The sequence below is a fragment of the Aquificaceae bacterium genome (assembly GCA_037481935.1).
GTDB lineage: Bacteria > Aquificota > Aquificia > Aquificales > Aquificaceae > Pampinifervens.
The window spans coordinates 108,756-216,142 of record JBBFKQ010000002.1 but is presented as its reverse complement, the minus strand read 5'-3'; the positions used below and the strand labels follow the sequence as shown (position 1 = coordinate 216,142).

General features: G+C 47.1%; 124 protein-coding genes, 1 tRNA gene and 1 pseudogene (2 of these 126 cut by a window edge). 47 read left to right on the top strand and 79 right to left on the bottom strand.

All coding sequences use genetic code 11. From position 1 onward, the window contains the following. The 4 genes from WHS43_02950 to WHS43_02935 form a co-directional block, all read right to left on the bottom strand. On the bottom strand, positions 1–78 hold the beginning of the coding sequence (locus WHS43_02950) for a hypothetical protein (GenBank protein MEJ5338596.1). 99 nt of this gene lie to the left of the window's left edge; 78 of the gene's 177 nt are visible here — the first part of the coding sequence; its start codon is at positions 76–78; its stop codon lies off the left edge, out of view. Further along, entirely contained in the window at positions 75–455 is a 381-nt protein-coding gene (locus WHS43_02945) for a DUF302 domain-containing protein (GenBank protein MEJ5338595.1), read from the bottom strand. Before WHS43_02945 ends, WHS43_02950 begins: the two co-directional genes overlap by 4 nt. A gap of 27 nt (positions 456–482) precedes the next feature. Continuing rightward, positions 483–2,423: a thioredoxin domain-containing protein gene (locus WHS43_02940; protein MEJ5338594.1), complete on the bottom strand. Its 1,941-nt coding sequence runs from the start codon at positions 2,421–2,423 to the stop codon at positions 483–485. A 71-nt stretch (positions 2,424–2,494) separates the two neighbouring features. Next, a complete protein-coding gene (locus WHS43_02935) occupies positions 2,495–2,962 on the bottom strand; it encodes a hypothetical protein (protein MEJ5338593.1) in 468 nt (155 codons plus the stop codon). Positions 2,963–3,053: 91 nt separating this feature from the next. Here WHS43_02935 and mutL point away from each other — a divergent pair, with 91 nt between their 5' ends. Together mutL and hisF are read left to right on the top strand one after the other, a co-directional pair. Further along, positions 3,054–4,334 (top strand): DNA mismatch repair endonuclease MutL, encoded by a 1,281-nt coding sequence (gene mutL, locus WHS43_02930; GenBank protein ID MEJ5338592.1) that lies wholly within the window; start codon positions 3,054–3,056, stop codon positions 4,332–4,334. Between the two features lies 1 nt (position 4,335). Beyond that, positions 4,336–5,097, top strand: coding sequence for an imidazole glycerol phosphate synthase subunit HisF (gene hisF / locus WHS43_02925; protein MEJ5338591.1), 762 nt, complete (start codon positions 4,336–4,338; stop codon positions 5,095–5,097). Here the strand turns inward: hisF and WHS43_02920 are convergent. The 9 genes from WHS43_02920 to WHS43_02880 form a co-directional block, all read right to left on the bottom strand. Next, positions 5,055–5,267, bottom strand: coding sequence for a hypothetical protein (locus tag WHS43_02920; protein ID MEJ5338590.1), 213 nt, complete (start codon positions 5,265–5,267; stop codon positions 5,055–5,057). The two genes, hisF and WHS43_02920, sit on opposite strands and share 43 nt — an antisense overlap. Before the next feature lie 34 nt (positions 5,268–5,301). After that, positions 5,302–5,727 (bottom strand): hypothetical protein, encoded by a 426-nt coding sequence (locus WHS43_02915; GenBank protein ID MEJ5338589.1) that lies wholly within the window; start codon positions 5,725–5,727, stop codon positions 5,302–5,304. Between the two features lie 216 nt (positions 5,728–5,943). Continuing rightward, on the bottom strand, positions 5,944–6,657 hold the full coding sequence (locus WHS43_02910) for a 2-oxoacid:acceptor oxidoreductase family protein (GenBank protein MEJ5338588.1): 714 nt from the start codon (positions 6,655–6,657) through the stop codon (positions 5,944–5,946). Continuing rightward, on the bottom strand, positions 6,654–7,514 hold the full coding sequence (locus WHS43_02905; protein MEJ5338587.1) for a thiamine pyrophosphate-dependent enzyme: 861 nt from the start codon (positions 7,512–7,514) through the stop codon (positions 6,654–6,656). Before WHS43_02905 ends, WHS43_02910 begins: the two co-directional genes overlap by 4 nt. Then, positions 7,504–8,709: a transketolase C-terminal domain-containing protein gene (locus tag WHS43_02900; GenBank protein MEJ5338586.1), complete on the bottom strand. Its 1,206-nt coding sequence runs from the start codon at positions 8,707–8,709 to the stop codon at positions 7,504–7,506. The genes WHS43_02905 and WHS43_02900 overlap by 11 nt, the downstream gene beginning before the upstream one ends. 66 nt (positions 8,710–8,775) lie before the next feature. After that, on the bottom strand, positions 8,776–9,318 hold the full coding sequence (locus WHS43_02895; GenBank protein ID MEJ5338585.1) for a Uma2 family endonuclease: 543 nt from the start codon (positions 9,316–9,318) through the stop codon (positions 8,776–8,778). Beyond that, positions 9,315–9,884, bottom strand: a complete 570-nt coding sequence (locus WHS43_02890; GenBank protein MEJ5338584.1) for a carbon monoxide dehydrogenase beta subunit family protein — start codon at positions 9,882–9,884, stop codon at positions 9,315–9,317. The genes WHS43_02895 and WHS43_02890 overlap by 4 nt, the downstream gene beginning before the upstream one ends. Positions 9,885–9,895: 11 nt before the next feature. Continuing rightward, positions 9,896–10,438: a Uma2 family endonuclease gene (locus WHS43_02885; protein MEJ5338583.1), complete on the bottom strand. Its 543-nt coding sequence runs from the start codon at positions 10,436–10,438 to the stop codon at positions 9,896–9,898. A 3-nt stretch (positions 10,439–10,441) separates the two neighbouring features. Further along, positions 10,442–10,672 carry a ferredoxin oxidoreductase gene (locus WHS43_02880; protein ID MEJ5338582.1) on the bottom strand — a complete coding sequence of 77 codons (231 nt, stop codon included), beginning with the start codon at positions 10,670–10,672 and terminating at the stop codon, positions 10,442–10,444. Between the two features lie 92 nt (positions 10,673–10,764). Between WHS43_02880 and WHS43_02875 the strand changes: the two genes are divergently transcribed. Next, the gene (locus tag WHS43_02875) at positions 10,765–11,874 is read left to right on the top strand and encodes a S41 family peptidase (protein ID MEJ5338581.1); all 1,110 of its coding nucleotides are present in this window, start codon (positions 10,765–10,767) and stop codon (positions 11,872–11,874) included. On the opposite strand, the gene WHS43_02870 is transcribed toward WHS43_02875, so the two are convergent. Genes WHS43_02870 through dapF form a run of 4 tightly spaced genes read right to left on the bottom strand, consistent with a single transcriptional unit; the run spans position 11,807 to position 14,598 of the window. After that, positions 11,807–12,349, bottom strand: a complete 543-nt coding sequence (locus tag WHS43_02870; protein ID MEJ5338580.1) for an AAA family ATPase — start codon at positions 12,347–12,349, stop codon at positions 11,807–11,809. The genes WHS43_02875 and WHS43_02870 overlap by 68 nt on opposite strands. After that, complete coding sequence (locus tag WHS43_02865; GenBank protein MEJ5338579.1) at positions 12,346–12,843, bottom strand: DsbC family protein; 498 nt, start codon at positions 12,841–12,843, stop codon at positions 12,346–12,348. The genes WHS43_02870 and WHS43_02865 overlap by 4 nt, the downstream gene beginning before the upstream one ends. Positions 12,844–12,851: 8 nt before the next feature. After that, positions 12,852–13,712 (bottom strand): 4-hydroxy-3-methylbut-2-enyl diphosphate reductase, encoded by an 861-nt coding sequence (gene ispH / locus WHS43_02860; GenBank protein MEJ5338578.1) that lies wholly within the window; start codon positions 13,710–13,712, stop codon positions 12,852–12,854. A 40-nt stretch (positions 13,713–13,752) separates the two neighbouring features. Further along, positions 13,753–14,598: a diaminopimelate epimerase gene (dapF, locus tag WHS43_02855; protein ID MEJ5338577.1), complete on the bottom strand. Its 846-nt coding sequence runs from the start codon at positions 14,596–14,598 to the stop codon at positions 13,753–13,755. A gap of 97 nt (positions 14,599–14,695) precedes the next feature. On the opposite strand from dapF, the gene hemE reads away from it, so the two are divergent. The 3 genes from hemE to WHS43_02840 are packed head-to-tail and all read left to right on the top strand — an operon-like array spanning position 14,696 to position 17,335. Continuing rightward, the gene (gene hemE / locus WHS43_02850; GenBank protein MEJ5338576.1) at positions 14,696–15,697 is read left to right on the top strand and encodes a uroporphyrinogen decarboxylase; all 1,002 of its coding nucleotides are present in this window, start codon (positions 14,696–14,698) and stop codon (positions 15,695–15,697) included. Then, on the top strand, positions 15,694–16,815 hold the full coding sequence (locus WHS43_02845) for a tRNA (guanine(26)-N(2))-dimethyltransferase (protein ID MEJ5338575.1): 1,122 nt from the start codon (positions 15,694–15,696) through the stop codon (positions 16,813–16,815). The genes hemE and WHS43_02845 overlap by 4 nt, the downstream gene beginning before the upstream one ends. Beyond that, positions 16,793–17,335 carry a hypothetical protein gene (locus WHS43_02840; protein ID MEJ5338574.1) on the top strand — a complete coding sequence of 181 codons (543 nt, stop codon included), beginning with the start codon at positions 16,793–16,795 and terminating at the stop codon, positions 17,333–17,335. The genes WHS43_02845 and WHS43_02840 overlap by 23 nt, the downstream gene beginning before the upstream one ends. Here WHS43_02840 and trpE read toward each other — a convergent pair. After that, on the bottom strand, positions 17,315–18,820 hold the full coding sequence (gene trpE / locus WHS43_02835; GenBank protein MEJ5338573.1) for an anthranilate synthase component I: 1,506 nt from the start codon (positions 18,818–18,820) through the stop codon (positions 17,315–17,317). The two genes, WHS43_02840 and trpE, sit on opposite strands and share 21 nt — an antisense overlap. A 21-nt stretch (positions 18,821–18,841) precedes the next feature. On the opposite strand from trpE, the gene WHS43_02830 reads away from it, so the two are divergent. Further along, positions 18,842–19,129 (top strand): isoamylase early set domain-containing protein, encoded by a 288-nt coding sequence (locus WHS43_02830; protein MEJ5338572.1) that lies wholly within the window; start codon positions 18,842–18,844, stop codon positions 19,127–19,129. Here WHS43_02830 and WHS43_02825 read toward each other — a convergent pair. The 13 genes from WHS43_02825 to WHS43_02765 all read right to left on the bottom strand — a co-directional run bounded on the left by WHS43_02825 (position 19,122) and on the right by WHS43_02765 (position 33,495). Next, the gene (locus WHS43_02825; GenBank protein ID MEJ5338571.1) at positions 19,122–22,364 is read right to left on the bottom strand and encodes an efflux RND transporter permease subunit; all 3,243 of its coding nucleotides are present in this window, start codon (positions 22,362–22,364) and stop codon (positions 19,122–19,124) included. The genes WHS43_02830 and WHS43_02825 overlap by 8 nt on opposite strands. 2 nt (positions 22,365–22,366) lie before the next feature. After that, the gene (locus tag WHS43_02820; protein ID MEJ5338570.1) at positions 22,367–23,485 is read right to left on the bottom strand and encodes an efflux RND transporter periplasmic adaptor subunit; all 1,119 of its coding nucleotides are present in this window, start codon (positions 23,483–23,485) and stop codon (positions 22,367–22,369) included. Continuing rightward, the gene (locus WHS43_02815; GenBank protein ID MEJ5338569.1) at positions 23,482–24,792 is read right to left on the bottom strand and encodes a TolC family protein; all 1,311 of its coding nucleotides are present in this window, start codon (positions 24,790–24,792) and stop codon (positions 23,482–23,484) included. Before WHS43_02815 ends, WHS43_02820 begins: the two co-directional genes overlap by 4 nt. A gap of 39 nt (positions 24,793–24,831) precedes the next feature. Beyond that, positions 24,832–25,431, bottom strand: a complete 600-nt coding sequence (locus tag WHS43_02810; protein ID MEJ5338568.1) for a hypothetical protein — start codon at positions 25,429–25,431, stop codon at positions 24,832–24,834. After that, positions 25,415–26,731: a UDP-N-acetylmuramoyl-tripeptide--D-alanyl-D-alanine ligase gene (gene murF, locus WHS43_02805; protein ID MEJ5338567.1), complete on the bottom strand. Its 1,317-nt coding sequence runs from the start codon at positions 26,729–26,731 to the stop codon at positions 25,415–25,417. Before murF ends, WHS43_02810 begins: the two co-directional genes overlap by 17 nt. Beyond that, positions 26,728–27,834: an HD domain-containing phosphohydrolase gene (locus tag WHS43_02800; protein ID MEJ5338566.1), complete on the bottom strand. Its 1,107-nt coding sequence runs from the start codon at positions 27,832–27,834 to the stop codon at positions 26,728–26,730. Before WHS43_02800 ends, murF begins: the two co-directional genes overlap by 4 nt. A 22-nt stretch (positions 27,835–27,856) precedes the next feature. Next, positions 27,857–29,062: an MFS transporter gene (locus WHS43_02795; protein MEJ5338565.1), complete on the bottom strand. Its 1,206-nt coding sequence runs from the start codon at positions 29,060–29,062 to the stop codon at positions 27,857–27,859. Between the two features lie 2 nt (positions 29,063–29,064). Next, on the bottom strand, positions 29,065–30,078 hold the full coding sequence (locus WHS43_02790) for a phenylalanine--tRNA ligase subunit alpha (protein ID MEJ5338564.1): 1,014 nt from the start codon (positions 30,076–30,078) through the stop codon (positions 29,065–29,067). Continuing rightward, positions 30,075–30,434: a 50S ribosomal protein L20 gene (gene rplT / locus WHS43_02785; GenBank protein ID MEJ5338563.1), complete on the bottom strand. Its 360-nt coding sequence runs from the start codon at positions 30,432–30,434 to the stop codon at positions 30,075–30,077. Before rplT ends, WHS43_02790 begins: the two co-directional genes overlap by 4 nt. Before the next feature lie 230 nt (positions 30,435–30,664). Further along, the gene (gene lipA / locus WHS43_02780; protein ID MEJ5338562.1) at positions 30,665–31,465 is read right to left on the bottom strand and encodes a lipoyl synthase; all 801 of its coding nucleotides are present in this window, start codon (positions 31,463–31,465) and stop codon (positions 30,665–30,667) included. A 10-nt stretch (positions 31,466–31,475) separates the two neighbouring features. Further along, a complete protein-coding gene (gene yihA / locus WHS43_02775) occupies positions 31,476–32,027 on the bottom strand; it encodes a ribosome biogenesis GTP-binding protein YihA/YsxC (GenBank protein ID MEJ5338561.1) in 552 nt (183 codons plus the stop codon). Further along, positions 32,024–33,250, bottom strand: coding sequence for a folylpolyglutamate synthase/dihydrofolate synthase family protein (locus tag WHS43_02770; GenBank protein ID MEJ5338560.1), 1,227 nt, complete (start codon positions 33,248–33,250; stop codon positions 32,024–32,026). Before WHS43_02770 ends, yihA begins: the two co-directional genes overlap by 4 nt. Before the next feature lie 35 nt (positions 33,251–33,285). Continuing rightward, positions 33,286–33,495, bottom strand: a complete 210-nt coding sequence (locus tag WHS43_02765) for a cold-shock protein (protein MEJ5338559.1) — start codon at positions 33,493–33,495, stop codon at positions 33,286–33,288. Positions 33,496–33,646: 151 nt separating this feature from the next. On the opposite strand from WHS43_02765, the gene tatA (WHS43_02760) reads away from it, so the two are divergent. Beyond that, positions 33,647–33,826 carry a twin-arginine translocase TatA/TatE family subunit gene (tatA, locus tag WHS43_02760; protein MEJ5338558.1) on the top strand — a complete coding sequence of 60 codons (180 nt, stop codon included), beginning with the start codon at positions 33,647–33,649 and terminating at the stop codon, positions 33,824–33,826. Further along, positions 33,823–34,020, top strand: coding sequence for a twin-arginine translocase TatA/TatE family subunit (gene tatA, locus WHS43_02755; GenBank protein ID MEJ5338557.1), 198 nt, complete (start codon positions 33,823–33,825; stop codon positions 34,018–34,020). The genes tatA (WHS43_02760) and tatA (WHS43_02755) overlap by 4 nt, the downstream gene beginning before the upstream one ends. Here tatA (WHS43_02755) and nusB read toward each other — a convergent pair. From nusB to panC, 3 genes are read right to left on the bottom strand one after another with little or no spacing between them, the layout of a single operon-like run. After that, a complete protein-coding gene (gene nusB, locus WHS43_02750; protein MEJ5338556.1) occupies positions 34,017–34,433 on the bottom strand; it encodes a transcription antitermination factor NusB in 417 nt (138 codons plus the stop codon). The two genes, tatA (WHS43_02755) and nusB, sit on opposite strands and share 4 nt — an antisense overlap. Then, the gene (gene ribH / locus WHS43_02745) at positions 34,430–34,894 is read right to left on the bottom strand and encodes a 6,7-dimethyl-8-ribityllumazine synthase (protein ID MEJ5338555.1); all 465 of its coding nucleotides are present in this window, start codon (positions 34,892–34,894) and stop codon (positions 34,430–34,432) included. Before ribH ends, nusB begins: the two co-directional genes overlap by 4 nt. Continuing rightward, positions 34,881–35,741 (bottom strand): pantoate--beta-alanine ligase, encoded by an 861-nt coding sequence (panC, locus tag WHS43_02740; protein ID MEJ5338554.1) that lies wholly within the window; start codon positions 35,739–35,741, stop codon positions 34,881–34,883. Before panC ends, ribH begins: the two co-directional genes overlap by 14 nt. A gap of 33 nt (positions 35,742–35,774) precedes the next feature. Here panC and WHS43_02735 point away from each other — a divergent pair, with 33 nt between their 5' ends. After that, a complete protein-coding gene (locus tag WHS43_02735; GenBank protein ID MEJ5338553.1) occupies positions 35,775–36,353 on the top strand; it encodes a hypothetical protein in 579 nt (192 codons plus the stop codon). Here the strand turns inward: WHS43_02735 and rfaE2 are convergent. Together rfaE2 and WHS43_02725 are read right to left on the bottom strand one after the other, a co-directional pair. Then, positions 36,332–36,811 (bottom strand): D-glycero-beta-D-manno-heptose 1-phosphate adenylyltransferase, encoded by a 480-nt coding sequence (rfaE2, locus tag WHS43_02730; GenBank protein MEJ5338552.1) that lies wholly within the window; start codon positions 36,809–36,811, stop codon positions 36,332–36,334. The genes WHS43_02735 and rfaE2 overlap by 22 nt on opposite strands. Continuing rightward, on the bottom strand, positions 36,801–38,252 hold the full coding sequence (locus WHS43_02725; protein MEJ5338551.1) for a glycogen/starch synthase: 1,452 nt from the start codon (positions 38,250–38,252) through the stop codon (positions 36,801–36,803). The genes rfaE2 and WHS43_02725 overlap by 11 nt, the downstream gene beginning before the upstream one ends. 24 nt (positions 38,253–38,276) lie before the next feature. On the opposite strand from WHS43_02725, the gene nadC reads away from it, so the two are divergent. From nadC to WHS43_02710, 3 genes are read left to right on the top strand one after another with little or no spacing between them, the layout of a single operon-like run. Further along, positions 38,277–39,095 (top strand): carboxylating nicotinate-nucleotide diphosphorylase, encoded by an 819-nt coding sequence (nadC, locus tag WHS43_02720; GenBank protein ID MEJ5338550.1) that lies wholly within the window; start codon positions 38,277–38,279, stop codon positions 39,093–39,095. A gap of 22 nt (positions 39,096–39,117) precedes the next feature. Continuing rightward, positions 39,118–39,435, top strand: coding sequence for a rhodanese-like domain-containing protein (locus WHS43_02715; protein MEJ5338549.1), 318 nt, complete (start codon positions 39,118–39,120; stop codon positions 39,433–39,435). Next, the gene (locus WHS43_02710) at positions 39,432–40,175 is read left to right on the top strand and encodes a hypothetical protein (GenBank protein ID MEJ5338548.1); all 744 of its coding nucleotides are present in this window, start codon (positions 39,432–39,434) and stop codon (positions 40,173–40,175) included. Before WHS43_02715 ends, WHS43_02710 begins: the two co-directional genes overlap by 4 nt. Here the strand turns inward: WHS43_02710 and WHS43_02705 are convergent. After that, positions 40,163–41,590, bottom strand: a complete 1,428-nt coding sequence (locus tag WHS43_02705; GenBank protein MEJ5338547.1) for an acetyl-CoA carboxylase biotin carboxylase subunit — start codon at positions 41,588–41,590, stop codon at positions 40,163–40,165. The two genes, WHS43_02710 and WHS43_02705, sit on opposite strands and share 13 nt — an antisense overlap. A gap of 15 nt (positions 41,591–41,605) precedes the next feature. Beyond that, positions 41,606–42,142 (bottom strand): ATP-dependent protease subunit HslV, encoded by a 537-nt coding sequence (hslV, locus tag WHS43_02700; GenBank protein ID MEJ5338546.1) that lies wholly within the window; start codon positions 42,140–42,142, stop codon positions 41,606–41,608. A gap of 21 nt (positions 42,143–42,163) precedes the next feature. Between hslV and WHS43_02695 the strand changes: the two genes are divergently transcribed. From WHS43_02695 to hemH, 3 genes are read left to right on the top strand one after another with little or no spacing between them, the layout of a single operon-like run. After that, positions 42,164–43,393 carry a bifunctional diguanylate cyclase/phosphodiesterase gene (locus WHS43_02695; protein MEJ5338545.1) on the top strand — a complete coding sequence of 410 codons (1,230 nt, stop codon included), beginning with the start codon at positions 42,164–42,166 and terminating at the stop codon, positions 43,391–43,393. Beyond that, on the top strand, positions 43,390–44,094 hold the full coding sequence (hisA, locus tag WHS43_02690; protein ID MEJ5338544.1) for a 1-(5-phosphoribosyl)-5-[(5-phosphoribosylamino)methylideneamino]imidazole-4-carboxamide isomerase: 705 nt from the start codon (positions 43,390–43,392) through the stop codon (positions 44,092–44,094). The genes WHS43_02695 and hisA overlap by 4 nt, the downstream gene beginning before the upstream one ends. A gap of 7 nt (positions 44,095–44,101) precedes the next feature. After that, a complete protein-coding gene (hemH, locus tag WHS43_02685; GenBank protein MEJ5338543.1) occupies positions 44,102–45,121 on the top strand; it encodes a ferrochelatase in 1,020 nt (339 codons plus the stop codon). Here the strand turns inward: hemH and ndk are convergent. From ndk to rpiB, 6 genes are read right to left on the bottom strand one after another with little or no spacing between them, the layout of a single operon-like run. Further along, entirely contained in the window at positions 45,079–45,501 is a 423-nt protein-coding gene (gene ndk / locus WHS43_02680) for a nucleoside-diphosphate kinase (protein ID MEJ5338542.1), read from the bottom strand. The genes hemH and ndk overlap by 43 nt on opposite strands. 12 nt (positions 45,502–45,513) lie before the next feature. Beyond that, complete coding sequence (locus tag WHS43_02675) at positions 45,514–45,792, bottom strand: hypothetical protein (protein ID MEJ5338541.1); 279 nt, start codon at positions 45,790–45,792, stop codon at positions 45,514–45,516. A gap of 1 nt (position 45,793) precedes the next feature. Further along, positions 45,794–46,330, bottom strand: coding sequence for a F0F1 ATP synthase subunit delta (locus WHS43_02670; protein MEJ5338540.1), 537 nt, complete (start codon positions 46,328–46,330; stop codon positions 45,794–45,796). Further along, on the bottom strand, positions 46,327–46,821 hold the full coding sequence (locus WHS43_02665) for a hypothetical protein (protein ID MEJ5338539.1): 495 nt from the start codon (positions 46,819–46,821) through the stop codon (positions 46,327–46,329). The genes WHS43_02670 and WHS43_02665 overlap by 4 nt, the downstream gene beginning before the upstream one ends. Then, positions 46,818–47,258 carry an ATP synthase F0 subunit B gene (locus WHS43_02660; GenBank protein MEJ5338538.1) on the bottom strand — a complete coding sequence of 147 codons (441 nt, stop codon included), beginning with the start codon at positions 47,256–47,258 and terminating at the stop codon, positions 46,818–46,820. Before WHS43_02660 ends, WHS43_02665 begins: the two co-directional genes overlap by 4 nt. An 18-nt stretch (positions 47,259–47,276) precedes the next feature. Next, on the bottom strand, positions 47,277–47,723 hold the full coding sequence (rpiB, locus tag WHS43_02655) for a ribose 5-phosphate isomerase B (GenBank protein MEJ5338537.1): 447 nt from the start codon (positions 47,721–47,723) through the stop codon (positions 47,277–47,279). A 208-nt stretch (positions 47,724–47,931) separates the two neighbouring features. Here rpiB and WHS43_02650 point away from each other — a divergent pair, with 208 nt between their 5' ends. After that, a complete protein-coding gene (locus tag WHS43_02650) occupies positions 47,932–50,289 on the top strand; it encodes a GGDEF domain-containing phosphodiesterase (GenBank protein ID MEJ5338536.1) in 2,358 nt (785 codons plus the stop codon). On the opposite strand, the gene WHS43_02645 is transcribed toward WHS43_02650, so the two are convergent. The 4 genes from WHS43_02645 to WHS43_02630 are packed head-to-tail and all read right to left on the bottom strand — an operon-like array spanning position 50,272 to position 53,584. Next, positions 50,272–50,652 (bottom strand): DUF2784 domain-containing protein, encoded by a 381-nt coding sequence (locus WHS43_02645; protein ID MEJ5338535.1) that lies wholly within the window; start codon positions 50,650–50,652, stop codon positions 50,272–50,274. The genes WHS43_02650 and WHS43_02645 overlap by 18 nt on opposite strands. Next, on the bottom strand, positions 50,649–52,067 hold the full coding sequence (gatB, locus tag WHS43_02640; protein MEJ5338534.1) for an Asp-tRNA(Asn)/Glu-tRNA(Gln) amidotransferase subunit GatB: 1,419 nt from the start codon (positions 52,065–52,067) through the stop codon (positions 50,649–50,651). Before gatB ends, WHS43_02645 begins: the two co-directional genes overlap by 4 nt. A 13-nt stretch (positions 52,068–52,080) precedes the next feature. After that, the gene (locus WHS43_02635) at positions 52,081–52,902 is read right to left on the bottom strand and encodes a site-specific DNA-methyltransferase (GenBank protein ID MEJ5338533.1); all 822 of its coding nucleotides are present in this window, start codon (positions 52,900–52,902) and stop codon (positions 52,081–52,083) included. After that, on the bottom strand, positions 52,889–53,584 hold the full coding sequence (locus tag WHS43_02630) for a hypothetical protein (protein MEJ5338532.1): 696 nt from the start codon (positions 53,582–53,584) through the stop codon (positions 52,889–52,891). Before WHS43_02630 ends, WHS43_02635 begins: the two co-directional genes overlap by 14 nt. Between WHS43_02630 and rdgB the strand changes: the two genes are divergently transcribed. From rdgB to WHS43_02610, 4 genes are read left to right on the top strand one after another with little or no spacing between them, the layout of a single operon-like run. Continuing rightward, positions 53,565–54,161: an RdgB/HAM1 family non-canonical purine NTP pyrophosphatase gene (gene rdgB, locus WHS43_02625; protein MEJ5338531.1), complete on the top strand. Its 597-nt coding sequence runs from the start codon at positions 53,565–53,567 to the stop codon at positions 54,159–54,161. The two genes, WHS43_02630 and rdgB, sit on opposite strands and share 20 nt — an antisense overlap. A gap of 7 nt (positions 54,162–54,168) precedes the next feature. Next, a complete protein-coding gene (locus WHS43_02620) occupies positions 54,169–54,570 on the top strand; it encodes a low molecular weight phosphatase family protein (GenBank protein ID MEJ5338530.1) in 402 nt (133 codons plus the stop codon). 47 nt (positions 54,571–54,617) lie between these two features. Next, positions 54,618–55,529 carry a LysR family transcriptional regulator gene (locus tag WHS43_02615; protein ID MEJ5338529.1) on the top strand — a complete coding sequence of 304 codons (912 nt, stop codon included), beginning with the start codon at positions 54,618–54,620 and terminating at the stop codon, positions 55,527–55,529. Beyond that, entirely contained in the window at positions 55,526–56,194 is a 669-nt protein-coding gene (locus WHS43_02610) for an HAD-IA family hydrolase (GenBank protein ID MEJ5338528.1), read from the top strand. Before WHS43_02615 ends, WHS43_02610 begins: the two co-directional genes overlap by 4 nt. On the opposite strand, the gene WHS43_02605 is transcribed toward WHS43_02610, so the two are convergent. From WHS43_02605 to WHS43_02590, 4 genes are read right to left on the bottom strand one after another with little or no spacing between them, the layout of a single operon-like run. Then, complete coding sequence (locus tag WHS43_02605) at positions 56,133–56,333, bottom strand: Trm112 family protein (GenBank protein ID MEJ5338527.1); 201 nt, start codon at positions 56,331–56,333, stop codon at positions 56,133–56,135. The genes WHS43_02610 and WHS43_02605 overlap by 62 nt on opposite strands. Before the next feature lies 1 nt (position 56,334). Next, on the bottom strand, positions 56,335–56,748 hold the full coding sequence (locus WHS43_02600; protein MEJ5338526.1) for a hypothetical protein: 414 nt from the start codon (positions 56,746–56,748) through the stop codon (positions 56,335–56,337). Positions 56,749–56,750: 2 nt separating this feature from the next. Next, positions 56,751–57,752: a GTP 3',8-cyclase MoaA gene (gene moaA / locus WHS43_02595; protein MEJ5338525.1), complete on the bottom strand. Its 1,002-nt coding sequence runs from the start codon at positions 57,750–57,752 to the stop codon at positions 56,751–56,753. After that, positions 57,749–58,171, bottom strand: coding sequence for a molybdenum cofactor biosynthesis protein MoaE (locus tag WHS43_02590; protein ID MEJ5338524.1), 423 nt, complete (start codon positions 58,169–58,171; stop codon positions 57,749–57,751). The genes moaA and WHS43_02590 overlap by 4 nt, the downstream gene beginning before the upstream one ends. 68 nt (positions 58,172–58,239) lie before the next feature. On the opposite strand from WHS43_02590, the gene fliG reads away from it, so the two are divergent. The 8 genes from fliG to WHS43_02550 are packed head-to-tail and all read left to right on the top strand — an operon-like array spanning position 58,240 to position 66,226. Next, a complete protein-coding gene (gene fliG / locus WHS43_02585; GenBank protein ID MEJ5338523.1) occupies positions 58,240–59,244 on the top strand; it encodes a flagellar motor switch protein FliG in 1,005 nt (334 codons plus the stop codon). Beyond that, complete coding sequence (locus tag WHS43_02580; GenBank protein ID MEJ5338522.1) at positions 59,237–59,923, top strand: FliH/SctL family protein; 687 nt, start codon at positions 59,237–59,239, stop codon at positions 59,921–59,923. The genes fliG and WHS43_02580 overlap by 8 nt, the downstream gene beginning before the upstream one ends. Further along, positions 59,907–61,184: a FliI/YscN family ATPase gene (locus WHS43_02575; protein MEJ5338521.1), complete on the top strand. Its 1,278-nt coding sequence runs from the start codon at positions 59,907–59,909 to the stop codon at positions 61,182–61,184. Before WHS43_02580 ends, WHS43_02575 begins: the two co-directional genes overlap by 17 nt. A gap of 10 nt (positions 61,185–61,194) precedes the next feature. Continuing rightward, on the top strand, positions 61,195–62,508 hold the full coding sequence (locus WHS43_02570) for a glutamate-5-semialdehyde dehydrogenase (protein ID MEJ5338520.1): 1,314 nt from the start codon (positions 61,195–61,197) through the stop codon (positions 62,506–62,508). Further along, the gene (locus WHS43_02565; GenBank protein ID MEJ5338519.1) at positions 62,496–62,840 is read left to right on the top strand and encodes a hypothetical protein; all 345 of its coding nucleotides are present in this window, start codon (positions 62,496–62,498) and stop codon (positions 62,838–62,840) included. The genes WHS43_02570 and WHS43_02565 overlap by 13 nt, the downstream gene beginning before the upstream one ends. After that, positions 62,837–64,615 carry a SulP family inorganic anion transporter gene (locus tag WHS43_02560; GenBank protein MEJ5338518.1) on the top strand — a complete coding sequence of 593 codons (1,779 nt, stop codon included), beginning with the start codon at positions 62,837–62,839 and terminating at the stop codon, positions 64,613–64,615. Before WHS43_02565 ends, WHS43_02560 begins: the two co-directional genes overlap by 4 nt. A 13-nt stretch (positions 64,616–64,628) precedes the next feature. Further along, the gene (locus tag WHS43_02555) at positions 64,629–65,447 is read left to right on the top strand and encodes a hypothetical protein (GenBank protein ID MEJ5338517.1); all 819 of its coding nucleotides are present in this window, start codon (positions 64,629–64,631) and stop codon (positions 65,445–65,447) included. A gap of 2 nt (positions 65,448–65,449) precedes the next feature. Next, complete coding sequence (locus WHS43_02550) at positions 65,450–66,226, top strand: site-specific DNA-methyltransferase (protein MEJ5338516.1); 777 nt, start codon at positions 65,450–65,452, stop codon at positions 66,224–66,226. Here the strand turns inward: WHS43_02550 and nadD are convergent. Continuing rightward, on the bottom strand, positions 66,181–66,789 hold the full coding sequence (gene nadD / locus WHS43_02545) for a nicotinate-nucleotide adenylyltransferase (protein ID MEJ5338515.1): 609 nt from the start codon (positions 66,787–66,789) through the stop codon (positions 66,181–66,183). The two genes, WHS43_02550 and nadD, sit on opposite strands and share 46 nt — an antisense overlap. Before the next feature lie 19 nt (positions 66,790–66,808). On the opposite strand from nadD, the gene fabG reads away from it, so the two are divergent. Together fabG and folK are read left to right on the top strand one after the other, a co-directional pair. Continuing rightward, entirely contained in the window at positions 66,809–67,558 is a 750-nt protein-coding gene (gene fabG, locus WHS43_02540; protein MEJ5338514.1) for a 3-oxoacyl-[acyl-carrier-protein] reductase, read from the top strand. A 9-nt stretch (positions 67,559–67,567) separates the two neighbouring features. Next, positions 67,568–68,056, top strand: coding sequence for a 2-amino-4-hydroxy-6-hydroxymethyldihydropteridine diphosphokinase (gene folK / locus WHS43_02535; protein MEJ5338513.1), 489 nt, complete (start codon positions 67,568–67,570; stop codon positions 68,054–68,056). On the opposite strand, the gene WHS43_02530 is transcribed toward folK, so the two are convergent. From WHS43_02530 to rimP, 5 genes are all read right to left on the bottom strand, one after another. Further along, positions 68,045–69,073, bottom strand: a complete 1,029-nt coding sequence (locus tag WHS43_02530; protein ID MEJ5338512.1) for a ribonucleotide-diphosphate reductase subunit beta — start codon at positions 69,071–69,073, stop codon at positions 68,045–68,047. The two genes, folK and WHS43_02530, sit on opposite strands and share 12 nt — an antisense overlap. 11 nt (positions 69,074–69,084) lie before the next feature. Further along, positions 69,085–71,376, bottom strand: coding sequence for a ribonucleoside-diphosphate reductase subunit alpha (locus tag WHS43_02525; GenBank protein ID MEJ5338511.1), 2,292 nt, complete (start codon positions 71,374–71,376; stop codon positions 69,085–69,087). Between the two features lie 154 nt (positions 71,377–71,530). Beyond that, positions 71,531–72,781, bottom strand: coding sequence for a class I SAM-dependent RNA methyltransferase (locus tag WHS43_02520; GenBank protein MEJ5338510.1), 1,251 nt, complete (start codon positions 72,779–72,781; stop codon positions 71,531–71,533). Further along, positions 72,778–73,761 carry a transcription termination factor NusA gene (nusA, locus tag WHS43_02515; protein ID MEJ5338509.1) on the bottom strand — a complete coding sequence of 328 codons (984 nt, stop codon included), beginning with the start codon at positions 73,759–73,761 and terminating at the stop codon, positions 72,778–72,780. Before nusA ends, WHS43_02520 begins: the two co-directional genes overlap by 4 nt. Beyond that, complete coding sequence (gene rimP, locus WHS43_02510; GenBank protein ID MEJ5338508.1) at positions 73,755–74,228, bottom strand: ribosome maturation factor RimP; 474 nt, start codon at positions 74,226–74,228, stop codon at positions 73,755–73,757. The genes nusA and rimP overlap by 7 nt, the downstream gene beginning before the upstream one ends. A 36-nt stretch (positions 74,229–74,264) precedes the next feature. Here rimP and WHS43_02505 point away from each other — a divergent pair, with 36 nt between their 5' ends. Together WHS43_02505 and WHS43_02500 are read left to right on the top strand one after the other, a co-directional pair. Beyond that, the gene (locus tag WHS43_02505; protein ID MEJ5338507.1) at positions 74,265–75,176 is read left to right on the top strand and encodes a MoxR family ATPase; all 912 of its coding nucleotides are present in this window, start codon (positions 74,265–74,267) and stop codon (positions 75,174–75,176) included. A gap of 59 nt (positions 75,177–75,235) precedes the next feature. After that, entirely contained in the window at positions 75,236–75,898 is a 663-nt protein-coding gene (locus WHS43_02500) for an OmpA family protein (protein ID MEJ5338506.1), read from the top strand. Here WHS43_02500 and WHS43_02495 read toward each other — a convergent pair. Beyond that, positions 75,883–77,004, bottom strand: a complete 1,122-nt coding sequence (locus WHS43_02495) for an aminotransferase class I/II-fold pyridoxal phosphate-dependent enzyme (protein ID MEJ5338505.1) — start codon at positions 77,002–77,004, stop codon at positions 75,883–75,885. The two genes, WHS43_02500 and WHS43_02495, sit on opposite strands and share 16 nt — an antisense overlap. A 139-nt stretch (positions 77,005–77,143) precedes the next feature. On the opposite strand from WHS43_02495, the gene WHS43_02490 reads away from it, so the two are divergent. After that, the gene (locus WHS43_02490; GenBank protein MEJ5338504.1) at positions 77,144–77,446 is read left to right on the top strand and encodes a hypothetical protein; all 303 of its coding nucleotides are present in this window, start codon (positions 77,144–77,146) and stop codon (positions 77,444–77,446) included. Between the two features lie 59 nt (positions 77,447–77,505). Then, positions 77,506–78,168: an OmpA family protein gene (locus WHS43_02485; protein ID MEJ5338503.1), complete on the top strand. Its 663-nt coding sequence runs from the start codon at positions 77,506–77,508 to the stop codon at positions 78,166–78,168. Here WHS43_02485 and WHS43_02480 read toward each other — a convergent pair. Beyond that, the gene (locus WHS43_02480; GenBank protein MEJ5338502.1) at positions 78,153–79,274 is read right to left on the bottom strand and encodes an aminotransferase class I/II-fold pyridoxal phosphate-dependent enzyme; all 1,122 of its coding nucleotides are present in this window, start codon (positions 79,272–79,274) and stop codon (positions 78,153–78,155) included. The genes WHS43_02485 and WHS43_02480 overlap by 16 nt on opposite strands. Next, positions 79,261–79,536: a hypothetical protein gene (locus WHS43_02475; GenBank protein ID MEJ5338501.1), complete on the bottom strand. Its 276-nt coding sequence runs from the start codon at positions 79,534–79,536 to the stop codon at positions 79,261–79,263. Before WHS43_02475 ends, WHS43_02480 begins: the two co-directional genes overlap by 14 nt. A gap of 15 nt (positions 79,537–79,551) precedes the next feature. On the opposite strand from WHS43_02475, the gene WHS43_02470 reads away from it, so the two are divergent. After that, positions 79,552–82,155, top strand: coding sequence for a BamA/TamA family outer membrane protein (locus WHS43_02470; GenBank protein MEJ5338500.1), 2,604 nt, complete (start codon positions 79,552–79,554; stop codon positions 82,153–82,155). On the opposite strand, the gene WHS43_02465 is transcribed toward WHS43_02470, so the two are convergent. The 6 genes from WHS43_02465 to WHS43_02440 all read right to left on the bottom strand — a co-directional run bounded on the left by WHS43_02465 (position 82,149) and on the right by WHS43_02440 (position 87,250). Beyond that, a complete protein-coding gene (locus tag WHS43_02465) occupies positions 82,149–82,295 on the bottom strand; it encodes a hypothetical protein (GenBank protein ID MEJ5338499.1) in 147 nt (48 codons plus the stop codon). The two genes, WHS43_02470 and WHS43_02465, sit on opposite strands and share 7 nt — an antisense overlap. Positions 82,296–82,325: 30 nt before the next feature. Next, the gene (locus WHS43_02460) at positions 82,326–83,945 is read right to left on the bottom strand and encodes a cbb3-type cytochrome c oxidase subunit I (protein MEJ5338498.1); all 1,620 of its coding nucleotides are present in this window, start codon (positions 83,943–83,945) and stop codon (positions 82,326–82,328) included. Positions 83,946–83,960: 15 nt separating this feature from the next. Next, positions 83,961–84,677, bottom strand: a complete 717-nt coding sequence (coxB, locus tag WHS43_02455; protein ID MEJ5338497.1) for a cytochrome c oxidase subunit II — start codon at positions 84,675–84,677, stop codon at positions 83,961–83,963. After that, the gene (locus WHS43_02450; protein MEJ5338496.1) at positions 84,674–85,471 is read right to left on the bottom strand and encodes an SCO family protein; all 798 of its coding nucleotides are present in this window, start codon (positions 85,469–85,471) and stop codon (positions 84,674–84,676) included. The genes coxB and WHS43_02450 overlap by 4 nt, the downstream gene beginning before the upstream one ends. Continuing rightward, entirely contained in the window at positions 85,468–86,250 is a 783-nt protein-coding gene (locus WHS43_02445; protein MEJ5338495.1) for a heme-copper oxidase subunit III, read from the bottom strand. Before WHS43_02445 ends, WHS43_02450 begins: the two co-directional genes overlap by 4 nt. Before the next feature lie 100 nt (positions 86,251–86,350). After that, positions 86,351–87,250 carry a multiheme c-type cytochrome gene (locus tag WHS43_02440; GenBank protein ID MEJ5338494.1) on the bottom strand — a complete coding sequence of 300 codons (900 nt, stop codon included), beginning with the start codon at positions 87,248–87,250 and terminating at the stop codon, positions 86,351–86,353. Positions 87,251–87,285: 35 nt separating this feature from the next. Here WHS43_02440 and WHS43_02435 point away from each other — a divergent pair. Then, positions 87,286–87,358: transfer RNA gene (locus WHS43_02435), tRNA-Phe, on the top strand. A gap of 160 nt (positions 87,359–87,518) precedes the next feature. On the opposite strand, the pseudogene WHS43_02430 reads toward WHS43_02435, so the two are convergent. Both WHS43_02430 and WHS43_02425 read right to left on the bottom strand, forming a co-directional pair. After that, positions 87,519–87,851 (bottom strand): annotated as a pseudogene (locus WHS43_02430) (MnmC family methyltransferase). 423 nt (positions 87,852–88,274) lie between these two features. Next, positions 88,275–88,529, bottom strand: coding sequence for a thioredoxin family protein (locus WHS43_02425; protein MEJ5338493.1), 255 nt, complete (start codon positions 88,527–88,529; stop codon positions 88,275–88,277). Between the two features lie 124 nt (positions 88,530–88,653). Here WHS43_02425 and WHS43_02420 point away from each other — a divergent pair, with 124 nt between their 5' ends. From WHS43_02420 to WHS43_02380, 9 genes are all read left to right on the top strand, one after another. Beyond that, positions 88,654–89,976: a TrkH family potassium uptake protein gene (locus tag WHS43_02420; protein MEJ5338492.1), complete on the top strand. Its 1,323-nt coding sequence runs from the start codon at positions 88,654–88,656 to the stop codon at positions 89,974–89,976. Then, complete coding sequence (locus tag WHS43_02415; GenBank protein ID MEJ5338491.1) at positions 89,973–90,614, top strand: TrkA family potassium uptake protein; 642 nt, start codon at positions 89,973–89,975, stop codon at positions 90,612–90,614. The genes WHS43_02420 and WHS43_02415 overlap by 4 nt, the downstream gene beginning before the upstream one ends. Positions 90,615–90,627: 13 nt before the next feature. Beyond that, positions 90,628–91,734: an efflux RND transporter periplasmic adaptor subunit gene (locus WHS43_02410; GenBank protein ID MEJ5338490.1), complete on the top strand. Its 1,107-nt coding sequence runs from the start codon at positions 90,628–90,630 to the stop codon at positions 91,732–91,734. Beyond that, entirely contained in the window at positions 91,731–92,951 is a 1,221-nt protein-coding gene (locus WHS43_02405; GenBank protein ID MEJ5338489.1) for an ABC transporter permease, read from the top strand. Before WHS43_02410 ends, WHS43_02405 begins: the two co-directional genes overlap by 4 nt. Further along, positions 92,948–93,604: an ABC transporter ATP-binding protein gene (locus WHS43_02400; protein ID MEJ5338488.1), complete on the top strand. Its 657-nt coding sequence runs from the start codon at positions 92,948–92,950 to the stop codon at positions 93,602–93,604. Before WHS43_02405 ends, WHS43_02400 begins: the two co-directional genes overlap by 4 nt. Positions 93,605–93,688: 84 nt before the next feature. Continuing rightward, the gene (gene narG, locus WHS43_02395) at positions 93,689–97,153 is read left to right on the top strand and encodes a dissimilatory nitrate reductase subunit NarH (protein MEJ5338487.1); all 3,465 of its coding nucleotides are present in this window, start codon (positions 93,689–93,691) and stop codon (positions 97,151–97,153) included. Between the two features lie 13 nt (positions 97,154–97,166). Next, positions 97,167–98,279, top strand: coding sequence for a dissimilatory nitrate reductase subunit NarG (gene narH / locus WHS43_02390; protein MEJ5338486.1), 1,113 nt, complete (start codon positions 97,167–97,169; stop codon positions 98,277–98,279). Positions 98,280–98,290: 11 nt separating this feature from the next. Further along, positions 98,291–99,127, top strand: a complete 837-nt coding sequence (locus tag WHS43_02385; protein ID MEJ5338485.1) for an ethylbenzene dehydrogenase-related protein — start codon at positions 98,291–98,293, stop codon at positions 99,125–99,127. Position 99,128: 1 nt separating this feature from the next. After that, on the top strand, positions 99,129–99,845 hold the full coding sequence (locus WHS43_02380) for a molecular chaperone TorD family protein (GenBank protein MEJ5338484.1): 717 nt from the start codon (positions 99,129–99,131) through the stop codon (positions 99,843–99,845). Here the strand turns inward: WHS43_02380 and WHS43_02375 are convergent. Continuing rightward, entirely contained in the window at positions 99,817–101,193 is a 1,377-nt protein-coding gene (locus WHS43_02375; protein ID MEJ5338483.1) for a phosphoglucomutase/phosphomannomutase family protein, read from the bottom strand. The two genes, WHS43_02380 and WHS43_02375, sit on opposite strands and share 29 nt — an antisense overlap. After that, entirely contained in the window at positions 101,190–102,041 is an 852-nt protein-coding gene (locus tag WHS43_02370; protein MEJ5338482.1) for a prohibitin family protein, read from the bottom strand. Before WHS43_02370 ends, WHS43_02375 begins: the two co-directional genes overlap by 4 nt. A 42-nt stretch (positions 102,042–102,083) precedes the next feature. Between WHS43_02370 and WHS43_02365 the strand changes: the two genes are divergently transcribed. Then, complete coding sequence (locus WHS43_02365; GenBank protein MEJ5338481.1) at positions 102,084–103,181, top strand: RNA ligase; 1,098 nt, start codon at positions 102,084–102,086, stop codon at positions 103,179–103,181. Here WHS43_02365 and WHS43_02360 read toward each other — a convergent pair. From WHS43_02360 to WHS43_02325, 8 genes are all read right to left on the bottom strand, one after another. Continuing rightward, on the bottom strand, positions 103,178–103,759 hold the full coding sequence (locus WHS43_02360) for an RNA ligase partner protein (protein ID MEJ5338480.1): 582 nt from the start codon (positions 103,757–103,759) through the stop codon (positions 103,178–103,180). The genes WHS43_02365 and WHS43_02360 overlap by 4 nt on opposite strands. A 14-nt stretch (positions 103,760–103,773) precedes the next feature. Beyond that, positions 103,774–104,586, bottom strand: coding sequence for a shikimate dehydrogenase (gene aroE, locus WHS43_02355; protein ID MEJ5338479.1), 813 nt, complete (start codon positions 104,584–104,586; stop codon positions 103,774–103,776). Continuing rightward, positions 104,583–104,834, bottom strand: a complete 252-nt coding sequence (locus WHS43_02350; protein MEJ5338478.1) for a NifU family protein — start codon at positions 104,832–104,834, stop codon at positions 104,583–104,585. The genes aroE and WHS43_02350 overlap by 4 nt, the downstream gene beginning before the upstream one ends. Before the next feature lie 2 nt (positions 104,835–104,836). Beyond that, positions 104,837–105,073 carry a DUF1858 domain-containing protein gene (locus WHS43_02345; protein ID MEJ5338477.1) on the bottom strand — a complete coding sequence of 79 codons (237 nt, stop codon included), beginning with the start codon at positions 105,071–105,073 and terminating at the stop codon, positions 104,837–104,839. Further along, positions 105,070–105,321, bottom strand: coding sequence for a sulfurtransferase TusA family protein (locus WHS43_02340; protein ID MEJ5338476.1), 252 nt, complete (start codon positions 105,319–105,321; stop codon positions 105,070–105,072). Before WHS43_02340 ends, WHS43_02345 begins: the two co-directional genes overlap by 4 nt. Beyond that, positions 105,311–106,357 (bottom strand): hypothetical protein, encoded by a 1,047-nt coding sequence (locus WHS43_02335; protein ID MEJ5338475.1) that lies wholly within the window; start codon positions 106,355–106,357, stop codon positions 105,311–105,313. Before WHS43_02335 ends, WHS43_02340 begins: the two co-directional genes overlap by 11 nt. Beyond that, complete coding sequence (locus WHS43_02330) at positions 106,354–106,815, bottom strand: iron-sulfur cluster assembly scaffold protein (protein MEJ5338474.1); 462 nt, start codon at positions 106,813–106,815, stop codon at positions 106,354–106,356. The genes WHS43_02335 and WHS43_02330 overlap by 4 nt, the downstream gene beginning before the upstream one ends. An 80-nt stretch (positions 106,816–106,895) precedes the next feature. Further along, positions 106,896–107,387: the 3' portion of a YqiA/YcfP family alpha/beta fold hydrolase gene (locus WHS43_02325; GenBank protein MEJ5338473.1), read on the bottom strand. 192 nt of this gene lie beyond the right edge of the window; 492 of the gene's 684 nt are visible here — the last part of the coding sequence; its start codon lies beyond the right edge, outside the window; the stop codon is at positions 106,896–106,898.

Sequence of the window (107,387 nt, the reverse complement as noted above, 5' to 3'; positions counted from 1 at the left end):
CACCACAAGCCCCTTTTTAAGAAGCCTCTCTGTGAGCTTCTTTGCAACCTTTCTGTCCTTTACGCTCAGGACCTTCATAGGCTCTCCTCCATTATCTCTTCCATAAGCTCCTCCACCTCTTTCGCCACATCCTCCAGCTCTGGCCTTTCAAACATGGAGAGCATCTCCGTTGGAGCTATGGTGCTGAGCACAGTTTTGCCATTTTCCTCAAAGATGGCTATCCTGCAGGGCATGGCTGTAGATATGTAAGGGTCTGCGGAGAGCACCTGGCTTGCGTGCTTTGGAGAGCAGACCTCAACTATGACGCATCTATAGTTTATGGGAACGCCTTTGCTCTCCAGCACCTTTGAAACCTCGTGAACTGCCATGACTCCAAAGCCCTTTTCCTTTGCCTTTTCTTCAAGGGCTTGCCTGACTTCATCAAGGCTCTTGCTAGTTTCGTAGCTTATAAGCATCTCTTCCACCTCCTTCAGGAATAAATATTATTGCCTCTGTGTTAAGATTTCATTAAGAGTTTCAAACTTCTGGCAGGTCTGCCCTTCGCAGACCAGAACTCCATCAAGCTCAGACCTGAGGACAAACTTAAAGGGTCTGAATAGTCTGAGGGCTTCCTCAAAAAAGTCTCTGGTTTCCACCTTGTATATGCCCTTCAGGTAGGCGTAAAGGCTTATAAAGTAAGAGTGAGATACCATAGGAACTTCCCTGACGAACCTTGAAAAAGCCTGCAGAGTTTTTTCCGCATAGTCAATAAAAATACCATCCCCCGTGAGGGTCCCCAGCAGAAGCAGAGTGGAGGCTGCAGAACCGTTTACAGACTGAGTGGGAGTATCCTGAAGGTTTTTGAGCCTCACGCCCAGAAGTCCATCACCAGTCCCTACAGTATCATAAAAGCCCCACCCATCATCGTCCCAGAAGAGCTCTATGGACTTCCTGATTAGCTCTTTAGAAAGCTCAAGATAGGGCCTTTTCTGGGTAATTTCAAAGAGAGAAAGAAGGGCTCTGGAAAAGAAGATATAATCCTCGGAAAAGCCCTCTACTCCTTCCGTGTGTAGCAGTCTTCCATCCCTATAATGTTGAGTAATAAGCCTTTCTGCAGTTTTCTCAGCGGAGGCAAGAGCCCACTGGTCTGAAAAAACCTTCCAGTAATCGCAGAGGGCAGATATCATAAGAGCGTTCCAGTTTGTGTATATGGTTCTGTCTATGTAAGGCATCTCCCTGCTTTCTCTGTGTTGAAGAAGCTTTGCCTTTGAAGAGTCCAGAAGTCTCCTTACATCTTCCACCTCCAGACCAATAGCTTTTGAAACCTCCTCTTCTTCCAGATTTATGTATAGCACCTTTTTTTCGGGCTCATGGGGCATGCTGGCAAGCCCGAAGTAAAGGCTAAAGACTTTTAATTCTTCAGGGCTCAGAAGCCCCTCAATTTCCCTTGTGGTAAAGGTATAGTAGCCACCCTCGTCAAGAAGGCCTATGTCTGCATCCTGAGATGCGTAAAAGCCTCCCTGCGGGTCATAGCCGTAGAGCCTGTAGTAGCTCACAATACCTTCTGCGGTTTTTCTGTAGAGCTCTCTACCAAAGAGGCTGTATGCCATTGAATACAGGCTCAGAAGCTCTGCGTTGTCGTATAGCATCTTCTCAAAATGGGGGATGTGCCACATTTCATCTGTGGAATATCTGAAAAACCCCCCAAGAAGGTGGTCGTATATGCCACCCTTTGCCATGGCATCAAGAGAAAGAACAATTGCCTTCTCAAGTAAGGGGGAGGGATTGAAAAAGTTGCGGTATATCAGGAGTTCAAAGGCCTTTGCATGATGAAACTTGGGAGCAGAACCTATTCCACCCCTCTGGTAGTCTATGCTGGAAAGAAGCATGGAGATACCCCTGTCCAAAAGCTCCCCGTCTACCGGGTCCTTAAAGCTCTGTCTGCTGTATGTCATGAGGCTTTCGTATATGCTTTCTGCAGATTTGAGGACCCTGTGTCTGTCTTCCTTCCAGAGCTGTGCTATCCTGAGAAGCAGGCTTTTAAAGCCCGGTCTGCCCCAGCGGTCATCAGGCGGGAAATAAGTCCCTCCAAAAAAGGCCTTCCCTTCAGGGGTCAGAAAGACCGTCAGAGGCCATCCGCCGGAGTTTGTCAGAGCTATCACCACCTCCTGATACCTTCTGTCCACATCAGGACGCTCATCCCTGTCCACCTTTATGGGAATAAAGTTTTCGTTTATTATCCTTGCAATCTCGGGGTTTTCAAAGCTCTCGTGAGCCATCACATGGCACCAGTGACACCAGACACCACCTATGGAAAGAAGAACTGGCTTATCCTCTTCTCTTGCCCTCTGGAAGGCTTCTTCGGACCACTCATACCAATCCACTGGCTGATATGCAGCCTTCTGAAGATAAGGGCTTCTTGAATTTACAAGTCTGTTGGGCATATGCTTCCTCCTGACAGGTAAAAATAGGCCTGTGGCAGAGAACTTATGTGAGAAAGCTCAACTTTGCAGAATCACTGGAGCATATAGTCGTAATTTACCTTCCAGGTCTTGCCCTTGCTGTCTTTGATGTAAACATTTATTGAGTAGAGACCCCTCTCTGCCATCTGAAACCATCCGCCAAAGTTATCACCATGCGTATGGGGATACTTATGAAGCTCCCTTTTCTGGGCTCTGAGGATGGGCGACCTTACCTCCGCTTCAACCTTAAAGTCAGAAAGGTAAACTATCTTATCCCCCTGCTTTTTCCAGATGGCAACAGCAAGGTGGTGGGTGTCATGCTTTGCAGGCACGCCATTGTGTTTCTCTAAAAGACTGTAGGCCCTTGGGAAGGTTTTTTTGAGCTCATCAATGCTCACAACGCCTATACTTACATTGAATTCTTCAAGACGCTTTGTAAGAGGTGTTTTTATCAGTATCTCATCCTCCTGAGCAGAAGAAAAAACCACAAAGGCGAAGAGAAGTAGAAAATACTTTACCATTTTTTCACCTCCTTGTAAATATGATAAGGAAATGTCAACTGAAAAGCAATTAGAGGTATTTAGAGATTAGATAAGCATATCTTATATTCTTATGCGCATAAATCTTCTTTCTGAGGAAGTAAAAAGCTGTATATCCTCAGGTGAGGTTATAGAGGGACCGGCCGAGTGTGTCAAGGAGCTTGTAGAAAACTCCCTTGATGCAGGGGCCACCTTCGTTAATGTGGAGATAAGCAAGGGAGGCAAGAGGTTCATAGGAGTAAGGGATAACGGTATGGGTATTCCCTCAGAGGATATACAGAAAGCCCTCATGAGTGGAGCAACGAGTAAGATAAGAAGCCTTGAGGACCTGCAGAGTCTGACCACCTACGGGTTCAGGGGTGAGGCTCTCCACGCTATCAGCCTAGTAAGCAGAATGGTGCTCAGGTCAAGGTTCTTTCAGGAGGAACTTGGCAGTGAGATAAGGCTTGATGGTGGAAGATTGGTATCTCAAAGACAGGTGGGTATGCCCGTGGGAACACAGGTGGAGGTCTATGACCTCTTCTATAACATGCCCGTAAGAGGTGCCTTTCTTGGCAGGGAAGACCTTGAAAGAAGAAAGGTATACAAAGTTTTCAAAGCCCTCGCACTGGCAAATCCAAACACTGCCTTTCGCCTGCAAGCGGAGGGCAGAGATGTATACAACCTCAGGCCTGCAGGGGATATAAGAGAGAGGGCGGAAGAAATCTTTGAGACTAAACTGGAACACATAAGGAGGGAGGAAGGCCTCCTGAGGATTGACCTACTCTTTTCAATAAACAGGGAAGGCAGAGATTTTTTCCTCTTCGTAAACAGAAGAGCAGTGCAGAATAAAAGCCTTTCAGAATATGTAAGAAAGGCCACAGGCAGGACCGGACTTCTTCTGTGCTACATACATGTTCCTCCATACCTTCTGGATGTAAACATCCATCCAAAGAAGACGGAGGTCAAAATACTTAGGGAGGGGAAATTAAAGAATCTGATAAGGGATGCCCTTAACTCAAGACACAGATACAGCCCACCATCACTTGGCCAGAAGAAGGTTGAATACACAACAGAGCCAGAGCTTATAGGTATAATAGATAATACAATCATTGTGGCAAGGTATGGGGAATACCTTTACTTTTTTGACCAGCACCTCCTTTCAGAAAGGTGCAATTACGAGGTTCTCAAGATGGATTCTCATGAAGCCTGCAGGGCTTCTGTAAAGGCCGGAGACAGGCTTGATGAGGAAAAGGCAAGAGAACTCTTGAGGTTCTGGCTCTCCTTTGAAAACATGGAAGCATGCCCCCACGGCAGGCCCATATACTACAGAATTTATCTTGGAGAAATATACAAGAAGTTGCAGAGAGGTTGACATGCTTGCAAAGAGGATAATACCGTGTCTTGATGTGAATAAAGGAAGGGTGGTGAAGGGTGTAAGGTTCGTGGACCTTGTGGATGCGGGAGACCCGGTGGAGGTGGCTCTTGCCTACGAGGAACAGGGTGCAGATGAGCTGGTGTTCTTAGACATAACTGCATCTGCCGAAGATAGAAAGATAACCCTTGAAGTGGTAAGGGGAGTGGCAGAAAACGTTTTTATGCCTTTTACCGTTGGGGGGGGCATCTCAAGCCTTGAGGACATGAGAAAACTTTTAGAAGCGGGTGCAGACAAGGTTTCCATAAACACATCTGCGGTGAAAAATCCCCAGCTTGTCTATGAAGGCGCCAAAAGGTTTGGCTCCCAGTGCATAGTGGTGGCCATAGATGCGAAGAGAAAGGGAAATAGCTGGGAAGTTTATATACATGGAGGCAGAACCCCCACAGGGCTTGATGCAGTCCAGTGGGCAAAGAGGGTAGAAAGCCTGGGTGCAGGTGAGATACTACTTACCTCCATGGATAGAGACGGCACAAAGTCTGGCTACGATATAGAATTGACCAGGGCGGTATCTTCTGCAGTAAACATTCCGGTCATAGCCTCAGGTGGAGCTGGTTCAATGGAACACTTTTACGAAGGCTTTGTGGCTGGTGGGGCAGATGCATGCCTTGCGGCATCCCTCTTCCATTTTAAAGAGATAGCCATACCTGAGCTAAAAGCCTATCTGGCTTCAAGGGATGTGCCTGTAAGACCCTCGGCGTAGTGATTCTTCTCAAGACAGGCAAGGCTTCTGTTGGTAAGAAGACTCACCAGACCTCTTGCCCTTTCTTTTGCTATTCTCTCGTTTATATGAATGTTGCCCACAGAGTCTGCATAGCCCTTTACTCTTACCCTGTATTCTTCACCAGAAGGTAATAGACTTAAATCAGCCATCAGCCTCTCAACAACCAGACCATCCAGTCTCACCTTACCGATGGGGAAAGTAAAAGCTATACCTCCTGACAATCTTCTCACGAACTTCTTCACTTCTGACTACCGGGGAGATAAGGGATGGTCTGTATATAACTGAGGCTCTTACGCTGTATTCAAGCTGAAGCTGCTCACCGGCATGTATGGCCGGAACCCCTATGTAAAGGTTATCACCTTCCACCCTGTAAGGGGCGGTAATAAAGTCCTCCACTATCAGAGGATGTCTGGATAGTATGCGTCTTGCCCTTACAAGGCCTTCAAAGCTACCCTCAAGCTTCTGAGATATTACCACATCCTTTATGGTTTCAGCGCTTTTGTTATACACTTCCACTTTTACAGAGCCATCCGGACTAACAGATGCTTTGTAGGACAGTCTTTTGTCTGACAGCACAGTGCTCACCTTTTCTATTTTTACTACTTCCACATCCACCCTCCTGTACTCTTTACCCCTTTTGGATGAAACCTCATAGCTCCAGGAGATTCTGGGCAAACCCTCAGGACATGAAAAAGAAGGTGTAGCCACCATTAAGGAACCTAGAAAAAACCCTCCTAAGGACCTTCCTGCCCACCCCATGTTTAAATTTTACACCTCAGTCACCGCTATGTCAAGTTTTTAAATGGGGGGGCAATGCCCCCTCTTTTAAACTGCCACCTTTCTTGGTGGAGGCGGCAAGAAGGGTTCAAGCCCCTGTTCCTGAGCCCATTTCTGAGCAAGCTCGTAGGCTGCCTTTGCTGTGTTGAGGTTCTTCTCTATTAGCTCCAGCTTTTTCTTGAACTTTCTCTCAAGGGCGGAGTCAAGGGATGCAGTTCCTCCTGAAGCTACAAACTTCTTAAGAAACCTTGACTTTATACCCTCTTCTATGGCTTCAGTTCCAACAGCACCTATTGCACCAAATAGGGCACCTATCATGGCCATGTTGGTAGAGAGCTCTGTTCCCGCTATGTCTATGGCAAACTTGGTGGCAGGGAAGTTGAAGACCTTTACATCAAGAGACTCAAGCCTCTCTTTATCTTCTTCCGTAAGCAGGTCTTCCTCGGTGTTTATTATGATTAGTCCCCTTCTCTTTATGCCAGAGTAAAAGGGCATGGTGTAGGACTTACCCATGGTTATAACCTGTGGGTGGAAGACCATTATGACGTCTGGATAGACCACCTCTCCTCTGTCGTATATAGGTTCCATGCCTATGCGTGCATAGCTCTCAGCAGGTGCCATCCTCTTTTCTGCACCAAAGAAGGGATTGGAAACTGCATAGTAGCCCTCGTAGTCTGCCGCGGTGGCTATTATGTGTGCGGCAGTAACTGCACCTTGTCCACCGAGGGCTGGCATACGAATATTCACCCTTCTCCTTATCATAGCAGACCCTCCTCTTTCTTGCGTTCAATGACCTCTTTGGCAGGTTCAGACACATACTCAAAGAAGGCAAACCTTTCCTTGTCCCTCTGCCTCATCTCATCAAGGCCATCGTCAGAGTTAAGACCTATCTCAAGTATACAGGGGGTATACAGGTGCACATAGGTTGGTCCCACTTCCCTTGCCACATATATGGCCTTCTTTATGACCGTCTCCACCCTCTTGGGGGAAGAAACTGTAAGCCTTGCCACATAGTGGCATCCGGAGTCTATGGCAATCTGCCAGAAGGGCACCTTGTCCCACTGTTTGCCCTTGGGTGCCATCTTGAAAACATGACCTTTGACTGTAAGACCGCTCTCCTGACCACCTGTGTTGGCATACACCTCGTTGTCAAAGCATATGGTGGTTATCTTCTCCTGTCTGAAGAAGGACTGAAGGGTGCAGTCAAGCCCTATGTCAACGGTGGCACCATCGCCTGCAAGCACCACCACATCTTTTACCTTGTCGGGGAATCTCCATTCAAGAACCCTCTTTATGCCCGATGCAACCGCGTTCTGATTTCCAAAGAGGGAGTGAACCGTATGCAGGGCTATGTGGGGGAAGACAAGAGATGTGCATCCTGTAGAGTTTATTATTATGGTGTCCTCAGGGTTTGGAAGTGAAGCAAGTATGTATCTGAGAGCCATAGATTCTGGACATCCTGCGCAGAGGGAGTGCTCTTCTATAAGCTCCTTTGAGTAGGGGAGGTCCATAACGCCCCTCTTGGGGTTGCCCCAGGTGGCTCTAAACTGAAGGTCTCTTATCTCCTGAGGCATAACATCCAGAAGGTCTTCGTTTATCTCGTAAATCTTATATGACATGTTTGACCTCCTTTCCTGTTAGTTTGAGAACTTCTTTAACTATAACTTCTGCGGGCATGGTCATTCCTCCTGCCACCCTTGGTGCACCTATAACCTCAGCTTCTGAATGCCCATACAGGTATCTCCTTACCTCTCTTTCAAGCCAGCCCACCACGTTAAACTCTGGCACGAATATATACTTTGCACCCTTCACTGCCTGCTTTAGCTCCTCTATGGGGAACGGTCTTATGGTTTTTAGTTTGACAACTCTTGCCCTTATACCCTCTTCCTCGAGAAGCCTCACTGCCTCCTTTGCCTGGGCAGCTGCAGTTCCGCACGCAACGAACACCAGTTCGGCGGATGGGTCCCCAAACTCTTCTATAAGCCCTCTCAAATAGTGCTTTGCATAAGGTCTTGACCTTTCAATGGCAGACCTCACTTCCCACTGCCAGCTGGCATGGGTCGCATAAGATATGTAGTTGGACTTCATCACAAAGGGGTCTCTTAAAAACCTTCCGGGCGGAACCTCGGCATCAATTACAGGCATGGGTGCCTTGTAGGGGTTGTAGGGTGGAAGAGCTATGTCATCTGGGGGAAGCATTACCGCTTCTCTTGTGTGAGAGACAAAGAAGCCATCCACCACGGTTATAACAGGAACATGCACATCTGGCTGTTCTGCCACGGTAAAGCCTGCAAGAATCATATCAAAGAGGTCCTGTGCGTTCTCTGCATACCATATCATACAACCGGTGTCAAGCAGGAAGCCTACTTCAAGGTTATCGGGCTGTATAGAAAGCGGTGAATTGACACCTCTTGCCATAAGCACAAGCTGCACGGGTATCCTTGTTCCTGCCCACATGGGAAAGTTCTCAAAGGCCCTGAGCGTTCCTGGTCCTGAGGTTGTGGTAATTGTTCTTGCACCAGCCATGGCACATCCGGCTATCTCAGACATAACGCCAAACTCTGACTCACCCCTGAAGTATACGCCCACATATCCCTCAACCCACAGCTCACCTATAAGATGTGCAGCCTCAGACTGTGGTGTTATGGGATAGGAAACAGAGGCATCCACAGAGGCTCTTTTTACCGCTTCCTTTACCGCCTCTGAACCTGTCATGAAGTGTTTGGTTCTTGGTGCTTCAAAAAGCAGGTAGTCGGGTGAAACAATCCTCTGCCCCGCCTTGTTGTATATAACAGCCTCGGTAGCTGTTTGCATGACCTTACCTCCTGCAAAAGTTTGTTTTAAATTTATAAAAAACGCCTGCAAGGGAGCTGATTTTTATCACCGGAAGAGCTCCTCCAGCTCAATGCATAAGTCTTCAAGGAGCCTTGAGCATACCTTGCCACTTTCGCAGGCAAAAGAGTGAACCTCATACTTGCCGGACCTTAGCGTAAGCACTTCTATAATTTTCAGCTCAGGTATAACCAACCAGTATTCCTTTACTCCAGACTTAGCATACAGTTCTCTCTTTTCTTCTGTGTCTTTCTTGAAAGTTGAAGGTGAAATAACCTCCACCACAAGGTCTGGAGCACCAAATATGCCCCTATCCTGAATTATGGAGTAGTTTTCCTTTAGCACCACCACAAGGTCTGGCTGAAAAACATCCTTTTCAGAAAGCACGAGGTCAATAGGTGAGAAATAATAAAGACCTATACCTCTTTTTTCAACAGTCTCAAAGTGTCTGGCAAGCCTCTTTAAGATTTCCTGATGTCTCACACCTGGTGCCGGCATTTCCACAAGCTCTCCATCAATTATCTCATACCTCTTTTCACCTTCCAGCTTCAGATAATCCTCGTAATTCCAGAGCTTTTCTGCAGCTTTCATCTACAGAGCTCCCTTTTTACCTCTTCGGCTATTTTTATAAACTTCTCCATCTCTTCCACATGCTGGTCCCTGAGGGTTATCATGGCATCTTCGTGTCCTGCCATACCGCACATAGCTATGGTAAAGCAATCCGTCTCCGCCCTTATTATCTTCAGGGCCACATTGGCATAATGGCAGTGGACACCCACAAATATACAGGCTTTTATCTTGTTGTGCCATATGGTGAGGTTTGGATGGTTTGGGTTTATTTCAACCGCCGGGTTTATCTTGGGGTATTTTGGTCTGTAGTCATACATGGGAATTATCTTTGCACCAAGCACCTCTGCCATTCTTTTAACAAGCCTTGCTTTTTCCTTCGCCTCCTCATTCCATGCGTAGAGAACCTGCGGACCGGGGAATATGGTGGGGTTGGGTCTTGTAAGCATGGCTATGGCAGCCTCTCTCATGGCAAGCTCTTCATCCACCACCTCATTGAACATGAGAGCCTTACCCGGCGGTGGGTTCAGAACCTCTTCGTAAACGGCCACCGGATAAGGTGAAAAACCGCTCGGTCCAAGTGTTGCCATAATTTACCTCCTTAAAAGATTTCTTCTAAATCTAAGCAAAGGCCTTCCAGAATTTTTGAACACACCACGCCCTTCTCAGAAGACAGGGAATGAACCCTGTAGTCCCCTCCTTCCAGTGTAAGCACTTCAACTAGCTTTAGTTCTGGTAGAATCAACCAGTATTCCCTTACACCATGCTTTGCATAGAGATTTTTCTTTTCATGTGTGTCTTTTGTATATGATGCAGGTGAAACTATTTCCACAACCATATCTGGAACCCCTTCCACTGCCCTCTCCTTTACAATAGACAACCTATCTTCTGAAATATATATAAGGTCTGGCTGAACAACTTCCGTCTCAGACAGAACCACATCAACTGGAGCGAAGAGAAAAAGACCGCTTTTGGTTTTTGTATGATAGTCTCTAAAAAGACCAGTCAGATTCCACAGGACTTTTTGATGCCTTATACTGGGTGCTGGCATTTCCAGAAGCTCTCCCTCAATTATCTCATACCTCTTTTCATCCCCAAGCTGAAGATAGTCCTGATAGGTCCAGGGTTTTTCTTTTATAGCCATACCTTACTTCTCCGCATGCACCTCTGGCATCACCATGTGAATGGCGTTTCTCTTCAAAAGGTTTATACAAACATACACACACAGGGCACAGCCCTTGCATCTGTCCTGAATTACATAAGCATGATGTTCCTCATCTGTATACATGAGGGTATTGGGCTCTGGGCAGAAAAGGGTGCATTGCTTGCAGTTGTATTTGGTGCACTCTTCGTTGATCACCTCTGCCACATAGTACATGCCTTGCCTCCTAAGAAAATTAATCAGGTGTTTATAAGTTATAACACTTGAAGTTTTTGTCAACTGAATTATATTTCCTTAACTGAACTCATATGGGTGCACCCATCTTTTTGGTGCTTTTGCTCCTTCATATCTCCTTTGCAGGTGAAGACTGTCCAAAAGATGAGCTATTAAAAAGGATTGGCGTGCTCATGGAAAGGCACTATCTATGGTGGGACAGGATAAAGGATACTCAGTGGAAGAATGAACAGGAGCTAATAGAACAGATAAGAAAAATAGGAGACAGATGGACATCCATAACAAGGCAGGAAGAAGACAGGCTCTGGTATTCAAGCTCAAAGATGGTGGGTCTGGGTGTGCGGTGGGACGACAGGGGCTATGTGGTAAAGGTTTTTCCCGGATCTCCCGCTGAAAAGTATGGGGTCAGAGAAGGCGACCTGATAGTATCCATAAACGGTGTGAGCGATAAAAACCAGTGGAGAAGGGTTATAAGAGAGGCGGAGAAAGGTGAAGTTATAAGCCTTGAAATAATAAGGGATGGGCTTTTTATGGACATAAGAGCGGTAAAGGGTGAATTTTCAGTGCCCGTGATAGAAGAGATGGCCTTAGGGAGACATGGCGATAAGAATATAGGATACATTAAGCTCACCAATTTTACACAGCCCGCGGTAGAACAGTTCAGGGAGGCGATGGAAAAATTCAATGCCGGCAACATAGATATACTTATTCTTGACCTAAGGGATAATGGCGGTGGGCTAATATCTGTGGCAAAAGGCATAGTGGATATGCTGATAGGAGGGGAGGGCGTCATGTTCTATCTTGAAGGCAGGGGAAGAAACCTGGGAATTTATCAGTTTACAAACAGGGAGGGTTTTAATAAGCCCATTGTGGTGCTTGTTAACAGACAAACGGCATCCGCAGCAGAGCTGGTTGCCACTCTTCTCAAAAGGTATAAGGGGGCAGTCATAGTGGGAGAAAACACTGTGGGTAAGTATGTGGGGAGCAACATGTATCTTCTTGATTCCTGTGGTAATGTTCTCAGGCTAATCACCTTTGAGATGAAACTTCCAAGCGGTGAACCCGTGACCACTGAAAAGGGTATTAGTCCTGACTGCAAGCTGGAAGGGGGAAATCCTATAGAGCGTTCTCTTGAGTGTCTTTCCACTCACTCTGCAGGAGCATCTCCCGTAGGACAGCCCTGAGCTCTTCCCTGCTTCTTTCTGTGTTTATGGGTATGGCATAATGGGGTGGAACAAAGCTTTCTTTCTGCTTGAGGTATACCTCTATGTCTGCATCTGACACATCTTGCCTTTCTCTTAGCCTTTTTATTATTTCCTCCTCCTCAGCATAAGCAAGCAAAAATATGGCATCTGGAAAGTTCTCCTTTACCATTTGCCTCTGCCACTCCTGGAGAAAGGTGGCATCAAGAACCACATTTTTGCCCCTACTTGCCTCTTCCCCTGCCCTTTTTATCATTTCTTCGTAAACCCTTTGCGTCCATTTCTCCGAGTAAATCCCCTCGCCAAAACCCTCCTTTACCCTCTGGCGCGGGTCAATGCCTGCCAGCTCTTTTCTAATCAGGTCGCTTCTGAGCCATTCAAAGCCAAAATCCTCATGAAGTATGCTGGCGAGAAAGGATTTTCCAGAGCCGGAGAGCCCCATGACAACCACTATCATCTTATGCCAAGTTCCTGGAGCAGAGCCGGGCTATAGCCCTCTATGACCTTATAACTTCCCAATATTATGTTGTAAGGCGTTCCCTGAACGTTTAGCTTTTCTGCCACTTTTATGTGTTCATACACGAGGGGGCACTCTTTAACCCTTGGAGGTCTGCCGTCAAACTTCCCGGAGAGCACCTCATCAAGAGCCCTGACTCTATCCTTTGAACAGGCTATGTAGTAGGATTTGGCATGGCTCTCTGGAAAGCTTCTGAAAGGTAGCAGGAACACGTAGAGCTTGACCCTGTCCAGATGTGGCTTTAGAGCCTGCCACTCCTTTCTGCAGTGCCCACAGTCCGGGTTTATGAAGGTTATGAGCTCCCTCTTTCCCTTCCCCACGACTATGGCTTTGCTGAGGGGTATCTCTTTTACCTGAGACCTTATAAACTCTGTATACAGGTCCTGAGAAAAGCCATGACTTAACAGGATAAAGAGCAGAAAGAGCAGTTTCATATTCAAGATTATACAACCATGCTCCTTATGCTGTCCACCACCTGCCCTATTATCCAGTCGGGCGTTGAAGCTCCTGCAGTAATGCCCACCTTTTTTGCCCCTTCAAACCATTCTTCTTTGAGTTCTTCCGGTGTTTCTATGTGGTAGCTTTTGGGGTTCAGAGATTTCGCTATTTCGTAGAGCCTTCTTGTATTGCCGCTGTTCTTGCCACCCACTATCACCATAACATCCACATGAGGTGCCAGCGTGTAGACATCCTCCTGACGCTCTGAGGTGGCGTTGCATATGGTGTTTATCACTTTCACCTCTCTTGCCCAGAGGGCAATTTCTCCCACCACCTCTTTGAAAAACTGTTCGTTCTGAGTTGTCTGAGCCACTATACCGACCCTGTCTTTTCCAAGAACCTCCCTGAGGTCATCCCTGCTCTCCACCACCATGCCCCTTCCACCACACTCCCTGAGATACCCCAGCGTTCCCACCACTTCTGGATGGTCCTTTTCACCTACCAATACCACAAAGTAGCCTTCCTTACTGAGCTTTACAACAGCCTCATGAACAGCCTTCACAAAAGGACATGTGGCATCCACTATTTTCACACCTTTTGATATGAGCTCTTTCTCCTTCTGAGGCGGTATTCCGTGAGAACGAACTATTACGGTGCTTTTCTCATCCAGCTCCTCCTCGTGTTCTAAGAGCCTCAGACCCTTATCCTCAAGCCTTTTAACCTCCTGAGGGTTGTGTATGAGAGGACCCATGCTGAGCACCTTTCTTCCTGTTGCTGTATCCTTTACTGCCTCCTCTGCAAGGTTTATAGCTCTCCTGACTCCAAAGCAAAAGCCTGCGTGCTGAGCAACTATTATCTCTGCCATAGGTGGAATTATAACCTCTGTCCTTCTAAGTATCTGTGAGCTATCTCATGCAAAGCAGTGCATCCTCTGACAAGAAGCCATCAAACACCTTACATACACCCCCTTCAAGGAAAACCTCTCTGAAATCGTCGCTGAAGTCTATTCTCAGGAGCTCTCCACCGCTCGTAAGCACTTCAACTGGCTTTGCACTTACAAGCCCCTTCATGTAGGCAACAAGGGCAGAGGCAGTAGCCCCAGTTCCGCAGGCAAGGGTCTCGGACTCAACTCCTCTTTCATATGTCCTTATCTTCACTGCCCTTTCCGAAAGGGGTTTTATAAAGTTCACATTGGTTCCCCTTGGCTGGAATTCTGGATGAAACCTTATGGACCTGCCAACCTTCACCACATCCAGCCTTTCAAGCTCTACAACAACCGCCACAAAGTGAGGAACGCCCGTGTTTATAAAACTTCCTTCTATCCTTTCTCCATTAATGTCAAGCTTCACTTCCCTGTAATCTTTAGGCTCAGTAAGCTGAACCTTTACCCTTCTTCCACCTTCAATAACCCAGGCTTTTATAACTCCCGCAAGCGTCTCAAACCTTACCTCTTCTCCCACTATCCCCCTCTCGTATGCAAACCTTACCGCACATCTTGAACCATTACCGCACATCTCCGCCACAGAGCCATCAGCGTTGAAAAACTGCCACCTGAAGTGGTTGTCTGGGTTCTGTGGGTGCTCTATCAGAATAAGACCGTCAGCACCTATGCCAGTGTGTGGTTTGCAGAGGGATACCACAAAATCCTTCATATTCAGACCAAGCCTCTCTGTGAGCCTGTTTACCTTGCCATCCCTGTTGTCCATGAGGATAAAATCGTTTCCAGACCCTTGCAATTTCGTGAATTCCATGCTATATTATTATACCCAATCCCCCAGCAACCCCATGGCTCACCTCCTCCCTCACCCCCCATCCCGGGGGGTGAAAAATATGCTAAGATATTAAATCATGCTTCTTCTGAAAAGTCTCAGAGGTGAAAAAATCCCGCGCTTTCCTGTCTGGCTAATGCGTCAGGCGGGCCGGTATATGCCCCAGTATAGAGAACTCAGGGAAAGGGAAAGAGACTTTCTCAGCTTCTGCAAAAAGGTGGAGCTGGCGAGCAGAGCGAGCCTTCTACCGTTGGAGCTTCTTGGGGTAGATGCAGTCATAATCTTTTCGGACATACTTGTGCCTCTTGAGCCCATGGGCGTAAAGGTGGAGTTTCTTGAAGGTGAGGGTCCAAGGCTTGAGTGGGATGGAAGGGTGGAAGGCCTGAAGAGAATAAGTTTTTCTCATGTGGAGTTTGTGGGGGAGATAATAAAAGCTGTCAAGGCTCAGGTAAGGGATGTGCCGGTCATAGGCTTCAGTGGTGCCCCCTTCACACTCATGGCATACATGGTGGAGGGTGGTTCAAACAGAGACTTCAGAAGGGCAAAGCTCTTTATGTGGCGTTCAGAGGAGTATAAGAAGCTAATGCCCTTACTGGTTGAAAACCTCCTTGAATACTTGCTGGGTCAGGTCAGGGCTGGTGCAGATATTCTGCAGGTCTTTGACAGCTGGGCTATGCACCTTGCCTTTGAGGACTTTGAGGATTATGCACAGAACTATCTGAAGCCCCTTTTTGAGGGCCTGAAAAAGCAGACGGATGCACCTGTCATATACTTTTTCAGAGGCTCTGGCTCCTTTCTAAAAGCCCTTGAAAGCCTGCCTGTGGATGCCCTTTCCGTGGACTGGACGGTGGACATGCCCTCTGCCATGAAAAACAGCTCAAAAGCCTTTCAGGGAAACCTTGACCCCGCAGTGCTTTACTGCCATGAGGAAACCATAGAAAAAAGAGCCCTTGAGCTTCTGAGGTGCATTCCGAGAAAGACACGCTATGTTTTTAACCTGGGTCATGGGCTCATGCCCGACATGGAACTTGGTAAGGTAAAGCTTCTGGTGGATACCGTAAAGAGCTACAGCCTTTCATGATAAGAGAGGGAAGGGTATTCTTAGACCTTGAGCTTCCAGAGGTCATATCCTCAGAGATGGGCGTTTTCTACAACCCCCACATGAGGGAAAACAGGGACATAAGCCTTCTTATGCTTCTTTGCCTTCCACAGGAAGAACTCCTTGTCTGCGACCCCATGGGTGCAAGCGGTGTCAGGCTCATGAGATTTCTGCTGGAAACTGACAGAGTAAAGAAAGCCGTATACAACGACATAAGCCAGGAAGCGGTTAACTTCTTCAAAGGGATGCTCCAGAGGCACGCCATACCAGAAGAGCAGGTGGAGGTCCATCAGGAAGATGCCTGTCTTCTTCTGAGAAGGCTCAGGAACTGCCATTATGTGGATATTGACCCCTTTGGTTCCCCAGTGCCCTTTCTGGAAAGTGGTATACTTCCCGTTGCAAGGCATGGGATGCTTGCGGTGACTGCCACGGACACCTCCGTGCTTTCTGGAACCTATCCTGAGACATGTATGAGAAGATACGGTTCAAGACCGCTTCTTTCCGCAGAGTTCTACCACGAGGTGGGCGTGCGTATCCTGATAAAGAAGGTGCTGGAAGAGGGGGCAAAGATGGACTACGCCCTGAGACCTGTATTTTCTTATTCCTACAGGCACTACTTCAGGATATTCTTTATCAAGGACATAGGACCAAGAAGGACAGACAGTCTTTTCAGGAAAATAGGCTTTCTTCTATACTGCCCGAAGTGCCTCTACAGGGATGGGGCTGGGCTGGATAGTATAGGGCACCAGTGTCCCCACTGTGGGGGTTCGCTTCTCCTTGCCGGGCCACTGTGGCTTGGAGAGCTTTGGGACAGGGAGCTGGTGCACAGGCTATGGGAGATAAGGGGCAGGGTTGACATATCAGACAGCACAAACAGACTTTTAGACAGAATCAGAAGGGAGTGTGAGTGTGATACTCTTGGCTTTTACACCATATCCTCTCTCTGCAGAGCCTTTCGCATAGGTCAGTCTCCATCCATAGAGAGGTTTCTGGAAGTCTTTAAAGGAGTAAGGACTCATTTTACTCCAGAGGGCTTTAGAACAAGACTGAGCCACAGGGAGGTCCTTGAAAGAGTAAATGAGCTACTACAGAGAGCTTAAGGATTTCATACTCCAGCTGAAAGGAGGTGGGCACTTCCTGTCGCCCAGGGACGTCTGGTTTCTTAAGTTTCTTGAGGAGGAGGGCTATCCGCTTGAAGTGATAAGGGAAGGGATAAAGAAATTTTTTCTTTTCCATCCTCCAGAAAAAAGGTCAAAGTTGCCCCTTTTCATGAGCTTTAGAGAGATACAGAAGCTCAGAAGGCTTCATATGGGGAAAGCCTCGGGGAATGAAGACTGGAGGGAAAGGTTTCTGAGAAAGGTCAGGCTTGCAGAGGAGATTCTTAAGAGAGAGTTAAATGTGCATGTGCCTGAGGACTTGAAGGAGGCTGAAGACACACTGCAGAGACTTGAGGGTGAGATGGCGAAGAAAATCTGGGAAGGTCTCAGCAGGGAGGAGAAGGCAAGTATCCTGAGAAGGTTTTCTTCCTTCAAGGGGGACGAGGAGCTCTTCAAGTCCATGGTTAAAAGGGAACTTTTTAGAAGGAAAGGTTTAAAGGGTTTATCTCTCTTTGTGGACTGATTCTGCCATAGCAACCGCCTTCATGAGAGCCTTTGCCTTGTTAACCGTTTCCCACCATTCCTTCTCAGGGTCAGAGTCTGCCACTATTCCGGCACCTGCCTGAAGAAAGAGCTCATCTTCCAACAATAGGGCTGTTCTTATGGCTATAGCCATGTCCATGTTGCCCTCAAAGGATATATAACCCACCGCACCTGCGTATATGCCCCTCCTTTCCTTTTCAAGCTCCTCTATTATCTGCATGGCTCTTACCTTTGGAGCTCCGGAAACCGTGCCCGCAGGGAATAGAGCCTTCAGCACGTCCACTGCAGAAAGCCCCTCCTTCAGTTCACCCACCACATCACTCACTATATGCATCACATGCGAATACCTTTCAACCCTCATAAAACCCTCCACTCTCACGCTTCCGGGTTTGCTCACGCGCCCCACATCATTTCTGGCAAGGTCAACAAGCATGAGGTGCTCAGCCCTTTCCTTCTCATCATTTAGCAGGTCCCTCTCCAGAGCCATATCCTCCTCAGGGGTATTCCCTCTCTTCCTTGTGCCTGCTATGGGTCTTGTTTCTATCCTTTTCCCTTCAAGTCTGACCAGCACTTCTGGAGAAGAGCCTATGACCTTCAGGTCTCCAAGGTCCATGTAATACATGTAGGGCGATGGGTTTAGGTATCTCAGGGACCTGTATATGCTCTCAGCCTCACCATAGAAACTTTTTCTGAACCTCTGAGAGAGCACTACCTGAACCACATCCCCCTGAGATATATACTCCTTCGCCCTTTCCACCATTGTCATAAACTCTTCCTTGCTGTATGCTGAACGCCACTCTTCGAGCCTCACATCCTCCTGTGAGAAGTGCAAAGGATAGACACAGCTTTCAAATATCCTGCCCCTCAGGTCTTCTACGAGACTTCTGGCTCTCTCATACTCTCTTTGTATGCCTCTTTCTGTGAGCATGGGCACGATTATTTTTATGCTCCCGCTCAGGTTGTCATGGACCACCAGCGCATCGCTCAGCACAAAGAGGAGGTCAAAGACCTCAAGGGGGTCTGGTTTTTTATCTTCCACAGGCTCATAACGCTTTACCACATCATAGCCCACATAGCCCACATAACCACCCCAGAACCTGGGAAGGGAAGGGTCATGGTAAGGTCTGAGCGCTTTCAGCATTTCATCCAGTGGTCTGAGAGGGTCCCCTTCCTGAAGAAGGCTTACCTTTCCACCCCTGTAAAGGTAGGCTATGCCCCTCTTCCATGCATACTGAAAGCTTGAGGCAAGAATTACAAAGGAGTATCTTCCCCACTTTATCCCTCCCTCAGCGCTTTCAAGAAGCAGGCTGTATTTCCAGCCTTCCCTCAGTTTAAGATAGAGAGAAAGAGGCGTTTCAGTATCCGCCATAAACTCCGCGAAGAGAGGAATTACATTGTAATCCTTAGACAGCTCTTCTACCTGCTCCCGGCTGAGGTTCAGATACATGCCTATATATGGTAGCATAATAATTAGAGGAGGTGGCACATGGTTACAAAGACCTATCAGGAAGGCAAGGACATATGCGTGGTTAGCTTTTATGTGAAGAGGGATGATGCTCAGAGGGTGGAGCTGGTTGGTGAATGGAACAACTGGAAGCCTGAACCAATGAAGAGGAAAAAGGACGGCACCTTCTGGATAAGCAAGAGGCTGAAAACTGGAAGGAGCTACAGGTTCAAATACCTTATTGATGGACAGCACTGGGAGAATGAGCTGTCTGCAGACCAGCAGGTGCCCAACCCCTTTGGCACCACAGACAGCCTCCTAATTATCTGAGAATGTCTTTCTGCACCTCTTCTGGGGTCGGGAGGGTTTCCATCCTCTTGACCCTGCTGGCGTAATACATTACAGGTATCAGGACAAGGGTGAGAGTTGTGGAGCCTATGGTTCCAAATATAAGGGATATGGCAAGGCCGTTGAAGATAGGGTCAAAGATTATGACAAAGGCGCCCACTATGACTGCCACCGCAGTGAGCAGTATAGGTCTTGTCCTTATGACGCCCGCTTCCACCACGGCAAGATGGGGAGGAACTCCATCCTTGATTCTTTCCTCTGCAAAGTCTACAAGCAGTATAGAGTTTCTCACTATTATGCCCGCAAGGGCAATAAAGCCTATCATGGAAGTAGCGGTAAAGAAGGCGTTCATTATAAGATGTCCTGGTATTATACCCACGAGGGTAAGAGGTATGGGTGCCATTATTATGCCTGGGATTCTGAAGTCCTTAAACCAACCAAGGATAAGCACATACATTACAAAGAGGGCAACTCCAAAGGCAAGCCCCAGGTCTCTGAAGACCTCAAGGGTAATGTGCATCTCACCGTCCCACTTCACATAAAGGCCATCCTCCAGAAGGGGCAGGGACATCCAGAGCTCTTTAACACCTCCATAAGGGTTGGGCAGGCTATTTATCTGCGACCTCACATCAAGAATACCGTAGAAGGGCGCTTCCTCTCTTCCTGCTACATCGCCTATTACATACACCACGCGCCTGAGGTTTTTGCGGTAGATGGTAGGCGGTGCGGTGTCCTCTTTTAGCTCAACGAGCTCTGAAAGGGGCACTCTTTTACCATCCCTTGTGGTTACCTGAAGCATATGGAGCATGTCAAGGGTTCTGTATTTTTCGTCAAACCTCACTATTATGGGTGTGTGCTCTGTGTCCGTATTCTGCATTATGCCTGCCTGATAACCCCCAAGCAATGCCTGGACTGTGTGGACAATCTCCTGCTTTGAAAAACCTGCCAGCTTTGCCTTGTCTTCCTTTACTGCCAGTCTCAAGAGAGGTGCAGGGTCCTCCAGGTATATACCCTCATCTGTTATGCTCTTACTCTCCCTGAAAACTTTTAGCACCTCTCTGGCAAACTCCTGCTGAAGCCTGAGGTCTGGACCATACACCTCCGCCACTATAGGTGACAGGACTGGTGGCCCCGGTGGAACTTCCACTACTGCCACATACTTTGCTCCGTATTTCCTCCCTATCTCGTGAACCGCAGGTCTTATCCTCTTGGCAAAGTCATGAGATTGCTCCTGGCGCTTGTCCTTGTTTATAAGGTTTACCTGAATGTCTGCAAGGTTTGAGCCCTGACGCAGGTAGTAGTGTCTTACCAATCCATTGAAGTTAAAGGGTGAAGATGTTCCCACGTATATCTGATAATCGGTTACTATGGACTGCCTTGATATGTAGTCGCCTATGGCTCTTGTGGCCTCAAGGGTTTTCTCAAGAGGGGTTCCCTCGGGCATGTCTATAACTACCTGAAGCTCGCTCTTGTTATCGTAGGGTAGCATCTTGACAACCACTACCTTTGTGAGAAGAAGCCCCACAGACAGACCCATCAGGGCAAGAGTGAAGCCATAAAAGGCGTATCTTTTTGCTCTGCTTGTCAGGAGTGGGACCATAAGACGGGAATATATTTTCCAGAAGGCTGTTTCTCTTATGTTCACTTCATGCTTTTCATGCTCCTGGTCAAACTTTTTCCTCAGGAGCAGATAGCTCGCCCAGGGGGTTATGATAAAGGCAACCAGCAGTGAGAAAAACATGGCAACAGAAGCATTTATGGGTATGGGCCTCATGTAGGGACCCATAAGACCTGTCACAAAAGCCATGGGCATGAGGGCTGCTATGACGGTGAAGGTGGCAAGGATTGTGGGATTTCCCACCTCGTCTGTTGCCCTGACTATTGCCTCCCTGGGCGTCTTTGCCAGCTTGAGCTCAAACCACCTGTGCACATTCTCCACCACCACTATGGCGTCGTCCACGAGAATTCCTATGGCAAATATGAGGGCAAAGAGGGTAACCCTGTTCAGAGTAAAGCCAAAAACCTGACTGAGAAAGAGAGCTATGGCAAGGGTGACGGGCACCGCAATGCCTACTACTATGGCCTCTTTAAAGCCAAGGGCTACTGCAATCAGGAGTATGACGGAAAAAGTGGCTATTATTAGCTTCTTTATGAGGGTGTCTGCCTTTTCCTTCGCCGTCTCTCCGTAGTTTCTTGTTATGGTAACCTCAAGGTCTTTTGGTATTATCTTCCCTTTGAGATGGTCAACCAGCTCAAGAACCTCCTGAGCTACTTCCACCGCATTTGTTCCCACCCTCTTGGAAACAGCTATGGTAACGGCGGGGTAAAGTTCTCCAGGTTTTACACCCTGTATGCCCTTTTCCTCATGCCTTGGTCCAAAACCCATCAGGGTATAATCCCTCACCTCAGAGGGACCATCCACCACAGTGGCCACATCTTTCATATAAACTGGTTTTCCGTTGAAGACACCAACCACTATGTTTTCCACATCCTCCTTCGACCTTAGAAATTCCCCCGTTCTCACAAGATATTCCCTGCCACCCTGAACCACCTTACCGCTCAGAGACTGGGCGTTTGCAGCCTGAAGGAGGTGGGCTATATGAAGAGGGGATATACCATAGCCAGCCATTCTCTGCGGGTCAAGGATTATGCGCACCTGCCTTGGTCTTCCACCCACAAGAAAAACATCAGCCACATTCTGAACCTTCTTTATCTCGTTTTCAAGGGCTTCGGATATGCGTCTCAGGTCGTAGGGGTCGTAGTTTTTGCCCCAGAGTGTAAGGGTAAGTATGGGCACATCGTCTATGGATTTTGGCTTTACGAGGGGTGGCAGCATCACTCCCGGGGGTGCAAGGTCCATGGCAGACATCATCTTGGTGTTGAGGTCCACCAAGGCTTTTACCGGGTTCGTTCCCACATAAAATCTGGCGGTGACCACCGCCATGCCTTCCATACTTGCAGAGTAAATGTATTCAATGTCTTTGAGCTCCCAGAGCTTCTTTTCAAGGGGTGCCACAACCCTCCTTTCCACCTCCTCTGGGGTTGCACCTGGGTAGGAAATCATTATGTCTATCATGGGAACCACTATCTGTGGCTCCTCATCCTTTGGAGTGGTAATAACGGCAAAAAGACCAAGGGCAAGGGAAACCAGTATAATAACTGGAGTGAGCTTTGAGTCTATAAAGTAGTTGGCAAGCCTTCCAGCAAAGCCATACATGCTCAGCCTCCTACCCTGCAACCCTCACAGGCCTTCTCTATGCCCTGGATGACTATCCTCTCACCCTCCCTTAGACCTGACAGCACCTCCACCTTGTCTCCCCTCTTCTCACCCAGCCTGACAAACCTGAGCTCAAGGGTGTTGTCAGGCTTTACAACCCACACACCTGTAAAGTCAAAGCGTTTCACGATGGCAGCCTCTGGCACAAGAAACACTTCCACCCTTTCCGGTATAAGTATGCTGGCATACATACCGCTTCTTATACCCTGGGTATCCTCAAGCTTTACCTTAACCCTGAAGGTTCTGGTGATTGGGTCAAGGGCAGGAGATACCTCCACCACTCTGCCTCTGACTTTTTTGTTCAACCCCGATATGCTTACCTCATACTCCTGACCTGCCATGACCCTGCCTGCGAACCTTTCTGGCAGGAAGACTTCAAATAGATAGGGTGGTGATTCCAAGACAAGAAGTGGATGACCCGGCACTGCAAGGTCTCCAGCGTCAACTCCCTTCTGCACCACATAGCCGTTCACCGGCGAGGTTATACCCGCATACTTGAGATTGCTGACCACTGCCTGTTTCTGGCTCTGTGTTGCTTTTACACCCGCCCTTGCCTGTGCCACCTGAGCCTCTGCTGACTCAAACTGTGCCTTTATCTGGTCAAACTCCTGCTGCGTTATGGCACCCTCCTTTAGAAGGGCTGAATACCTTTCAAAGGTCTTTTTTACGGCCTCATAGTTTGCGGATGCTGACCTGAGTGCCTGCTCCGCCTGAGCTATCTGATGTTGCACTGCCTCCGCCTGAGCCCTTATGTCCTCCGCATCTATGCTCACAAGGAGCTGACCCATCCTTACACTGTCACCCTCCTTCACCAGAACATGCTTCACCCTTCCCATAATCCTTGTGGAAACTTCCACCCTTTTGTCCGCCACTATCTGACCTGTGTAGGGGCTAAGAACTTCAGAAAGCCTTTCCACATTGCCTGTGGTGATACCATGAACAACCTTTGCCTCCTGAGATACCTCGCCAGGTTTTTCTTTTTTTGTGAGAAACCCCCCGAGCCAGACCACCATGGCAAGGATTATAAGGACAAATACTGCATACTTTATCCAGCCCTTCATTTTTTCACCTCCTCTACGGAGCCTGCGTTATAGAGGATATCCATGTAAGCCTTGTGGCAGGCGTTTATTGCCTGAACCTTCTCCAGTCTTGCCCTGTCAAGCTCTGTCTGGGCATCAAGTATATCCACCATCCTGGCAAGTCCATTTCTGTATCGGACCTCCATGACCCTGAGAACCTCCTGACTTGCCCTTATCCTGTCTTCAGCGGACCTGAGCATATCCAGAGCGTTCTCATACTCGGCGTAAGACTTCTCAAGGTCAAAAACCGCAGAATCCCTCAGGAGCTTTAACTTCTCCTGAAGGCTTGCCTTTCTTTCAAGGTTTGCCTGAGCCTTTCTGAATGTGGTCAGTCCAGTGTCAAAGGTCCAGGAGATGCCTATTCCCGCAAGGTAGCCTTTTCCGTCAGCACCAAAAGGATATTCCTTAGAGTTTAGAAAATACTGGGCAAAGGCGTAAACCTGAGGAAGGTTGTCTGAAAGAGTGAGCCTGTAGGCTTCTTCCAGTGCCTTTAGCCTCTCCTCAAGGGCTCTTATATCCTTCCTGCCCAGAACTCTTTCTTTTAGAGCCTGGAGGTTTACCGCAGGGCAAGCGCTTTCATCCTGAACATCAAAGTCTCCAAGCTTTAAACCTATTGCTACTTCAAGCCCCTTCTTTGCAACCTGATAGCCCCTTATGGCCTTATCTAAGTTTTCCTCCGCCTTGGAGAGATACACCTTTGCCCTGAGCACATCAGAAAGCAGAGCTATGCCAACGCTGTGCATCTGCTCTGCAAGTCTGAGATGCTCTCTTGCATCCTCAACTGCCTGTCTGGCCACTTTTATAGCTTCCTTTGCAAGAACTGCCTCCATGTATGCATGGTATACCTGCCTTATAACCTCCTCCTCCCTTCTTCCAGCTTCAAAACCCACCGCTCTGTATTCATACTCCGCCATTTTCTGTGCAGACTGAATTTTACCACCCAGCCATATGGGCACCTCAAGGGTAAGCTTTGTCTCAAAGTTGTCTATGGATGAGGGGTTGTTTAACCTCCCTGGGTCAAAGTCTTGCTGTGTTATTCTTTCCTGATTGAGCCGGCTCATGAAGGCGTAGGCGGGCATGTCTGTTCTTGTGAAGGTTTCTTCCAGTTTAACCCTGGGGAAGAGGGCACCTCTTGCAGCCTTGAGTTCAAGCTCCTGAGCTCTCAAATCCCTCTGAGCAGACTTTATCAGAGGGCTGTTCTTGAGTGCCAGGTCCACCACCTCTTTCAGGGTAATATCCCTGGCAAAAGCCAGAGTTAGCAGTGTGAGCAATAAAATCAACACTCCCATGATTATCGCAATATAATTATATCATTATATTCTAATATGTCAAGCACCACTCAACAACCTCTTTATGGTGTTTATAACATATAGCCTTATCTTAGTGGAGCTGGCATCATCAATATCAACCTCAAAAGCAAGCTTTGAACTGTAGGGTCTTTCTTCCACTATACCCACAAGCCTTGCAGTGCCAGAGACTCCAGAAAGCTCTTCTCTGCCCGTAATCTTAAAATCCAGGCTCTTGTTCATCATTTCAGGCACGAGGGAAGAATCTGTTATCACAAGGGAGAAACCACCCTCCGATATGTCAACTGGCTCGAAGGTTCGGAAGATGCCACCAATCTTGAGGAGAACCATAAAGGCATGTTCCTTCTGAACCGGAACCCTAGGCTTGCTTCTGTCTCCGAGCCTTCCCTCGCCTGCATAAAAGATGTTTACTATAATATTTTCGTTTTTACCTACAACCCTTCCTGGAAGCACAAAGTTCATGTATCCCAGATTTATCACATCTCCAGTCAGTATCAGCCTTCTGGCGAGGGGGGTAGGGTTCAGGTATACCTTTCCCTCCTGATACTTGAGCTTTTCAAGCTTCGTATGAAACAGTATGCCCCCCTCAAGGTTCTTATAAACATCAATCAGCTCTGCCATTCAAAAAGCCCTCCACCAGCCTTTCCATGTTCATGCCTCTTGAACCTTTAAAAAGTATAACAGCTTTCCCACTGACATTCCTGAGAAGCCAGTCAAGAAGTTCCTCTGGTGCTTTAAAATGGTAGCACCTTCCTCCCAGCTCTTTGCATAACTCATAGGCATGCTTCATGTGCTCTCCCAGGAACAGGCATACATCTATGCCAAGCTCCGCACATAGCCTCCCTGTTTCTCTGTGGTAGTGCTCAGAGTCCTTTCCAAGCTCCAGCATGTCGCCAAGAACTGCGATTCTTCGAGTCCTGAACAGGCTGAGACTTTTCAGAGCCATCCTGACAGAAGGTGGATTGGCGTTGTAAGTATCATCTACCAGAACTACCTTTCCTTTTCTCAGTATACGAAAGCGTCCTTCCACGGGGTGAAAATCTGCAAGATAGTGGACGAGGTCTTTCCAGTCAATGTCCAGAGTCCTGAGTATGGCGAAGGCACAAAGGGAGTTTTCTATCAGAGCCAGGCTTGGCACTGGAATAAACACATCCACTCCATAGACCCTGAAGCTAATACCTTCCTCGGAAAGGTTTATATTCTCTGCCCTGAACTCCCCCTCTCCGAATACAAGCTTTTTATGTATGGAATAACAGTGGGATACGCTGGAAGGGCATACGCCCCAGTCTTCTTCCTCCATCTGGTGGAAAACCTCCCCGTTTCCCAGCACCACGTCATCAAGACACCCAAAGGTCTCAAGATGCTCCTCCCCTATGGCGGTTATTGCCCTTATGTGGGGTCTTACCAGCTCAACAAGCCTTCTCACATCACCTTTCTGACTTGCCCCTATCTCCACAACCCAGAAATGGCAACCTTCCTCAAAGTTTGCCACCGAAAGTGGAACCCCAACCTGAGAATTGTAGTTTCTGGGAGTCCTGCAGACCTTTCCCACTTTTGAGAGCAGATAGGCGGTAAGCTCCTTTGTGGTAGTCTTGCCTGCAGACCCGGCTATGGCAATGACCTTACCTCTGAAGTTTTCCCTTCTCCAGCGAGCAAAGCTTCTGAGGGCTTCCAGCGAATTCTCCACCAGTATCTGGGGAGCTCCAGTGGGTAGCTCAAGCCTTCTTTCACAGATTACACCCACTGCGCCCCTTTTCAGCGCATCCAGAGCAAAATCATGCCCGTCGTGGGTTTTGCCCCTTATGGCTACAAAAACTTGTCCTTTCTGCACGCTTCTGCTATCTATTGAAAAGCCACTGAAGGGTAAGGGTTTTCCAGAATGTTGAGCCCTGAGAAGCTCCGCCAGCTCCAGGGTTGTCATGAGGTTATATTATAGAGCCCAAGCAGCTTCCTTTTTGTAAAGTTAAATATCCTGTCAAGGGCCTCATCATAGCTGGAGAAAGTTGAAGGATAGGACATCTGTAAATAGTCTATATCAACTCCTATTTCCTTCATGCTCCTTACCACACCAAGAACCTTCTCCTGCGGAGGTATATATGGTGCAATAACTGCAAACTCGTCACCTCCTATGCGGAATATAACAGGGCTCATTATATCTATAACATCTTCCTTCATGAGCTTGAGTATAACATCCTTTATATCATGCATTGAGCAGCACTGAAGGTTTATAGCCCAGACGAGCCTCTTCAGGGCCTCGTTTCCTGCTTCCCAGCCTCTCTGGAGATTTATATGCGTGAGGTTCTTTATATCAAACACTGTAAGGCAGAAGCTGTCCTTCTGTTCCATAAAGGCCTTCAGAGCCGGAAGAAAAAGGTCACCCCTTATGGCACCTGTCGGGTCCATGTAATGGAAGCTCCATCTTATCTTTTCTATTTCCTGATTAACATGGGAGGGGTTTATGCTCACATACCTCAGACTATACAGGGTCTTTACTGCGTAAGACACAACATCTGGGTCAAAGTGTATTGAGGCGAGTTCTTCCATCTCCTGCATAGCCTGCTCCCAGCTTTTTGCTTTCTTGTATATTCTTCTTGAGGTCATGGCTTCAAAGGAATCCGCCACCGTGTATATCCTCGCGAGCAAGGGTATCTGTTCACCTCTGAAACCAAAGGGATAGCCACTTCCGTCATACTTTTCCTGATGATAGAGTAGCACATTGAGAGCTTCCCCGGGTATTTCTGAATCTTTTACCATCTCATAACCCAGGCTCACGTGCAATTTCATTATTTCAAACTCCTCTTTTGTCAGTCTCCCTGGCTTGAGGAGTATCACGTCGGGTATTGCTATTTTACCCACGTCGTGCACCATACCGCCAATCCGAATATACTCCAGCTCTTCACCAGAAAGCCCCATACTCTCCCCTATCTTCAGAGCGTAGAACACTCCCCTGTCTGTATGCCCTCTTGTATACACATCTCTGTATTCAAGCACTGTAAGGAGTATATTTGTGATGTTTTCTTTCATTGCGAGTAAATTTAACCAGCGCTTATTCCTTAGCAACTCCAAGCCTTGAATGAATTTTCAAACCGTTGAACCAGAGAAGGCCAGACACAAACCATATCAGCACAGCCAGAATTGCTATCACTGTCATATAGCTATATCCATGCTTTAGCACATAACCCCCCCACAGACCGCCCGCAAAGGCTCCGAGAAACTGGGTTGTGTTGAAAAAGCCAAGGGAAAGTCCCCTCAGGTCTCTGTGAGTCAATTTTGTCAGCAGTGAGGGGACAAGGGCCTCAAGCAGGTTAAAGCCCATAAAGAAGAAAAGAACCATAAGCACAATGCCCAGGAAGTTTCCAAGAAGCGCAAAAGATATAAAGGAAAGCCCAAGAAGTAGCACCCCGAGCATGAACACCTCCCTGAACCTGCCTCTCTTTTCTGCCAGAATCACCATCGGCACCATGAAGGCAAGGGCAAGAAGAATGGTGGGCAGGTAAATCTCCCAGTGTCTGAGCTTGGGAAAGTGGTAGAGGTAGACCAGTTCGTAGGGCACCACGGTAAATATGACCACCATGAAGGCATGGGTCAGGGCTATGGAGAGATTGAGGAAAAGCTGGTTTTTATCGGTAAGAAGCATGGTTATATTTTTCAGCGACGGATTTATCTCCCTCTCCTTTGACCTCTGGGAAGGCTCGGGAACCCTCAGCATAAGCACCGCTGTGGCAAGAAGGCTTAGAAATGCGGTGAGAAAAAAGAGAAATGGAACTCCAAACTTTCCTGCAAGAACCGGGGCTATTGTAAGACTGAGAGCAAAAGTAAGCCCTATGGAGGCACCTATATGGGCAAAAGCTCTTGTTCTGACCTCTTCTCTGGTAAGGTCCGCAGAAAGAGCTATCATGGCAGAAGAGACTGCACCAAAGCCCTGAAGGAAACGAGCAAACACCATACTCCATATGTTTGAAACAAGACCAGCCATTAGACTGCCAAGGGCGTAGGTGAGCATACCAACCAATATTACAGGCTTTCTTCCATGTCTGTCAGAGAGATAACCAAAGGGTATCTGAAGAATAGCCTGCGCAAGACCGTATATGCCTATGGCAAGACCTATAAGCTGTGGAGTTGCTCCTTCAAGGGTCTTCAGATAGGGTGATAGAACGGGAAGGAGCAAAAACAGACCAAGCATGCGCACCATAACTGCAAAAGTTATGCTGAGAACTACCTTCCTCTCCTGGGGCGTAAAGTCTTTCAGCATGGTTAAAATTGCTTGAGAAACCTTATATCGTTCTCAAAGAACAGCTTTATGTTGTCTACACCAAAATAGAGCATGGCAAGCCTTTCAACACCCATTCCAAAGGCAAAACCCTGATATTCTTCAGGGTCAATACCACAGTTCTGAAGGACCACAGGATGAACCATACCACAGCCCATAACCTCCAGCCAGCCGCTTTCTTTACAGACTCTGCAGCCCTCACCACCGCATATGACACAGCCTATATCCACTTCTGCAGAGGGCTCTGTGAAGGGAAAGTAAGAGGCTCTGAACCTGACGGGCATGTCTATCTTGAAGAACCCCCTGAGAAAGGTCTCAATGGTGTATTTCATATGTCCAAAGTTTATGTCCCTGTCTACAGCGAGACCCTCCACCTGATGAAACATGGGCGAATGGGTAGGGTCATCATCCCTTCTGTAAACTCTCCCCGGGGCCACTATGTATATGGGAGGTTTCTGTGATAGCATGGTTCTTATCTGAACAGGAGAGGTGTGGGTGCGCAGGAGATAACCTTCCCTGTTTACATAGAAGGTGTCTTGCATCTCTCTGGCTGGATGTTCCTTTGGTATGTTGAGCATATCAAAGTTATACTCTTCAAGTTCAAGCTCTGGACCTTCCATTACAGAAAAGCCCATACTCACGAATATGTCCTTTATCCTTCTCAGAGTCTGAGTAAGTGGGTGAAGGGTGCCGATGGCAGGCTCAAGGGGCACGGAAAGGTCAAGCCATTCTTTTGAGAGCTTTCTTTCAATCTCAAAAGCCCTTAGCTCCTCCTCCTTTTTCCTGAAAAGCTCTTCTGCAAACTCCTTTAGACTGTTTACCCTCGAGCCGTATTCCTTCCTCTCTTCCGGAGACACTTCCCTTATGTGTGCTATTGCCTGAGTTATGAACCCTTTTTTTCCAAGGTATCTTGCTTTGAGCTGTGAGAGCTCATTAAGGTCTTTTACTCTGTGTATTTCCTCCTCGAGCTCTCCCTGAAGCCTCTGAAAATCTATCATGCAGTCTGTGCCAGAGCTTCTTTCGCCCTGCTTACCACTTTAGAAAAACCTTCAGGGTCTCTAACTGCCATCTCTGCAAGCATTTTCCTGTTGAGGTTTATGCCAGCCCTTGAAAGTCCGTTCATAAACTTGCCGTAGGAAAGTCCATGGGCTCTGACCGCAGCATTAATACGGGCAATCCAGAGCCTTCTGAACTGCCTCTTTCTCTGCCTTCTGTCTCTATACTGATACTGTAAAGCCCTGAAAACATACTCCTTCGCCCTTCTGTATACATTCTTACGCTGACCTCTAAAACCCTTTGCCAGCTTCAGTATCTTCTTCTTGAACTTCCTTGAAGAAGGACCCTTTGCACGCATTTCAGCCTCCTAAGGTTTCCTAACAATCTTTTAATTATAGCATAATCCTGAGCGTGGCGGTAAAAATCCCCACCTTCCTGAGGACAGGAAAGAAAAAATGCACTACCGCCACTTGGAGAAAATTTGCTTGCTTTTGATGGCACCCCTATGCTATTATAGTAATTGTTGCTGAAGAGTTTTCGGCGAAATGCCACGACGGGTTTTAGCCGCCAAATGTGGGATTGAAAGATTTAGAGTGCAAGCTCTTCTGCGTGATAAGAAGACCTCGCTAGAGGCTTTGAAAGAACCTTTTCAAAGCCCATTTCCAGTGCTATCTCCTCAAGTTTTTTGAACTCCTCGTCAGAGTAGAATTTTTTGACGGGGTAGTGTTTTGGGCTTGGTCTTAGATACTGCCCAATCACAAGAGAGGACACACCAGCGCTTTTAAGGTCCCCCATGGTTTTTATTATCTCCTCCCACCTTTCACCAAGACCAAGCATTATGCCAGACTTTACAGGAGCGACTCCGCTCTCGGAATAGAACCTGAGAACCCTGAGGCTCCTCCTGTAATCACCCTGAGGTCTCACCTCTCTAAAGATTCTCTCCACCGTTTCTATGTTATGGGAAAGTATGTGGGGCTTTGCCTTTATGATTTCCTCAAGGACTTTCTCAGAACCCTGAAAGTCTGGAGTTAGCACCTCAACCCTTAGACTGCTGTCTCTTGACTTTAGAAACTCCACGCATCTCCTGAAGTGCCCCGCACCAAAGTCTGGAAGGTCGTCCCTGTCCACGGAGGTTATCACCACGTGCCTGAGCCCAAGCTCTTTAACTGCATGGTATAACCTGACTGGTTCTGAGGGGTCTGGTGGCTGTGGTCTTCCGCTGGATACATGACAGTATTTGCAGGCTCTTGTGCATACCATGCCCATTATCAGGAAGGTAGCTGTCCCTTTGGAAAAGCACTCTCCAATGTTTGGACAGAGGGATTCCTCACAGACGGTGTTGAGAGAATACTTTTTCAGTATACACAGGGTTTTTCCAACCAGTTCCATCTGAGGTGCCTTAGCTGAGAACATATTTAAGAAGCTCCTTCTTGCCCATACCCTCTTTTGCAGAAGTGGGCACTACCTCTGCGTGGGAAAATTCCCTTATCTTTTTGAGCGTTGAACTGAGTTCTCTCTGGCTCGCTCTATCACATTTTGTCAGGGCTATTATGTGGGGAAGATTCAGGCTCTGAAGCCAGTTAAGGCTCTCAATGTCCAGCTCTGTAGGACCCACAAGGCTGTCAATGAGCAAAAGGACAAGCTTTATGTCTTCCCAGCAGGCATGAAAGTATCCCTCTATCATTCTTTTCCACTCTTCCCTTACCTTTTTTGAAACTTTTGCGAAGCCATAGCCCGGAAGGTCAGCAAGATAAAGACCGTGGTCTTCAAGGAGAAAAAGGTTTATGGCTCTTGTTCTGCCGGGCTCTTTGCTTACCCGTGCTACATCTTTCCCCACCAGCATGTTTATGAGGGATGACTTTCCCACGTTTGACCTGCCCACAAATACCACATGCATGAGGTCGTCCATGGGAAAGCCTTTCACAAAACTACCCACAAACCTAACCTTCATACTACCTTTTCCCTCTCCAGTATCTCCCTTATCTCCCCTACAAGATATAAGGACCCAAGCACCAGCAGGTCCTCTTTGAGTTCAAGAAGCTGTTCTGAGCCATCAAGAACAATGACTTCTCTAAAGCCCACTTCTCTCGCCTTCTGATAGAGGGTCAGCATTTCTTCTCCTCTGTGATGCTTTACAGGAACAAGGTAAATTCTGTCTGAAAGCTCCCTCAGATGAAAAAGCGAAAGCTCCCACTCCTTGTCCTTCAGGGCTGTAAATACAGGGGTAAGCTTTCCCATATGCCTTTTCAACTCTTTCACAACCCTTGCCACCCCGTCAGGATTATGGGCTCCGTCCAGTATTAACAGGGGGCTTTTCCTGAGGATTTCCATCCTGCCCTCCCATCTGGTAGTTTTCAGAGCGTTCCTGAGTGCATCCTCTTTCAGGTCTATCAAAAGCCCAGTAGCCCTTATGGCAAGGCTTGCGTTGTCAACCTGATACCTGCCCCAGAGACCAAGCTCTGCTTTTTCAAGCCTGATATTTCCATCCTCGTAAAAATCCATAACCGTCTTTGCACCCTCAACCCTGCCAGAGCAGAAAAAGTCAATGCCGGCCACATAAAGGTCCCTTTCATCACACAGCTCCAGAGCCTTTGTGTATAGCGGAAACCTCATACTCCCGAGCACCAGAGGCTTTCCCCTTCTGTAGATGCCCAGCTTCTCCACCGCCCTGCTTTCGCAGTCCCTTCCAAGCCACCTGGTATGGTCTCTCTGTATGTTGGTTATTACGCAGACCTCTGGCTGGCAAACTTTTGTTGCATCCCACCTGCCGCCCATGCCTACCTCAAAAACCGCAAAGTCCACCTTCTCTTCCTCAAAGTATAGGAGTGCTATAAGTGTGCAGGCTTCAAAGTAGGTGAGTTCAAACCTCTCAAAAACAGGTCTCAGCTCCCCCACATGCTCTGAGAGTCTTTCCTCGGGTATCTTCTCACCGTTTATCCTCCACCTTTCCCTCTCATCAGAGAGATGGGGAGAAACAAACCAGCCAACTTTATAGCCATGATGTCTGAGGATGCTCTGAGCAAAGGCACAGGTAGAACCTTTTCCGTTGGTCCCACCTACCTGAAGTGAAATGTAAGAGGGTTTGAAGGATAGATAGCTTACGGCCTTTTCTATCCTTTCCAAGGTTGGAACAATGTGATAATCCCTGCCACGATACAGGTCGTAGAGTTGCATAAGGATTAATTATAGCCCCCCGGAGGGGGAAGGGGTCATGACAGGACTTTTACGTTCTTTGCTCTCAAACCCTTTGTATCCTGTTCTACTTCAAACTCAACCCTCTGACCTTGCTCAAGGGTTTTGAAGCCCCTCTGCTGTATGGCGGAGAAGTGAACGAACACATCCCCCTGATTGTCATCTCGGGTTATAAAGCCATAACCCTTTTCCTTGCTGAACCATTTGACTGTGCCTGTGAGTGACATGGAACAAAAACCTCCTTAAAAATTATTACTGAGTAAGTCCAGAAAGGTAGGCGCCCTCCCTTTCTTTACCCACTCCAGGATAATCATAAACTGTCCCCTTGTCTTTGTCAAGGGGCGGGCATATAATTATTAAGGACAAGGAGGTGAAAAGATGCATTTTCCATTGCCCTGGCAGATAGTCCTTATACTTCTCGTAATACTTGTCATATTTGGTGCCTCAAAGCTGCCCGAGTTTGGCAAGGGGCTGGGTGAAGGCATAAGGAACTTCAAAAAGGCTCTTGCCGGTGAGACAGAAGAGGAGAAAAAGCCCGAAAAGAAGGAACAGGCATGATACCACAGCTATCCTTTACGGAGATTCTTCTAATACTTCTTATAGTCCTGCTCATCTTTGGAGCGGGTAGACTCCCCGAAGTTGGCAGGTCCCTGGGCGAGGGCATAAGAAACTTCAAGAAGGCTTTTTCAGGTGAGGAGGAAAAGGTGAAGGAGGTAAAGGGCGAGGAGGTCAAGGAAGGGGAAAAGTCTTAGCCTTCACCCAACTTCTCCTTTACCACCCTTCCCAGTATACCGTTTATAAACTGTGCAGATTTTTTGCCTGCATACTTCTGTGCCAGCTTCACATAGTCATAGATGGTTAGTTTTGGATTTTTCACTCCCACATGAAGAAACTCAGCAAGAGCTATCCTGAGTATGTTCCTCTCTATATAACCCACCCTGTCAATGTCCCATCTTTCTGAAAGCTCAGCTATTAGCTTGTCAATGCTTGTGGAGTTTTCCATGTATGTCTTTACAAGTTTTCTCAAGTATCTTCTCTGGTCCTGCAGGCTTATACGGTTTGCTGTTATGTATTCTTCTACAAGTCCTTCAACTGGTTCGCCCTTCATATCCCATTGATAGAGGACTAAAAAGGCATCCCTTCTTGCCTGAGGTTTGTATATCATTCAAAACTTCTCAGAAGGTTGACCATCTCTATAACAGACAGCGCTGCCTCCCAGCCCTTGTTGCCCTGCTTGGTCCCTGCCCTCTCCACTGCCTGCTCCAAGGTATCCGCAGTTATAACTCCAAAGCCCACAGGTTTTCCAGTCTCAAGGCTTACCACGGCAAGACCCTTAGCCACTTCACTGGCTATGTATTCAAAGTGTGGTGTCTGTCCCCTTATAAGAACACCCAGGGCAACAACTCCATCCAGCCCCTTTCTGTTTATGAGCTCCTTTACTGCAAGGGGAATCTCCCATGAGCCAGGAACCCTTACAAGATGTATGTTTTCCTCAGCGCCTCCGTGCCTGATTATACAATCTGTAGCACCCTCTATCAGTCTGTCCACCAAAAGATGATTAAACCTGCTGGCCACTATACCAATGCTTATACCTTCTGCCTTCAGAAGACCCTCATACTTCTGCATCGCCTATCCTCCAGTTGTCTATGAGCCTCGTGTTTCCTACCCACACTGCAAGAAGTATTCTATCACCTACGCTTGCCTCCTGCACCGGCCTTAGGTCCTGGTCAGTTATCTCTACATAATCTATACCCTTTACATGGGGATGCCTCAGTATAAACTCCCTTATGGCCTCCTTGAGCAGCTCTGCCTGCCTGTTGCCGTTTTTAAAGAGTTTTTCTGCAAGAAGGAAGGACCTGTAGAGGGAAAGGGCTGATTCTCTCTCCTGAGGGGAGAGATATGAGTTTCTTGAACTCAGAGCTAGCCCATCCTCATCCCTGACTGTTGGAACCGGAACTATCTCCACGGGCAGGCTCAGGTCTTTGACTAGCCTCTGCACAATCTTAAGCTGCTGATAGTCCTTTTCTCCAAAGTAAGCCCTGTCAGGTTGTATTATGTTAAAGAGCTTGAGGACAACGGTGCATACACCACCGAAATGACCAGGTCTGAACTTACCTTCAAGCAAGTCTGTGAGACCCTTTATCTCTATGCTTACAAGGGGTTTTTCTGGATACATGTCTTCATCAGAGGGAGCAAAGACCACATCCACGCCCTCTTCCTCACATATACTCATGTCCCTCTCTATGTCCCTGGGATATTTTTCGTAGTCCTCTCCTACACCAAACTGCAGTGGGTTCACATAGATGCTTACCACAGTAATGTCGTTATGCAATTTTGATTCTCTTATAAGCCTTCTGTGTCCATCGTGAAGATAGCCCATTGTGGGAACAAAGCCGATACTCTGCCTGCTATCACACCTGACAGACTTCAGGTAATTCCTTATTTCTCTTGGCTTTTTAAAAAGCGTTGGCATGGCTCATCATTCAGAGGGCTATAATTATAGCACATGTCCGCAAAGGGTAGTTTCCTGATTCTCAGAAGGTTCAGGGCGGGTGACGAGGACATAATGCTGAAAGCCTACGGAACCTGCGGACCTGTAAAGGTCTTTGTGCCAGGTGGACTGAAAGTAGACAGGGGGCTATTGGGCTATTTAGAAGCTTTCAACCTAATAAGCTTCGTATACAGACAATCTGGGAGTCTGATAATCTTTGATGACCTCATTGAAGTGGAGTTTATATCCTATCTATGTCTTGGGAGCTATCAGAGGTTTGTGTGGATGAACTCTATTGCCCTCTTTGTAGAAAGATGGTTTCTGCAGTATGACCCTGAACTTTTTAACATGGCACTTTTCTACATCACTCTCAATCCACAGAACCATGGCTTATTCCTTTCAAAGTTCAAGCTAGATTTTCTCAGGCGCCTTGGACTTTACAAGGAGGAGGTTTTTGAAGAAAGACTCAGGGGGCTCGTAAGAAGACTAATGGAGGAAGAAGCTTTAAAGAGACTTGAAAGATTGAAAGTGAGCCAGGAACTTCTCTCAAGACTTGAAGATGCCATAGAGGCTCATCTTTCTTCCTCTCTGTAAAGCTCAACTATCCGGCGTATGATATCAGAGGTGGATATGTGAAACTCAAATTCTACCCTCTCCACCCTCCCACCGTAGGAAAGCACAAAGTCTGCCCCTACTATATCCTTTATATCCCAGTCTGCACCCTTTACAAGCACATGGGGCCTTATGGCTTTTATGAGCTCCAGAGGCGTGTCTTCTTCAAATATGACCACGAAATCCACGGATTTGAGGCTGTCAAGGAGGTAAGCCCTCATGTGCTGTGGAATTACAGGTCTTTTTGGACCCTTGATTCTCCTTACAGAGGAGTCGGAGTTTAGCCCCACCACAAGTATATCACCCAGGCTCTTTGCCTTTGCAAGGTAATTGGCATGCCCTGCATGAAGCAGGTCAAAACAGCCATTTGTAAAAACTATACTTTTTCTGTCTCTTACAGGTTCAAGAAGTTTTATGAGTTCCTCAAGACTAAGAACCATATCTTCTGAGCATTATAGCTGTGGAGTATATTCTCTCGTATTCTCTGGCGCTTTTTTCCCAGGAGAAATCCTTCTTCATACACCTTTTTATTATTTCATGCCATTCCTTTGAGTGGTCGCACATGTGCATGTCGTAGTATACCCTTGCCTTGAGAAGGGCATGCATGAGTTCTCTACTTGAGAATTCTTCAAAGGAAAAGCCGTTGCCCTCATGTGGGTTGTCCACAAAGTCTATCACCGTATCTCTGAGGCCGCCCGTTGACCTCACTACAGGGACTGTGCCATACCTCATGGCTATCATCTGGGATATGCCGCAGGGCTCAAAGAGAGAGGGCATGAGGAACATGTCCGCTCCGGCGAATATCTTGTGGGCAAGTTCCTCGTTGTATTCGATTCTGACCCTGACGCTATCCGGATGTTTCTTCATGAACTCTATGAGCATATCCTGATACTTTTCCTCCCCCGAGCCAAGGAAAACAAAGTCAAAACCCTCTCGGACTGCCTCGCAGAGTATTCCCTGAACAAGGTCAAGACCCTTCTGTGCTGTGAGCCTTGAAACCATTCCCACAAGGGGTCTTTCGTTTGGCGTCTTGAGCCCAAAGGTTTCCTTCAGATGTTTTTTGTTGCCAGCCTTGCCCCTGGGAAAGTTTTTTACGCCGTAATGGTGTTTTATCAGCCTGTCAGATTCAGGGTTCCACACATCGTAGTCTATGCCGTTCAATATACCAAAAAAGTATTTTTTTTCCCTTATAAGACCCTCAAGACCGTAGGCGTGGTGTCTTAGCTCCTCAGCATAGGAGGGGCTCACGGTGGTCAGAACATCACAAAAAGCTATCCCCGCCTTGAGGAAGTTTATTTTTCCATAAAACTCTATACCGTTAAAGGGATGGTAAACATCCCATGGGAGGTTGAGAAGTGGGATAAAGTGGTGGTCGTATATGCCCTGATGAAGGGCGTTGTGTATGGTGAATATGGTGGGAACATGATGAAGCTCTGAATAGTGTATCTTTTTGTAGAGGGGTAGAAGCCCCGTATGCCAGTCGTGCAGGTGAATCACATCGGGTTTAATCTGCAGGCTCTTTATCACCTCAAGGCTGGCCAGAGACAGAAAGCCGAACCTGAGGGGATTGTCTTCGTATTCTCCCTTAGGGGTCGCGTATATATAATCCCTCTGATAATACTGAGGAGAATCCAGAAAGTAATATTTCACATGTTCCTTTATATCCTCAAAGACCTTAAATTCTTGCCACTGGTTGCCGAAGAAGACTTTTCCGCCAGATACAGCCCTCATGTCTCCCCTTATCTTTGAGTATCTGGGCATTATCACATAAAGGGAGTGTCCAAGTCTTATAAGGGCTTTTGCAAGAGAATGAACCACATCCCCAAGCCCACCCGCCTTTATGTAGGCGGCGCTTTCTGAGGCAACGAACACTATTTTCATAGCTCCCCTTTAAAATTATAGCCTATGGTAGACAGCCTTTTGTTAAGATTTATTGAAGAGGACCTGGGAAGGGGGGATATAACAACAGAGGGCATGTTCAGAGGTGAAAGGGCGAGGGGAGTTATAAGGGCTAAGGAGGGAGGAGTCCTTGCCGGTGTAGAGTTTGCCCTGAGGGTATTCCGGCTTCTTGGAGAGGTAAAGCTCATAGGGAGTTTGAGGGATGGAGAAGAGTTTTTTGAGGGTGATGAGCTACTTTTAATTGAGGGTCCTGCGGATGTGCTGCTGATGGGTGAAAGGGTAGCTCTCAACCTTCTTCAGAGGCTCAGCGGAATTGCCACGCTCACGAGAAAATTTGTCAGGGCCCTTGAAGGAACTGATGTGAGGCTTCTTGACACAAGGAAAACAACCCCCGGCCTGAGATACTTTGAAAAGTATGCGGTTAGAGTGGGTGGAGGCGTAAACCACAGGTATGCCCTCTACGATATGGTGCTCATAAAGGACAACCACAAGGTGGTGGCTGGTAGCATTAAGGAAGCGGTAAAAAGGGTAAAGGAGAGGATAAGTCCAGTTTACAGAATTGAGGTGGAGGTGGAGAGCCTTCAGGAGCTCCAAGAAGCCCTTGAGTGTGGCGTTGACATGGTCCTTCTTGACAACTTCAGCACTGAAGGGGTGAGGGAGGCGGTGAAGCTCACAAAGGGGAAGGTCATGGTGGAAGTGTCGGGCAACATAACACTTCAGAACATAAGGGGTTATGCAATAGAAGGAGTTGATTTCATCTCAAGCGGTGCCATAACCCACTCAGCAAGGTGGCTTGACCTGAGCATGAGACTCTTTAGAATATAATTATCAGTTTAAGGAGGTAAGCATGTTTCAGGTGCCAGAGGTAGGACCGCAGGAAGCAAAGGAAATGCTTCAGAAGGACAATGTTGTTCTTCTTGATGTGAGAACACCGCAGGAACACGTGCAGCTAAGAATTCCCAACTCAACGCTCATACCCCTTGATGAGCTCAGATACGCCTTCAAAGACCTGCCAAAGGATAAAACATACATAGTCTACTGCAGAAGTGGTGAACGCAGTGCCTTTGCAACCTATTTTCTGAGGCACATGGGCTACGAGGCCTACAATCTGGCAGGTGGCATACTCATATGGCCCTACGAAAAGGAGTCTGGACCGCCTAAATGAAAAGATTCCTGCCGCTAGCTCTTTTACTGGCAGGCTGTGGCATAAAGGCAAATCCCCAAGTGCTCAAACCTCCGGAGGTTGAGATAAGAAGAATAGGGCAGAAGGTATACGTGAAGAGTCTTTCTGGAGACATAAAGGTAAAGGGATTCGAAAAACACGATGACTACTGGGTAAGGGAGGAAGGAAAAGCCTTCTGCCTTGTGGTAGAGAGACTGGGGGAAGGCTCCAGAAAGTTCTGCGTCCCTCAGGCTCTGGAGGAGAGGCCATCTGTCAGACTTCTGGAAGAAGACACCTCCGTAAAGGTCCTTCCTTCTGGTTTTGAAGCTTATAGACTCTATGTTCTCAGAGATGGCCTTATCCACCCTGAGACAGCAAAAACTTTCATGAGGGAAATACAGCTGGAGAAGGACTACTGGGAAAGATGCTACGCCCTTACTGGACTTAAAGGAGATGTGGAGAGCCAGCCCGTGGAATTCTGCGTAAAGCCCAAGCCTCCACCCCCAGTCCCGGAGGTTGAAGGGCTTGAGCTAAGAGCAAGCAAAAATAGTCTCTACCTTGTCTGGTTTTACCCGCACCCTTACAGGGAGTTTGTAGTCTACAGGGACGGGAAGGAGATAGAAAGGACCATGGGCTTTGCCCTTGAGGTAGAACCGCCGAAGACAAAGGCCACCTACACGGTGAAAGTGGTCGGCCCCCTTGGCTTTGAGAGCAGTGGGGTGTCCGTAGATTACAGTCCGTAGTAGGCCGCTATGGCAGCAGATATGGCAAGGGCCAGGGTTTCGGGGTCTTCCTCACCCTCTATCTCAAAATCGTAGTGGGGAAGTTTTTCCTCCAGGAACCTTATGCCAAAGTTGCCCGATATAAAGTCTGGGTCTCTTATTATCTCTCTATGAAGGGGTATGTTGGTGGGGACACCTCTGATTATAAACTCATCTATTGCCCTTCTTGCCCTCGCCAGCACCCTGTCCCATGTTAGAGCCCAGACGCTCATCTTGGCTATCATGGAGTCATAGTAGGGCGGAATCACGTAGTCCTTGTAAACACCCGCATCCATCCTTATGCCTGGACCGCCGGGAGAATAGTAGGCGGTTATTTTGCCAGGAGCTGGTGCAAAGCCCCTTCTGGGGTCTTCTGCGTTTATCCTGAACTCAATGGCATAGCCTCTGAAGGTCACATCACTCTGGGTGAAGGGGAGAGGCTCACCCGCAGCAACCCTTATCATTGTCTCCACTATGTCTATACCTGTCACCATCTCCGTAATGGTGTGCTCCACCTGAAGTCGCGTGTTCATCTCTATGAAGTAAAACTCTTTGCTTTTGAGGTCCACAAGAAACTCAAGAGTGCCTGCGCTGTAGTATCCCACCTGCATCATTGCCTTTACGCTCAGCCCGAGCATCTTCTGTCTGAGCTCCGTGGGAAGCACGGGGCACGGGGTAAGCTCTATGATTTTCTGATGTTTTCTCTGCACTGAGCAGTCCCTTTCACCCAGATGAACCACGTTGCCATACATGTCCCCGAGAACCTGAACCTCTATATGCTTGGGATTGTCTAAATACTTCTCCACAAAGAGGTCACCCCTTCCAAAGAAGGTCTCCGCCTCCCTGTAGCCAGACTCAAAAAGCCTTGGCAGTTCCTCAAGGCTTCGGACAACCCTCATCCCCCTCCCACCACCGCCATAGGCAGACTTTAGGATCACGGGGAGCCCTATTTCCCTCGCGTAGTGCAGGGCGTCCTCTGGATTTTTGAGAGGGTCTGGGGAACCGGGTATGGTGGGAATGCCCAGCTTCTGCATTGCCTGCTTTGCCTTTACCTTGTCCCCGAAGAGTTCAATATGCTCTGGGGAGGGTCCTATAAAGGTTATACGGTTGCTCTGACAGTAGCGGGCAAAGTCTGCGTTCTCCGCAAGAAAGCCATAACCTGGATGTATGGCATCAGCCCCTACTGATTTGGCAAGGTCTACGATTTTCACATAGTCAAGATAAGCCCGCACGGGGTCTCCGGGAATGAGATATGCCTCATCTGCCTTTTTCACATAGAGGGACCTTGTGTCTGCCTCTGAGTATATGGCCGCCGTCCTTATACCAAGCTCCTCGCAGGCCCTTATTATCCTGAGAGCAACCTCTCCTCTGTTTGCCACAAGAACTTTTCTAAACATGACAAAAATTTTAGCCTACTCCAGCTTCTCTATAAGAAAGCTCTGGTTTGTGTATATGCATATCTCACCTGCAATTTTCAGAGATTCTCTCACTATCTCCTCTGCAGACATGTCTGTGTTTCTGTAGAGGGCTAGAGCTGAAGACCTCGCGTAATCTCCTCCCGAGCCTATGGCAAGCACTGGCTCGTCGGGTTCTATCACATCACCGTTGCCAGAGAGAAGTAGCATGCGCTCTCTGTCCGCCACAAGCAGAAGTGCCTCAAGCCTTCTCAGGCTCCTGTCCATCCTCCAGTCCTTGGCAAGTTCCACGCATGCTCTGAGAAGGTTACCCCTGAACTCTTCCAGTTTTGCCTCAAGCCTTTCCATAAGGGCAAGCCCATCGGCCGCTGAACCGGCAAAGCCAACAAGCACACTGTCCCTGTATAGCTTTCTTATTTTCTTTGCAGAATGCTTTATCACGGAAGAGCCAAGAGTAACCTGACCATCGCCACCCATTACGGTGGTGCCCTTTCTCCTCACTGCAATTATGGTGGTTGATTTTATTACTACCATTGTTATAATATTTTACAGTCTGTGGTTAGGAAAAATCTTAGCTGTCTGGAACTCTATCGGCAAACGCTTGCGTCAAACATAGGTTGCCTTCTTGAATACGTGCAGAAATTAATCTACCTTTATGAAAGGAGGGGAGAAAGTCTTTCTGTAGTCCTTCTGGATGTGGACAACATGAAACAGATAAACAGAAAGGGTGGCTATGGATATGGTAACCATATTCTTTTGAAAATTGCCGAAATAATTTCTTCCAGCATAAGGAAAAGTGATATAGCTGGGAAATACAAAGGCAGTTCCTTTCTCATATTACTTCCAAACTCTGATACAAAGGGTGCAGAGAAAGTGGCAAGGAGGATAAGGAACAGGATAGAGGGTCTTGAACTGGAGTCAAGAATAAGTGTTACCATTGGTATTTACAGCTTCGTGCCGAAGGGAAACAGTGCAGAGGCTGTGCTTGAGCTTGTAGAAACCCGTGTAGCAGAGGCAAAGAGCAGAGGCGGAGATGATATTGTGCTTATCCAGGAAGAGCTTCCCAGAAAGTCCCTTGACCACCAGACCCTTCTGCAGGTTTTAAACAAAAGGTCTTTAGAACCTGCCTTTCAGCCCATATACAACCTTGAGAAGGGGCAGGTTGAGGGTTACGAGGTGCTCATGAGGCTGCTGATGGAGGATGGGAGGGTTGTGCCTGCAGGGTGTTTCATAGAGGACCTCTTAAAGACATCTTTCATAAGCCTGTTTGAAGAGATAGTGCTTCAGAAGGCCTTTTTAAGGTTCAAAGCAATTGGGTTAGAAGGAAGGATGTACATAAACTTCCCCTACAACTTTGTCAACTTTATAGCCAAGGGTAGGCTCAAGGTCTCCGACTTTCACAAGGAAGTAATCTCCTATGGACTTGAACCCTCCAGAGTGGTGCTAGAGCTTTCTGAGGGTAAGATGACAGGCAGCACTGAAGACCTGGTGGAGCTGGTAAAGGAAGTCAGAAGCTACGGTTTTGGGGTTGCAGTGGACGACTTTGGAGTTGAATATTCCTCGGTGGAAAGGCTGATAAAAACGAAACCGGATGTGGTAAAGCTTGATGGCTTTTTCCTGAGAGAAGCTCGTTCCATGCTTAAGTGGGTTGTTGTTGGTCTGAAGAGGCTGGGATTCAGTGTTCTTGCGGAGCAGGTAGAGAGGGAGGATGAGCTTCAGCTCGTGAAGAGCCTGAGAGTGGACATGGCACAGGGCTTTTATCTGGGTAAACCACAGATACTATGAGAGACTTTGTAATTCCTGCCATAGACATCAAAGGTGGTAAGCTGGTAAGGCTCCTGAGGGGAGACTTTGAGAAGGCAAAGGTATATTCAAACTCGCCGGAGGATATGGCAAGACTTTTTGAGGAGCTTGGTTTTAAGAGGCTTCACGTGGTGGACCTTGACGGAAGCCTCAAAGGTATCCCGGTAAACCTGCCCACCATAAAGCTCATAAGAAGGTCTTTCTCCGGCATAGTTCAGGTGGGTGGGGGTATAAGGAACCCGGAGAGCTGTAGGGTTTTGCTGGAGGAAGGTGTGGACCTTTTTGTTGTAGGCACTCTGGCTGTTAGGGAGCCCGAGACCTTTGAGCGCATACTGGAGCTTTTCCCCCAGAGGGTCATACTGGCGGTAGATTCAAAGGGAGGAAAGGTAGCGGTGGGTGGATGGAAAGAAGAAAGTTCTATAAGCCCGCAGGAGCTTGCCCTTGTCTATGAAGAAAAGCCCATATGGGGATACCTATACACCAACATAGACAGGGACGGCACTCTTGAGGGCGTGGACGCAGAGCCCTACAGAGAGTTCAGAAAATTTGTGAAAAAGCCCTTGCTTGCCTCTGGCGGAGTTGCCAGCCTTGAGGACATAAAAAGGCTCATGGGTGTAGTGGAAGGGGTTGTGGTTGGAAAGGCAATTTATGAGGGCAGAATAAACCTGAGAGAGCTGGTATGATTTTTCCATGACGGGAGTGGTTCTCTTTAACATGGGCGGTCCGGACAGCCTGTCTGCAATACAGCCCTTTCTGTATAACCTCTTTTCTGACCACGACATAATAAGAATTCCCAGACCCATACAGAAGCCAGTGGCATGGCTCATCTCAAGGCTGAGGGCAAAGAAGACAAGGCACTACTACGAGATAATGGGTGGCAGGTCTCCTCAGAGGGAGCAGACTCAGGCTCAGGCTCAGGCACTGCAGGAAGCTCTGGGAGAGGGCTTTAAGGTGGTGGTTGCCCTCAGATACTGGCACCCCTTCACAGAAGAAGCCCTGAGAGAGCTTCTAAAGCACCCCGTGGAAAGGCTTGTTCTTCTGCCTCTGTATCCCCAGTATAGCAGGACAACCACTGGCTCTTCCTTTAACGAGTTTGACAGAGTCTTTAGAAGACTTACAGGAAGGGGCAGGCATTTTGCACTGACCACGCTCAGGGGGCAGGAAAACCCCTACTTTTACCCCTCCTCAGTGCCTATACTCAGGATAAACTGCTATCACAACCACCCCACCTACATAAGGGCGATGGTGGAAAACATAAGAGAAAACCTGCCCAGATGGCAGGAATACTTTTTCCTCTTTACCGCCCACAGCCTCCCTGTGAACATCATAAAAGAGGGGGACCCCTACCAGAAACAGACTGAGGAGACAGTAAGGCTGATAATGGAGCACTTTCCTGGTGTAAGGCATGCTCTGGGCTATCAGAGCAAGGTGGGACCCACCAAGTGGCTTGAGCCTTTTACCGACAGGCTTTTAGAAGAGTTCATAAACTCAGGAGTGAAAAAGATAGCGGTTATCCCCGTGTCCTTTACCTGCGAGCACTCAGAGACCCTTTACGAGCTTGATTACCTTTACGGAAACATGGCAAGGGAGAGGGGTGTGGACTTTGTGAGAATACCCACGCTGAAAACACACCCCACCTACATACAGGCTCTTAAAGAGCTCGTGCTTCAGACTATCTCAAGCTGTGAGAATATAAAAGGTATCTCGTAGTCCGCAGACTCCCTTGAGTCTGAAGCGTGCACTGCATTCTTGCCCTTGTCGGTGCCAAAGAGAGCCCTTATGGAGTTGGGTGCTACTTTTCTTGCCTCGTTGCTGTCTGTTGGACCTATGATTTCCCTTACCCTCCTTATGGCATCCTCGCCCTCCAACACCATGGCAACCACCGGACCTGAGGTCATGAATTCCACAAGCTCACCGAAGAAAGGTCTTTCTCTGTGAACAGCGTAAAAACCCTCTGCCTGCTCTCTTGTAAATCTGAAGAGCTTGAGGGCTCTTATTTTAAAGCCCTCGGATATAAACCTGTCAATTATCCTGCCTGTGGCTCCCTTTTCAAAGGCGTCGGGCTTTACAATAACCAGCGTCCTCTCCATCTGTTACCTCCTCTATTCTCCTTCAAAGGATTGTAGCTCTTCCATAAGGGATTTGACCTGATGCATCACCGCACCCAGCAGGTTTTCCACAGAAGAGCTCCAGTAGGCTTCGTTGAAAACCAGCTCCTTCTGAGGACCTTCCTCATCACCCTCAAGGTAGGTTATGACCACCGTTGGATATTCCACATCGTCCCTTTCGGGCATGAGAAGCTCCACGTCCACCTCTGGAGGAATTGCCATAGACTTTAATCTTTTTGAAAGTTGTTCAAACTTTTCTCTGGGGTATTCCATGTCAGCCTCTCAGGATTCCTTCAAGCCCTCTCTTAACGGAGGCATCCAGCACAAAGCTTGATGTCTTGAGAAGAAAGCCCCCAATTAGCTCAGGGTCTTCTACCACCTCAAACTCGTAATCCCTTCCTGTGAACTCTCTTATGACTTCCTTTATCCTTTCCAGCTCCTGCTCGTTTACCCTCCTTGCCAGAACCAGCAAAGCCTTACTGAGCCTGAGGAGCTTTTCCACCTCGTAATCATAGACTCTTCTGACTTCCCCCAGTATGGGGACAGCGTTGACCTCAAGCAAATAGTCAAGAACTTCATCCACCCTCTGGTCTATACCCAGTCTTTCTCTGAGACTTCTCAGAAATTCAAGCTTTTTCTCCTTGGGTATAGTGGGGTTGAGCACAAAGCCCCTGAAGTCCTTTTCTGACCTGTATAGCCTGTAAAGAAGCTCCAGAAGCTGGGATAACTTCAGAAGCTCCTGCCTTTCCTTTGGAGACTTTTCCAGGAGCAGCTTGGCGATTTTTCTCACTATCTCCGGTCTTGCGGTCATCTTTCCGCCTCCAGTTTTTTGAGGGATTTCTCTATGTATGCCCTCTGGAGCTTTTCATCTTTAAACCTTTCCTTAAGAGCATCCACCGCAAGCTGGTATGCCCTCCCCGCACCGTAGCGAAGAAGCTCCTCCTTTGCCTTCTTTAGCTCTATGTCTATGACCTCCTTTGTCTTCTCCCTTATCCTGCCAGCTATTTCCTGCGCCTTTTTCTCCTCCTCCTCTCTAATGGTCTGTGCAGTCTGCTGGGATATCCTGAGTTGCTCCTGATACCTTCTCTGAGCGTCCTGAAGGCTATCCTTTGCTCTTCTTAGCTCTTCCTGAGCCTCCGTAAGCTCCCTTTCAGAGCCTATCAGCTTTTCAGTAAGGCTATGAAAGTATCTGTTAAAGGCTTCTGAGATGGGCTTTCTTCCAAAGTAGTAGACTATACCCAGAAAAGCCAGTATGTTGAGACCTTTCCACAGGAGCTCAAGGGTGTGGTTTCCTTCACTCATGCCGCCTCCTCCAGAACCTTGCTGGTGATGAGCTCTGCAATTTCCCTGACTCTTTCATCAAGCTTTCTTTTCTCCTCCTCAAGGCTCTTCCTTATATCTTCAACAGCCCTTGATATCTCTTCCTGAGTTTCCTGCTCCACCTTTGCAAGAATTTCAGCCCTGAGCCTTTCTGCCTCCCTTCTTGCCTGCTCCAGTATCTGGTTGGACTCCCTTCTTCCCTTTTCCAGTATGCTCTGGGCTTCCTGAAAATGCCTCTGAGCCTCTTCTCTGAGCCTTATGGCTTCCTCCGTGTTTTTCTGCGTGAGCCTCTCCCTCTCCTCTATAACCTGAGAGTAGGGCTTTACAAGGATGCTTCTCACTATGGCGGTGAAGACCAGAAAAAGTATCGCCTGAATAAAGAGGGTTATGTTGGGATACATGGCTTGCTGTATATCCATGACAGCCTCCTGTAGGTATTATAGCATATCCTCTATCTCTTTTATGAGCTTCACCCTTCTTTCGTGCCTGCCACCTTCAAAGTCTGCGGAAAGCCATGCCTCCACTATGGCAAGGGCAAGGTCATCTCCCAATATCCTGTCTCCGAGGCACAGCACATTTGCGTCGTTGTGCTTTCTGCTCATACGAGCCATGTATTCATTAAGACACAGAGCAGCCCTTATGCCCCTGAACTTGTTGGCTGTTATGGACATGCCTATACCAGTCCCGCAGACCAGAATCCCTCTCTGAGCCTCATCCCTCTGAACCGCAAGACATACATCCCTTGCAAAGAGAGGATAATCGGTGGAGTCTGTGGACTCCGTCCCAAAGTCAATTACCTTATAACCCTTTGAAAGGAGAAACTCCTTAATCTTCTCCTTGAGGGGAAATCCTGCATGGTCTGAGCCGATGGCTATGCTGAGCATGTTTTAATTATAAGCTATAATTTAATCGGTGAAAGCTCAAAAAAGCCTGATATTTAGAATTACCTTCTTATACCTACTGATAATCCTTCCGGTTTACGCTGTTATTTACATAATTGCCTCCCGTTATGTAAAATCCTTCACCCAGAACATGGCACATCAAACAGCCCATGGGATTTCAAATCAGGTTTTCAGCTCCATATATCAGGTTATGAAAAGGGGGTGGGAAAGAAAAGACCTTCTTGAATTTATGAAGGCTATTGAGGTCTCTTATCAGGGAACCCCGGTAAGCATAAACTTATACAGGTCGGATATTGTAAAGGAGATTTATGGAACTGTTCCTGAACCTGCAAAGACAGCCATGCATCTTATAGCCATGAGGGGCGAAGCTCAGAGCAAGTTTGAAAAAGGCGTTTATTTTTACATAAAACCCATCAAGGCAGAAAGTGAATGCCTCAGGTGCCACTGGAATGCAAAGGAGGGCAGTGTCCTCGGACTTGTGGAGACAAGCATAAATCTGAAAGCCTTTATTTCTGGCATTGAGAGCACTTTTAAATTCCTTACACTTACGCCTCTTTTGTTCTTTTCTGTGCTGTTTACATTTCTTATGTTCACATTCAGAAGTCTTATAAAATCCTTAAGTAATAGCATAAGTGAAAGTATTGAAAGCATAAAATCCGTTGAGGATGTGGAAAGTCTCCTCAGAAGAACTGAAATATCTTACAAAGAACTTAAGCCTATTTACGAATCACTCCAGCATCTTGGCACCAGAATAAAATTAATAGCCATAGATAGGGACATTTTAGATACGGAAGCCAAGCTTTTAGAAAGGTTCATAATAACTTCAAAGACCATAAAAAACTGGCACGATTATGTAAAAAACCTTATAAAGGAGATGAATTCCATAATCCCCATAGACATAGTCTTCTCACTCTTCCTTGAGCCGGATGTGCTCAAGATTGAAATATTCTGGTATAAAAGGGCAGATGAGGAGACAAAAAACTACATAGAATCCTTCATAAAATCAAAAGTAAGCCTTGAGCTTCCACTGTCTCTGCTCATGGGAAGACAGCTATACCTTTTTCACCATACGGTAAACGGTTCTGAAAGCTATAGCGAAGAGGACAGAGAAAAAATAAGACTGAGAACAAAAGCTGTTTTCTTTGATAAGCCGCAGGTTGGGGGAATCGTTGGCGTTGGAGTGGAATCTTGTGTGATGGAGGACCCTGCAAAGCAAGCGGTTATCAACAGCCTGCTTTCAACCCTCGTGAACGCCATAGGCTCTTCAAAGGCTATAAGTGATTACATAGAGCAGGTAGAGTTTTATGCCATGAGGGACCCGCTCACCACACTCTATAACCAGAGGACCTTCTGGGAGCTTTTGAACTATGAGATGGAAAGAGCAAAGCGGTTTGACAGGAAGCTTTCCCTGATAATCCTTGACCTCGATAATTTCAAATTCATAAACGACACCTATGGTCACCATGTGGGTGATACGCTTCTAAAAGAAGTTGCAAGGGCCATAGGTGAAAGAAAGAGAAAGGCAGACATAGCTGCAAGGTATGGAGGGGATGAATTTGCCATTATAGCTGTTGGGGCTGACCCACTTAACGCCTACAGCCTTGCATCATCTCTTAAAGAACACATAGAAAGCATCACACTGACCCTGCCTGACCAGAGCTCCGTATCACCGAGAGTTTCCGCTGGGATAGCAGTATATCCAGACCATGCGAACACACCAAAGGACCTTTTTCTCATAGCAGACAGCATGCTCAGAAACGCCAAAGAAGAGGGCAAGGACAGGATAAGGCTTCCAAGTCAAGAAGACCTTGTGCAATCATACAGAGAATACAGTAGTAAAGCTATAAGGGTTCTAACTTCTCTTGACAGAGGGGAGATTTATCCATTCTTTCAACCAATACAGGACCTAAGAACAGGAGAAGTGTTTGGTTATGAGGTTCTTATGAGAATAGGCGAGGGTCTCTTACCTGCGGGTGAGTTTATAGAGATGGCTGAGAGGCTCGGTGTTGTTTTAAGGATGGATGCCATGGTCTATGAAAAGGCTATCAGGAAAGCCGGCGAGGTCAACTACCGGGGTAAGCTTTTCCTCAATCTATCCCCAAGGGCTATGCTTATGAATGACTTTATTAAGAACATGAAAAGGCTTATACAATCCTATGACATAGAGCCTTCACAGCTTGTTTTTGAGCTTACTGAGAGGGAAAGTATAAGGAACATAAGCCTTCTTGAAAGGTTTATAAGATTGCTCAAGGCTGAAGGTTTTCTCTTTGCCATTGACGACTTCGGTTCTGGGTATTCCTCTTTCCATTACATAAAGAAACTGCCCGTTGATTTTGTAAAACTGGAAGGGGAGTTTGTAAAGGACCTGAAGGAGGACTGGAGAGACAGGATATTCATAGAGTCCGTGGTAACCCTCGCAAGGGGAATGGGTATGAAAACCATTGCGGAACACGTGGAAAGCGAAGAGGTCCTCAGAATACTGAAAGACATCGGAGTTGACTATGCTCAGGGTTATTACATTGGTAAGCCTTCAGAAAGGCTGGTTTGAAGCTCTATTCTTTAACCAAAGAAGACCATAAAAGACAAGAAAGAAGACAACAAAAAGGTAGGTAAGAAGTCTCAGAAGCTCAGGCTCTATTCTTATGTATATGAGCTTTTCAAGGTAATGGATTATGAAGGAGCTGTCGTATGCCTGTGCACCCGCCTTCTTTCTGAGCCATATCTCAAGGTATGTAAGGGGGCAGTGAAGTTTTGTGATGTTGAGGAAAAGGGCAAAGAGGACTCCGCCCATGTGGAGCCATCTTATTGCTCTGAATCTAAGGGAAAAGACCCAGCCCGTTAGCAGAAAGACTATCCAGAGAAAGTGGACAAAGACCACCACATGGGCAAGAAAGAGGTAGAGCTCCTTCATCCACCGGTCAGCATCTCTCTGAGGAGCCTGTTTACCACCTGTGGGTTTGCTTTGCCCTTTGCCTTTTTCATCACCTGACCCACAAGAAAGCCAAAGACCTTCTCTTCACCAGCCCTGAAACGTTCCACCTCTCTGCTGTTTTCTTTCACCACCTCTTCAATCATTGCCCTTATGGTGTCTTCATCACTTACCTGCCTGAGTCCCTTTTCCTCTACTATTTTTGAGGGCTCCTTGCCCGTGGAGACCATCTCTTTTAACACCTCTTTTGCCAGTCTGGAAGAAAGAACGCCTTCCCTTATGAGCTTTACGAGCTCCGCAAGGCTCTGGGGGCTTACCGTGGAGTTTTCTATATCTTTTCCAGCCTCAGAGAGGTTTCCAAGAAGGTCGTTTAGCAGCCAGTTGGCGGTCAGTTTAGGGTCTTCTGGATAAAACTTCAGAGACTCCTCAAAGAAGTCTCCCAGATCCTTGTTGTCGGTCAGAACCCTTGCGGAATACTCGTCAAGGGCATAATCTCTGATGAACCTCTCAAGCCTCTGCTCTGGAAGCTCTGGCATGCTCCTTCTTATACTTTCTATCCAGTCTGCAGGAATCACGAGGGGGAGAAGGTCCGGGTCTGGGAAGTATCGGTAGTCTTCTGCCTCTTCCTTTGTTCTCATGGGATGGGTGAGCCCCGTGGAGGGGTCAAAGGTCCGTGTTTCCTGAATCACCTTCTCACCGGACAGCACCAGCTTTATCTGACGCTCCATCTCCGCCTCTATGGCTTTCTGCACAAACCTGAAGGAGTTTACGTTCTTTATCTCCACCCTTGTGCCGAGCTCCTTTGAGCCCTTTGGTCTTATGGAGAGGTTTATATCACAGCGAAGCTGTCCCTTTTCCATGTCTGCACGGGACACGCCCGCATATCTCATTATGTTCCTGAGCCTTTCAAGAAACTCCCTCGCCATCTGGGGAGAGTCTATGTCCGGCTCTGTGACTATTTCCATGAGGGGCGTGCCCGCCCTGTTGAGGTCCACATAGGTCTTTGAGCCTTCGTGGATGTTTTTACCCGCATCCTCCTCCATATGAAGCCTTCTTATCCTTACCCTCTTGCCACCAACCTCAAGCCATCCGTTGACCGCAAGAGGCTCCTCATATTGAGAAATCTGATAGCCCTTTGGAAGGTCTGGATAGAAGTAGTTCTTTCTTGCAAAGACTGAGCGGGTGTTTATCTGACAGTTCAGGGCAAGCCCTGCCCTTATGGCAAACTCCACTGCCCTCCTGTTTATAACCGGCAAGCTGCCGGGAAGCCCAAGGCATACAGGACACACGTTGCTGTTGGGCTCTGCACCGAACTCCACCGGACAGGAGCAGAAGAGCTTTGTTCTTGTGTCCATCTGCACGTGTATCTCAAGACCTATAACTGGCTCAAATTCCATGCTCATGCTTATATTATAAACTTCTGAGCCTTTTGCTCCACATCCCCTTTTCCTTTCTCTCTTTAAAGGTGAGCTCCACACTGTGGAGGGAAAGCTCCTGCAAGACTTTTGCGTATTCCTTCTCCGCCCTTTCAAGCCTTTTCAGGGCATACTCAACGTAGTCCTGCGATATGTCTATACCTATGTAATCCTTTCCCAGTAGCTTGGCAGATACCAAGGTAGTTCCAGTCCCGCAGAAGGGGTCTATAACTATGCCTTTTCTGTCCTCAAAAATGGAATGAATGATTCTGGTGGGCAGTTCTATGGGGAAGACCGCAGGGTGACCTTTGTGTCCCTGTTCAGGTCTTATATCCCATACAGATGTGAGTTTTGCGTGTCTGGGATTTAGCTCTCTTGGCTTTCCTTTTACAAGCCAGTATATTCTCTCTTCAACCTGCCAGAACCTCCACCCTCTTATGTTGCCCGCTATCCTTCTGTTCCAGATTATCTCCTGCCACAAGGTCCACCTGCTTTTACCCAGCCATTCAAGGGGATGTATCATCCTGCCGTTTTCATACCTCACCTTGTGGTTATAAAAGAAACTGCCACCTTCCTTTACAACCCTGTATAGCTCGTCAAGCACATCCACCTGCCATATTTGATAGTCCTCTTCAGACATAACATCTTTGTATCCTCTGTAGACTACCTTCGAAACGAGCCAGCCTCCATGCTTCTCCTTTTTGTTATAGGGAGGTGAAGTTATGCCAAGGTCAACACTGTCTGAAGGCATTTCCCTCAGAACCTCTAGAGCATCACCACATATAACCCTGTTTATAAATTCTTCAATCCTGCGCATTTTTCCTTCTAAAGTCCTCTATGGCCTCTATAAGGTCTCTTGAGAGGAAGTCATAAAACCTTTCTATGTCCTTTCGTAAAAATACCGCTTTCAGGCTACTACAGTCCCTGTAATCCCTTATAGAGAAGCTGGCGGAACGCAGATACTCTCCCGGTCTACGAACTTTATCTGGAAAGCGTCTTTTTATCAGGTTGTAAAGCCTGTCCTTCAAGCACAAAAAGTCAAACTCAAAAAGGTATATCAGTTTGCCGTGCACGAACCCACAGGTCAAAACTTTAGGGTTTTCTTTCATATCCCTTTCAAATCTTTCTGGAGTATAATCATTAAAACTTCCGCCACCATTGAGTTTTTTGTCTCTGCTATCTGTATTCTTCGGTTTTACCTCGCAGTAAGTCACTATGCCTTTATCCACATGTTGCATATAGCCGTTGTATCCAAGCTTTTCTTCGGTGGGTTTATACCCGGCTATATATATTGCAGATAGCTCCCTAAGCCTTGAGGAATTTTTGTCATTGTAATACATGGTCATAAGGTCTATAAGGAGGGATTCCAATGTAGGTCTTGACAAACTTCTAAGAAATCTCTCAAGCTGTTCACTTTCATCGGTGGCGTAAAGAACTATGCTTTTTCTGAGGTTTTCGTTCATGCGATATAATTTTAGCATGCTCAGAAGGCTCCTCATTGCCACCACCAATCAGGGAAAAGTGAGAGAGATAAAAAGTCTCTTTGAAGGTTCAGATATTGAGCTTCTCATGCCAGACACAAGCCTGGAAGTGGAAGAGAGGGGCTGTAGCTTTCTGGAAAACGCCTACATCAAAGCCAGAGCATACTACGAGGTCTACAGAATTCCCGCCCTCGCTGAGGACTCGGGGCTTGTGATTCCTGCCCTTGAGGGCTATCCAGGTGTGTATTCCAGCAGGTTTTACCAGATTGATTGGGGTGGAAAAGAGCCGGTAAAGGAGAGCAAAGACAGAGCCAACATAGAAAAGGTGCTCAGGCTCATGAAGCATATGGAGGACAGAAGAGCCTACTACACTGCCTTTGTGGTAGTTTATGCAGAGGGGGGAGGTCTGTGGGCTGAAGGAAGATGCTACGGCACCATACTTACAGAGCCAAGGGGAGCTGGAGGCTTCGGATACGACCCCATATTCCAGCCGGAGGGCTTCCTCAAGAGCATGGCAGAGCTAAGCATGGGGGAGAAAAACCTCATATCCCACAGGGGCAAAGCCGCCAGAAAACTGATACAGATGCTAAAATAGCAATTCCATGAGGATAGCCTTCATATCCACAAGAAATGCAGTAAGGAGCATAATGGCTGAGGCTGTGGCAAGAAAACTTTCAAGGCTTGCACTTCTAACTCCGGATATATACTCTGCAGGTGTGGAGCCAGCAGGTAGTGTGCCGGAGGAAGTCATAAACCTCCTGAAAGAGAAGGGCTATGCCACAGACAACCTTCATCCAAAGGGAATGGAGAGCATACCCTATGACCAGATAGACCTGCTCATAACTCTTTCCCCGGAGGCAAGAGACATGTGTCCCTATTCGGAAAGACACATGAGAAGGGAGCACTGGGTGCTTGAGGAGCCAAAGACTCTGAAAAGAGAGGACCTATCAAGGCTTCTGGAACAGTTAGAGAATCTCATAAGGGCTCTCTTTAAGATAAGTTAGACTTATCCTTGCCATAAGAAGGATTTATATTAAAATTTTAAACTGTAATGATAGACATCAGCAAGCTCAAGACCTTTGTGGCGGTTGCAGACCTGGGAAGCTTTTCAAAGGCTTCTGAAATACTGTATATAACTCAGCCCGCCGTAACCCAGCAGATAAAAGCCCTTGAGAGGATAATAGGTGCAAAGCTTTTCCAGAGACAGGGTGGAAGGATAGTGCTTACCGACGAGGGCAAGAGGATATACCAGATAGCCAAGAGTCTCCTGGCAAGTTATGAGAACCTCATGGAGGAGATGGCAAAGATAAAAAAGGACTTTAAGGACACACTGCTTCTGGGCATAAGCACAACCCTGAGCGAATACAAGGTTCCCGAGCTTCTGGTGGAGTTCCACCAACAGCTTCCCAACATCTCCATAAGGGTCCTTGTGGACAATTCACAGCACATAGAAGAGGGTCTCTCCTCAGGCGTCCTCAACATAGGAGTGATAGAGAGAGAGCCCTCTGAAAGGTTCAGCTCCATCAAGTGGTTCATGGATGAGGTGGTCTTCTTTACACACCCTTCCCATCCCTTTGCCAAAAAGGGGGAAATAGAGCCTGAAGAGCTCTACGGAGCGGACCTCATATTCAGAGAGGTGAGTTCAGGCACAAGGAAGGTGGTCAAGGAGGAGCTGGAGAGGCTTGGCATAATCTTTGAAAGGCTGAACATAAGGATAGAGATAAACTGTGGAAGGTCTATCCTGAGCATGGTAAAGAAGGGCTACGGCTGTAGTTTTCTTTCTAAGGGCATCGTGGAAAAGGCAATAGAGGAAGGTAGTGTGGTTCCTGTAAAAATAAGGGGCTTCAATGCAGTCAGGTGGTATTACATAATCTATCCCGAGCACGAAAAGCTCACCTTCCTGGCAAGCAGGTTCATGAAGTTTCTCCTTTCAAAGGCAAGCTCCGAGCTGGTGGCGGGATGAAGAAGGGTGTTATCTTTGATGTGGACGGGGTCATAGTGGACGTAAGCCAGTCCTATCACTACGCCATAAAGCACACGGCAGAACACTTTCTCGGAAGGGAGGTTCCTATAGAAGATGTAAGAAGAATAAAGTTTTCCAGAGGCATTAACAACGACTGGCTTGCAACCCTTGAGGTCATAAGGGAATACGGGGGTGATGCAGACTTTGAAGAGATAAAGAGTTTATTCAACCGGCTTTATAGGACACTGAGAGAAAAGGAAAGGCTCATACTGGGAGGTGACTTTTTCGGGGAGCTGAAAGCCATGGGCTACCCACTTGGCATAGTCACAGGAAGACCCAGAGAAGACCTGCAGCATCTCTTTGAGAGGTCCGGGCTTTCACACTTCTTTGACTTCGTGGTGGATGAGGATACAATACAGGAAGAAGAACTGAGAAAGCCCCACCCTTACGCCCTGCATCTGTGTGTTGAAGGTCTTGGGATTGACGCTGGCGTTTATGTAGGCGACAGCCTTGCAGACTGGCGGATGCTGAGAGATTACAGAAAAATATACGCAAAGCCCCTTGAATACATTCATGTGGGAGAGAGGGTGGTGCCAGATAAAGTCAGGAATTCTCAGCCTGAGACTCTACTTCAAGCTCTTCAAGAGGTCTTGCAGAGTCTGTAAGGAGTATGGGAATGTCTTCTTCTACGGGGTAGTAAACCCTGCAGTTGGTGCATATGAGCACATTTCTCCTTTCGTCGTAAGTGAGGTCGCCCTTGCACCTTGGGCATGCGAGTATTTCAAGAAGTTCTCTGCTCAGCATCCTATTCCTCCTTTACGTATTCCCACAACTCTAACATGAACCTTTTGAACTCCTCTTTCTGAGCCTGTCCCAGCCTGTCAAGAAGGTTCTCCTCATCAAAAAGCAAATCACCGGATAGGGGAGAAAAGTCAAGATACTCAAGGTGTGCTATCTCAAGACCAAAGATACACATATACTGCTGTGCTTCTTCCTTAAACCTTACAAATTCCTCCTCGTAGGGCTGGGACTCTCTTGTGGTCCAGTGGTAAGCACCACCGAAGGGATTGAGCCAATATTGCTCATCAGACTCAAGACAGAAGCGTGCTCTCCTTACAGATACAAGGTCCGTCAGAAGCTCTCCATCGGGCATGCTCACCGCCCATACCCTGTTCTTAACAGGGTTTATCAGGAATTCCACCTGCCTGTGCTCTATCATACTCAACCCCCCACCTTGAACATCTCAAATCTCTTCGGGACTATCCCACTTCTGAGGAGCTCAAGCCTATGCTCTGAATACCTGTCAGACCTTCTGGTCCAGATACTTCTTACAAACTCCCTTATCTCCTCATCCTCCGCACCGCCTCTTATAAGGCTCTTTACATCATGACCATCATGAGCAAAGAGGCATGTGAGAAGTCTTCCATCTGCGGTAAGTCTTAGCCTGTTGCAATCTCCACAGAAGGGCTGGGTTACTGAGGATATGAAGCCCACCTCCAGACCGTCGTCCCTGTATCTGTATCTCTCCGCCACTTCTCCCCTGTAAGCCTTTTCCACCGGCTCAAGCTCAAAGTGTTTCTGAAGAAGTTCAAGCATCTCCCTTGTGGAATACACCCTTTCCAGAGACCAGCCATTTATATTTCCCACGTCCATAAACTCTATGAACCTGACCACTACGCCCATCCCTTTGAAAAAGCTGGCTATATCTATTATCTCATCATGGTTAACGCCCCTTATGACGCATACGTTCACCTTTACGGGGCTCAGTCCCACCCTTAGAGCCTCTTCTATACCCTCAAGTATTTTGGAAACCTTCACGTCTCTCCCTACAAGCTTTGAGAAAACCTCGTCCTTCAGAGAATGAAGGCTCACCGTCACCCTTTTGAGCCCTGCCTCTTTCAGAATTCTTGCCTTTTCTTTTAGCAGAAATCCGTTTGTGGTAAGGCTCATGTCCTCAAGGGGGAGTTCTGAAAGGTATTTAATAAGGTTTTCAAGACGCCTTCTGAGGAGGGGTTCTCCCCCCGTAAGTCTTACCTTCTTCACACCAAGCGGAATTACGGCCTTTACAAACCTTGCTATCTCCTCAAAGGAAAGTATCTCCTCACGTCTGAAGAACTCGTATTCCTCTCCCTCTGGCATACAGAAGGTGCATCTGAAGTTGCACCTGTCCGTTACCGATATCCTCAGGTCATGAAGCTCCCTTCCAAGGGCGTCCCTAATCATGCTCCGAGCACCCACTCACCCTTACCATCGCTGAAAACCTCCTTCTTCCATATGGGCACTCTCTTTTTCACCTCATCCACTGCATACCTGCATGCTCTGAAGGTTTCATCTCTGTGCCCACCGAAGACCACCACCATAAAGGAGGGCTCTCCCACCTTTACCACGCCCAGCCTGTGATGTATAAAGACCTCCCTTACCGGGAAATTCCTGAGCGTCTCTTCCCTTATCTCCTCCATAACCTTTATAGCCATCTCAGGAAAAGCTTCATAGTGAAGCTCCATCACATCCCCATCTTCAGGTGCAGACCTTGCTATGCCGAGGAACAGGAGACCTGCACCGCAATCCTCTGGTGGTTGATACTCCGAGAGAACACTCTCTGCACCTATCCACTCCACTCCAAGATAGACTTTGGGAACCATGTCTATAATTATAGGTTTTGTCCTGAACCCTTTGATGACTTATCTCAAAAAGTCTTAAACTATTATACATGCCGGAAGTCAGGAGTAAACTGAGCAAGGCTCAGAAGGCGGCCATACTGCTCATGGCCATGCCACCACAGGTGGCGGTGGAGGTAATGAAAGAACTCTCCGACGATGAGATTCAGGAAGTTCTACTTCATGCCACAAACATTGAAGGTATAACCCTGAAGGACATAGAAGAGGTGGCAAAGGAGTTTATAGAAGAATACAGGGCAACCTCCTTTATAACTCCAGACATAGATGCACTGCTTGAGTTTGCAAGAAAGGCTCTTCCACCAGACAAGTTTGCCAAGATATACGAGTTTCTGAGCAGTTCAAACCTCATAAAAAGCTTTCAGGAACTTGAGAGGGTTGACAGCAAAATACTTGCAAACATACTGATGGGTGAGCATCCCCAAACTATAGCGGTGGTTCTTTCTCAGCTAAACCCCAACAAATCTGCAGAGATACTAAAGCTGCTTCCGGACACTGTTGGAATAGAAGTGGTAAAGAGGCTTGCAACCCTTGAAAACATATCTCCCGAGTTCTTCGGTGAACTGATAGAGGTTCTTGCAGAAGAGATAAGAAGTATGGGGGTTAGCGGAATAATGCAGAAGATGGAGGGAATTACTCTAACCGCGGAGCTTCTCAATATGCTTGACAGAGATACCACCAACAGAATACTGGCAAAGCTGGACGAAGAGGACCCATACCTTTCAGAGAAGATAAAGGAAAAGATGTTCACCTTTGAAGACATCCGAAAGCTGGACAACAGGGCAATAGTGGAAATACTCAAGGCTGTAGAAAAAAGCACTCTCATAATAGCTCTTAAAGGGGCACCCGAGGACATAAGGGAAAAGTTCTTCTCCAACATGTCCAAAAAGGCTGCTGACATTATGAGGGAGGACATGGAGGCTCTTGGACCCTTAAGGGCTTCAGAGGTAGAAAAGGCGCAGAAACAGGTAATACAGGTTATAAAGAACCTGGCAGACCAGGGAGTAATAGACATAACAGGCGGGGAGACCTATGTCTAAGGGGGAGTTCAGACCACTTCACCATCTACATAACCTGGAGCACAAAGAAGAGATACAAACTCCGCAAGTCAAGGAAGATGCTGGAAAGCTTCAGCCTCCATGTGAAGAGTTGGAACTCCGATGGCAAGCGGAAAGGGAAAAGCTGAAGGAAGAAATCGGAACTCTCAAGTTCCAGCTGGAAAACCTTGAAAGGGAAAGGGCAAAGGTCCTTGAAGAGAGGGACATGGCTCTCAAAGAGTTAGAGGAGAAAAGGGCGGTTGAGAAGATTCTTGAGAATCTATCGGAAAGGCTCATAGAAGCCTTTAAGAACATAAGGGTAAACATGAAGGAAGAAGTAATTGAGCTTGTTTCCAAGCTTTTGAGAGAGCTTCTTGTCACTGACCTTATACCAAAGGAAGATGTTATCCTGAGAGCTCTTTCAAAAGTTCTTGAGTCGGGGGTTGAGCTCAAGGGTCAGGTGGTTCTCTACCTTAACCCCAAGGACTTTCACAGAATTTCCCACCATCTGGAAAGTCTGAAAGAAAGACTGGGAGATGGAGTGCAGATTAGCCCAGTAGTAAAGGGAGAACTGAAGGAAGGGGAGTTCCTCATAGAAACACCAAAGCTTTGGATAGAGAGGCGATACGATGAGGTGCTGCAGGACCTTCTTGAGGATATGAGAAATGAGGGGAGTGTCTAGAATATACCATAAGGTTTACAGGGCGAGCGGTGTTTACCTTGAAGCCTACAATACAGACGGGGCAGTAGGAGACCATGTGATAATATTCCCACACAGAAACAGGCCTGTTGAAGGGGAGATAATCGGCTTTAACGAGGACAGATGCATAATAATGCCCTTCAGCTATCCATCTGGAGTAAAGGCAGGTGATAAAGTATGGATAAAAAAAGAGCACATTTCCACCCTTGTGGGAAAAAATCTTCTCGGTGAACTGCTTGACCCCTTTGGAAGAAGGCTTTCAGATGGTTCACTCCCCGCTGGTGAAAGAAAGCCCATTCTCCTTGAAGACATAAACCCCCTGGAGAGGGAAAGGATAAGGGAAACCTTTGACTGCGGCATAAGGTCAATAAACGCACTCCTGACGCTGGGGAAGGGTCAGAAGGTGGGAATATTTGCGGGTGCTGGGGTGGGCAAGAGCACGCTTTTGGGTATGATAGTGAAAAACAGCAAAGTGGACGCGGTGGTTCTTGCTCTGATAGGTGAGAGGGGGAGGGAAGTGAGAGAGTTTGTGGAGGATGTGCTCGGGGAAGAAGGAAGGAAGAAAAGTGTAATAGTGGTAACCACCTCAGACCAGACCCCCATACTTAAAGTAAAGGGAGCACTGAGTGCTCTTGTCCACGCAAGATATCTTGCAGACATGGGGCTGCATGTGCTCCTCCTTATGGACTCCATCACGAGGCTTGCCATGGCTCAGAGGGAGGTAGGGCTGTCTGCGGGAGAGCCACCCACCATGAAAGGCTATACACCTTCGGTTTTCTATTTGCTTTCAAAGGTTGTGGAAAACTGCGGGAATTTTAAAAAGGGTAGTATAACAGGCATATTCAGCGTCCTTGTGGAGGGGGATGATATAAGCCTTGACCCTGTTGCAGACTCCCTCATGGGCGTTCTTGATGGGCATATAATCCTCTCAAGGAAGAGGGCAAACGCAGGCATACACCCTGCCATAGACCCTGTAAGGAGCCTCAGCAGGCTCATGCCTCAGGTGGTAAGTAAGGAGCACATGCACATGGCCATGTATATAAGAGAAGTGCTGAGCGCCTACGAGTCTATGGAAGATATGGTAAACCTCGGTCTTTACAATCCCGGGAGCAATCCTCTTGTGGACAGGGCAGTAAAGAACTATGAAGAAATCAGAGAGTTTTTCAAACAGGGTGTGGATGAGAAGGTAAGTTATGAAGAAAGTCTGGAAGCCCTGAAGAGGCTTTACGACAAACTGGTATAATTTTAATACCATGGTGGAAATCAAAAGTTATGCCGAGGAAAAGGTAGAGCTTGCCCGCTCTACGCTGAGAAGGCTTATGTCTGTTACAACGCACATAAAGAACAGAGCCCTCCTAAGGGCCGCAGAGCTACTGCAGGAGAAAAGAGATTTTATAAAAGGAGAGAACCAGAAGGATATAGATTATGCAAAATCTCAGGGACTTCCTCCAGCCCTCATAGACAGACTGCTCCTCAACGACAAACGCATAGAGGGTATGGTAAAGGTTCTCAGAGATGTGGCAGGGCTTCCAGACCCTGTGGGAGAGATAACGCGCATGTGGACTCTGCCCAACGGTCTTCAGGTGGGCAGGATGAGGGTTCCCCTCGGGGTAATCTTCATAGTATACGAAGCAAGACCCAACGTGACCATAGAGGCCGCCTCTCTGTGCATGAAGTCTTCAAATGCGGTTATACTGAGGGGTGGAAAAGAGGCTATAAACTCCAACAGAGCCCTTGTGGAGATACTCCGTCAGGCATGCAGAGAAACAGGCTTTCCGGAGGAGGCAGTGCAGTTCATAGACAGACCTGAGAGGGAAATAGTATGGGAAATCCTTGGAATGGAGGGCAAGGTAGATGTGGCGATTCCAAGGGGCGGTGAAAGTCTCATAAGGGCCGTGGCGGAGAAGGCAAAGGTGCCTGTAATAAAGCACTACAAGGGGGTCTGCAACATATACGTGGACGAGGAGGCAGACCTCATAAAGGCCTATCACATAGTATACAACGCCAAGGTTCAGAGGCCATCTGTCTGCAACGCCGTGGAGAACCTCATAATCCACAGAAGCCTTTTAAACAGCTTCTGGCCAAGGATGGCTGATATACTGGGAAGGGCTGGCGTAGAGCTAAGGTGCGACCAGGAAAGCCTTCAGGCAATAAGGTCAAGACCGGAGCTGTCCCATGTGAAGGCAGTGCCTGCAACGGAGGAGGACTACTATGAGGAGTTCCTTGACCTTATACTGGCGGTAAAGACTGTGGGTAGCCTTGAGGAGGCAATGGACTTCATAGAAAAATACGGCTCAAAGCACTCAGACGCCATCATAACGGAAAACTACACAAAAGCCATGAAGTTCATAAAAGAAGTGGACTCAGCAGCCGTATATGTGAACGCCTCCACACGATTTACAGATGGGAACGAGTTTGGTCTTGGTGCGGAGATGGGTATTTCTACAGATAAGATACATGCAAGGGGTCCAATGGCTCTTGAAGAGCTCACAATCCAGAAGTTTGTAATACTGGGTAATGGACATTTGAGAGACAACGTAGGGGTTCCGCCTGAATGGATGCCATAGATACGCAGGACCTTATAGATTTTCTGACAAAGGGAGAGAGGTCAGAAAGGCTGGAAAACTACTTTAGAGAGGTTGAAAGAAAGAAGGGCAAAGTCTTTCTCTCCAACTACACGCTCCTTGAGCTGGCATACCTTCTTGAGTTTAACTTTGGAATCAGCAAAGACCTGATAGCAAGGAGTCTGAGAACAATGATTGAAGACAGGCTATTTAGAGTGGAGGGCAAAAGGGACCTTGAAGAAGCTCTGAAGCTTTATTCAGAGGGTATGGACTTGCTTGAAGCCCTGAAAGAAGTTCAGCTAAAAAGATTCAATGCAGAGAGGATAAGGCTATGAAGATAAACATAACCCTTGACCTTGCACCCTTTATGCCCTGGCTGAAGAGCTACGATAGGGATAAATTCACAAGGGACCTGATAGCTGGCCTTACAGTGGCTGCGGTGCTGGTTCCCCAGTCCATGGCTTACGCACTTCTTGCAGGCATGCCCCCCATATACGGGCTATACGCCTCCTTCCTGCCGGTTATGGTGGCTGCATTATTTGGAAGTTCAAGGTTTCTGGCAACGGGACCAGTGGCCATGACTGCACTGCTTACCGGGTCTGCCCTTTATGGGCTGGCGGAGCCCGGCAGTGAAAGGTGGGTCATGCTTGCAGCAGTGCTGGCACTCATGGTGGGCTTTATAAGGCTAACTGTGGGTATTTTTAAGCTCGCCTTTGTGGTAGAGCTCATATCTAACAGTGTGATAGTTGGTTTTACCAGCGCCGGTGCACTGGTTATAGCCCTCAGTCAGGCCGGGCATCTTCTTGGCTTTAAGATAACTCAGAGCACCCACATATACGAGGTTCTTGCGGACATAATAAGCAAGCTTTCCCAGACAAATCCATACACGCTTATTGTGGGTGTTGTCGCCTACGCCATAATATGGTTCTCAAAGAGGATAAGCCCTCTCCTTCCTGGTGCGCTCCTTGCGGTTTTCATAACCTCTATAGCCTCATATTTTCTGGGCCTCCAGAATTTTGGTGTCTCCCTGGTGGGAAATGTGCCAAGTGGTCTACCTCCCCTTGAGATTCCGTCGGTGGACTACAGAACCTTTTCCCAGCTCTGGGTGGGTGCAATCGTAATATCTGCCTTTGGTCTTATGGAGGCTGTGGCCATAGCCAAGCAGCTTGCCATAAGAGCGGGGGACAGATGGGACCCAAATCAGGAGCTTGTAGGTCAGGGGCTTGCCAATGTGGTGGCAGGTCTTTTCAAAGGCTTTCCAGTGGGTGGCTCCTTTTCGAGGTCAGCCCTCAACTTTCAGCTTGGTGCAAAGACGCCCATCGCCAGCGTTATAACAGGTGCCGTTATCGGTCTTACCCTGCTCTTTCTTGCGCCCTTTTTCTACTACCTTCCGAAGGCAACGCTTTCCGCCATAGTGCTCTCTGCGGTTATAAGTCTTATAAGACCTCAGGAAATACTCAGGCTCTACAGGATAAACCCAGTAGATGGCATTGTGGCGGGAGTGACCTTTGCCACCGTCTTTTTCATGGACCTGTGGGTTGCCATAACTCTTGGAACTCTCATAGCCTTTGGAAGCTTTGTATACAAGACCATGTATCCCAGGATTGTGGTGCTCACGAGGAACCCGGGGTCTTCCACCTTTGTGAACGCAGAGAGGGAAAAACTCCCTGAGTGTCCCCAGATACTGTACATAAGACCCAACATGTCCATATACTTCGGCAACGCCGAATATGTGTATGAGTATGTGCTTCAGAGGGTGGAGGAGAGGAAAAAGGCCCTCAAGTTTGTGCTTCTTGACCTGGAGGCGGTTAACCACATGGATGCATCGGGGAGCCTGATGCTGGTAAGGCTTCTTGACAGAATAAGGGCTATGGGTGCGGAGCCTGCTCTTGCCAACATAGGATGCACCGTATACCCACTTCTTGAAAATGTGGAGCTTGACAAACATATGGACATAGACTACGTGTTTGACTCAAAGGGTCAGTCCATAGTGGAGCTTTTCAAAAAACTTGACCACGAATACTGCAGAAAGAGATGTCCCTACGCTGTCTTCAAAGAATGCTGGAGTGTAAAGGAGCAGGGCTTCAAGCCTGTGGAAAAGGTGGCGTGAGCCTCTTTCAGCCATGAACAGGCGGTTGGTTGGCTCTATTACCGCAAAGGGTGGTTTTGCCAGTGAGCGAGCCATAGCTCAGAAGTTTAACAACTACAGGAAAGATAGCGAGGCGCAGGCATGGTTAAGGTATATGGGATACGAACCAGATAAGATAAGTGAGCTACACGCCGAAGTCGTGCCAGTGAAAATATCTAAGGAAATGGCTGTAAAATACGGGCTTGATATCAATAAACTTAAGCATGATATTCTATATAAGAAGAGCGATGTGCAAGTAAGAATATATTTGATTTACGATAATACACTTTTTGTTGAAAATGTATCAGTTAAAAAAGCGAACAGTGATGCAGACTATAATCAGGTTGATAAGCGAAGAGTGGATAACTACAGAGAAATGTGGGGCTTTGATGAAGAGATTGCTCTGTGGCTTAAATACTTTACGGGTGAGGTAAAACCACCAGAAGGCTACGCTCGCAGAGACCATAGAAGGCTTTTCTTTGACGAGATGCCCGAAATGATAAGGGAAAAGATAGTTGATTTTTTCAGAAAAAACAAAATGTTGGTGGTTTGCGATGTTCTAAAAGGTAGAGGTGCCCTATCGGCAGACTGGCTTATAGTTGCGAGATATGTAAAGGAAAAGGATATTACAGATTTTGCAATATCAGATATAAACATTGCAATAAACTTTTTCGGAAGAGGAGATGTCCGCATATCTCCGATGGGCAACCTTTACATAGGCAGGATAACAATGCAGAGAAAAGGTGGAACACCAGACCCTACAAAGCTACAGTTTAAAATAAAACCCTGCCAGATATTTGAACTTAGAGGGTAGTTATGGAGCTAAACAAGGTATACTTGGGAGATTGCATAGAGATAATGAGAGAGTTCCCTAATGAATGCATAGACCTGATTTTTGCAGACCCACCCTTTAATATAGGCATAAGGTATGACAAATGGAAGGATAGTCTGGAGTATGAGGAGTATCTGCAATGGTCAGAAGATTGGTTGAGGGAAGCCTATAGAGTTCTAAAAAAAACCGGCTCAATATATGTAGCTATAGGTGATGAGTTTGCTGCGGAACTTGTGATAATCATGAAAAGGCTTGGTCTATACATGAGAAACTGGATAATATGGTATTATACCTTTGGACAACACCAAAAAAAGAAGTTTACACGCTCGCACACACACATTCTGTATTTCACGAAGGATAAGGAAAGATTTACCTTTAACTCAGATGAGATAAGGGTTCCCTCTGCAAGACAGCTTGTATATCGGGATAGAAGAGCAAACCCAAAGGGTAGAATTCCCGATGACGTGTGGACCTTCCCGAGGGTATGTGGCACTTTTAAAGAGAGAGTTGGAAGACACCCCTGTCAGATGCCGGAAGCTCTCCTTGAGAGGGTTATTCTCGCCAGCTCAAATCCAGGGGATATTGTGCTTGACCCTTTTGGAGGAACTGGCACAACTGCAGTTGTAGCCAAAAGACTTGGAAGAAATTTCATAACCATTGAGCTCTCTGAAACATACTACAGTGTAATTATAGAAAGATTGCGAAAGGAGGAGATTCAGGGTAAACTGTTTGAAGTATATAAACCCCTTGCCAGTATGTAATCCTCAACCTTCTCCGGCACCATCCACCTTATACTCCTTCCGTTTTTCAACCTTTCCCTTATCTCCGTGGAAGATATGTCTATGCGCCTTACGGATAAAAGGTAAAAATCCTCTCCCTCTCTGAGCTTTGGGAAGTTTTCTTTTATGTATCTTTTCAACCTCTCCCATTTGCCTTCCCTGTCCACCACCACAAAGCGTGCAAGAGATATGAGCTCATGGGGCTCTCTCCAGAGGTGAAGGCTCAGAAAGCTGTCTGCACCCACAAGGAAAAAGGGTCTTTCTCTCTGACCTGCATAGAGCTCTCTTGCGGTGTCCACCGTGTAGGATATGCCACCCCTTTCTACCTCCATACTGCTCACCTCAAAGCCTTCAAGACCTTCAACAGAGAGTTTAAGCATTTCAAGCCTGTCCTCCGGACTTGCCATGTGGGGCTCCTTCAGGGGTGCCTGATGGGCAGGCACAAAGACCACACTTTCAAAGTCCATAGCTTCTCTCACATCCCTTGCCACGAGGAGATGACCAAGATGAACAGGGTCAAAGCTGCCGCCAAAGAAGAGCTTCATGCTGTGTTAAAATCTTAGCATGTTCTGCGTAGATTTATCGGGTAAAAGAGCCCTTGTAACAGGGTCCACAAGGGGCATTGGAAGGTCAATAGCTGAGTTTCTTGCAAGGGCGGGTGCAAAGGTAGTTATAACTGGAAGGGATGAGCTGAGGGCTGAAGAAGTGGCAAGGCAGATAGGAGAAAGCAACGGTGTTGAGGCTTTTGGAATTGCCATGAACATGGCAGATGAAACTTCAGTAAGAGAAGCTTATGCAAGAGTTGAGGAAAGGTGGGGAGGTGTGGACATACTGGTGAACAACGCAGGCATAACCAGGGATAAGCTTTTTCTGAGAATGTCCCTCAAGGACTGGGAAGAGGTAATAAGGACAAACCTTACCGGCACTTTTCTGATAACATCCCTCGCCACAAAGGCTATGTTAAAAAACCGCTGGGGAAGGGTCATAAACATATCCTCCGTTGTGGGCTTTACGGGCAATCCAGGACAGGTAAACTACGCCTCTACAAAATCTGCCCTACTTGGCTTTACCAAAAGCCTTGCCAAAGAGCTGGCAAGTAGAAACATTACAGTTAACGCAGTGGCACCGGGCTTTATTGAAACAGACATGACCGCCGTGCTCTCAGAAGATATAAGGAAGAACTATTTAAAAAACATACCTCTGGGAAGGTTTGGAAAGCCAGAGGATGTGGCGGGTGTGGTCCTATTCCTGTGCTCGGAGCATGCCGGCTACATAACGGGTGAAGTGCTCCATGTAAACGGTGGAATGTATTAACCTTTTTCCATGCCCGTGTGCTACATAGCCTTTGGCAGCAATGTGGAGGACAGGCTCTCTTACATCCTGAAAGCCCTTGAGCTTTTGAAGGACTATGGCTCTATCCTGAAAGTCTCCACCCTATACATAAGCAAACCCTGGGGCAAGACAGACCAGCCTGAGTTTATAAACGGCGTCCTTGAGTTTGAAACTAAGCTGGAACCTATAGGCCTCCTTAAAGTTTTGAAGGAAATTGAGCAGAAGACTGGCAGGAAGCCAAGGGAAAGATGGGGACCGAGGGAGATAGACCTTGACATACTGCTGTATGAAAACCACATCCTGATGCTCAGCTTTCTGAGAGTTCCGCATCTTTACCTGACAGAGAGGGATTTTTTCCTTTTCCCACTTCTTGAGCTGAACCCAAACCTACTTCACCCTCTCAGGAGAGATAGGCTTCAGACTTATGCAGAAAAGCTCGAAAACAATCTGAAGCCCTTTGCCTGTCTTCTACCACTTTAGTTCGCTTCTTTTGGCATAGGTCTGTGGCTTTGCCTGGAAGAAGTCGGTTTTTGTGTCGTTTATCGTTCTGAACTGGTCTATCCATTTCATTGGGTTGTCTGTAACCTCCGGATAGAGTGGTTTGTAGCCAAGCTGCGTGAGCCTGAGGTTGGAAAGATACTTTATATACCTGTCTATCAGGTAATCGTTCAGCCCAAGTATCTGGTTCTGGGTCACGTATTTGCCCCACTCTATCTCCTTTTCCGTGGCAAACCTGAAAAATTCATAGACCCATTTTTCAAGCTCTGGCGTAAAAAGTTCTGGCTGTTCTTCCCTGAGGGTAAGGATGATGTTTCTAAAGAGGGTCACATGCGTAAGTTCATCCCTGTTGATATACTTTATCTGCTGAACCGTATTCCTCATCTTCCCCTGCCTTCCCAGGGTATAGAAGAAGGCAAAGCCAGAGTAAAAATACAGACTCTCGAGCACATAGTTCCCGAAGACTGCCTTTATGAAGTTTTCTTCTGTTGGTTTTCTTATGAACTCGTTGTATAGCTCTGCGATGACCCTGTTGCGTTCCATAAGAACCTGGTCCTGCCTCCAGTAGTTGTATATCTCGTCCGCAATCCTGGGGTCCACAACGCTCTCAAGCACAAACTGGTAAGAATAGCTGTGAAGTGCTTCCTGAAACTCCTGGGAAGTGAGAGCCATAACAAGCTCAGGTGCTGTAATGTAGCGTGCAAACTCTTTAAGCATGTTCACCTGATAGGAGTCAAGGGCTATAAGGAAGGAGAGAACCATCTCATAGGCTCTTTTCTCATACTGGGATAGCTCCTTCTCATACTGTTTTCTGTCCTCATTCATAGGTATCTCTTCGGGAATCCAGAAGTTGGTAAAGCCCATTGTCTTGTAGAGGTCAAAAGCCCACTGATACTTGACGCTGTTCAGCTCCATTATGTTGGTGGGATTGCCAAAGGCTATCCTTCGCTTTGAGGGTTCTCTGTCGCCTCCTGGATTGAAGATTATAGTCCTTTCCATCTTCTACCTCCTCATGTGGAGCAGCTTTCACATTCTTCAATGTCTGTCATGGACTTGCTCCTTGTATAGTAAACTGTTTTGAGTCCAAGTTCCCAGGCAAGTTCGTAAAGTCTTGAAAGCCTTGGACCATCTATCTGCTCGGGGTCTATGAAGAGGTTAAGGGACTGCGCCTGGTCTATCCACTTCTGCCTTGCAGCCGCCGCTCTTATGACCCATTCCTGGTCTATACTGTAGGCGCTCTTGTAGTGCCAGAAGTATCTATCAATCTCTGGAGGCACCTGAGGCAGGATGCCAGACATGTTTTCCTCTTTGTAAAACTTGGCAAAAATTGGGTCTATGGAAGGTGTGGCACCCACTATGAGGGAGGTGGAGCCCGTGGGCATAACTGCCAGCAGATAGGCGTTTCTCATGCCGTTCTTTTTGACCTCTTCCGCAAGGGATACCCAGTCAAAACCGTTCTTTGAAATCCTCCTGTTTTCCTCCGCAGACCTTCCAAAGAATACACCCCTGCTCCAGTCTGAACCTTCAAAGAGGGGATATGCTCCCCTTTCCTTTGCCAGCTCCATGGAACCCTTTATAGCGTAGAAGGCTATTCTTTCAAAAAGCTCCTTTGTAAACTCAAGGTGCTCCTCTGACTCCCACTGGATACCCTTTTTTACAAGGCAGTAGTGGTAGTTGCTCACGCCTATACCTATGGACCTGTATCTGCGATTTGTCCACTCTGCCTCCTTTATTGCATAGAAGTTTATGCTTATCACATTGTCCAGCATCCTTACAAGAAGCGGCACCACCCTTTCCATATCCTCCTTTGAGTAGACTTTTCCAAGGTTTATAGACCCCAGATTGCAGACCACTACATCACCGGCTCTTTTCCTGTGGACTATGGTGCCATCCTCCTGCAGGGTATCCTCTATGTGCGTGGTTGCAGACATGTTCTGCACTATTTCATGGCATAAATTAGAGCTGTATACCATTCCGCAGTGTTTGTTGGGGTTAAGTCTGTTTGCGGTATCCCTGAAAAAGATATAGGGCTCCCCCGTTTCAAAGACAACGGTCAGAAGCCTCTTCCAGAGCTCAAAGGCGTCCACTTCCTTCTTTGCGTTGGATGGAACCTCCCTTTCCAGCCTCTCGTATAGCTCCTCAAACTCTTCTCCGTAGAGGTCCTCAAGGTTTTTGCCATCCTTTACATTCTTGCAGTAGTAGGGGTCAATAAGGGTCCACTTCTGCCTTGCCTTAAGCCTTTTCATAAATAGGTCGGGTATGGCTATAGCCGGATGTATGTCGTGAGCCTTTTTCCTCTCATCGCCCACGTTGGTCTTTACTTCAAGAAATTCCAGTATGTCCTTGTGCCATATGTCAAGGGTTATACTTGCAGAACCCTTTCTCATCCCGAGCTGGTCCACATATATCATCACATCGTTGAGAATTTTGACCACCGGAAGGACGCCAGAGCTTGCCCCCTTGAACTTCCTTATGGGAGCGCCCGTTGCCCTTATCTTTCCAAGGTATATGCCAAGACCACCTGCAAACTTGGAAATCTGACCAGCCTTCTGCACGTTGTCAAAAATGTCATACAAGTCGTCATCCACCGTAAGCACAAAGCAGGAGCTCAGCTGTGTGTGGGTTCTTCTGGCGTTCATCAGAGTAGGGGTGGCAAGAGATACTTCATGTCTGCTCATAAGGTCATAGAAGAGTTTTGCATAGCCGAGTCTATCTTCCCTTTTCTCGGGAAGAGCGAGGGTCATGGCTATTAGCATATACATCTCCTGAGGAAGCTCTATTATGTTTCCATCCTCATCCCTCACCAGATACCTGTCTGCAAGCACCTTTATTCCTGTGTAGGTAAAAAGCAGGTCCCTGTCTGGGTCTATATATCTGGCGAGCTGGTTAAAGTCCTCTTCTGTGTATTCCCTGATAAGATAATCTCCATATATTCCCCTTTCCGCGTAGGTTTTTACAAGCCTGTAGAAACTCTCCGGGTTGTAAGGTTTGTATTTACCGTTTATCTTGTCCTTTACCTTATAACCCCTGAGATGCCCCACATCCTTGTAAAGGTCGTAAAGAAGGAGCCTTGCCGCCACATACTGCCACTGAGGAGTCTGAGGTGAAACCTTTTCTGCTGCTGTCCTTATAAGGAGCTGCTGTATCTCCTTTGTGCTTATGCCGTCCCTGAACTGTATCTGAGCATCCAGCTCCAGCTCCATAGGGTCCACGTCTATACCTGCACACGCAAAATCTATGACTATACGAATCTTGGAAATGTCCAGAGACTCCTTCTTTCCGCTCCTTTTGAGGACGTGCATGGGTTTACCTCCTTTTTTTATACTCTTCTGATAGTAAGAATTTTAGTTTATGACCATACACAGCAGGTGGCAAGTTCAGAGATACTTGAAAAATCCAGACTTCTGTCAAGTATCCTTAGTACGGGTTCTTCCATGAAAACCCTTCTGAGGTGCATTACTCCAGCCTCAGATGAGCTATTGCTTCAATATGATAGGTATTGGGAAAGTTATCAACCATCCTCAGGCTCGTCAGTCTGTATCCACCCTTTACCAGAACCTTCAGGTCTCTAGCGAGGGTTGTGGGCTCACATGAGACATATACAATTTCTCGGGGACTGTTCTTAAGAATAAGCTTTGTCTCGCCATCGGAAAGTCCTGACCGCGGTGGGTCAAGGAAAAGAAGGTCTATGGCTTCTCCTGCATGTCTTTTGAGGGCTTCCATACTGCTTTCCTGCTGAAAGCTCACATTGCTAACAGAGTTGATTCTGGCGTTATACTCTGCATCTCTTATGGCAGACCTGCTTGTGTCGTAGGAGAGGACAAAGTCGGACCTGCCAGCAAGGAAAAGGCTAAAAAAGCCTATTCCACAGTGTAGCTCAAGCACCCTGTCGAACCTCTCTCCGGGAAGGGCAGAATTCACAAAGGCTTCCCAGAGAAGATGGTTCACCTGAAGGAAGGAGTCCATACTTACCCTGTATCTGTAGGGACCAATCCTTACAAAGGTAAAATCTCTGCCGATGGTATGCAACCTGTGTTCTCTGTAAAGACAAACGCCAACAACTTTCTTGGGAAGCGTGGTTTCTGTAAGCTTTTTAAGCCTTTCTCTTGGAAAGCTTTTCTCTGAAAGGAGCTTGAGGAGGGCCTCTCCCTCCTGCGGGGAGTAAAGCACATGTATTTCCTTAAGACCATCAAGCCTGACCGCAAGCTCCTTCAGGGACGGAATAAGCTCGTTGATAGCAGGATGCGCCACAAGGCACTTCTCTATCTCCACAAGTCTGTAGCTCCTTCTCTCAAAGAATCCCAGCTTTCCACCGGAAACTTTGAACTGGACCCTGACCCTGTATGCAAACTCTTCAGAAAAGAGGGAAGGTTCAAGCTTACTTACCTTCAGCTTTCCAATCCTACTCAGTGTTTCAAGAAGTATCTCTTCCTTTGACTTTATCTGAGCTGAATATTCCATATGCTGGAGCTGACAGCCTCCGCAGGTCCCAAAATAAGGGCATGGTGGTTCTCTCCTGGCAGAGGAGGGCATTATCACCTTCTTCACCCTTGCAAGAGAATAGTCCTTCTTTTCCTGAAGGCTCTGAACATCCACTATCTCTCCAGGAAGGGCATAGTCCACGAGAACATTTTTGCCCTCCTTCTGTGCAAGACCATAACCACCGTAGACGAGCTTTTTTATGTATAGACCTTCCTGAGAGTTCATGTAAGTTTCATCAGGGCTTCAAAGTCTTCCTCAGACATCACATCTATATGCCAGCCCGTAAGTCTGTTTGCCAGTTTGACATTTACACCATACTTACCTATGGCAAGGGACAGCTTTTCTTTAGGCACCGCTACCTCCGCCCTTTTGTTCTTTCTGTCAAGCCTTATCCTTGACACAGGAGCGGGGGATATGCTTCTCTTTATAAGTTCCTCCTCATCGGAGGTCCATCTTATTATGTCTATCTTTTCACCAGAAAGCTCCTCAGATATGGGGGCTATTCTTGAACCTCTTATACCCACTATAACACCCACGGGGTCAATCTTGGGGTCTTCGGAGTGCACGAGCACCTTTGCCCTCTCTCCCGGCTCTCTAACTATGGCTTTTATGACCACATCACCTCTGGCAACCTCCGGCACCTCATGTTCTATGAGCTTTTTGAGAAATCTGGGATGCGTCCTTGACAGTATAATTTCGTACCTTCCCTTTTTTTCTCTCACGCTGAGAAGCAGGGCTTTGAGTCTGCTCCCCTGCTTGTATTCCTCTTTCCTTATCTGTTCCCTTGGTGGAAGTATCCCCACCACCTTACCCAGGTCCACTATAACCTCTCCTTCATCCGTTACCCTCCTCACTATGCCAAACACTATCTCTCCCTCTCTTTCAAGGTATTCAAGGTATCCCCTCTCCTCCTCCGCCTTTTCCAGCTCTTTCAGAAACTCCTCTTTTGCTGCGTGGGCGGCAATTCTGTTCACATCCTCTGTTGATATGTCCAGAGGAAACTTTGCCAGCTCACCGTTTTTCCTTCTCACTATGCATACCTTTATCTGGTCATCCTCAAGGTGCACTTCAAGCTCTTCCTTTATCCTCCTGTCCCTTTTTATGGCGAGTGCTATGGCGTTCTTAAGAGACTTCTCTACAACCCATTCAGGAAGGTTCTTATCCTTTGCCACCTGTTCTATGAGCTTCTTGAGGTTTTTTACCATCTTTCAAGCTCCAGGTTGGCTCTGGCGATGATGGAGAGGGGAATGTGGTATTCTTTACCCGTATCCTTTTCCTTGAGCCGAAGGATGCCTTCTCTAATCTCCTCTATGTATCCCCTGAACTCTCTCTTTCCTTCCACAGGTTCTCTGAGAACCACCCTTATGAGCCTTCCCTGAAAGAACTCAAAGTGTGAAGGTTTTGTTAGCTCTCTTGTCAGCCCGGGTGAGGATACCTCAAGCACATAGGAAACAGGTATTATATCCTCCACATCCAGCAGGGCGCTTATTCTTTTGCTTACCTCCTCGCAGTCCCCAAGGGTTATGCCTCCTTCCTTATCAAGTATTATTCTGAGCACCCATCCCCTCTCAGACCTGAACTCCACATCGAAAAGTCTGTAACCCATGTTTCTCACTATTGGCTCCACAAGCTCCTTCACTCTTTCCGCTATCAACTTTTCCTGCAAATGCATGGTTTTACAATTATAGCACTGTATAATGTTCTGAGTATGGAACTTGAAACAGTTGTATCAGAAATAAAGAGGGTGCTGAAGGGGAAGGACGAGGTAGTGAACTACTCCCTCATATGCCTCCTTTCTGGAGGGCATCTTCTTTTGGAGGATGTGCCAGGTGTGGGGAAAACAACCCTTGCCCTTTCAATGGCAAGAGTTCTGGGTCTTTCCTTTGCAAGGATTCAGTTCACAAGCGACCTTCTTCCTTCAGACATACTTGGAGTGAGTCTCTACGATCAGTCAAAAAAGTCCTTTGTTTTCAAGAAAGGGCCCATATTCAACAACCTCATACTTGCAGATGAGATAAACAGGGCTACACCCAAAACCCAGAGTGCCCTTTTGGAAGCCATGGCAGAGGGGAAGGTCTCCGTGGATGGCGTAACCCACGAGCTTCCACAGCCCTTCTTCGTTATAGCAACCCAGAACCCTGTGGAACAGCACGGCACTTATCCTCTTCCAGAATCCCAGCTTGACAGGTTCAGCATGAGGCTGAGCCTCGGATACCCAGACATGGAAACGGAGGCCCAGATATTGAGGGGAGAAAATCCCCTTGAAAAAGTTGAAAGGTTAAAACCGGTGGTAAAGCTTCAGGACCTAGCCTCTGTCATGGAAAGTATAAGAAAGTTCTACGTTTCTCCAGAAGTTGCCCACCTTGCGGTGGAAATAGCCCATGCCACCAGGCAGCACCCTGGGATACTGCTCGGTGTATCCACGAGGGGTCTCATGCACCTCATAAACTGCGCCAAGGCGATGGCCTTCACAAGGGACAGAGATTTCGTTGTTCCAGAGGACATTCTTGAACTTGCCCCACTATGCCTTTCTCACAGGATAATAACACGAGAGGGGGAGCAGGCGGACGAAATCATGAGGAGTATAGTTGAAAAACTCAGAGCTTCCTTTAAAACTTAACAATTTTTTCATAAAGAGCGATGTATAATATATACAAGTCAAGGAAAGGAGGTGGAAACATGAGAAAGGCAGTTCTTGCTGTAGCTCTTTTCTCCGGAGTTGTATTTGCCCAACAGAAGCCCATGGACCCCTGCGGAAGTCCTCAAGAGGTTTTCTCTAAATACATGTTGGACAAGTGCTACAAGGGATATTTTGATGCAATAGTTGAGAGCAAGAAGCTGGCAGAAGAGGCAAACAAAAAGGCAGAAGAGGCAAACAGGAAGGTTGGAGACCTTGAAGGAAGGGTTAAGAAGCTGGAGGGTGTGGCTGAAGACCACGAAAAAAGGATAAGGGCTCTTGAACAGAGGCCAGCACCTGCACCCAAAAGAGAAGATGGAGTTGGTCCCTACAGATGGCAGCTGGAGGAAGTAGGAGTGGTTTTCTTTGATTTTGACAGGTTCAACATAAAGAAGTCTGAAGCCAAAAAACTTGACGATATGGTGGAAAAGCTAAGAGGCGATAGCAGAGAGGTGCTTATAGTAGGTTTTGCAGACACAAGGGGAAGCAGCAGGTATAACTTCAACCTATCCATGTGGAGGGCGCAGATGGTTGCCAGCTATCTTGCAAAGAAGGGAGTAGACATTGGAAGAATGAGAATAGCCTCTTACGGTAAGGAGGTGGCAGACCTTCTGGGTCCAAAACATGCGCAGCAGAGGGCTGTGAGAATCTATCTCATAAAGTAATCCCTTATCCTTCTGGCACCCTCTCTGAGGGTGCCTCCATCCTTTGCAAAGGATATCCTTATGTATCTATCTGTGTTGTTGGTTCCAAAATCTATACCCGGCGTAACTGCAACCCTTGCCTTTCTCAAAAGCTCCTGCGACAGGCTGTAGCCATCAAGTCCATACTTTTCTACGCTCGCCCAGATGTAGAAGGCACCATCGGGATATGCATCAATATCAAGTAAATCCCTTAAATCCGCGTAAAGAAAATCCCTTCTCTCCCTGTAAACATCCCTGACCCTTCTCAGATAGTCATAGTCAAAAGCTTCCAGGGCAGCATACTGGCTCAGAACTGGGGCAGATATGTAGAGGTTCTGTATAACCAGCTCTGCCCTTCTTACCATATCTTCATCAGGGAGTATCATCCAGCCAAGCCTGAAGCCAGGCATGCAGAAAGCCTTTGAAAACCCATTTATAACTATAGCCTTCTGGCTGAATTCAAGGGCGGTTTTTTCCTTTCTATCATAAACAAGACCATGGTATATCTCATCCGATATGAAGTATTTACCCCTCTCCTCACAGTATTCTACAAGTGCCTTCAGATTATCCTCCTCATAGAGTGTGCCAGTGGGGTTTGCAGGAGAGGATATATGGACAGCAGTAAAGTCCTGGAGGTCTTTTAACTGGTCGGGGACTATCTGATACCTTGTGCTTCTGTCTACCCTTACAAAAAGGGGCTCTATGTCCAGCACATGAGCAAAGTTCTTGTAGCAGGGGTAGGAAGGGTCAGAAAGCACAACCTTTTCTCCTGCGTTCATAAGTATGGCATAGGCCACAAGAAAGGCTCCTGATGTGCCCGTTGTTATGATAACTCTTGATGGGGATACGTCAACATGATAGTATTCGTAATAGTGCCGGGCTACGCGTTCCCTGAGTTCCCATAGGCCGAGGCTTGGTGTGTAGAAGTATCTCTTTTCCCTCACAGCCCTCTCAAGAGCCTCTACTGCACCGGGTGGAGGTTCAAGGTCTGGCTCGCCTATTTCCATATGGACTACATCCCCTATGTTCTGAGCCTCCTTGAGGATGTCCATAACTATAAAAGGACTTACCCTGTCAAGTCTTCCCATCTTTAATGTTCTCTAGTATGAACCTTGCTATACCAATTCCTCCCGCCTCCGCCAGCTTTTTACATTGAGGGGAGAAAATCCCCTTGAAAAAGTTGAAAGGTTAAAACCGGTGGTAAAGCTTCAGGACCTAGCCTCTGTCATGGAAAGTATAAGAAAGTTCTACGTTTCTCCAGAAGTTGCCCACCTTGCGGTGGAAATAGCCCATGCCACCAGGCAGCACCCTGGGATACTGCTCGGTGTATCCACGAGGGGTCTCATGCACCTCATAAACTGCGCCAAGGCGATGGCCTTCACAAGGGACAGAGATTTCGTTGTTCCAGAGGACATTCTTGAACTTGCCCCACTATGCCTTTCTCACAGGATAATAACACGAGAGGGGGAGCAGGCGGACGAAATCATGAGGAGTATAGTTGAAAAACTCAGAGCTTCCTTTAAAACTTAACAATTTTTTCATAAAGAGCGATGTATAATATATACAAGTCAAGGAAAGGAGGTGGAAACATGAGAAAGGCAGTTCTTGCTGTAGCTCTTTTCTCCGGAGTTGTATTTGCCCAACAGAAGCCCATGGACCCCTGCGGAAGTCCTCAAGAGGTTTTCTCTAAATACATGTTGGACAAGTGCTACAAGGGATATTTTGATGCAATAGTTGAGAGCAAGAAGCTGGCAGAAGAGGCAAACAAAAAGGCAGAAGAGGCAAACAGGAAGGTTGGAGACCTTGAAGGAAGGGTTAAGAAGCTGGAGGGTGTGGCTGAAGACCACGAAAAAAGGATAAGGGCTCTTGAACAGAGGCCAGCACCTGCACCCAAAAGAGAAGATGGAGTTGGTCCCTACAGATGGCAGCTGGAGGAAGTAGGAGTGGTTTTCTTTGATTTTGACAGGTTCAACATAAAGAAGTCTGAAGCCAAAAAACTTGACGATATGGTGGAAAAGCTAAGAGGCGATAGCAGAGAGGTGCTTATAGTAGGTTTTGCAGACACAAGGGGAAGCAGCAGGTATAACTTCAACCTATCCATGTGGAGGGCGCAGATGGTTGCCAGCTATCTTGCAAAGAAGGGAGTAGACATTGGAAGAATGAGAATAGCCTCTTACGGTAAGGAGGTGGCAGACCTTCTGGGTCCAAAACATGCGCAGCAGAGGGCTGTGAGAATCTATCTCATAAAGTAATCCCTTATCCTTCTGGCACCCTCTCTGAGGGTGCCTCCATCCTTTGCAAAGGATATCCTTATGTATCTATCTGTGTTGTTGGTTCCAAAATCTATACCCGGCGTAACTGCAACCCTTGCCTTTCTCAAAAGCTCCTGCGACAGGCTGTAGCCATCAAGTCCATACTTTTCTACGCTCGCCCAGATGTAGAAGGCACCATCGGGATATGCATCAATATCAAGTAAATCCCTTAAATCCGCGTAAAGAAAATCCCTTCTCTCCCTGTAAACATCCCTGACCCTTCTCAGATAGTCATAGTCAAAAGCTTCCAGGGCAGCATACTGGCTCAGAACTGGGGCAGATATGTAGAGGTTCTGTATAACCAGCTCTGCCCTTCTTACCATATCTTCATCAGGGAGTATCATCCAGCCAAGCCTGAAGCCAGGCATGCAGAAAGCCTTTGAAAACCCATTTATAACTATAGCCTTCTGGCTGAATTCAAGGGCGGTTTTTTCCTTTCTATCATAAACAAGACCATGGTATATCTCATCCGATATGAAGTATTTACCCCTCTCCTCACAGTATTCTACAAGTGCCTTCAGATTATCCTCCTCATAGAGTGTGCCAGTGGGGTTTGCAGGAGAGGATATATGGACAGCAGTAAAGTCCTGGAGGTCTTTTAACTGGTCGGGGACTATCTGATACCTTGTGCTTCTGTCTACCCTTACAAAAAGGGGCTCTATGTCCAGCACATGAGCAAAGTTCTTGTAGCAGGGGTAGGAAGGGTCAGAAAGCACAACCTTTTCTCCTGCGTTCATAAGTATGGCATAGGCCACAAGAAAGGCTCCTGATGTGCCCGTTGTTATGATAACTCTTGATGGGGATACGTCAACATGATAGTATTCGTAATAGTGCCGGGCTACGCGTTCCCTGAGTTCCCATAGGCCGAGGCTTGGTGTGTAGAAGTATCTCTTTTCCCTCACAGCCCTCTCAAGAGCCTCTACTGCACCGGGTGGAGGTTCAAGGTCTGGCTCGCCTATTTCCATATGGACTACATCCCCTATGTTCTGAGCCTCCTTGAGGATGTCCATAACTATAAAAGGACTTACCCTGTCAAGTCTTCCCATCTTTAATGTTCTCTAGTATGAACCTTGCTATACCAATTCCTCCCGCCTCCGCCAGCTTTTTACTGAGATTTTCAAGGAAGGTATCGTAGTATAGCCTGGTGTCAAAAGACTTACTCTCAAGAATTGGCTTGAAGGCTGCCTTCAGAATCTCCTTGAGAAGTATGGATTCAAACTCAATAGCAACTTCTTTCTCGTCCTTTTTCTGAATATCCGCATAACCCAGGCCGGGGTTTGAAAAGAGCACCTTTCTGCTGAGGTCCATTGCTAAAATTATAATATGCTCCCTTTTCTTCTTCTCCTCCTTTTTCCCATGAGCCTCTTTGCTCAGGTTTTTATCATATCCAATTACCCACTCAGGAAAAGCAATCTGGAGAGGACTGTAAACCAGCAGAATTACAGGGAAATGATTGATATTATCAGGAAAATAGAGGATGTGAAGGATGTTTACCTCATGGAGGATGGAGAAAGTATATACATATATGTGGAGAGGTTTCCAATAATTAGGTCTATACATATAAGGGGAAACGTGGCACTTCTGAGGGAGGAGATACTTTCATACCTTGGCTTTTATGAGGGTATGCCTGTGCGGGGTCCTGAGTTCAGAGAGGGAGATGTAGAAGAAAGGATAAAAAGGCTTTACATGGACAGAGGTTTTCTTGACACCTCAGTAGGCGTGACGCTGATAAAAGACGAAGAAGGTTACATAGACCTCTACATAGGAATAGATGAGGGACCAGTATATTTTACAGAGGGAGGAGTATACAGAGGTTCAAGCTACCCACCCTCCATCCTGGACCAGGCAATAGGGCTTGTAAGAGGTAGAGTGGTAAAGGAAAGCCTTTTCAGAGATAGCGTGTTTCAGCTCCAGGACTTTTACATAGGGGAAGGGTTCTGGGATAGCTTTGTCTACTACGAGGGTCTGGAAAAGCTAAGACTAAAAAGACCCTTCTACGAGGTTCTTATGCCAAGAGAAATGGAGGTGAAAAGGAAACCCTTAAGAATACTCGGCTCAATATCTGAAGGCATATCAAACCTTTTCAGCCATCCCCTTGCCACCCTGGGTGCCATAACAGGAAGAGGCTTCGTTGCCAGACCCATCTTTCAGATAATTGAAGGAAAAAGATACAGAGTGCACGCAGAAGGTGCTTCCTTTTTCACAGAAAAGGAGCTCGCAGTAATAAGCGGTCTGGAAAGAAAGGGGGTTGACCCCTTCTCTCTTGAGGAGGCAAAGGAAAACATCATAAGGGCTTACCACAGAAAGGGTTTTTTTGATGTGAGGGTTGACTACGAAGTAAAAGGAGAGAGCATAAACTTCAGAGTCCAAGAGGGGGAAAGATACAGGATGGTTGGAGAAGGCTTTGAGGGACAGCTCTACGACGAGGACACACTGGAAGCGCTCCTGAATTCTCAACTTGAAAAGCTCCGCAAGGATGGTTACACTCTTGCGACTGGCAGGTTAGACAAGGATATTCTCAGAGATGAAAAGAGCGTGAAAGTGCGCATAGAAATTATTCAGGGTAAAAAACAGGTTTTGAAAGACTTGAAATACGAAGGAGAAAATAAAAAAATAGAAAACCTATTCAAAAAACACAGAGAAAAACTTCCAGCCATATTCAACACAGACTTTATTGAAGCTCTGAACCTTGACCTTCAAAACTATTTCCTCAAAAAGGGACTTATGGAGGGTGAATATGATATAGATGTAAAGATTGAAGAGGATGAAAAAACAACCTTTTACATATACATATACAGAGTGAAGGAAGGACCAGTATACAAAACAGGCGAAACAGTTTATTACGGCTATAATAAAACTTCACTCCGTGAACTCTCCTACATGACGGAGAAGTCAGAAGATTACTCGGAAATGTTAAACGACATGACCTTGCACAACATGCTGAGCAGTGGAATTTTCAGCGGTGTGTCCATAGATACTTTTGTTGACCGAGAGAAAAAGCTTGTGCACCGTCTGATTCAGGTATCTGAAGACAAAAGAGGAATCTTTGACCTTTCCCTTGGATACAACACGGAAGAAAATATCTCCCTTGAGAGCTTTCTTGGTTTGAAAAACCTCTTTGGACTGGGCATTTCCTCTGGATTTAGATACAGAAGGACTGGCAAGAGAGAGCTGTATGACCTGAGCATTTCAGACAATTTTTTCTTTTCAAGCAGATACTGGTTTAAATCAAACATGTTTAAAAGCTATGAGGAGCACAAAAGCTACACGCTTGACTCTTATGGTTCTAACCTTCAGCTGGGATACAGGATAACAAGGGACACATCCATAGGTCCTGTTTTCAGCATTTTGAAAAATAAGGTGGACGGACAGGTATTTCATATCAGAAAATATGGGACCTTTCTCATAAGAGAGTTCAAGGACGACATTTTCTCACCCAGCAGGATACACTACGATAGCATAAGTTTCAGCCTTGTAGAGGGAGATGCGCGTTACGCCAGATTTGACCTCTCCACCTTTTATCTGATACCCATGCAAAGAGGTCTTAAACTCAGCTTTAAGGTAGCAAGTGGCGCGGTGTGGGGGGATGCACCCATATTTGACAGGTTTTTCCTGGGAGGTCTTAGGGACCTGAGGGGCTACTCCTTTGAGGAGGTAGGTCAGCCTGATGGCGGCAAGTATTACACCTTTGGAAGGCTTGAATTCATACTTCCACTGAGAGAGCCCTTTGTGGGAGTTGTTTTTGGAGATGCCGGAAGCGTTGCCAACAAGCCCAGAGACCTTTTCAGGGATGTTAAAGCAGACGCAGGTGGAGCATTGGGTGTGAACACACCAATAGGACCCATAAGGCTGGACATAGCCTTCCCCTTTGAAAAGGAATGGTTCAGAAAGTTTAAAGTGTATCTATCTGTGGGCTACTACTACTGAGGCCTTCGCTTTTCTATCTTGTTTTTGTATTCCTGTATTTTCTCCCTTCTGTGCTCAGGGTTTGCAAAGTAAAGAACACTTAGAAAGAAAGAAAGAGCAACAAGTAACAGAAGTATTATGAGTGCAAGCTTCTTTCTCATATTTAAAGGGGGCGCGCAGGCCCCGTCAGCTTATTGCTTCCTGTGCTGTTTTTCAAGCCACTCGTAGTTGTATGGGTCCCAGTCCTCTGGCATATGAGGTGTCTTATCGAAGTTATGAGGTGGTGGTGGAGAGGGTATGAGCCACTCAAGGGATGGAGACTGCCAGGGGTTGTCTTCCGCCTTTTTGCCAAGCTTTGTGGAGAGAAGAAGGTTTAAAATGGCTATGAGCACGCCAAAACCGAGTATCATTGCACCCACGGTCTGAAGTTCATGGAGCCTTATCCAGCTCTCTATAGCCGGGTAGTCTGCATACCTTCTGGGCATTCCCTCAAGACCTACTATGAACTGGAGGAAATAGAAAAGGTTGGAGCCTATCATAATTACCACAAGTCCTATCTTAGCCCACAGCTCGCTATACATCCTGCCTGTGAATTTTGGATACCAGTAGTGGAAGCCACCAAAGGCTGCAAGGGTCAGAGCCATGCCCAGCACGTAGTGGAAGTGAGCAACCACGAAGTGGGAGTCGTGAACCGCGATGTCAAAGGCCGGAAGTCCTAGGGGTATACCCGTAAGACCACCTATAAGGAACATGAATATGGAGCTCAGTGTGTAAAGCATGGGCGCAGTAAACCTCACAGAGCCCTTGTAGAGGGTAAATATCCAGTTGAATATCTTTATACCCGTGGGAACACCTATGAGGACTGTTGTGTAGGAGAAAAGTATCCTTATCCAGTCTGGCACACCGCTGGTAAACATGTGGTGTATCCAGACCATAAAGCCAAGTATGGCTATACCCCATATGGCTATTATCATTGAGGTCCTGCCAAAAATCTCCCTCCTTGAGAAGGTGGCTATCATCTCAGATATTAGACCAAAGGCTGGAAGTATCATAACGTAAACAACGGGGTGAGAGTAGAACCAGAAGAGGTTCTGATAGAGAAGTGGGTCTCCACCCCTCGTAGGGTCAAAGAAGGCGGTATGGAAATACCTGTCCATAAGGAGCATAGTCACTGCACCCGCAAGGGCAGGAACACCAAGAATCTGAATAACGTTCATGGCAAGGAAAGAGTGCAGAAAGAGGTTCATCTTCTTGAGGGTTATGCCAGGTGCCCTCATGGTGAGGTTTGTTACTACCAGATTTATTGCACTTGCAAGAGATGAAGCACCCAGCATATGTATTATAAGGGCGTAAAAGGCTACGGGTCCTGCGTTTTCGTTAAGAGAAAAGGGAGGGTAACCCGTCCACATCATCCTTATGTGGTTGCCCGGGAGAAGGGTTATGAGGGCAAGCACGCTCGCGGCGAAGAAAAACCAGTAGCTCAGGGCGTTGAGCCTTGGGAATGCAACATCTCTTGCTCCTATCATCAGGGGCAGAAGATAGTTACCAAAAGAGCTCCATATGGCAACAGCCCACCAGAACTGCATGAGAACTCCATGCACCGTGAGAGCCTGATTGTAAGTATCCTCCCCCATATACTGCAGACCAGGTTGATAGAGCTCCATCCTTATGGCAAGGGCAGATAGACCAGCTATGAGAAAGAAAACAAGGCTGGTTACCCCGTACATGATACCTATCTTCTTGTGGTCCGTGGTAAATATCCACTCTTTAAGACCCGCACTGAAATAGGGCCTGTAGCTCACTGCAGCCATGGTGATGCACCTCCTTTAAAGGTTTTGTTTATCTGAAGCATTGCTTGTTTGCATACCTTCGTTCAGCCATCTATTAAACTCTTCCTTAGGAACAACCTTGAGCACAGCTGCCATCTTTGAATGCTGGGTTCCGCAGTATTCCCTGCAAAAGACCCAGTATTCCCCAGGTTTGTTTATCTGAAACCACATGTGGGTTATCCTTCCAGGTACAGCATCCTCCGTCACCTTGGCAGGATGAACATAGAAGGAGTGAATCACGTCCCTTGAAGTGAGAAGCACTTTTACAGGGGTTTCTGCGGGTATGTATGCCTTGAACATATCGTTAACCTCTTCTGGCTTAAGGTAGGTGTTTGTTTCAGGGTTTACCACGCTGTTGAAAAAGGAAAAGACCTTCTTACCATTAGGATAATCAAACTCCCAGCCCCACATGAAGGCAGTAACCTTAATTTCCATGGCACCTTCTGGAGCATTTCTCTGAACCCTGTAGAAGGCAAAGCTATGCGTTGCCAGGTATATGACCACTATGGTGGGGATTATGGTCCAGAGTATTTCAAGGGCCTTGCTCTCATGCACATGCTGAGCTTTTTCATTTACACCCTTCCTATAACGATACTTGATGAGGAAATAGGCTCCGGGGATGAATACGACGAGATAAATCACCACCGCTATAAAGAGCCATATCTCGTACATGGTCTGCCAGTAATTGGCAGGATAGGCAAGAATCTCCTTCATGGGTGCACCTCCTTTCTATTTCTGCTGTAAAGGTATGCAAGGGAAAAGGTTCCAAAGAGTCCCAGCAGGCCAAGACCTGCAAATATAAGAGTAGGGTCTATCACATACCTGCTCCTTGCGTGGTCATACCTGTAACAGGCGAGTATGGCAAGGTCAACGATGTTGTTTACCGAGGGTTTCTCCCTCTGAGCATCAACAAAGGCAAGGCTTATGTCCCTGTCTCTCAGGAATGCACCGTATAGATACCTCATTATCCTTCCCTCTGGAGACAGGAATATGGTTACGTTGGGATGTATAAATATCCTGTCCCTGTCTATGAAGTAGAACTTGTAGCCCAAAGACTGGGTCAGCTTCCTTATGTCCTCTTTTGAAAGAAGCCCCACGAGCCAGTTATCTGGCAGGTCTGTGGTGCCAAAGTTTCTGAGCATAAACTGTTTCATAGTTTCAATGTTATCCCTCTCGTCAAAGGATAGGACCAGGTATCTGTAGTCTCTGGGAAGATTTTTTGAGACTTTGTAGAGGTTTTCTGCAGTAATCGGGCAGACTGTATCACAGGTGTAGTAGGCAAAGAGAAGGGCTGTAGGCTTTCCGGATATGAACTCTCTCAAACTTACCTCTCCCTTTATGGTCTTTACGCTCACGTCTGGGACCTGTTTGCCTATGAAGAGGTCCTCCTGTATCTTTACAACGCTCACATCCTGCTCTCCATAGTAGCTTGTGTATCTGCCATATTCGTATGGCTCTCTGGCAAAGGTGAGGGATAAGAGCATGGCTAACAGAAGCAGAGGTTTCATGCCAGGCTACCTATCAGGTAGGCACTGCTTGCCACGAGAAGCCACATAATGTCCACAAAGTGCCAGTACATGGTTATTGCCTTGATGTAGGTGTGTCCCTTGTGCTCACCTGCCTTTCCCGTCAAAAGAAGGAACATGGCAACCAGCATGGTAAGAAGACCAACCACTATGTGAGAGGTGTGTATACCTGTGAGCATGTAAAAGCCAGTGCCATACATGTTGGAGCTGAGGGTAAAGCCTTCGTGCCAGAGATGAAGCCACTCCATAACGTGAATAACCATGAAGGCAGAGCCAAGGGCTATAGTAAGAAGAACAAAGAAGGCAGAAAGCCCATTCCTGCCTCTTTCAAAGAGCTTCTCCGCTATGGCTATGGTGGCACTTGATGCCCACAGGATAAAGGTAAGTATGACAGGTATGGTCAGGTTCATGCCCTTTGGGACCCACTGAGCCCACACATCTGCATGCGTTGCCCTTGCCATGTAAAAGCCGGCAAACATGGTTCCGAATATTACCACCTCAGACACTATAAAGAACATCATAGCGGGCATACCAAGCCCCTCTTCATGCCCCTTTGAGAAGAACTCGTTTATCCAACCCACTATACCCAGAACAAAGAGGACGAGACTCACGCCCCCAAAGATGAGAGCAAGCATGGGCTTCTGCCACACCATAAGGGCTATGAAGGTGAGCGGGATTAAGAGAACTGCAAGACCTACGGGCAGGGGCCAGTAGCTGTACTCGTGCTCTCCAAGGTGGTGGTGCACCTCGTGCTGTGCCATATTTTACCTCCTCTTAGCCTTGTAGGAGTAAAAATATTAATAAGTCCTGTCGCATACAATCAATCCACATTTGCTTATAGCATTATAAGAAAAACTTATACTACCTGACTTTGACCTCCTTTATCTTCTCCCTCTCTTCCTTCCAGCTCAGCTTCCTCTGCACGCTGACACTCAGGCTCTCCACCTCCTGCCATGGAAGGTCAATGTAGGTGGGGACACCATACACAAGGGCGTTTTTTGCCTGATAGGAAAGGACTCTTACCACCCTTGCAGACTCTCCTGTGGGAAGGGTTGCGTTCACTATTATGTAGAGCTTTGGGTCCCCCTGGTCTGCGGTGGGCAGGTTGTGGGGAACACCCAGGTTGGTTACCTTAAGCCTCAGAGTTTCTCCCCTTTCCAGCTCAAGGAGCACATCCTCTGGCTTTGCCTTACCAGCAGGAAAGCTGTGGTCATGTCTTGGCTTTTTGCTGTGGAAGTATTCAAAGGGAAACTTCTGAACGAGCCTTTTTTCTCCCATGGAGGGCATGTGGCAGTCTTGACAGGACTTCTGAACCTTTGTTAAATGCCATTCCCTGTATGTTTCCTGATGGCATCCTGCACAGAAGAAGGACTTTGTGTAGTTAAGGTCCTGCCGTGATGGATGAGGTGGAGACCATACTTTGTGGGGTCCGTGCATAGCCTTTGTCTGCTCTTTGAAATGGCAGGCAACGCAGGAAACCCCATCCTCTTTGAACTCAACCCTCAGGACGGGTTTTATCTCCGGGTCAACCTGATGGGGTGCGTGGCAGGAAAGACACTTGGTCTTTGTGTAATCCTCGCTTTCAAGCCTGAACTTTTCGCTCTTCCATGCCATGGCATGCCTGCTCTTTTCCCACTCTCTGAATATCTCCGCATGACAGTCAGAACATCTCTTTGACTGAGGTCTCTGAAGGAGGTCCTTCTCCACAAAAACATCACCGCAGGAGGTGAGAAGAAAAAAGAGCACAAAAAGGGCTGTCATTTTTCCCTCCTTGGATATATAATATTAACTTCACAGGCCCGGTAGCTCAGTTGGTAGAGCACCCGGCTGAAAACCGGGGTGTCGGCGGTTCAAGTCCGCCCTGGGCCATTTTCAGAAGTTCCACCCTTATCCTGTAGTCAAGGAGTATATCCAGAGGCTCACTTTTCATTTCGGGGTCAAGGAAGGGTATGGCATAAGGGGAAAGACAGAGCTTTCTTTTCTCATCCTTTTTGAGCCTTTCTTCACAGCCAAAACACGCTCCCGTTCCTCCCCTCTTCCTGCCCACGCCCTCCGTAGAAAAGAGGCTAAAGCCCAGCTCCTTCAGGGCCTTTCTCACAGGCAGGGAAGAGGTGTAAGAAACCCACACACCATCAGCAACCATAAGTCTCCTTACCTGAGCGAGAAACTGAAGGCTCCACAGCTCTGGATTTCTGTAAGGTGAAAAGCCATCATGAAAAACCGCATGGGCTTCAAAGTCTTTTATCTTCTTTATACTTTCCCTTGCATCCCCAAGGTAAAGCTTAAAACTTACACCATCTTCCTCAAAGCTGGGAAGCTTTTCCAAAATATTTTTGTGGATGCTTCTAAACTCTTTTGGCATTGGTGGAACTTGAGCAGGCACTTCCTTCTCAAGGGATATTATTTCAATCTCTATAAGTGGGTTTATCTCTTTTAACTTTTTGATGGCTACAGCCACATTATAGCCAAGTCCAAAGCCAATATCTAAGATGTTTATCCTTTTGAGGCTTTGTACCTTCTCCAAAAGTCCAGAAGGGTTAAAAAACTTTTCAAGACATTCCCTTATGGCACCGGCAGATAGGCTATGGTACGGTTCTCCGTAATGGGAATGCATAAGAGTAAAATCACCTTCCTGTGTTTTTATAATGCCAGACCCTTCAAGGGAAGGCTTTAACCAAGATTTTAGTTCTAAAACTATACTGCTTAATCTCTCTTCGGGTATATCTATGCCTTCTCTTGTTAAATAGACTTTTATAACCCTTTCAACCTTCATAATTCAATTATTTTAGACCTTGTAATATTTCCTTCTTAGTTCATCTATTACATTTTTATCAACAATGCCTTCTGCTACGATCTTTCCATTTATAACAAGGGTTGGCACGCATCTAATTCCATAGTTTTCAGCCAATTTACAGCAACTCCCATCTATACATTCACTTGCCCTATGAACCTCTAAATTCACCAAGGGGAAGCTCTCTCTTATCATGTTTTCCATCTTGTCGCAGAGTTTGCAATCCGCCCTAAAAAGCTCCCATTTCATAGCTTTATCATCTCTCTGTTTATGTAATATAGCAACCTTAGAATTTTGTCAAGGGAATTGCCCTGCGGGGGCTGTTTATAAACTGACCTTGTGAAAACAAATATAATTAAAATTTAACTAAGGCATGAAAAATTTTGAGTGGACGCCACATAGAATATTGCTGACTTCCTACTTAGTAGTAATACTCATAGGCTCCGTCCTTATATATCTTTCCACCACAAGACCTATAAGCTACTTGGACGCCCTTTTTACCGCCACCTCTGCCACAACGGTAACAGGCCTTGTGGTGCTTGACACGGAAAAAGACCTAAACTTCTTTGGAAAGGTTGTGGTATTGGCCCTTATTCAAATAGGTGGCCTTGGATATATGACCCTTACCACTTACTTTTTTATATCCCTTAGGAAGAGGCTAGGTTTGAGAGATAGGCTTATGCTGGCAGAGTCTTTTAACTATCCCGGTATGCATGGGCTTGTAAGGTTTATAAAAAGGATTATACCCATTGTTTTCTTTATTGAGTTCCTTGGCATGCTTGCCCTCTTTCCGCCTTTTCTGTTTAAACTAAGGGACCCAGCAAATGCCTTTTTTGCCAGCCTATTTCATTCTGTTTCCGCCTTCAACAACGCCGGCTTTTCCACCTTTTCTGATAACCTTATGGGTTTTAGGGGAAATGTATGGGTAAACTTGGTTATAAGCCTTTTGATAATCCTTGGTGGGTTGGGCTTTTATGTTATATACGAGCTAATACTCTACAAAAGGGGTGAGATAAGGAGGATTTCTACACATACAAAGCTTGTCTTTTTGTCTTCTTCCTTTCTTATTCTTATAGGCTTTATTTTCCTTCTTTTTGACCTGTGGCGCTTCAAAGATATGTCTTTGGGAGAAAAGGTGCTTGCAAGCTTCTTTCATAGCGTTTCTGCCAGAACGGCCGGCTTTAACACCATAGATATTGCAAAGCTTTCTGAGGCATCCCAGTTTTTGATAATAAACCTTATGTTTGTGGGAGCTTCTCCCGGTGGCACTGGTGGGGGCATAAAAACCATAACGGCTGTGGTGGTCTTTTTGGCTGTGCTTTCTTATATAAAGGGTAGGCAAGATGTGGTAGTCTTTGGAAGGAGGCTCATAGAAGTTCAAGTGCATAGGGCTATGGTTATACTTAGCTTGGCCTTTGCCTACAACACTATTGTGGCCATGCTTCTGGCAGAGATTGAAAACATAAAACTATTGCCCGCTCTCTTTGAGACGGTATCGGCCTTTGCTACTGTGGGGCTTTCTTTGGGCAATCCTAAGGGCCTTAGCCTCTCTGCAGACTTTTCTCCCTTGGGTAAAGGCCTTATAATTCTAAGCATGCTCATAGGAAGGGTGGGCCTGCTTGGCTTTATGCTTGCCCTTGTGGGTAAAGAAAAACCAACTCATGTAAAACTTCCTGAGGCGAGGCTTTTGATATGAAGAAGGTTTTTGGAGTTATTGGACTTGGAAGGTTCGGTTTTAACGTGGCAAAGACCTTGGCCGAAGGCGGTGCGGAGGTTATAGCCTGTGATGTGGATGAGGAGAAGGTAAAGGCCATAGCGGAGCTTGTATCTCAAGCCTTCATACTTGATGCCACCAATGAAAAGGCCCTAAAGGAGTCTGGCATAGCCAATGCGGATGTGGTGATAGTGAGCATAGGGGAAAACATTGAGGCAAGCATACTCGTGGTGGTTCAGCTCATGGAGCTTGGAGTGAAAGAGATAATAGCCAAGGCGGTCAACCCACTTCATGGAAGAATTCTTGAAAGGCTTGGGGTGAGCAGGGTAATACATCCTGAAAGGGATATGGCCATAAGGCTTGCCCATTCTCTTCTCATGGGTGGCTTTATAGAGGAGATACCCATAGCGGAAAACTACAGCATATTTGAAATGAAGCCACCGCAGAGACTTCACAACAGAACCCTCAGGGAGCTTGACCTCAGAAGAAAATACGATGTGACAGTGCTTGCCATAAAGAGGGGCGAAAGGTTCATAGTTAACCCATCAGCTGAGGAGGTAATACTTCCAGATGACATTCTGGTGGTATTAGGTAACAGGGAAAGGATAGGGGTTCTGTGATAATATAACAGAGATGCGCAGGCTCCTCCTGGCTCTTCCCTTAATCTTTATTGCGCTCCTTGTGCTTTTGCTCGCAGTAAGAGGAAACAGGGAAAACTACGCAGTGGCAAAGGAGGAAGAGGTAAAGATACTGGTTTACGGCTCCGGTTTTGCAAAGGCGAGCCAGTATGTGGTGGTAAGGGCTGAAGTTTCCGGACATGTGAAGGAAGTTTATGTGAAGGAGGGGGACTTTGTAAGAAAGGGGCAGGTGCTTGCCCTGATGGATGCAGGACCCCTGGAGGCGGGCATAAGGGAGGCATCAGAGAGGCTCAATCTTGTGCGTGAGAGGCTGAAGGAAGGCTCACCCTATCTGAGAAGCCTTGAAAATGCCGTTGAATCTTCACGCGTAAGTATGGAAAACAGCAGGAGGCTTTTTGAGAGAAGGGAAAGGCTCTTTTCACAGGGTCTTATACCGAGAGAAACCTATGAGCAGAGCAGAACTCAGTATGAACTGGCCTCAAAAGAGCATGAAAGGGCAAAAAGTAGCTACGAGGATGCCATAAACTCTCTCAGGTCTGAGGAAAGGGTGCTTCTGGCGGAGAGGGAAAGGCTCATAAGAGAAAAGGAAAAATACACCATAAAAAGCCCCATAGAGGGGTATGTGCTGAAAAAGTTTGTAAACCCCGGTGATTACATAAACCACATAAGTCAGGAAAACAGACTCTTTTCAGTGGGTTCAGGAGGATGGGAGGTATGGCTTGAAGTGGATGAGGAGTATGCCAGTATGCTGAAGGAGGGACAGAGGGTTCTTCTAAGGGTGGATGCATACCCTGAAAGAAGTTTTGAGGGAAGGGTCTTTCAGGTAGTAAGGGAAGTGGACAGAAGCAGAAAGCTCATAACGGTAAAGGTAAGTGCAGAACTGCCAGAAGACCTTCCCAACGGCTCAACGGTGGACGGTCAGATAGAGGTGGAGAGGAAGAGAGCTCTTCTCATACCGGCGGTGGCTTACAGAGAAGGGCATGTGCTTCTTTACGACGGGGTGAGAAGGGTAAAGACTCCCGTAAAGGTTGGGAGGAGATACGGAGAGTATTTTGAGGTATTAGAGGGACTCAGGCCGGGTGACAGAGTAATACTGCCATGAGACATGTGCTCTTTGTTGCCTTCAAACTTCTCCTTGAAAGGAAAAGACAGACGCTTGTTTCTGTGGTTGGCGTTTCCATAGGAGTTTCCGCCTTCATAGTGATGAGCTCCCTTATGCTTGGTTTTCAGAACTACTTTATACAGCAGGTCATAGACCTAGAGCCACATATAAGGATAAAGCCGAGGGAAGAGCATCAGCAGGTGGAGGCTACAGCCCTTCTTCTTGGTGAAAAACCCAGGGAAAAGGACAGAATACTGGGATGGCAGGATTTGGTGCAGAGGCTTGAGGACAACTCGGAAGTTCTGGGTGTGGCACCCAGGCTCGTAAGCAGAGGAATCCTCAAGTATGGAGTAAAAGACAAGCCAGTAACTCTTCTGGGTATAGACCCACAGAGAGAGCCAAAGGCCTCCGTAATAGAAAGATTTCTGGTTCACAAAAACCTGCGAAGGCTTGAGACAAACAGAACCGGTGTCATAGTTGGTGCATTGGTGGCGAAGAGTCTGGGCATTGAAGAGCTGGGTAAAAAACTCCTTCTTGTGGCACCTAACGGGCAGACTATTCTTGTGACTGTAGAGGACTTTTTTGAATCTGGCATTACAAACATTGACGATACCAGGGTTTACATAAACATAAAGACCCTTCAGGGACTACTCGAGAAGGAAGGTGAGGTAAACGAGATTGTGCTGAAAATAAGGGACGTTAACCTGGCTGAGAGGCTGTCAAGGAAACTTCAGAGCTCTATAACTTACGAGGTAGAAAGCTGGCAGAAGGCATACAGAAACTTTCTTGGTATCTTCAGAATCCAGAATATCATAACCTACATGATTGTCTTTGCCATACTCACCGTGTCCGCCTTTGGAATCTTCAACATAATAATGATGACAGTCCTTGAGAAAAAGAAAGACATAGCCATACTCATGGCTATGGGCTTTACAAGAAAGGATGTTCTGCTCATCTTTATGCTTGAAGGTTTCGTAGTGGGAGTGCTTGGAGCCCTTCTGGGCTCGGTGCTTGGCTTTGGACTTCAGGAATACTTGGAATCTGTAAGGCTTGACGTGGAAGGGCTTATAAGAACAAGGGGCTTTGTGCTTGACAGAAGTCCTATCTTCTACTTCTACGCACTTATTTTTTCCCTCTTCTTCTCCCTTCTTGCCAGCCTTTATCCCTCCTACAGGGCAAGCAGACTCAACCCGGTGGATATATTCAGAAGCCAATGAAGGTGTTGGAGCTCAAAGGTGTAAAAAAATCCATAGGTCAGGAGCAGATTCTAAAGGGTATAGACCTGAGCATTCTGAAAGGGGAGTTTGTTGCCATAATTGGAGCCAGCGGTTCTGGGAAGAGCTCCATGCTCTACATCATGGGTTTGCTTGACAGACCAACAGAGGGCCATGTTTTTTTTGAAGAAGAAAAGATTGACTTTTCAAATGAGAAAAGGCTCTCAGAGATAAGAAACAGGAAGATAGGCTTTGTATTTCAGTTTCATTACTTAATACCTGAGTTCACCCTTCTTGAGAACGTGATGCTTCCGGCGGTGAAGATGGGTATGCATAGGAAAGAGGCAGGGGAAAGGGCTTACGAGCTCCTGAAGAGGCTTGGTCTTGAAGGAAAGGAGAGAAGAAAGATTTATCAGATATCTGGAGGGGAAATGCAAAGGGTCGCCATAGCAAGGGCACTCATAAACAGGCCCTCTGTAATACTTGCTGACGAGCCAACTGGAAATCTTGACAGCAAAAACACCCAGAAGGTGATGGAGATATTCAGAGAGATAAACTCGGAAGGGACTACCATAGTCATGGTAACCCACGAGCTGGAGCTTGCCGAGCTCTCCCAGAGGATAGTGGAGATGAAAGATGGTGCAATTTTAAGATAAAAATATAAGAATATTAATACTTGACATATGATATGGAATGGCTTATGATTATAAGTATGATTTTAATCAACAGGAGGTGAAGCCATGGGAGACCTCACTCGTAGAGACCTTATAAAGGCTGGTGCTCTGAGCCTGAGCGCTCTTTCCAGCCCTGCCTTCTCTGCCATAAGGGTCTTTGAACCGGTTGTAAAGGTGGAAAATCCACTCTCCTACTATCCAAACAGAGACTGGGAGAGATTTTACAGGGACATATACCGTTCTGAATCATCTTTTGTCTTTCTCTGTGCCCCCAACGACACACACAACTGTCTGCTGACAGCCCATGTGAAGAACGGAGTAATAACAAGGATAGAGCCCACTTATAAGTTTGGTGAGGCAACGGACATATACGGGCTTAGAGCTTCCCACCGGTGGGATCCGAGGTGCTGTAACAAGGGCATAGCCCTTATGAGAAGGTTTTACGGGGACAGAAGGGTAAAGGGTGCAATGGTGAGAAAGGGTTTCTACGAGTGGTATAAGGCTGGTTTTCCAAGAGACCCCAAGACAGGAAAGCCCCCAGAGAAATACTTCCAGAGAGGAAAGGATAAGTTCATAAAAGTCACATGGGATGAAGTGGCAGACATAATCGCAAAGACGCTCATAAACATAGCAACCACCTACTCTGGGGAGGAGGGAAGAAGAAAACTTGAAGCACAGGGACATTATCCTAAGCCGATGATTGACGCAATGGAGGGTGCGGGCACCAGAGTTCTCAAGTTCAGGGGTTCAATGCCCTTCCTCGCAGTTGTAAGGTATACATCTCCTTACAGGATGGCAAACATGTTGGCTCTTCTTGACAGTCACATAAGGGGTGTCGGACCAGATAAAGCTCTTGGTGGAAGGGGGTGGGACAACTACGCCTTCCATACAGACCTCGCACCCGGGCATCCCATGGTTTCTGGGCAGCAGAACGTAGAGTTTGACCTATGCATGTTTGAACATTCAAAGCTCCTCATACTATGGGGCATGAACCCCTTTACCACAAAGATGCCTGACTGTCACTGGCTAACAGAGGCAAGGATAAAAGGTTCCAAGGTTATAGTCATATCCAACGACTATTCACCCACGGCAAGGTCTGCAGATGAGCTTATTGTGGTTAGGACTGGAACGGACACAGCGCTTGCCCTGTCAATAGCCTACGTGATAATGAAGGAAAAACTCTATCAGGAAAGGTATGTGAAAAGCTTTACCGATATGCCCCTACTCGTCAGGATGGATAATGGAAAGGTTTTGAGGGCAATGGACATTATACCCAACTATCAACCCAAACCACTTAAAAAGGCTGTTACCTTTAAGCCCGGTGAACCCCTCCCGCCCTTCTACAAGCAGGACAAGCAGTACATACCAGAGTCAATAAGGCATAATGATATGAACGACTTTGTGGTCTGGGACACAAAGACAAATTCTCCAAAGGTTATAACAAGGGATGATGTGGGTGAGGACTTCTGGAAACTTGGTATAGACCCTGCCCTGACCGGAAGCTATAAGGTTAAGACAGTTGATGGTAAAGAAATTGAAGTAAAGCCCCTCTTTCAGGTTTACCTTGAGTTCTTTGAAAGCAATTACACGCCCAGGCAAGCTGAAATGATAACTGGCGTTCCAGCAAAGAAGATAGAGTCCCTTGCAAGGGAGATAGCAAAGCATCCAAGAAACATGAAGCTGGCTCAGGGTATGGGTGTAAACCAGTATCAGCATGCAGACCTGAAGGACAGGGCTATGTATATGATATGTGCCCTGACCGACAACATCGGTCATGAAACTGGAAACATAGGTTCATATGCAGGAAACTTCAGGCTCGCTCTGTTTAACGGGGCACCACAATATCTTGCAGAGGACCCATTCAATGTAGAACTTGACCCCAAAAAGCCTGCAAGGGTTAAGTTTTACTGGAAGCCAGAATCCGCCCACTACTACTCCCACGATGACCACCCCCAGTATATGGGTGAACATCTCATCACCGGTAAAACACACATGCCAACGCCCACAAAATTCATATGGTTTGTTGATGCTAACTCAGCCCTTGGAAACGCCAAGTGGAAATACAACATAATAATGAACACTCTTCCAAAGATTGAGTGCATAGTTACCAACGAATGGTGGTGGTCTCTTACCTGTGAATACTCGGACATAGTCCTTGGTGTGGATGCATGGAATGAGAACAAATACTGGGATATAGCAGGCTCTGTTACAAATCCCTTTGTGTACGTATGGCCTAAGACAGGGCACAGGAGGTTCTTTGACACAAAGAACGATGCAGAAACCTTTGCCCTCGTTGCCAACAGGCTGACAGAACTTACAGGTGATGAAAGGTTCAGAAACTACTGGAAGTTTGTCTTAGAAGGAAAGCAGGATGTGGTTTATGTTCAGAGAGTTATAGACGCTTCATCAAACTTGAGGGGATACAGGCTTGAGGATATAGCCAAGAAAGCCCATGAAGGCATACCATCCCTGATAATGACGAGAAGTTATCCCAAGTATGTGGGTGAAGACCAGACAAAAGAAAATATGCCATGGTATACCAAGAGCGGAAGGCTTGAGTTTTACAGAGAAGAAGATGAGTTTATAAATGCTGGAGAGAACCTTCCAGTATACAGAGAACCCATTGATTCAACCCATCACGAACCCAACGTAATCGTGGCAAAACCATATCCACTTTTGAAACCCAAGAAACCAGAAGATTATGGAGTAAGCAGCAAGGATGCCCTACTGAGCACAGAGTGGAGGCAGGCGAGAAATGTGCTTGTAGAACCGGAAAAGCTACCTGGAACAAAGCATCCTCTCATAGTAACTGTAGGAGCAACCCACATAGTTCACACGCCCAAATACAGGCATGCAGCACATACAACAACGGGGGACACGGATGTAACCACTCTTCTTTTTGGACCCTTCGGAGACATTTACAGACACGATAAGAGAATGCCCTTTATCTCCGAAGCATACATAGATATAAACCCTAAGGACCTTCAGAAAATGGGCATACAGGATGGCGACTATGTTTACGTGGATGCAGACCCTCAGGATAGACCCTTTGAAGGCTGGCAAAAGAGAAAAGAGGATTATGAGGTTGGTAGACTTCTTTTAAGGGCACGGGCTTCCAACAACACACCGCCAGGCTGTGCCAAGATATGGTTCAACATGTATGGCTCTTCCCATGGAACTGTAAGAGGAACAAGGGTAAGAAGGGACGGTATGGCAAAGAACCCGGATACAAACTACCAGTCACTATACAGGTGTGGAAGCCATCAGTCCGTTACAAGGGGATGGTTTAAGCCCACATACCAGACCGATACTCTTATAAGAAAGAATCTTATGGGTCAGATAATAGGAAAGGGCTTTGAGCTTGATGTGCACGGACTTATAGGAGCTCCAAGAGAGGGCTTCTGCAGGATAAGCAAGGCGGAGGACGGTGGCATAGGTGGAAAGGGTATGTGGAGACCTGTAAAACTTGGCTTTAGACCTACAACAGCTTCAGAAGCCCTCAAGAAATACCTGCAAGGTAAGTTTGTTTGAAAGGAGGTGAGCCATGGCGCACAAAGCCTACAACTGGCAACTTAACAGGGAAGTTAACTATCCCTACGAGCCCAAGAGACCAAAGAAACAGTTCGCGATGGTTATGGACCTCAACAAATGCATAGCCTGTCAGACATGCACAGTAGCCTGCAAGACCACATGGACACCCGGAAGAGGTCAGGAGTATATGCTCTGGAACAATGTGGAGACAAAACCTTGGGGCTTTTATCCTCTCGGCTGGGATATAAAGCTTCTTGAACTTCTTGACGGTAGCAAGAAAACTGTCTTTGATGCACCAGAAGGAGAAATAGTTCTCGGATGGAAGCCTGATGAGCTTGACTGGATGTATCCAAACGTGGGTGAGGACGAGGTCAACGAGCCAGTAGATGTGGGGACTGTCCTTGAAAACCTACCCCATCCAATATGGATGTTCTACCTTCCAAGAATATGCAATCACTGCACCTATCCTGCATGCCTCGCCGCCTGTCCAAGACAGGCAATATACAAGAGGGAAGAGGATGGAATAGTACTCATAGACCCAGAAAGGTGTGAGGGTTATCAAGAATGCATAAAGGCCTGTCCTTACAAGAAAACACATTTCAATTTTGTGGCAAGAATCTCTCAGAAGTGTATCGGATGCTTCCCAAGGGTTGAAGATGGCTACCAGCCTCAGTGCGTCATAACCTGTATAGGTAAAATAAGGCTCATGGGCTTTATAAGCCCACCTGAAAAGGCAAGACCTGAAAACCCTATAGACTTTCTGGTTCATGTAAAAAAAGTTGCACTGCCAATATATCCTCAAAGTGGGCTTGAGCCTAATGTTTATTACATACCGCCCATAAATGTTCCTGTTAGCTTTCTAAAACAGATGTTTGGGCCTGGTGCAGAACATGCAGTGAAGACATACATGGCTATGAGAGAAGGTAAAGAGCCGGAACTTCAAGCACTTCTGCACCTCTTTGGCTCAACCCCCAGAATACCTCATACCTTCAAGGTAGATAAGAAAGAGGTCGTGGCATACGATGAAGCAGGAAAGGAGATAGTCAGAGTTCCAATGGTTGAGCCTGTTCAATTCAGACCTCACAAAGATGAAAAGCTTGATGTGGTGAGACAGGATATACCTTAAGGAGGTGAGCCATGAGATACACGAAAGCCTTAATCTTAGGGCTTATTTTTTCGGGTGTTACCTTTTCTCAGGAGATGGTATGTAAAAGGGTAAAAAGCCTACCCCTGGACCCATTTGATAAGGTTTGGGCAAGCGTCAAGCCTTTAGATGTTTCTCTCAGTGGTCAGGCTGTAACTGTTCCGATGGAACTTAAACCTTCAGTAACAAGCATTGCTGTAAGATGTCTCAACGATGGGAAAAGTATAGCCTTTCATATGACCTGGTCTGATAAAACTGAAGACAGGTTTCACCTCATCGGTAAATTCTCTGATGCTGTGGCGGTTCAGATTCCTTATAAGCCTTCTGCAGATGTTCCGGTAACCATGGGAGACAAAAGTCAGAGAGTTCTAATACTACACTGGAGTGCCTTCAGACAAGAGAATATAGAAAAAGGTTATTCCGACACTGCGAAGATATATCCTAATTATGCCTATGACTGGTACCCACACGCAGATCCACCTTATAGGTATCCTGAGAATTGGGCAAACCAGTATGCTTTGAATTACATAGGCGGTGAGAAGGTCTTCAGAAAGAACACCTTTAACACACCAGTAAGGGAAGTGATTGCAGAGGGGTATGGTTCTTCCACATGGAAAGATATACAGGGGGCAGAGGGCAAAGGTGTTTACAGGAATGGAAAATGGCATGTGGTTATAAAGAGGGTTTTTGTAGAAGAGAGCACTTCAAACCCTGAATGGGGACCTGGCAAGGAAACCTTCGCCAGCTTTGCAGTGTGGGATGGAGCCAACGGAGAAGTGGGGGCAAGGAAGTCTCTAAGCTATTCATGGATAAGGCTAAAGGTGGAGTGAGATGGAACTTTATAAAGCCTTCCTTTACAAGTTTATATCGCTGGCTTTTGAATATCCAGGGGAGGACTCCCTGAAGGCTTTAAAAGAAAGTCTTGAGGACCTCTCCCTGAGCCTTAGAAACCTTGGCATTGATTTTGATGTAGAAGCTCTGAAAGCATGTCTGCAGGAGTACGAGGGAGAAGAAAGGCTTTTGGACCTCCAGTGCGACTGGAATTCCCTTTTTGCCACATCTCTGAAGGCGCCCAGCTGGGAGACTGCTTACGAGCTTGAAAAGGCAGGAAGGAAAGCTCAAGAGCTTGCGGACATAGAAGGTTTTTACAGAGCCTTTGGTCTTGAAGTAAGGCAGGGATACGAGCCGGATGGATTAATTCCTCAGCTGGAATTTTTGAGCCTTTTGCTCCTGAAAAAGGTCCATGCGGACGAGGCAGAAAAGGCGGAGATAGCCAGCAAGGGCTACGAGTATTTCTTTAGAGACCACCTCGGAAGGTGGTACAGACTCTTCTGCCAGCTAGTTGAAGAGGAAACTCAGGAGGAGTACTACAGGCTCATGTCAAAGCTGATGCGTTCTTTCCTTGACAGAGAAAGGCAAGAGATAGGAGTTGTGCTTGACCTTATAGAGTACAGAAAGGAAATGCTTGAGGGTTCCACATGGGAGTGCGGTATAGAAGGCAAGACACCGCAGATGTTTATCAATCAAAAAGCTCCACCGCCCTCCTGAGAACTTCCTCGAGCTCATCCTTGCTGGGCATCTCTGCGTAAACTCTTATGAGGGGCTCAGTGCCGGAGGCTCTGAATAGCACCCACCCGTCGTTTTCAAAGACCAGCTTGAGACCATCAAGGGTTATGACCTTTGAGACCTTCATGTTCCCGAGCCTCTCCGGTGGGTTCTTTATGAGTTCCCTGAGCTTCTGCTTTTTGTCCTCCTCCGCATGAAAGTCAACTCTTTTGAAGTGTGCTTCCCCGTAGTTTTTGAATATCTCCTCTATCACTTCAGAGAGAGGTTTGTCCTTGAGCATAAGGAGCTCAAGTATGTTAAGTCCAGTGAAAAGCCCATCCCTCTCTGGAAGAAAGTCCACAATGCCGTAACCACCGCTTTCTTCTCCCCCGAATATGACCCTTTCTTTCAGGATTACCTCGTTTATGTTTTTAAAGCCCACAGCCACTTCTTTCAGCTCCACACCTTCAGTCCTGCATATTCTGTCCGCAAGGTATGTGGTGGAGACGGTCTTTACTACAACACCATTCCTCATACCCTTGTTTCTGAGAAGATGATAAAGAAGCAGAACGTATATCAGCTGGGCGTTCACAAAGCTTCCCTTATCATCCACAAGGGCTATCCTGTCCCCATCCCCGTCGTTGGCTATGCCAAGGTGAGCTTTCAGAGCCTTCACTTTGAGCATAAGAGGTTCAAGGTGCTTCTCCACCGGCTCTGGCGCATGCCCTCCAAAGAGGGGGTCCCTGTAGCTCCTTATCTGATGCACCCCTATCCTCGTGCCGGAAAGCACATGGGAGTATGTTCCCAGAGCAGAGCCATACATGGCGTCGTGCACAAGAAGCATGTCCTTCTGTGAGAAAAGTTCCATGTTTACCCTGCTCTTTACCTCCCTTGTGTATTCGCCCCAGACGTTTACATACTCGGGCTGGAACTTTTCAGGCTTTACAACTTCTGCAAACTTCAGCTCTTCCTCCACCTGCGCTATAAACTCCGGCGTGGCGGAGCCACCAAAGGAGTCCTTTATCTTGTATCCGTTATACTCTGGAGGGTTATGGGAGGCAGTTATCACAACCCCATTGTCAAAGCCCATATACTTGACAGCAAAAGAGACCATGGGCGTGGTGCAGGCTTTGTTGGTAAGAAAGCACTCAAAGCCAAGCGCTCTGAAAACCCTGTAGACCTCGAGGGCGAAGTGCTCGGACATAAAGCGGTTGTCATAGCCCACTACCACCTTCTTCTTTCCCTGTTTCTGAAGAACTCTTGCATGGGCATGGGCAACTTTCCTTACATTTTCAAAGGTAAAGGAATCACCTATTATGGCTCTCCAGCCGTCGGTGCCGAATTTAATCATTTTTGACCTCCCTGCGGTATGTTTATAATGGGTGTCATTCTGGTATCGTAGGGCAGAAGTATTATGGTGTTATTCTGACTTCTGGCATACTCTTGGATGTTCTCTATGAACTTCCACATAAGGTATTCCCTCGTAAGAGAACCTGCTATTATTCTGTTCGCCTCTGCTATACCCTGTGCTTCCACTTTTTTCCTTTCGGCCTCAAGTTTTTCTTTCTCTAAGAGAAACTGCATCCTCTGAGCTTCTTCGTAGGCCTTCCTTTTTTCTTCTATAGCTTTGACCACACTCTCTGGAAGTCTTATATCTCTTATGAGCACATCCTCAAGAAGCAAATATCTTCTCGCAAGCTGTCCGGCCACTTCTCTCTTTATTCTCTCCTGCAGTTTCTGTCTTTCCTGATAGACTATAGAACTTTCCATTTCAGCTATGGCGTCTCTTACTGCTGTTCTCACTATCTGTTTTATTACCTTTTCTTCATAGTCTGGTCCGTATTCTCTTATAAGCTCCGGAGCTTTTTGGGCATCAACCCTGTAAAGCACCGCTACATCCATGTTTACAGGCAACCCATCCCTTGAGAGAGTGCTTATAGGGTTCTGTTTTTCTCGGGTGAACTCTACAGCCCTTGTTCTTATCTCAACCTTTTCAACTGTCTGCAGAAGTGGAATCCTCAAGTGCAGTCCTTCCACTAATGGGGTCGGGTCAATCTTACCAAGTGTTCTCTTAACCCCTACAAAGCCAGACTGAACTATTACAAGAGGGTTACCCGCAAGGACAAGAAAAAGTATTAGTAATATAAAGACTACAAAGTATCCCACAGACTTAAAGCCATCAAAAGCAGAGCCTTTCACGCTTAACTTCTCCTCAAAAGAAATTATAATTTAGACCTGTATATGATAGCGCAGGATACATTGAAGGAAGCTCTCAAAAGGAACAGGCTGAAAAGCGAGTCCTTTGGAGATTTTGAATACCTCCGTTTTACCGATGACTTTAAAGACATTCCAAGGGGGACAGTCCTTTTCAAAGACACCGTCATTTGGGGCTATCCCCACATAGGGAGGATATTCCAGCTCTCCACGGGCATTCCCGAGCAGTTTGAAGCCCCCTTCTGGGTGGAGGAGAAGGTGGATGGCTACAACGTGAGGGTTTTTATGCACGATGGTGAGGTCTATGCCCTTACGAGGGGTGGGTATGTGTGTGCCTTCAGCACCGACAGGGTTCTTGACTTTGTGGACAGGAGGTTCTTCGAAGATAATCCTGACCTTGTGCTCTGTATGGAGGTGGCAGGTCCTGAAAATCCCTACGTGGAGGAAAGCCCACCTTACATAAAGGAGGACATCAGATTTTTCCTCTTTGACATCATGCGTAAGAATTCTCAGGGGTTTCTGCCCTACAGAGAAAAGCTAAGGCTCATCGAAAAATACGGTCTTCCCAGCGTGGAAAGGTATGGTCTGTACACCCCCGAGCAGGTTGAAGACCTTAAGGAGCTTCTCAGAAGGCTAAACGAAGAAGGGAGGGAAGGCGTTGTTATGAAAGAGGACTCAGAGAGGGATAAGAGGGTCAAATACATAACAAGCTACGCAAACCTGAACGATATAAGGATAACCTCGCTCAACATGCTCGGTCTTCCTGCGGATTACTACACCAACAGGCTTCTCAGGCTTGCCCTCTTCATAGAAGAGGAGGGGCTTAAGAAGGATGAGGAGCTGTATAGAGAACTGGGGGAGGCTTTTCTCACAGGTCTCTTTGAGGCATGCAAGATGGCAAGAGAAGAGGGAAAGGTGCGCAGGGTTTTCAGATGCAGGTTTAGAAAAAGGGAGAATGCGCTCGTATTTCTGGAGCAGATAAAACATGCATCCGTTCACATACAGGTAAACCAGTTAGCCCTGAGACAGGAAGGAGAATTCTGGCTTCTTGAGTTTGAAAAGGTCTTTCTTAACATGACTGGGCTTCTGGGGCATTTACTGAAGGGCGGCTCCCTGATAGATTAAGTTCTTACGGTCTGGCTTTCAAGTATAAACCTGAAGCCTCTGGGGTCTATGAGCTTTATTCCCACCTTGTCCGCCCAGCTTCTGAGCCCCTCATCACCGGAGACTAATATACCATCAAGTTCGTAGGCAAGCAGCAACACATCAAGGTCCTCCTTACTGTCTATTATGCCTGTCCTCAGAGCCTCTCTGTATTTGTCTCTCAGCTTGTTTATTAACTTTCCCACATCTTCCTGTGAGAGCTTTCCTGCCTCCTTTGTGTGCTCTTCCGCTATGCGTAGCCCCTTGTTTATCCTGTATCTTACCTCTTCTATAAACTCGTAGAGAAACTCTGCGGGCACCATCAGGTTGAATCTGCGGGGGGAACGAATCCTGACTGCCAGTTCAAACTTTGGCTTCAGGCTCCCGAGTTCCACCATCTTGTTGAACTCCTCATACACGGAGGTGGGCATGTAGAACTGTGCCCTGCTGTGAGAAGCAAGCGTAATAAAGTTTTCTATGGCTCCAAGCTGGTCTTTTTCGAACTGAGAGTAGACATCTGGATTGGTAAAGACGCTGGTGTCAAGCACAAAGATGTCCATTGTTTTTAATTATATTACCCTCTGTATTCCTCAACAGCTTTTCTGACCACCTCGTAGGGCACTTCCAGCCCGGTCCATATTTTAAAGCTTTCCATGCCCTGATAGAGAAGCATGTCAAGTCCGTCCTGAAAGGGACAGCCCTTTTCCATGGCAGCCTTCAGAAGGGGCGTCTGACTGTATATTATGTCCATCACTCTGTGCTCCGGTCTGAGAAGACCGTAATCAAAGATGGGAGGGTCGTCGCCTCTGAGACCAGAGGAGGTGGTATTTACAATAAGCTCTACTTCCTCAAGCACCCTTTCCACGCTCTCTACAACCCTGCATCCAAAGTGCTCGCAGAGACTTTCTGCTCTCTCCCTTGTCCTGTTCCACAGGAAAACCTCCGCCCCTTCAGCCCTGAGAGCATAAACTATTGCCCTCGCAGAACCCCCAGCACCCAGCACGAGGGCTTTTATTCCAGAGAGCTCGGGAGTCAATTTTCTGACAGACTTCAGAAATCCTATCCAGTCGGTGTTGTAGGCGTATATTCCCTCCTCTGTAACCTTCAAAGTGTTGGCAGAGCCTATGGCTTCAGCATGCCTGTCTTTGAAGTCTGCAAGCTCAAGGGCTCTTTCCTTGTGGGGGAGTGTGATGTTGACACCTCTTATGCCAAGGGCTTTTAGACCACTCAGGGCAGGCTCAAAGTCTTCAGGTTTTACCTCAAAGGGGACATAAACAGCATTGATTGAAAAGTGCTCAAAGGCTCTGTTCTGAAAGACTGGAGAAAGGGAGTGCTTTACGGGGTAGCCCAGTATACCATGTACCTGCGTCCTTCCATCAAGGGTCATCCAATCTGATACTTGGGTTGAAGAATTTCCACCTTTTTGACCCAGCTGAGATTACCCTTTATTGCCATGTCCACCACGTTTTTCACGCTTACGTCCGCTATTGGACAGTCGGTGCAGCCGCCCTCAAACTGAAGGTAAACCTCACCTTCCCTTATGTCTACCACCTTTAGGTCTCCGTGGTGCTCCTTAAGGGCTGGTCTTATTCTTTCCAGTATCTCTTCCACCTCTCTTAGCTCATTCTCCTTCATGATTAATCCTCCAGCTGTCTGTATAAATCTTGTATCTCCTGCCAGAGATTTCCCTGAGCTTCATCATCCAGGTCCATCAATCTGCAAAAACCCTTAAGGGTCAGCTTATCAGCCACCACATCCTCAATATCCTCCTCCTCAAGGGTGCGATAGCCATACCTCATGAGGATTTCCCTTGCCTGGGGAAAGTTTTTGAGAAGCTCCATAAGGTTGGTGTCCAACGTGATTCTTTCCTTCATGTTTCCTTTACCTTTTTCACAAAGAGATGATACTCGCCATCTTCCTCATAAAGCCCGAGAAACTCCTGACCTGTAGCCTTGCACCATGCAGGTATGTCTTCCACCACACCCGGGTCATCTGCCACAAGCTCAAGCACCTGACCAACCTGCATGGTCTTTATGACCTTTGCAGTCTCCGCAACGGGGACTGGACAGAAGGTCCCCACCACATCATGAACCACGTCCGGTTCTATGTTTTCAATTCCCATGCTTTGCTCCCTGTCTGTTATATATTTTAAGAGATTCCACAATTTCTTCCTGGGCTGGTTTTCCCCGGAGGGTTTCCTCCTTAGAATTGAAGTTTATAACCACTTCACAAGGTTCATTTTTTGAATATCTTGCCACAATATCTGCCACCAGCTTTTTCTCCTCATCCCTGAGCTCCCCCTTTATGAGGGCAAAGGTGCCCTTCAGGTCCTTTCTGTAGGCGTGGCTGTAGCGGTTTCTGAAGCCCATGAGAAACCTGACTTCCCCCTCGTTCCTTGCAGTTATAAGCCTTGCACCCGAGGGTAGCCTGAAGTGCCTCCCCACAGAAAAAAGCACAAGGTCATCTCTGGTAATGGTGCCTTCCATCTCAAAGGCTTCGCGAAACCTGTAGGCGTAGTTTTCATCTGTAAGATAACAACAGCCTCCAGCTGGCTGCTGGTATTCAAGACTGTATTTCTTGGCAAGGGCTATCTGTTTTTTTCTTCCTCTTCCGCTGATGCCGAGCAGTCTTTCCCTGTCAACCCAGCCTAACCTTTCGGGTATGGTCTCAGGAAGGAGCTTTGCAGAGAGGGGTCTGAGGATGTAGCCCTCAAGCCCGGCTTCCTTCTCTATGAGCATGAGCCTTTCAAAGGTCTGGCTCATGGGCCTCTGTCCCAGCACCTCGCCGGTGACCACAAAGTGGTAGTCCTCTTTCTCCATTATTTCTTTTGTCTTCCTGAGCATGAATATGCGGCAGTCCACGCAGGGGTTTACATTTTTTCCGTAGCCATACTTTGGGTTGAGAATCACATCAAAGTATTCCTGCGACACATCCACCATTTCAATGGGAACATGAAGCTGGGCTGCTGCCCTGAGTGCAGGGTTGACATACTGCGACCCGTCTTCTCTCTTCAGGCCAAGGCGTCTCTTGTGCTCTGTGATGCAAAAGCCAGTGTAGAAGTGAAGGGCCTTAACCTCAATGCCTTGGTCCTGAAGGAGGCGGACCGCTAAACTGCTGTCCAGCCCTCCAGAAAAAAGAGCAACAGCCCTTACTTTCATGTGGAAAGAAATTCAAACTCTCTGCTTTCTTCCTCTTCCTCCTCGTAGCAGTCAGGTATCCTCATGGCTTCTTCAATTCTGCCCTGCTTGAGGAGGTAGTCCTTTATGGCAACGTGCAGTGTCTCAAGCCCCAGGTTTGTGCAGTGTATCTTTTGTGGAGGGAGGCCACCAAGCTCGTCAAATATGTCCTTGTAGGTCAGGTTAAGGGCGTAGGTGAGTGGCTTGCCCTTTATCATCTCTGTCAGCTGTGAGGAGACCGCTATGGCTGAGCCGCAGCCAAAGGTCTTGAACCTCACGTCCTCTATAACATCGTTCTCAGGGTTTACCTTGAGGGTGAAAAGCATGGCATCACCACAGGCTGGATTGCCACACTGACCTATGGCATTGGCATCCTCAAGCACACCCACATTCCGTGGGTTTAGAAAATGGTCAAGCACCTTCTCGCTGTATTCAAACATCTTAACACCTCCTTAACATTGTTCAATTAGAATATGATAGTTTTGTCCAGACTTGCTATGACCTTTATCAAAGATATGGCTTACATAAATTTCTTCACCAGAGACCCGAAAGTGCTACTTAGCCTGTGGTCATCCTCAAGCTCAAGAAACTCCTTGACTTTAACCTTTCTGGTAAATAGCCTTGAGTGTTCCACCGGAACCATACTGTCCTGTCTGCCATGAAAGACATAAATCTCGTAGGGAAGTTCTGAAGGAAAATCCACCTCACCATCCCTGATTATCTCATAGCCCTTCTGAATTATGTCTACAGCAAACTCCCTGTTTATGGTTATTTCAAGTCCCGTTTCACATTCCTCAAAACTTAAATCCTCCTTGCCTTCAAGCCAGCTTCTGCACTTTTCCTCCCCTACTTCCCTTACGGTAAGCCCGAGGGTTGAGTAAGAGGGGGCAAAGAGAAAGACCTTGCTCACCTTTTCTGGTCTGTAGAACCTGAGATAGTTGAGGGACACATAACCACCGTGTGAACTTCCCGAGAGCCATACAGTGGAAAATTTCCGGGAAAAGCCCTGCAC

What these genes read in the sequence shown, in the direction of transcription:
- WHS43_02945 (MEJ5338595.1), bottom strand. Translation starts at nt 455, where the DNA reads ATGCTTATAAGCTACGAAACTAGCAAGAGCCTTGATGAAGTCAGGCAA.
- WHS43_02940 (MEJ5338594.1), bottom strand. Translation starts at nt 2,423, where the DNA reads ATGCCCAACAGACTTGTAAATTCAAGAAGCCCTTATCTTCAGAAGGCT.
- WHS43_02935 (MEJ5338593.1), bottom strand. Translation starts at nt 2,962, where the DNA reads ATGGTAAAGTATTTTCTACTTCTCTTCGCCTTTGTGGTTTTTTCTTCT.
- mutL (MEJ5338592.1), top strand. Translation starts at nt 3,054, where the DNA reads ATGCGCATAAATCTTCTTTCTGAGGAAGTAAAAAGCTGTATATCCTCA.
- hisF (MEJ5338591.1), top strand. Translation starts at nt 4,336, where the DNA reads ATGCTTGCAAAGAGGATAATACCGTGTCTTGATGTGAATAAAGGAAGG.
- WHS43_02920 (MEJ5338590.1), bottom strand. Translation starts at nt 5,267, where the DNA reads ATGGCTGATTTAAGTCTATTACCTTCTGGTGAAGAATACAGGGTAAGA.
- WHS43_02910 (MEJ5338588.1), bottom strand. Translation starts at nt 6,657, where the DNA reads ATGATAAGGAGAAGGGTGAATATTCGTATGCCAGCCCTCGGTGGACAA.
- WHS43_02905 (MEJ5338587.1), bottom strand. Translation starts at nt 7,514, where the DNA reads ATGTCATATAAGATTTACGAGATAAACGAAGACCTTCTGGATGTTATG.
- WHS43_02900 (MEJ5338586.1), bottom strand. Translation starts at nt 8,709, where the DNA reads ATGCAAACAGCTACCGAGGCTGTTATATACAACAAGGCGGGGCAGAGG.
- WHS43_02895 (MEJ5338585.1), bottom strand. Translation starts at nt 9,318, where the DNA reads ATGAAAGCTGCAGAAAAGCTCTGGAATTACGAGGATTATCTGAAGCTG.
- WHS43_02890 (MEJ5338584.1), bottom strand. Translation starts at nt 9,884, where the DNA reads ATGGCAACACTTGGACCGAGCGGTTTTTCACCTTATCCGGTGGCCGTT.
- WHS43_02885 (MEJ5338583.1), bottom strand. Translation starts at nt 10,438, where the DNA reads ATGGCTATAAAAGAAAAACCCTGGACCTATCAGGACTATCTTCAGCTT.
- WHS43_02880 (MEJ5338582.1), bottom strand. Translation starts at nt 10,672, where the DNA reads ATGTACTATGTGGCAGAGGTGATCAACGAAGAGTGCACCAAATACAAC.
- WHS43_02875 (MEJ5338581.1), top strand. Translation starts at nt 10,765, where the DNA reads ATGGGTGCACCCATCTTTTTGGTGCTTTTGCTCCTTCATATCTCCTTT.
- WHS43_02870 (MEJ5338580.1), bottom strand. Translation starts at nt 12,349, where the DNA reads ATGATAGTGGTTGTCATGGGGCTCTCCGGCTCTGGAAAATCCTTTCTC.
- WHS43_02865 (MEJ5338579.1), bottom strand. Translation starts at nt 12,843, where the DNA reads ATGAAACTGCTCTTTCTGCTCTTTATCCTGTTAAGTCATGGCTTTTCT.
- ispH (MEJ5338578.1), bottom strand. Translation starts at nt 13,712, where the DNA reads ATGGCAGAGATAATAGTTGCTCAGCACGCAGGCTTTTGCTTTGGAGTC.
- dapF (MEJ5338577.1), bottom strand. Translation starts at nt 14,598, where the DNA reads ATGGAATTCACGAAATTGCAAGGGTCTGGAAACGATTTTATCCTCATG.
- hemE (MEJ5338576.1), top strand. Translation starts at nt 14,696, where the DNA reads ATGCTTCTTCTGAAAAGTCTCAGAGGTGAAAAAATCCCGCGCTTTCCT.
- WHS43_02845 (MEJ5338575.1), top strand. Translation starts at nt 15,694, where the DNA reads ATGATAAGAGAGGGAAGGGTATTCTTAGACCTTGAGCTTCCAGAGGTC.
- WHS43_02840 (MEJ5338574.1), top strand. Translation starts at nt 16,793, where the DNA reads ATGAGCTACTACAGAGAGCTTAAGGATTTCATACTCCAGCTGAAAGGA.
- trpE (MEJ5338573.1), bottom strand. Translation starts at nt 18,820, where the DNA reads ATGCTACCATATATAGGCATGTATCTGAACCTCAGCCGGGAGCAGGTA.
- WHS43_02830 (MEJ5338572.1), top strand. Translation starts at nt 18,842, where the DNA reads ATGGTTACAAAGACCTATCAGGAAGGCAAGGACATATGCGTGGTTAGC.
- WHS43_02825 (MEJ5338571.1), bottom strand. Translation starts at nt 22,364, where the DNA reads ATGTATGGCTTTGCTGGAAGGCTTGCCAACTACTTTATAGACTCAAAG.
- WHS43_02820 (MEJ5338570.1), bottom strand. Translation starts at nt 23,485, where the DNA reads ATGAAGGGCTGGATAAAGTATGCAGTATTTGTCCTTATAATCCTTGCC.
- WHS43_02815 (MEJ5338569.1), bottom strand. Translation starts at nt 24,792, where the DNA reads ATGGGAGTGTTGATTTTATTGCTCACACTGCTAACTCTGGCTTTTGCC.
- WHS43_02810 (MEJ5338568.1), bottom strand. Translation starts at nt 25,431, where the DNA reads ATGGCAGAGCTGATTGATGTTTATAAGAACCTTGAGGGGGGCATACTG.
- murF (MEJ5338567.1), bottom strand. Translation starts at nt 26,731, where the DNA reads ATGACAACCCTGGAGCTGGCGGAGCTTCTCAGGGCTCAACATTCTGGA.
- WHS43_02800 (MEJ5338566.1), bottom strand. Translation starts at nt 27,834, where the DNA reads ATGAAAGAAAACATCACAAATATACTCCTTACAGTGCTTGAATACAGA.
- WHS43_02795 (MEJ5338565.1), bottom strand. Translation starts at nt 29,062, where the DNA reads ATGCTGAAAGACTTTACGCCCCAGGAGAGGAAGGTAGTTCTCAGCATA.
- WHS43_02790 (MEJ5338564.1), bottom strand. Translation starts at nt 30,078, where the DNA reads ATGATAGATTTTCAGAGGCTTCAGGGAGAGCTCGAGGAGGAAATACAC.
- rplT (MEJ5338563.1), bottom strand. Translation starts at nt 30,434, where the DNA reads ATGCGTGCAAAGGGTCCTTCTTCAAGGAAGTTCAAGAAGAAGATACTG.
- lipA (MEJ5338562.1), bottom strand. Translation starts at nt 31,465, where the DNA reads ATGGAACTGGTTGGAAAAACCCTGTGTATACTGAAAAAGTATTCTCTC.
- yihA (MEJ5338561.1), bottom strand. Translation starts at nt 32,027, where the DNA reads ATGAAGGTTAGGTTTGTGGGTAGTTTTGTGAAAGGCTTTCCCATGGAC.
- WHS43_02770 (MEJ5338560.1), bottom strand. Translation starts at nt 33,250, where the DNA reads ATGCAACTCTACGACCTGTATCGTGGCAGGGATTATCACATTGTTCCA.
- WHS43_02765 (MEJ5338559.1), bottom strand. Translation starts at nt 33,495, where the DNA reads ATGTCACTCACAGGCACAGTCAAATGGTTCAGCAAGGAAAAGGGTTAT.
- tatA (MEJ5338558.1), top strand. Translation starts at nt 33,647, where the DNA reads ATGCATTTTCCATTGCCCTGGCAGATAGTCCTTATACTTCTCGTAATA.
- tatA (MEJ5338557.1), top strand. Translation starts at nt 33,823, where the DNA reads ATGATACCACAGCTATCCTTTACGGAGATTCTTCTAATACTTCTTATA.
- nusB (MEJ5338556.1), bottom strand. Translation starts at nt 34,433, where the DNA reads ATGATATACAAACCTCAGGCAAGAAGGGATGCCTTTTTAGTCCTCTAT.
- ribH (MEJ5338555.1), bottom strand. Translation starts at nt 34,894, where the DNA reads ATGCAGAAGTATGAGGGTCTTCTGAAGGCAGAAGGTATAAGCATTGGT.
- panC (MEJ5338554.1), bottom strand. Translation starts at nt 35,741, where the DNA reads ATGCCAACGCTTTTTAAAAAGCCAAGAGAAATAAGGAATTACCTGAAG.
- WHS43_02735 (MEJ5338553.1), top strand. Translation starts at nt 35,775, where the DNA reads ATGTCCGCAAAGGGTAGTTTCCTGATTCTCAGAAGGTTCAGGGCGGGT.
- rfaE2 (MEJ5338552.1), bottom strand. Translation starts at nt 36,811, where the DNA reads ATGGTTCTTAGTCTTGAGGAACTCATAAAACTTCTTGAACCTGTAAGA.
- WHS43_02725 (MEJ5338551.1), bottom strand. Translation starts at nt 38,252, where the DNA reads ATGAAAATAGTGTTCGTTGCCTCAGAAAGCGCCGCCTACATAAAGGCG.
- nadC (MEJ5338550.1), top strand. Translation starts at nt 38,277, where the DNA reads ATGGTAGACAGCCTTTTGTTAAGATTTATTGAAGAGGACCTGGGAAGG.
- WHS43_02715 (MEJ5338549.1), top strand. Translation starts at nt 39,118, where the DNA reads ATGTTTCAGGTGCCAGAGGTAGGACCGCAGGAAGCAAAGGAAATGCTT.
- WHS43_02710 (MEJ5338548.1), top strand. Translation starts at nt 39,432, where the DNA reads ATGAAAAGATTCCTGCCGCTAGCTCTTTTACTGGCAGGCTGTGGCATA.
- WHS43_02705 (MEJ5338547.1), bottom strand. Translation starts at nt 41,590, where the DNA reads ATGTTTAGAAAAGTTCTTGTGGCAAACAGAGGAGAGGTTGCTCTCAGG.
- hslV (MEJ5338546.1), bottom strand. Translation starts at nt 42,142, where the DNA reads ATGGTAGTAATAAAATCAACCACCATAATTGCAGTGAGGAGAAAGGGC.
- hisA (MEJ5338544.1), top strand. Translation starts at nt 43,390, where the DNA reads ATGAGAGACTTTGTAATTCCTGCCATAGACATCAAAGGTGGTAAGCTG.
- hemH (MEJ5338543.1), top strand. Translation starts at nt 44,102, where the DNA reads ATGACGGGAGTGGTTCTCTTTAACATGGGCGGTCCGGACAGCCTGTCT.
- ndk (MEJ5338542.1), bottom strand. Translation starts at nt 45,501, where the DNA reads ATGGAGAGGACGCTGGTTATTGTAAAGCCCGACGCCTTTGAAAAGGGA.
- WHS43_02675 (MEJ5338541.1), bottom strand. Translation starts at nt 45,792, where the DNA reads ATGGAATACCCCAGAGAAAAGTTTGAACAACTTTCAAAAAGATTAAAG.
- WHS43_02670 (MEJ5338540.1), bottom strand. Translation starts at nt 46,330, where the DNA reads ATGACCGCAAGACCGGAGATAGTGAGAAAAATCGCCAAGCTGCTCCTG.
- WHS43_02665 (MEJ5338539.1), bottom strand. Translation starts at nt 46,821, where the DNA reads ATGAGTGAAGGAAACCACACCCTTGAGCTCCTGTGGAAAGGTCTCAAC.
- WHS43_02660 (MEJ5338538.1), bottom strand. Translation starts at nt 47,258, where the DNA reads ATGGATATACAGCAAGCCATGTATCCCAACATAACCCTCTTTATTCAG.
- rpiB (MEJ5338537.1), bottom strand. Translation starts at nt 47,723, where the DNA reads ATGCTCAGCATAGCCATCGGCTCAGACCATGCAGGATTTCCCCTCAAG.
- WHS43_02650 (MEJ5338536.1), top strand. Translation starts at nt 47,932, where the DNA reads ATGAAAAGGGGGTGGGAAAGAAAAGACCTTCTTGAATTTATGAAGGCT.
- WHS43_02645 (MEJ5338535.1), bottom strand. Translation starts at nt 50,652, where the DNA reads ATGAAGGAGCTCTACCTCTTTCTTGCCCATGTGGTGGTCTTTGTCCAC.
- gatB (MEJ5338534.1), bottom strand. Translation starts at nt 52,067, where the DNA reads ATGGAATTTGAGCCAGTTATAGGTCTTGAGATACACGTGCAGATGGAC.
- WHS43_02635 (MEJ5338533.1), bottom strand. Translation starts at nt 52,902, where the DNA reads ATGCGCAGGATTGAAGAATTTATAAACAGGGTTATATGTGGTGATGCT.
- rdgB (MEJ5338531.1), top strand. Translation starts at nt 53,565, where the DNA reads ATGCTCAGAAGGCTCCTCATTGCCACCACCAATCAGGGAAAAGTGAGA.
- WHS43_02630 (MEJ5338532.1), bottom strand. Translation starts at nt 53,584, where the DNA reads ATGAGGAGCCTTCTGAGCATGCTAAAATTATATCGCATGAACGAAAAC.
- WHS43_02620 (MEJ5338530.1), top strand. Translation starts at nt 54,169, where the DNA reads ATGAGGATAGCCTTCATATCCACAAGAAATGCAGTAAGGAGCATAATG.
- WHS43_02615 (MEJ5338529.1), top strand. Translation starts at nt 54,618, where the DNA reads ATGATAGACATCAGCAAGCTCAAGACCTTTGTGGCGGTTGCAGACCTG.
- WHS43_02610 (MEJ5338528.1), top strand. Translation starts at nt 55,526, where the DNA reads ATGAAGAAGGGTGTTATCTTTGATGTGGACGGGGTCATAGTGGACGTA.
- WHS43_02605 (MEJ5338527.1), bottom strand. Translation starts at nt 56,333, where the DNA reads ATGCTGAGCAGAGAACTTCTTGAAATACTCGCATGCCCAAGGTGCAAG.
- WHS43_02600 (MEJ5338526.1), bottom strand. Translation starts at nt 56,748, where the DNA reads ATGATAGAGCACAGGCAGGTGGAATTCCTGATAAACCCTGTTAAGAAC.
- moaA (MEJ5338525.1), bottom strand. Translation starts at nt 57,752, where the DNA reads ATGATTAGGGACGCCCTTGGAAGGGAGCTTCATGACCTGAGGATATCG.
- WHS43_02590 (MEJ5338524.1), bottom strand. Translation starts at nt 58,171, where the DNA reads ATGGTTCCCAAAGTCTATCTTGGAGTGGAGTGGATAGGTGCAGAGAGT.
- fliG (MEJ5338523.1), top strand. Translation starts at nt 58,240, where the DNA reads ATGCCGGAAGTCAGGAGTAAACTGAGCAAGGCTCAGAAGGCGGCCATA.
- WHS43_02580 (MEJ5338522.1), top strand. Translation starts at nt 59,237, where the DNA reads ATGTCTAAGGGGGAGTTCAGACCACTTCACCATCTACATAACCTGGAG.
- WHS43_02575 (MEJ5338521.1), top strand. Translation starts at nt 59,907, where the DNA reads ATGAGGGGAGTGTCTAGAATATACCATAAGGTTTACAGGGCGAGCGGT.
- WHS43_02570 (MEJ5338520.1), top strand. Translation starts at nt 61,195, where the DNA reads ATGGTGGAAATCAAAAGTTATGCCGAGGAAAAGGTAGAGCTTGCCCGC.
- WHS43_02565 (MEJ5338519.1), top strand. Translation starts at nt 62,496, where the DNA reads ATGGATGCCATAGATACGCAGGACCTTATAGATTTTCTGACAAAGGGA.
- WHS43_02560 (MEJ5338518.1), top strand. Translation starts at nt 62,837, where the DNA reads ATGAAGATAAACATAACCCTTGACCTTGCACCCTTTATGCCCTGGCTG.
- WHS43_02555 (MEJ5338517.1), top strand. Translation starts at nt 64,629, where the DNA reads ATGAACAGGCGGTTGGTTGGCTCTATTACCGCAAAGGGTGGTTTTGCC.
- WHS43_02550 (MEJ5338516.1), top strand. Translation starts at nt 65,450, where the DNA reads ATGGAGCTAAACAAGGTATACTTGGGAGATTGCATAGAGATAATGAGA.
- nadD (MEJ5338515.1), bottom strand. Translation starts at nt 66,789, where the DNA reads ATGAAGCTCTTCTTTGGCGGCAGCTTTGACCCTGTTCATCTTGGTCAT.
- fabG (MEJ5338514.1), top strand. Translation starts at nt 66,809, where the DNA reads ATGTTCTGCGTAGATTTATCGGGTAAAAGAGCCCTTGTAACAGGGTCC.
- folK (MEJ5338513.1), top strand. Translation starts at nt 67,568, where the DNA reads ATGCCCGTGTGCTACATAGCCTTTGGCAGCAATGTGGAGGACAGGCTC.
- WHS43_02530 (MEJ5338512.1), bottom strand. Translation starts at nt 69,073, where the DNA reads ATGGAAAGGACTATAATCTTCAATCCAGGAGGCGACAGAGAACCCTCA.
- WHS43_02525 (MEJ5338511.1), bottom strand. Translation starts at nt 71,376, where the DNA reads ATGCACGTCCTCAAAAGGAGCGGAAAGAAGGAGTCTCTGGACATTTCC.
- WHS43_02520 (MEJ5338510.1), bottom strand. Translation starts at nt 72,781, where the DNA reads ATGAACTCTCAGGAAGGTCTATACATAAAAAAGCTCGTCTACGGTGGT.
- nusA (MEJ5338509.1), bottom strand. Translation starts at nt 73,761, where the DNA reads ATGGTAAAAAACCTCAAGAAGCTCATAGAACAGGTGGCAAAGGATAAG.
- rimP (MEJ5338508.1), bottom strand. Translation starts at nt 74,228, where the DNA reads ATGCATTTGCAGGAAAAGTTGATAGCGGAAAGAGTGAAGGAGCTTGTG.
- WHS43_02505 (MEJ5338507.1), top strand. Translation starts at nt 74,265, where the DNA reads ATGGAACTTGAAACAGTTGTATCAGAAATAAAGAGGGTGCTGAAGGGG.
- WHS43_02500 (MEJ5338506.1), top strand. Translation starts at nt 75,236, where the DNA reads ATGAGAAAGGCAGTTCTTGCTGTAGCTCTTTTCTCCGGAGTTGTATTT.
- WHS43_02495 (MEJ5338505.1), bottom strand. Translation starts at nt 77,004, where the DNA reads ATGGGAAGACTTGACAGGGTAAGTCCTTTTATAGTTATGGACATCCTC.
- WHS43_02490 (MEJ5338504.1), top strand. Translation starts at nt 77,144, where the DNA reads ATGGAAAGTATAAGAAAGTTCTACGTTTCTCCAGAAGTTGCCCACCTT.
- WHS43_02485 (MEJ5338503.1), top strand. Translation starts at nt 77,506, where the DNA reads ATGAGAAAGGCAGTTCTTGCTGTAGCTCTTTTCTCCGGAGTTGTATTT.
- WHS43_02480 (MEJ5338502.1), bottom strand. Translation starts at nt 79,274, where the DNA reads ATGGGAAGACTTGACAGGGTAAGTCCTTTTATAGTTATGGACATCCTC.
- WHS43_02475 (MEJ5338501.1), bottom strand. Translation starts at nt 79,536, where the DNA reads ATGGACCTCAGCAGAAAGGTGCTCTTTTCAAACCCCGGCCTGGGTTAT.
- WHS43_02470 (MEJ5338500.1), top strand. Translation starts at nt 79,552, where the DNA reads ATGCTCCCTTTTCTTCTTCTCCTCCTTTTTCCCATGAGCCTCTTTGCT.
- WHS43_02465 (MEJ5338499.1), bottom strand. Translation starts at nt 82,295, where the DNA reads ATGAGAAAGAAGCTTGCACTCATAATACTTCTGTTACTTGTTGCTCTT.
- WHS43_02460 (MEJ5338498.1), bottom strand. Translation starts at nt 83,945, where the DNA reads ATGGCTGCAGTGAGCTACAGGCCCTATTTCAGTGCGGGTCTTAAAGAG.
- coxB (MEJ5338497.1), bottom strand. Translation starts at nt 84,677, where the DNA reads ATGAAGGAGATTCTTGCCTATCCTGCCAATTACTGGCAGACCATGTAC.
- WHS43_02450 (MEJ5338496.1), bottom strand. Translation starts at nt 85,471, where the DNA reads ATGAAACCTCTGCTTCTGTTAGCCATGCTCTTATCCCTCACCTTTGCC.
- WHS43_02445 (MEJ5338495.1), bottom strand. Translation starts at nt 86,250, where the DNA reads ATGGCACAGCACGAGGTGCACCACCACCTTGGAGAGCACGAGTACAGC.
- WHS43_02440 (MEJ5338494.1), bottom strand. Translation starts at nt 87,250, where the DNA reads ATGACAGCCCTTTTTGTGCTCTTTTTTCTTCTCACCTCCTGCGGTGAT.
- WHS43_02425 (MEJ5338493.1), bottom strand. Translation starts at nt 88,529, where the DNA reads ATGAAATGGGAGCTTTTTAGGGCGGATTGCAAACTCTGCGACAAGATG.
- WHS43_02420 (MEJ5338492.1), top strand. Translation starts at nt 88,654, where the DNA reads ATGAAAAATTTTGAGTGGACGCCACATAGAATATTGCTGACTTCCTAC.
- WHS43_02415 (MEJ5338491.1), top strand. Translation starts at nt 89,973, where the DNA reads ATGAAGAAGGTTTTTGGAGTTATTGGACTTGGAAGGTTCGGTTTTAAC.
- WHS43_02410 (MEJ5338490.1), top strand. Translation starts at nt 90,628, where the DNA reads ATGCGCAGGCTCCTCCTGGCTCTTCCCTTAATCTTTATTGCGCTCCTT.
- WHS43_02405 (MEJ5338489.1), top strand. Translation starts at nt 91,731, where the DNA reads ATGAGACATGTGCTCTTTGTTGCCTTCAAACTTCTCCTTGAAAGGAAA.
- WHS43_02400 (MEJ5338488.1), top strand. Translation starts at nt 92,948, where the DNA reads ATGAAGGTGTTGGAGCTCAAAGGTGTAAAAAAATCCATAGGTCAGGAG.
- narG (MEJ5338487.1), top strand. Translation starts at nt 93,689, where the DNA reads ATGGGAGACCTCACTCGTAGAGACCTTATAAAGGCTGGTGCTCTGAGC.
- narH (MEJ5338486.1), top strand. Translation starts at nt 97,167, where the DNA reads ATGGCGCACAAAGCCTACAACTGGCAACTTAACAGGGAAGTTAACTAT.
- WHS43_02385 (MEJ5338485.1), top strand. Translation starts at nt 98,291, where the DNA reads ATGAGATACACGAAAGCCTTAATCTTAGGGCTTATTTTTTCGGGTGTT.
- WHS43_02380 (MEJ5338484.1), top strand. Translation starts at nt 99,129, where the DNA reads ATGGAACTTTATAAAGCCTTCCTTTACAAGTTTATATCGCTGGCTTTT.
- WHS43_02375 (MEJ5338483.1), bottom strand. Translation starts at nt 101,193, where the DNA reads ATGATTAAATTCGGCACCGACGGCTGGAGAGCCATAATAGGTGATTCC.
- WHS43_02365 (MEJ5338481.1), top strand. Translation starts at nt 102,084, where the DNA reads ATGATAGCGCAGGATACATTGAAGGAAGCTCTCAAAAGGAACAGGCTG.
- WHS43_02360 (MEJ5338480.1), bottom strand. Translation starts at nt 103,759, where the DNA reads ATGGACATCTTTGTGCTTGACACCAGCGTCTTTACCAATCCAGATGTC.
- aroE (MEJ5338479.1), bottom strand. Translation starts at nt 104,586, where the DNA reads ATGACCCTTGATGGAAGGACGCAGGTACATGGTATACTGGGCTACCCC.
- WHS43_02350 (MEJ5338478.1), bottom strand. Translation starts at nt 104,834, where the DNA reads ATGAAGGAGAATGAGCTAAGAGAGGTGGAAGAGATACTGGAAAGAATA.
- WHS43_02345 (MEJ5338477.1), bottom strand. Translation starts at nt 105,073, where the DNA reads ATGAAGGAAAGAATCACGTTGGACACCAACCTTATGGAGCTTCTCAAA.
- WHS43_02340 (MEJ5338476.1), bottom strand. Translation starts at nt 105,321, where the DNA reads ATGGGAATTGAAAACATAGAACCGGACGTGGTTCATGATGTGGTGGGG.
- WHS43_02335 (MEJ5338475.1), bottom strand. Translation starts at nt 106,357, where the DNA reads ATGAAAGTAAGGGCTGTTGCTCTTTTTTCTGGAGGGCTGGACAGCAGT.
- WHS43_02330 (MEJ5338474.1), bottom strand. Translation starts at nt 106,815, where the DNA reads ATGTTTGAATACAGCGAGAAGGTGCTTGACCATTTTCTAAACCCACGG.